The following is a 115,343-nucleotide window of genomic DNA, read 5'->3' as shown; positions in this document are numbered from 1 at the left end:
GCCCGGCAACGGTCACTTCCGCCTGCACATATTCCACTGTCATCGAGTCGGTTACCGTGACCGAACTGTCCAGACAGGTGCCGTCTGCGTCCGGGAGCGGTGCGTTCGGGTGGGCCGAAACCGAGGTGGTGATCACGTTGGACGCGGTATGCACACCCTGATCCCATGATTCGGCCAGACGCACTGCGCCTTTTGCATCCACAAGGCCGAAGCCGTAGTCGTGGCTGGCGTGCATGCCGCCGTTGTTCCAGTCGTGTGCGCCGTTGATCTGCCAATCCCATTGACCGATGTTGTCGTCGGAGGTGGCGTTTTCCGTGTGGCGGGCTGTCATGGACATGATGGCCTGCACGTCGCGGTAGCCCAGATTCGGGTTGGCCTCCAGCATGAGTGCGGCAACTCCGGAGGCCATGGGCGTGGAATAGGATGTGCCCCAAAGCTGGATGTAGCTGCCGTCGGGATTGTCGCCGTGAGGCGGCACTCGGTCCGCCAGCCAGATGTCGTCGCCCGGAGCCGTGACCAGGGTGGCTGACGAGGGTGTGGAAAATTTGGCGAATTTCCCGGTGGCTTCGATGGCCCCGACCAGATTCATGCCCGGATTGAACGCGGCGGTATCCGTGACGGAATACATTCCGTCAAGGCGGTCATTGCCTGGAGCCCTGAACAGGAGCGAGCCGAGCCCGTCGCGGCCATGTTCGACAAGGTCGGTGTAGGCCGCATTTTCCAATGGTGCGTTCTGAAACGCGATGCTTCGGTAGCTCATGTTGACCACGTCCGCGAAATCCGCGTGATGAATCGCGTCTGCCATCTGCGAGTCGGTCATGGGGCTGCCGTTCAGGCCGATGCGGATGGCCGAGAAGGACGCGTCGTAGGCCACCCCGGTAATGCCCTGACCGTCGTTTGCCCCTACGATCAGGCTGGCGCATTGGGTCCCGTGATTTTCGTGTTCGGCCTTGGGCGTGGGGTCGTTGATGTCGAGCTGACCGTCATAGCCGTATTCCGGCATGTAGCTGTGGCCGAGTTCCGGGTGGGTGTATTCCATGCCGTTGTCGATGACCGCCACCTTCACGCCCTTGCCCGTGAATTCCTCCCACACGTTGGCCATGTTCAGGTCCACCCCGGGGTGTGTCGGATTGCTGTACTGCCACTGGACGAATTCGTGCCTTGAAGTGGTGGAGGAGGGATCGTCTTCCATTTCCGGAGATTCGGGCTGTGGCGATTCCGGGTGAATGGGCATGGAAAGGAATCTGCCCGGCGCGGGAAAGGGCTGTGGGGGGCTGGAAAAGCTGGCCCATTGATTCCATGTCGTGGACATGGCCAGGGTGTTGTCCGCCTCGGGAAAGGCGAAAAATGCGGAATGCAGCCCCAGTTCCAGTTCTGCCTCATCCGGCACCGGGTCGAATGTCGCATCTGCCGGGACCGGAGGCTCGGAAGAAGGACTTTCCGACTCCGCTGAAGGCTCTGCTTCGGGCTTGTCCTGTGCGGATTGTTCGGCATCCGCCACCGGACCGAAGGGCATGGCATGTTCTTGGGCGGCTTCGGGCTGCTCGGTGGAAGAAAGATGTGGAAGAGCGGGTGGCTGTGATGTTGCAGTCATGCAGCTTGCATATATCGGATGGCCAGCATGGACAAGGGGGGAGTCGAACAACTCCCCCCCCAAATCGCGATTTTTACCTTTTACTTCGGCATGCGGACCAGGGCCGCGTAAAAGAATTCGTTCAGTCTCGAGTCCGCCGGGGTGGTCCACTGGATTTCCATGGCAGCCCCGGGATTGTCCGCGAGAAAACGCTGCACCTGCGTTTCGTTTTCGTCCGGGTTCAGGGTGCAGGTGATGATAGCGACCATGCCGCCGGGGCGGACCCGGGTTGCGGCATTGTCCAGAATGTCCCGCTGGAGCTGGGCCAGTTTGGCGAGGTCCGCCGGGGTCCGCTTCCATTTGGCGTCCGGCCTGCGGGAGAGCACGCCCAGTCCGGAACAGGGCAGGTCCAGCAGGATGGTGCCCGGCACCTCGGGCGGCTGGGCCGAATCGGCCGGAGCCTCGAACGCCTTCACGTCGGGCAGTTCGCGCCGGAGCGCAGCCAGCCTGCCCTTGTGCACGTCACTGGCAAAGACCGGAATTCCCTTTTCCAGAAGCACGCGGGTCTTGCCGCCGCGTCCGGCACAGGCGTCCCACACTGGAGCGTCCCATGTCTCGGGGCGGAGCTGTTCCAATGCCTGACGCGCGGCAAAGGACTGGCGGTGAATGGGCGTGTCGACCCTGGGCAGGGACGCGCCGGACGGCAGGGCAAAGCACATGCCCTCCACGTCCATGAGGTCCTCGTGGCCGGCAAGGTCGCCGTAGAGTTGGTCCGCGTCCGGGTGTCGGAACAGGTTCACGCCGAGCGCGGGGGGCTGGCACTGGGCCTCCAGATACTTGAGTGCGTTTTCCTCGCCGTATGCGGCGATCCAGAGCGTGACCAGCCATTCCGGGCAGGCATAGACCCGGGAAAGGAATTCGATCTTGCCAGCATCCCTGGCATAGAAATCCGGGTCCAGAGCCGTATCCCCGAGTTCGGACACCCGGCGAAGCACTGCGTTGAACAGGCCGGAAAGCCGGGCTCCGGGCTTGGTCTTGGCGAAATCCACGGCCCAATCCACGCTGGCGTATGCCGGGACTCGGTCCAGAGAAAGGATTTCATAGGCGGCTACGCCAAGGGCCAGCGCCATTTTCGGGGGCAGATGCGACGGGTCCTTGATGAACCGGGACAGGACGTAGTCCAGCCTGCCCTTGAGCCGCAGGTAGCCGTAGGTCAGTTCCGTGGCCAGTGCGGCGTCGCGCTGTTCCGGCGCATGATCGGTCAGGGCCGTGTCGAGTGCGGCCTGCACGTCCTGCCCCTGCTCCAGACAGCGGAACAGGGCCTCCAGGGCAACGGCACGGGCAATGGGAAGGGGTTTCGGGGATCGGGTCCGAGTCATGTAGGCAAATTCTCCGTTACTGATTCAGCAAGGCGTTGAGTTTCCATATGCGAACGGTTCCGCTGGCATCGCCGGTCACGAGAAAGGCGTTGTCGGGCGTGAACGTTGCCGCGCCCACGGCTCCCTTGTGTCCGGGCACCGGAATGGCGGACTGGTCGTTGTTCAGGTCCCAGATGATGCCGTGGATGCGTTCGCCGGACGGGGCGAGCAGGTCGCCTTCGGGATTGAAGGCCAGCCTGCGGATGAATCCGCCCGTGCCCTTGAGATTGTCGGCGCGGCCCAGACTGGCCAGCCTGCGCAGCACGGCGCCGTGCGCAAGCAGTCCGTTGGCCGCAGCCACGTTTTCCGTGTCCGGGGAAAGCGCGAGCACGCGCAGGGGCACGCACGGCGGTCGAAATCGATTGATGAGTGCACCGGTGTCCACGTCGTACATTTCCATGGACGACTGCCCGTCGGCATAGGCCACGAGCAGGCCGGTGCGGTCCGGGGTCAGGGCTGCGGCGGCAATCCCGCCCTGCGTTTCCACGGTCCATCGGGTTTCCATGCCGCCGGGTTCCCACAGGGCAACGAGTCGGCCTTCGGTGGCGATCACGTGCTGACTGTCCGCCGCGAAATCCGCAAATTGCACGCCCGGGCGCAGGCCGATTCTGGCCTTGAGCGTTCCCGTGGCCGGATTCCATATCTGGGCCTGTCCCGACCTGGTTCGGGCCAGCAGCAGGGCATTGTCCGGGGAGAAGCGGATCATGTCCGCAGGCTCCTGGCATTTCAGGGCGCGGATGAATCGGCCCGAGGGAAATTCATGCAGGGCGATGCGTCCGTCGGTTCCGGCCGAGGCAATGATGCTGTTGTCCGGGGAAACCGCGATGTCCGTGATCCGGCTGCGGTGCGCGTCGTAGGCCATGAGCAGGGCTTCGGGATCGTGCTGTCCCTCGGCGCGGAAATCCCAGGCCATGTCATGGGCTATGCGGTTCGGCAGGCTGTCCGGCGAGGCCGTGAAAAAGGAAATGCTCATCAGGGCGGCGGTCCAGAACGCGGAGGCGAACAGGATTTCCAGAGGCCGGAAATAGATGGCCAGGGCAATGCAGTAGAGCAGAACGAAGATGCCGCCCGCGATCCATCCGCCCGGTCCGTTCAGGTTCAGGCCCGCTCCGTCAAGGGCGATGGCCGCAAACAGGGCCGGACCGGCCGCCGCAAGTCCGGCAAGCAGGCTTTTCATACCGCGCAATATGGCGTTGCCGTAACTCATAACCCTCCTTTAAGCATCTTAGGACGAGGTCGCCGGGAGTTCAAGCCGGGAGTGGGGACGGTCGAAAAAAAGAGTGTGTCCGCTTCCGGTTCAAGGGTTGCACGGCTTCTGTATCCCGGATACGATATCACAGATTGTCAATCTTTGCCCGGGACTGCCATGCTTCGAACCGTTTTTTGCGTATTGCTGCTCGTGCTTCTGTGCTGTGATCTTGTTCCGGCAACGCCCTGCCATGCCCGGGACGTGCGCATCGCCTTTGCCACATGGGTCGGATACGGGCCGTTGTTCATTGCCCGGGACAAGGATTTTTTCCGGCGATACGGTGTTGATGTCGAACTGGTACGCATGGAGGACGAGTCCGAATATCAGGCGGCCATGTCCGCGGCCACGGTCGATGCCCTGTGCAATGTGCTCGACCGCGAGGTGCTGCACCGGGCGCGGCGGCGCACCGGGCGTGGTGCTGTTCGCGCTGGCCGAATCCGCGGGCGGAGACGGGATCGTGGCGCAGCCGGGGCTGGACTCGCTGGCCGATCTGTCGGGCCGTGTGGTGGGGCTGCACAAGAGTTCCACGTCCTATTTCTTCTTTCTCACGGCTCTGGAACGCGCCGGAGTGGACGAGGAGAATCTGCGCGTGCGGGAGATGCTTTCCGAGGACATGACCCGGGCGTTTCTGGCCGGGGAGCTGGACGCGGCCGTGACGTGGCAGCCGTGGCTGGAGCGCATGGCCCGCAGGCCGGGCGCGCATGTGCTGGTCTCGTCCCGGGATTTTCCGCGTACCATTGTGGATGTGTTGGTGATGCGAAAACAGATGGCGGACGATGCGCCGCAGGTCTGCATGGGGCTGGCCCGGGCATGGTTCGATGCCGTGGACTGGATGCAATCCCATCCCGTGGAGGCCAATGCCATCATCGGGGATGCGCTGGGCATTGCTCCCAACCGGGTGGCCGACATGCTGGCGGGGGTGCGTTTCCTCGGTCGGGAGGAGAACCGGGAGTTCCTTGCCCGTTCCCGGCCCGGCAACATCTTCGAGGTTGCGGATCGCGCCGGGCGTTTCTGGACCCAGCGCGGATTCATCGATTCCCATGCGAACCGGGGATTCATTGCCCCGGAATACGTGAGCGGGGCCCTGCGTGGCCCGGATCGTGTCGGCCGCTAGAAGTCCCTTCGGCAGGCGAGCGGCATGCGCCAGCCCGTGCCAAAGGAGCGCGGGGTGATCTTGATTCCGGGCGCGGCCTGCCTGCGCTTGAATTCCGCGATGTTCACCAGATGCAGGATGCGGTGGACCGTTGCCGCGTCGAATCCCCTTTCCACGATTTCCTGTTCCGAGAGCTGGCCTTCGATGTGCATTTCCAGAATCGCGTCGAGGATTTCGTAGTCGGGCAGGGAGTCCTGATCCTTCTGATCGGGCCGGAGTTCCGCAGACGGCGGCTTGGTGATGATGTCCTCCGGGATGGGTGCGTTCAGGTTCGCATTGATCCAGCGGGCCAGCTTGTAGACCGCGACCTTGGGCACGTCCGAGATCACGGCGAACCCCCCGGACATGTCCCCGTAGATCGTGCAGTATCCCACGGCCAGCTCGGACTTGTTGCCCGTGGTCAGGAGCAGGGAGCGGTACTTGTTGGACAGGGCCATGAGCAGATTGCCCCGGATGCGGGACTGGATGTTCTCTTCCGTGGTGTCCGGATCACATCCCTGAAACGCCTCGGACAGGGTGCTGTCCATGGCTTTCATGGCCGGTTCGATGGGCAGGGTCATGGTTGCGGTGCGCAGATTGCGGGCCAGTTGCAGGGAATCGTCCACGCTGCCCCGACTGGAATAGGGCGAAGGCATGAGTACGCACAGCACGTTGTCCGGGCCAAGGGCATGGGCTGCCACAACCGCGGTCACGGCCGAGTCGATGCCGCCGGACAGGCCGAGCAGGGCCTTGGAAAATCCGCTCTTGCGCGCGTAGTCCCGGGTGCCGAGCACCAGAGCGCGCCATGTCTCGGCTTCCTGCGAAAAATCGTCGTCGGCCACGGTCCCGCCCGCATCCGTGTCCACCACGGAAACCGCTTCCTCGAATCCGGGAGCGCGAAAGGTCAGGGAGCCGTCCGGGCCGAACGCGCAGGAACGGCCGTCGAACACGAGATCGTCATTGCCGCCGATCTGGTTGGCGTAGATCAGGGGAATGGCATGTCGCGCCGCGACCGTGCCGAGCAGCTTTTCCCGCACCGCCTGCTTGCCAAGGGAGAACGGCGAGGCTGACAGGTTCACGATCACGTCGGGGGCATGGCGTGCCGCAAGCTCCAGAGGGTCGCGCCCGTACGGCGGCTTTTCCCAGAATTCCTTGTCGTTCCAGGCGTCTTCGCATACGGTAACCGCGATTTTTCTTCCTCGGAATTCCACGATGTTGGCGCTGCCGTCCGACTCGGGCGCAGGTTCGAAATACCGGGCCTCGTCAAACACGTCGTAGGTGGGCAGCAGGGTCTTGCGCACCGTGGCTGCAATGCGTCCGGATTCGCACCAGTACGCGCAGTTGAACACGGGTTTGCCCGGTCCGGATTCATTGGGACAGACCGCGCCGAGCAGGAGCGGAGGCAGGTCGGCCAGTTCACGGGCAATGCGCTGTGCCACCTCGTGCACCCGGGCCGTGAACCGTTCGTAGAGCAGCAGGTCCCGGGGCGGATATCCGCACAGGGCGAGCTCCGGGGTCATGGAAAAGTCCGCGCCCTGTTGCGCGGCCTCGCGCGCGGCGCGTACGATTCGGTCCGCATTCGCGTCCAGATCGCCGACAAGGGGATTGAGTTGCAGTACGCCGATTTTCATGGACCCGTGATACGCCAATCCCGGTTTCCGGGCAATACGGCGGACGGCCTGCGGCGCGGCGCGGGATAGCCTTGACAGGGACGCGGCCTGATCGACAACATTCGGAAAAATATGGCATGGTCCCGGGAAACCGGGAACGCATGGAGCGAACATGAAGACGAAAAACATACTGGTGACCGGCGGGGCCGGATACATAGGCAGTCACACGTGCAAGGCGCTGGCCGAGCGCGGATACACGCCCGTGACGCTGGACAGTCTGATCTACGGCCATGAATGGGCCGTGAAATGGGGCCCGCTGGTCAAGGGCGACATTGCGGACCGCGCCCTGCTGAATCGCGTGTTCGAGGAATACGCTCCTGCCGGGGTGATCCATTTTGCCGCGTTCATCGAGGTCGGGGAGTCCGTGAAGGACCCGGCCCGATTCTACCGCAACAACACCGCAGGCACCCTGAATCTGCTGGAAGCCATGCGCGACCACGGATGCGACCGGCTGGTGTTTTCCTCCACCTGCGCAGTGTATGCCTCGCCCCAGCCCGTGCCCCTGCCCGAGACACAGGCCCAGTGGCCCATGAGCCCCTACGGCTGGAGCAAGTTCATGGTCGAGCGCATGCTTGAGGACTTTGGCCGCGCCTATGGCCTGCGCTCCTGTCCACTTCGGTATTTCAACGCTGCGGGTGCGGACCCGGACGGGGAATCCGGGGAGGATCACGATCCCGAGACCCATCTCATTCCGCTGGTGCTTCGGGCCGCGCGCAACCCGGATCGGCCCATCACCGTGTTCGGCACGGACTACGACACCCCGGACGGCACCTGCATCCGCGACTACATCCATGTCAGCGATCTGGCGCAGGCCCACATTCTGGCCCTGCACTACCTTGAGGAGCACGAATCCCGGGCCTTCAATCTCGGCACGGGCAACGGCTATTCCGTGCAGGAGATCATCAGTGCGGCGCGCACGGTCACGGGTGTGGACATTCAGCCCGTCCTCGGCCAGCGCAGGCCCGGCGATCCGGCCCGGCTGGTGGCGGACAATGCCCTGGCCCGGGCCGAGCTGGGCTGGACCCCGCAATACGAGGACGTGGAAACCGTGATCCGTCACGCATGGCAGTGGATGGACCGGTATTCTCCGATTTCCGCGACCCGGGACTGATGACCACCATCACCTTTGCCCATCCCGAACCGCGTCATGTGGCGGCGCGCATCTTTCCGGTGTTTCTGCCCTTTGCCGGGTGTCCGCATCGGTGCGTGTTCTGTGCGCAGGACGTGCAGACCGGGCATGGAGCCGATCCGCTGGAGCGCATTGCCACGGAGCTGGTCCGTGATCTGGAAGAGGCTGTGGAGCTGGGGCGCGGCCCGTACGAATTGGCGTTCTACGGCGGCACGTTCACGGCTTTGCCCGCGCCGTATCCCGAACATTTCCTGTCCATTGCGGCCCGGTTCCGGGAGCGCGGCCTGATCACGGCGGTGCGCTGCTCCACCCGGCCGGACTGTGTGGACGTCCCGGGATTGCAACGGCTTGGCGGGCTGGGGCTGGACACCGTTGAGCTGGGCATCCAGAGCTTCGACGACCATGCCCTTGGTGCGTCCGGCAGGGGATACGATGGCAGAACAGCCCGCGCCGGATGCGAAACCGTGCTGGCCAGCGGTCTGAATCTCGGGGTGCAGCTTCTGCCCGGGTTGCCCGGAGATCATGAAGGCCTGTTTCAGGAGGACGTGCGCATTGCCGCGTCTCTTGGGCCGAAAACCGCGCGGCTGTATCCCTGTCTGGTGATTCGCGGCGCGGCTCTGGCCCGACTCTGGGAACGCGGCAGATATGCTCCGTGGCCGCTGGAACGCGCCAAGTCGGAACTGGGCGAGGCCCTGCTGGAATTCTGGGCCAGGGACGTGCGCGTGATCCGGCTGGGCGTGGCCCCGGAGCCGTCCCTTGCCGCCAACCTGCTGGCCGGGCCGTGGCATCCGGCTCTGGGACAGTCTGCGCGTGCTCGCGCCCTGTTCGCCTTTCTGCAATCCCGCATCCGTGAGTTCACGGCTCAGCACGGGCCGTTGTCCCGGTTGGACGTGCCACGACGGTATCAGGGCGAGCTGTTCGGCCATGGGAACGAACTGGCCGAGGCCTATGCGCCATTGGGCGTGACCCGGGCCACGGTGCGCTATGTCGAAGGCGGGAAATTTTCCCTTTCGTGACATTGCCAAGGGTTTCGGCGTGTTCGGAAAAAGCCGGAATTTCCCTCTTTACCCGTGCGCGAAAATGGACTATCCCGTGTTCAACCTCAAACACGCGACTAACGAATGCCGGAACTGTTTCGCGCGGCCCGGGCCGCAACACTGGTTCCCGGCTCGGCGGTAATCAACGATGCCGCAATACTGACGAGCCAGGGAAAGATACTTGAGGTCGGCAAATTTTCCGACCTGTCTCGTGCCTTTTCCGGTTCCGTCACTGATCTCGGGGACGTGTTTCTTGCCCCGGGACTCATCAATGCCCACAATCATCTCGAACTGGCGCATCTGCGCGGAAAGACCGTTGCCGATCAGGGATTCGTCACCTGGGTCGAAGATCTGATCCGTCAGCCCATCTACGAGCTTGATCCCATCAAGCTGGATCAGGCGTTTTCCGAGCTGAAGCGAACCGGCACCGTGATGGTGGGGGACATTGCCACCCGTTTTGCCAAGGATATGGCCGGATTTCTTCAGGAATCCGGTCTTTTTTTCACGGTTTTCACCGAGGCCATCGGCGAGAAGGTGCCCGGAAAGGGGTTCATGCCTCGCGGGGATTTCGACCGAGGCGGATATTCCGTGGCCGGGCACAGCCTGTACACCTGTCATGCGCAGGTATTGCAGGCGGCCAAGGCCGAGACCCGGGCCAAGGGGTTGCCCTTTTCCCTGCATCTGGCCGAGCACGATGACGAAGTGGCGATCATGGCCGGTGAGCCGAGCGGGTTTCTGGACCTGCTTCAGGCGCGCGGCAGGCTGCGGGATTTCACGGCTCCGGGCAAGCGGCCCGTGCAGCAGGCGCATGATCTGGGTCTGCTCGACGAATCCACGTTGGCCGTGCATTGCGTGAAGCTTACGGACGAGGACGTGCGGACCGTTGCCGAATCCGGCGCATCCGTGTGCCTGTGTCCGCGTTCCAACGAGTTCATCAACGTGGGCCGTGCCCCGTGGGAAAAGCTGCATCAGGCCGGGGTGAACCTGTGTCTGGGCACGGACAGTCTGGCCTCGAATCACGACCTGAACCTGTGGAACGAGGCCGAATATCTGAAACAGCGCTTTCACGGCGAGCTTTCCCCGGAAGACCTGCTGGCCATGATGACGCGGAATCCCGCAGGGGCGCTGGGCGTGGATGATCGTCTGGGCACGCTCGAACCGGGCAAACTGGCCGTCTGGTCCCATGTACCGGACTGGCTGTGGGAATTGTTCGAATAACCATGGACAACGTGATTGCGATACACGGAAAGGGCATTGCCGGAAGCGGCGCCTTTTCCGTTTTTTTTGCGCGCGGTGCGGACATGGAGTCATGGATATTGTATACCGCCAGCAGAGCCTGCGGGGTCTGCGGCGCGCGGAAAACAGCATAGGAGAACCCCGGGCCGAATGCCCGGGAGCCGGAGGCAAGACCATATGAAATGGCGACACAAGGACCTGCTTGACGTTTCCCAGCTTTCCCAGTCCGAGGTCATGGCGATCTTCGAGACCGCAGCGCGGTTTCAGGAGATCAACGAGCGGCCCGTGAAAAAGGTGCCCACCTTGCGCGGTCGCAGCGTGGTGCTGTTTTTCGCGGAACCCAGCACTCGGACCAAAACCAGTTTCGACGTGGCGGGCAAGCGGCTTTCAGCGGACACCTTTTCCCTGGCCAAGAGTTCGTCCAGCCTGCAAAAGGGCGAGACGCTCAAGGATACGGCCCTGACGCTTCAGGCCATGGCCCCGGACGCCATCGTGATCCGGCACTGGTGCAGCGGCGCGGCCCGGTTCATGGCGGATCGGCTCGACTGCGCTGTGATCAATGCGGGCGACGGCAGGCATGCGCATCCCACGCAGGCCCTGCTGGACGGCTTTACCCTGCATCAGGAATGGGGCGACGTGGCCGGGCGCACCGTGCTCATTCTCGGGGATATCGCGCACAGCCGCGTGGCCCGTTCCAACGTGCATCTCTTCAACAAGCTCGGGGCCAAGGTCCGGCTCTGCGGACCGCGCACCCTGCTTCCCCCGGCCGTGAAGAGCTGGCCTGCGACCGTGTATTCCGATCTGGACGAGGCGGTGAAGGGCGTGGACGTGGTCATGTGTCTGCGTCTTCAGCTCGAACGCCAGCACGACGGTCTGCTTCCCGATCTGCGCGAATATGCCCGTACCTACGGCCTGTCCGCGCGGCATCTGGAAATGGCGGCTCCGGATGTGCGCATCATGCATCCCGGCCCCCTGAACCGGGGCGTGGAGATCAGCTCGGACGTGGCGGACTGTGCCCAGTCCCTGATTCTGGATCAGGTGGCAAGCGGCGTTGCCACGCGCATGGCCGTGCTCTTTCTGCACATGACCCGCAAGGGCGAGGAATAGCGGCTGGTCGTCCCGGACAATGGGGACAGGGCTGGCAGGAAACGAATTTTTCGGATGCAAATCGGCTCATTCGGGCCGAATCGTGGAGACAAGACTATGGCGAAGATCGATCTCGTGGTCCGCAGGGCCAAGTGGCAGGGCAGGGACGTGGACGTGTTCGTGTCCAAGGGCAGAATTGTGGAACTGGCCGATTCCAAAGCCGAGCTGGACACGGGCGACGCTCGGGTCGAGGAGGCGTTCGGGCTTCAGCTCATGCCGAGCATGACCGATGCGCACACCCATCTGCGCGAGCCGGGCTTCGAGTACAAGGAAGACATCGAGTCCGGGCTGCGTGCTGCGGCATGGGGCGGGTTCGGCAACATCATGTGCATGGCCAACACCAGACCCGTGAACGACACTGATTCCGTGACCGATTTCATGCTGGACAAGGCGCGCAAGGCATGGCCCAACGGACCGAGGCTGTATCCCATCGGCGCGCTCACCAAGGGGCTGAAGGGCGAGGAACTCGCGCCCATGGCCGAACTGGCCCGGGCCGGGTGCGTGGCCTTTTCCAATGACGGCGTGCCCGTGAAATCCACTGAATTGTTCCGCAGGGCCGTGGAATACTCCTCGGACTGGGGCAAGCCCGTGATCGATCATTGCGAGGACCCGTATCTTGGCGTTGCCGCAGGCATCAACGAGGGCGAGGTTTCCAGCCGACTGGGGCTGCCCGCGCAACCGGACGTGGCCGAGGCCCTTCAGGTGGCCCGGGACATCCTGCTGGCCGAGTATCTGGACATCCCCATTCATCTGGCCCACATCTCCTGCATCAAGTCCCTTGATCTGATCCGGGCGGCCAAGGAGCGCGGGGTCAAGGTCACGGCCGAAACCGCGCCGCATTACCTGATACTTACCGAAAACTTTCTCGAGCGCGAGGAAAACGAGTACGACACCAATGCCAAGGTGAATCCGCCCCTGCGCACCGAGGCGGATCGGCTCGCCATGATTCAGGCCGTGAACGACGGCACCATCGACATTCTGGCCACGGATCACGCGCCCCATGCGAATTACGAAAAGGAAACCGAATTCGACGTGGCTCCGTGCGGCATCACCGGGCTGGATACGGCTCTGTCCGTGACGTGGGAACTCGTGCAGGACGGCGCGCTTGCCGAAGAGGCGTTTTTCCGCGCCTGGGTCACCCGGCCGTGCGAGATATTCGATCTGCCGATGAATCGTTTCCAACCCGGTGATCCCGCAGACTTCTTTCTGTTCGATCCGGATGAGGAATGGACCGTGTCTGCCGAGACCCTGCATTCCAAGGGCAGAAACACGCCGCTGCTCGGTTCCGTCCGCAAAGGCCGGGTCAAAACCCATTTCCTTCGTGGGAAAAAAATTGTATAAACCACAGGTGGCGTATCGAATGCCGCAACGGTTTATACATACAGGATATACTTACCCAAACGGGAGATGACATGAGTCAGCCTTTCAAGGATGCCGTTGGTTTCTGCAAAACCATCATGCGCAACGGGTACGATGCCTACGTGGTGAATGCCCGGCTCCAGGAACTGACCCTGGACGAATCCGGTAATGAGCAGGAGCTGGACATCTGCACCGAAGCGGGGCTGTCCGAGCTTCAGAAATACTTTCCCAATCTGGAACCTTCCGCGGACAAGTCCCTGCTGGGAACCCTCAAGGAAGGCGGGGTCACCTACTTCTTCTACCCCGCCGACGTGGACGACGCCTCGTATACCGAAGAGGCCGTTTCCATCATGACCCCCAGAATGCTCAAGCGGCTGGAACGGCGCGGGGACATTCCCCTGTCCGCCGTCTGCCCCTACATCCCCAAGGCCAAGGACGCCTATGCGGACTTTGCGGGATTCGAGGACGGCATGATCCAGTTCAAGGGCATTCCGGATCAGGCCCTGCGCAAGGACTATTCCCTTGCCTACCGCGCCCTGCGGTTCGCTGCCAATTACGACAAGCAGATCGAGGCCAATACCTGGATCGCCATTGTGCGCAACGCCCGTCGCGTTCTGGATTATGTGCCCATGCCGGATTTTCTGGACGAGTGGCGCAAGGTCGAAGCCGAATCCATGTGGAAGTTCTTCCAGCTGCTCTTCGACTCCATGCTGCTGCACGGCCTGATCCCGGAAATCGCGGCCCTGTCCCGCATCAAGCAGATCAGGAATCCCGAAGCAGGCGAGGAAACCGTGCTCGCCCACACCTTCGACGTGATGAAACGCTATCCCGAGGAGTTGCCGTACGACTGGAAGGGCACGGTGGCGTGTCTGTTCCATGACGTGGGCAAGCTGTACACTGCGGAATACTACGGTGAGGAATGGCATTTCCTTCAGCATCACCGTGTCGGCGCCAAGGTCTCGCGCAAGATTCTGCGCCGCCTGAGCTTTTCCGCCGAGGATATCGATCTGGTGTGCGATCTGGTCCGCAACCACATGCGGCCCCATTTCATGCTCACCGACAAGGGCATTCGTCGTCTCAAGAGTCACGATGAATATCCGCGCATCATGGAAATGGTGCGTGCGGACATCAAGGCTCGCGACGGTTCGTGGCGCGAATACAACCACAATCTCAAGATGGCCGAGCGTGCCGATATCCCGCAGGAGGACATCGAGCCCTTCCTCGACGGCAATCAGATCATGCAGTACACCGGCCTCAAGCCCGGCCCTTCGGTCGGCGCGATCCGAGAATCCCTGCTGCGAGCACAGATCAGTGATGACGTGTCCAACGAGGACCAGGCCATCGCGTATGTCAAGCAGGTGGCAAAGCACTTCTAGGCTTCGCCTCAATAGTTGAAGATTCGGAAGCGGTCCCTTGCGGGGCCGCTTTTTTTGTTCTTTTTGCCTGCGGCAAAGGGGGAGCGGCGCGGCTACGCGCCCTGAAGAGGTGGGGCTGTGCCAGCTTGGCCAGCCGTGCCGGGCGAAACAATTCGCCGTAGACTGCGCGCCATCTTGATAAGGGAAGATTTCGCCCTTCTCGGGCGACCAACTTTTACGCCAAGGCGGGTAAAAGTTGGCAAAAGCCGCCTTTTGGGACCGCCACAGCCGTGCGCGTTTCCTACTTGATCAAGGCTGAACTTTCGTGCGTTCGCCGCAGGAACGGAAGCCTTGATCAATGGGAAACGGTGGAAGGTGGTTAGGCCGAGGGAGCTTGGTTGGGTCGAGGCGACTTATCACATCTGGAACAGTATTCCTTACTCAGATCGGATTTCGGCTCGCGAGGGCTTGGAATCAGTCGAAGCGACCGAAGTCGGGGCGATGCGGTTTCCGCAGGAAACGTCGCAATCGCCCGGCGAAAGGGCGCTACTGGTTCCTGCCCGAGGGAGTCGGGAGCACAGTGCAAAGGGGCTTTTTTTTCGTTTATTTTTTTGCCCCAACAAAAAAATGAACTCGCCCGGAAAGGGCGAAATCCTTACCTTGCAGGATGGCACGGAAAAGACGGCGCGGCTACGCGCCCTGAAGAGGTGGGGCCGTGCCAGCTTGGCGGGCCGTGCCGGGAGAAGCAATTCGCCGTAGACTGCGCGCCATCCTGCAAGGTAAGGATTTCGCCCTTCTCGGGCGACCAACTTTTACGCCAAGGCGGGTAAAAGTTGGCAAAAGCCGCCTTTTGGGACCGCCCCGGCCGTGCGCGTTTCCTACTTGATCAAGGCTGAACTTTCGTGCGTTCGCCGCAGGAACGGAAGCCTTGATCAAAGGGAAACGGTGGAGAGTTGGTTGGGCTGGGGGAGCTTGGTGGAGCCGAGGCGACTTATCACATCTGGAACAGTATTCCTTACTCAGATCGGATTTCGGCTCGCGAGGGCTTGGAACCAGTTGAAGCGACCGAAGCCGGGGCGATGCGGTTTCCGCAGGAAACGTCGCAATCGTCCGGCGGGAGGGCGCTACTGGTTCCTGCCCGAGGGAGTCGGGAGCACAGTGCGTAGAGGCTTTTTTTTCGTTTATTTTTTTGCCTCAACAAAAAAATGAACTCGCCCGGGAAGGGCGAAACCCTCCCCAAGCAGGATGGCACGGAAAAGACGGCGCGGCGACGCGCCCTGAAGAGGTGGGGCTGCCCAAACAAAAAGGCCCCTGCCGGAGCAGGGGCCTTGTGTATGCTTTGCGCCTTTGCTGTCTACCAGCTGGAGTCGGCAAAGGGGTTGGAGCCGAAACCGAAATCGGCTTCGGGTTCACCGCCGGTGTCCGGGGCATCGCCGGGGGCGTCGCCAGCAGCGCCAGCTTCACCGGCAACACCGGCCACGACCACGCCTTCCTTCTTGATGCGTTCGACTTCGTCGGACAGCTCGTTGAGCTTTTTGGTCATCTCGTCGATCTTGGAGGAAGCCACGGTGATCTGCTTCTGACCGGCCTTGTTGGCTGCGTCAAAGGTCTTGACCTTGGCCTTGAGCGGATCAAGTTCCTTGGTCAGGGCTTCCTTTTCCTCGGTCAGCTTGGCGTTGGCGGCTTTGAGTTCCGCGTTCTCGGCCTTGAGAGCGGCCAGAACTTCCAGAACGGTCTTGGCGCGTTCGGCCTCACCTTCGGGCAGGGCGTCGATCTTGACCTGATTGCCGAGCTTGGCGATGTCGCCTTCGGCGTATTTGGTCAGAGCGGGTTCCTGTTCGTAAATCCAGGCCTTGGACAGCGCCTGCGCCACGGCGGCGAAGTCGGTGTCGATGGTTTCGGCCTGGGTGATGTATGCCAGCATGTCGAGCTGATTCTGGTCAGCGGCTTCGCCACGCAGAACAGACACGAACGTGTTCATCGGGAAAACCTTAGCTTCAGCCATTGTATGCCTCCTTAAAAAGGTACTCTTCGTTTGGTTAGTCCACCCAGGCTGCCTATTTGGCGTTGCCCATGGGAATGCGGCCGATCTTCTTGGCGTATGCCAGAGCCGCGGTCCTGTACACCACGTGGCCCAGCTTGGACCACGGCAGGTACGCGATCAGCATGAAGACCGCGATCAGATGCACGTAATAGGTCGGATAGGCCAGAATCTTGGCGTGCACCAGACGGAAGATCATGGCGCCGATGCCGGTACCGGCGACGACCCAGATCAGGGTCAGCAGATACCAGTCGTACCAGCTGGAGCCCTGCTTGGCCTGGTCCAGATTGGTCCGGCGCTTGGTCAGCACGATCAGGCCGTAGATCATCAGGCCCGCGCCCACCAGGGCGAGGAGCTTGATCGGGTGGTACAGCGGCATGGGAGTGTGCCCCATGGCGGACAGGATGCCGCCGAGGCTATCGATGCCGATCTGGCTGAAGAACCAGCCGCCCCAGTGGTTGGCGGCAACAAAACCGGTGACCACCAGCAGGGCGATGAAGGAGTACATGAGCATCTTGTGACCGAAGGGCCGCTTGATGTCGTTTTCGTCGTCGTCATCTTCGGCGCAGTCATTGAACTGGGTGTGCTGAAGCACTTCGTACTTCAGGGTGTCGATGAGTGCGGCCAGATAGGAAGGTTCGTCCTTGCGGCCCAGAATGTAGGTCGTGGGCTGGGCCTTGAATCCGTTCAGCATGTTCCGGATGCCTGCATAGAAGCCCCAGAGCATGAAGACGAAGGCCAGGATGAACGGCGGGTCGATCACGTAGTCGCCGGGGAACAGGCCGCCGAAGGCGATGATGCCGTCCTCGACAGGAACCCAGGCGTGATCGACAAAGGCGAACTCGGGCAGAAAGGAGCCGAGCTTGCCAGCCATGATCACCCACACCAGCAGGTAGAAGATGGCGGGAATCGCGGCCAGCACGGGCAGGCCGGAAGAGGAGCTCATGAGCTTGCCGATGATCGGCAGCGGAGCCAGATTGCGGTACGCCATGTTGCGCAGGGCGGCCAGCAGGTCGCCGGGCTTGGCGCCGCGCGGGCACAGCGTGGAGCAGGTGCCGCAGTTGTGGCAGAGCCATATGTCAATGTCGTTGACCAGACGGTCCTTCAAGCCCCACTGGGCCCACACCATCTCCTTGCGGGGATAGGGGCTGTCCTTGGGGGACAGGGGGCACACGACGGAACAGGTGGCGCACTGATAGCACTTCTTGAGGTCGGCGCCACCAACTTCCTGGAGCTCTTTGACAAATTTAAGGTCCGGTTGAACCCTGACGGTATTCGACATGGTCCGTACCTCCTAGTAGCCCTTGAAGGGGTTGGGGCCGAAGTTGGTAGTGATGTTCTCGACGAACTCATCGATCAGGTCGGGTACCTGGTCGTACATGTCAATGGAGACTTCGTACTGCTCCACGCGTTCGGGCTCGACGCCGAGACGGCCAAGGGACTCCGCGATGTTTTCCTTGCGGCGGTTGCACAGCTCGGAACCCTTCACGAAGTGGCACTGGTAGTCGTCGCCGTACTTGCAGCCGAGCATCATCACGCCGTCAACGCCCTTGGACATGGCGTCGGCCACCCAGATGGCGTTCACGGAACCGAGGCAGCGCACGGGCAGGAAACGGACGAACGGGCTCCATTTGCGACCGCGCATGGCAGCCATGTCCAGAGCCGGGTAGGCGTCGTTCTCGCAGGCCAGCACGATGATGCGCGGGCCGCCTTCGTCGATCTTGTCCGGGACCTGTACTTCCTTGATCGCGGAACCGATCTGGTCGATGCCGTAGTTGGAGAAGCTGATGACACGCTCGGGGCAGGCGCCCATGCAGGTGCCGCAGCGGCGGCAGCGCGTCGGGTTCGGCTTCGGCGTGCCCTTTTCGTCATCGTCCAGAGCGCCGAACGGACATTCCTCGGTGCAGCGCTTGCACTGGGTGCAGCGCATGAAGTTGAACTCGGGGAAGGTCAGATCGCCGGAGCGCGGGTGCACGGACATGCCGCGGTTCGAGGACTCGATGCACTGGATGGCCTTGAGCGCGGCGCCAGCGGCATCTTCCTTGGCCAGCCCCAGACCCATGGGCTGACGAACGCAACCTGCAGCGTACACGCCGGTGCGGCGGGTCTCGTACGGGAAGCAGATGTAGTTGGAATCCGCGTAGCCGTCGAAGAGTTCGAGGTCCGGGAAGGCCGGGCCCTGACGGTACACGAAGTTCATGGTCGGGTCGGCCGCAGTGGTCGGCACGATGGCCGTGGGCACCACGACGAGGTCGGCCACGAGTTCCACATCCTGACCCAGCAGGGTTTCCTTGGCCTTGATGACCACGGAGCTGCCGGCCTCGGCAACGCCGGTGACCGTGCCCTTGGTGAGCATCACGCCCGGATCGTCCTGAGCGGCCTTGTAGTATTTTTCATTGATGCCCGGGACCATCATGTGATCGTAGACCACGTAGGCCACGGCATCCGGAGCAAGTTCGCGCACATAGTTGGCATGCTTCAGGGCCACCAGAGAGGTGAGCTCGGAGCTGTAGGCCAGATGCTTGGCGGATTCCTTGTCCGCGTAGTGGAAGCTTTCTTCCTCTTCCCCGTCCTTCTTTTCCTCTTCTTCGGGTTCCTCGCAGACGGCGGTGTAATCCACGCCTTCCATCAGCTTGGAGGTGTCCACGATGAAGGCCACGGACTCGGGAGTCTTGCCGTCGGAGGGCCGCTTGATGCCGCCGTTGGAGGCCATGGCCTCGAATTCGGCGGAAGTGACCACGTTGGCGATGGTGCCATAGCCGAGGGGAGCCAGGAATTCGCTCTTGCCCGCAACCCAGCCGGTGGCCAGGACAACGGAACCGATGTTCAGCTTTTCGCCGCCCACGGTGGCAGTGTACATGCCCGGAGCACCTTCAAGGGATTCCAGGGTGGCGCCGGTCACGACCTTGATCTTGTCGTTGGCCTCAACGTCAGCGATGATCTTGTCGAGCCCGATGTCCTGAATCCTGTCGCCGAAGGGGAATTCCAGGGGAAAGGACTTGTACATGGTTGCGGCCTTGCCGCCCAGATGGTCGTCCTTTTCCACCAGCACGACTTCATAGCCGAGGCTGGCGGCGCTGAGCGCAGCGTTCAGACCGGTGAAACCGCCGCCCAGAACCATGACCGTCTTGAAGGTCTCGGGAAGGTCGGGTTCGGGATTGTTGCTCTTGAACAGTTTGATGATGCCCATGTTCATGTAGTCACGGGCAATGGCTTCCTGCTGTCCGGGGTTCTTCTTGTCGTCCTTGAAGGACCAGACAGCGAATTCGCGCAGATTCACGCGTTCGCACTGGGCCTTGTCGAACTTGAACACGTCCCACTTGGAGCGGGGGGAACAGGCGCAGCAGACCACGCCGTCCAGACCGTGTTCAGCGATGTCGGCCTCGATCATGGCCTTGCCTTCGGGGCTGCAGAGCACCGGGCTGGTCTTGGCCAGGGCCACGTAGCTGGAGTGCTTGCCTTTTGTCGCGGATTCGGCAAGGGCTTCGACATCGATATTGGCCCCGATGTCACAGCCTGCACAAACGTATACACCAAGCTTTTCAGCCATTTCTTACCTCCCCACCGTAGTTTGGATCGCTTTCAGGGCGGCGCTGGTACCGGACTGAGCGGTCTTCATGACGTCCAGCGGCTGCTTGGCGCAACCCGCGGCAATGAAGCCGCTTTCCTCGCCGCCGATAACGAAGCCCTCGTTGTCCAGCGGCACGTTCAGACCGGTGCGCACGCCGGCAAGGCTGGGCTGCATGCCCGTGGCCAGCACCACCAGATCGTACCTTTCGTCGGACTTGATGCCGTTGACTGCGTCTTCCACGGTCACGACAGGATTCTTGGCTCCGTCCTCGACAATGCCCGCAACCTTGCCCTTGACCAGGCTCAGTTTGGGATCGTTGGCAGTAATGGCCTTGAACTTGTCGTAGCGGCCCGGGGTGCGCAGGTCGATGTAGTAGATGGTGACCGCTGCCTCGGGATAGCGCTCGCGGATGTAGCGCACGTGCTTCAGGGAAGCCATGCAGCAGATGTAGGAACAATAGTTGAGATGGTTTTCGTCGCGGGAACCCGCGCACTGCACGAAGGCGATGCGCTTGGGCTCGGCACCGTCGGACGGGCGGACGATCTTGCCGTTGGTCGGGCCGCTCGGGGAAGCGAGCCGCTCGAACTGCATGTTGGAGACCACGTTGGCCAGCTTGCCGCCGCCCAGATTGGTCAGGTTTTCCATGGGATACGGCTTCCAGCCGGTGGCCATGACCACGGATCCGACCTTGAGTTCAAGGGTCTTTTCCGTGTCATCCAGATCCACGGCGTCGTAGGGACAGGCTTTCTTGATGGCCTGCAGCTCGGACTCGGAGGCGTTTTCCTTGTCGAGCACGTAACGCATGGGGAACATGAAGGGATGCGTCTTGTAGGCGACCTTGCGCTTGGCGGTGCCGAATTCGAATTCGGACTCCACTTTTGTCGAGGCGGCCTTCTCGCATTCGCCGCATGCGGTACATTTTTCGTTGATGTACCTTGGGCGAATCCTGATCGTCACGTCATAGTCGCCGGCGGAACCGGAAATGGATTCCACTTCGGCCATGGTGAAGAATTTGACCAGGGGGTTGTTTTTGATGCGCTGAAATTGGATTTCCAGCCCGCAGGAAGGCGGACAGAGTTTAGGAAAATACTGATTCAGCTGTGCCACTCGTCCGCCGAGGTAGGGATTGGTTTCAACAATGTAAACCTCGTGCCCGACTTCAGCGGCCTCGAGCGCGGCGGTGATTCCTGCGAACCCCCCGCCAACAACGAGAATACTGTTGTTCGACATTCTCACACTCCTCCAAATGATGTTGAGGCTCAGCCAGAAAATGGCCTAAACCCGGACCGGGAGCGTGGTTCCCGGCCCCGGTTCAGACCACTTTGCCCCGGAATTATGAAAAGCGACCGCGGGCCGGGGCCCGCGGTCGCGGTGTTATCTTGCCGACTACTCAGGGATGATCTGGTAGTAGGGCTTCTTGAAGAGGGTGGTATCGCCGGTCTCCGGGTCGAACTTCGAGTTGATGAAGCACTTCCACTTGGAGTCGTCGAGGCCCATGAAGTCGCCGCGGTAGTAGAAGCCCGGGTAACGGGATTCTTCGCGGAACTCGATGTGCTGCATGTGCAGGCGCACAGTCCACAGGCGGTGGAACTGTTCCCAGCAGCGCATCAGTTCGTGCAGGTCGCGGGCGGCCAGTTTCTGGGAGTCCTCTTCCAGCATGCCGAGCAGCCAGAAGCCGGTGTTCAGCAGAGCCTTGGAGGTCATGTACATGGTGCCAACGCCACCACCGTATTCATCGGTGCACTTGATGAGGCGCATCATGAAGTTGTGCGGGGTGATGTAGTTGGGGTTCACGACCGGGTCGGTGGAGATGGCAGCACCGGCCTTGTAGGTTTCCCAAGGCTGGTAGATTTCCTTGGCCAGATCGGCGGCGTTTTCCTTCAGCGAAGGCTTGAAGTCCTTGTGGTCGGCAACCCAGCGGATGAGCTGCTTACCAACGATGCGGCCTTCAGCGTGGGAGCCGGAGGAGAACTTGTGGCCGGAGGCGCCAACGCCGTCAGCGCAGGTGAACAGGCCGTTGACCGAAGTCATGCGGTTGTAGATCTTGCCGTTGTCGGCCTTGATCTTGTATTCGTCAGGAACCCAGCTCTCGTCCGGACCGGACACCCAGATGCCGCAGCAACCGGAGTGGGAACCGAGGAGGTACGGCTCGGTGGGCATGATCTCGGAACCGCGTTCCTCGGGAGCGCAGTTGGTGGCAGCCCAGAGGTTGGCCTGGCCAACACACATGTCGAGGAAGTCTTCCCATGCTTCGGATTCGAGGTGTTTCCACTCTTCGGATTCCAGGCTGGGAACGGTCTTCAGCAGGGCGGACTTGGTGTCCATGTAGATCGGGCCGCGGCCTTCGCGCATCTCACGGAGCATCATGTGGTTACGCAGGCAGGTCGGGATGATGTTGCCCTTGGCGTAGCCACGATCCTCGTAAGGCTTCAGCATGGCGCGGTTGGTTTCGCAGTAGTCTTCGCCCTTGTAGTTGGTAGCCTTGGCCTTGAAGAGCAGGAACCAGGCACCGACCGGTCCGTAACCGTCCTTGAAGCGGGCGGGGACGAAACGGTTTTCCATCATGGTCATCTCGGCGCCAACCTGAGCGCACATGGTGTAGGTGGAACCAGCGTTCCAGACCGGATACCAGGCGCGGCCCATGCCCTCACCGGTGGAGCGGGGGCGGTACACGTTGACGGCGCCACCGCAAGCCACGACAGCGGCGTTGCAGGTGTAGACGTACACTTTGTTTTCACGGGTGGAGAAGCCGACGGCACCGGCGATGCGGTTGGGCTCGTTGGCGTCCAGCAGCATCTTCACGATGAAGACGCGCTCCACGTAACGGTCTTCGCCCAGGGCGTTCTTCGCGGCCTCGGCCACGATGCACTTGTAGGACTCACCGTTGATCATGATCTGCCAGCGGCCGGAACGCACCGGAGAGGCGCCTTCGCGAACGGCCAGACCCTGGGCTTTCGCCTGGGCGCCGGTCAGGTTCTTGCCGTCCTTCTTGACCCACACGGGCAGGCCCCATTCCTCGAAGAGGTGGACGGAATCGTCAACGTGACGGCCGAGGTCGAAGATCAGGTCTTCGCGGACCAGGCCCATGAGGTCGGTGCGGACCATGCGGACGTAGTCGTCGACGTCGTTTTCACCGCAGTAGGTGTTGATGGCGGACAGGCCCTGCGCAACGGCGCCGGAACGCTCGAGAGCAGCCTTGTCGCACAGCATGATGGAGATGCCGGAGTCTACTTTGTCAGCCCAGCGGACGGCTTCGAAAGCAGCACCGCAGTTACCCATGCCGCCGCCGACGAGAAGTACGTCGACGTGCTGTTCAATGATTTCAGGCTCGGCCAGGGCAACGCCCTTGGAAGCTTCTTTAGTGGGAAGCAGAGGCATGATTCCTCCTAAATCTTTTGGTTCATCAAGACGATCTTACAACGACACTCAGTAGAGACGCTCGGGTCTACTAGATCTCGGTCTGGCCAGCGGCCCAGACACGGCTCAGATCGGCGTCGGATACCTCGAACTTCTTGGACAGAGCTTCCTTCGGGGCGACCAGCTCGGTCTCGGTGAAGAGCAGCTCGCTGTCGAGATCGCCAGGTTCGGGCTTGCCCTCGAAAGGCTTGATGGAGCCTTCAGGGGTGGTGCGGATGGGGAACTTGAACCGCTTGACGCTACCGTTGCGGAACTTGATGGTCCACATGATGTCCTCGGCGGAACGCATGGGGATGGAGGTGCCGCCCATGGGAGCGAAGTCAGCGTAGGGACGGGCTTCAATGGCGCCCTGGGGGCAGATTTTCACGCAGGAGTAGCATTCCCAACATGCGGAAGGTTCCTGGTTGTAGGCCCGCATTTCTTCGGGATCCAGGATCATCAAATCGTTGGGGCAAATGTACATGCAAGCGGTCTTCTCGCCACCCTTGCAGCCGTCACATTTTTCCGGATTGACAAAGGTCGGCATAACTTCTCCTCCTAAAGGGTTTTATTTAAACAATTACCGACGTCCTCTACCAAAAATACTCTGTGGTACCCGCCGTCATGGGCAGGAAACTGGGAAGTAGCAAGACGGTTTGTCCTTGTCAATGTGAAAGTGAATTTTTTAACAAGCACAATTGCCTTGTGTGCCGGACATTTCCTCGTGAAAGCCCCTGCCATCCTGACTTCCGCCACTTCCCGAGGGCGGGGTGCTGATATGCAAGGAAGGATTTCCAGCGTAAACCTCCCTCGGATTTAGTGCAAACAAATGGGTAAAACAAGCTTTTTTTGTGAAATTTGGTGCGACATGTTTGATTCGCCGCAACCGTTTGATTTTATTAGTCTGAAAACCGAGCCTTTTCGGGTCGTTCTCTAGACTTTCTGTCGATTTTCTCTACGGTCACGGAACCGTTACTTAGAAGTATTGGATGTCTGAATTGTTGCAAAAAAAGCGCTTGACACGACTTTCACAAACGGCCACAAAGGGCTGACCCGCTAGTAAGGGAAATAATCATGGAGCCCGGAGCTCCGCCTGCGGCTCCCATGACTTAAGGCTGTGGAATTTTTGCAAAATACTTATTAGGAGGCTAACATGTCCAAATTGGTTCCCCCTCATGGTGGTAAGGGTCTTGTCAAGTGCCTGCTCGAAGGCGCCGAGCGCGAAGCAGAGCTGAAGAAGGCTGAAGGTCTGAAGACCATTGACATCTCCGATCGTGCCAAGGGCGACCTGATCATGATGGGTATCGGCGGTTTCTCTCCGCTGAACGGTTTCATGGGCCGCGCCGACTGGAAGGGCGTTTGCGAGAAGTTCCTGATGGCCGACGGCACCTTCTGGCCCATCCCGGTCACCCTGGATACCAATGACGAAGACGTCAAGGAAGGCGACGAGATCGCTCTGAAGGCCAAGGATGGCATCATCTACGCCACCATGAAGGTCACCGAGAAGTTCGAGATGACCGAGGCCGACAAGAAATGGGAATGCGAGAACGTGTACAAGGGCCACGGCGAAGATTCCGCTGACGACAAGTTCTGGGAAGTCGCCATGGAAGATCACCCGGGCGTCAAGATGGTCATGGCTCAGGGCAAGTACAACCTGGCCGGTACCGTCAAGGTTCTGTCCGAAGGCAACTACGCCGAGCGTTTCCCGGGCGTCTACCTGACCCCCGAGCAGATTCGCGCCGAAATGGAAAAGCGTGGCTGGTCCAACGTTGCCGCTCTGCAGCTCCGCAACCCCATGCACCGCTCTCACGAGTTCCTGGCCAAGATCGCCGTGGAAGTCTGCGACGGCGTCGTGATCCACTCCCTGATCGGCAACCTGAAGCCCGGCGACATCCCGGGAGCCGTCCGCGTGAAGTGCATCCAGACCCTGATCGAAAACTACTTCGTGAAGGAAAACGTGATCAACGCCGGCTACCCGCTGGACATGCGTTACGCCGGTCCCCGCGAAGGCCTGCTGCACGCCACCTTCCGCCAGAACTACGGCATCAACAACATGCTGATCGGCCGTGACCACGCTGGCGTGGGCGACTTCTACGGTCTGTTCGAGGCTCAGGAAATCTTCGATCGCATCCCGTACACCACCGAGGAAGAGCGCTGCAACGTCGAGCCCGGCAAGGCTCTGCTCTGCAAGCCCATGAAGATCGACTGGACCTTCTACTGCTACAAGTGCGACGGCATGGCTTCCATGCGTACCTGCCCGCACGGCAAGGAAGACCGCGTGATCCTGTCCGGCACCAAGCTGCGCAAGGGTCTGTCCGAAGGCACTCCGATTCCGGATCACTTCGGCCGTGAGGAAGTCCTCGACATCCTGCGCGACTACTATGCCAACCTGACCGAAAAGGTCGAAGTCAAGATGCAGAAGGCCGCTTCCGGCGCGGACATGAAATAATCTGTCCCTCTGCTTCTGATAAATATCAAGGGAGGCGGCGCTTGCCGCCTCCCTTTTTCCATCCATGACGGAGAATTCCGTTTTTCCGGTATGGAAACAACGTCGGATTGTGAAAAGTGGCGCGGCGTTTGGCGATATACCGTCTGCGAAATTGGGAAAAGAGGAACAATCTCGACAGGGCAACGCTTCCCAATGCGGTTCGGAAGGTTTATAACGGTTTCAGGTGACGCTTTCCGGGCTCGACGTGCGGGAAAAATGGGAAAACACATACCAAGGTCGAGGGATTCGATGCGGTTGCGGCACTCCGCATGCCGCGGGCCGGGCCGGAAATGCCGGACTTGCCCATGCGACGTTTTCAGTATAGAGACTGGCCTTCCCGCAAGGGAACCGACATCACTATAGAGGAAGACGGAAAGAATGATGGAACACAATCCCAATGGCGGCCCCGGGAAGACCGAGGTCATTGCCCAGCATCGATTCAATGACGTTGCCGATCTGGATGCCAAGCTTCTCGGCCTGCTTGAGAAACGCAGCTATCTGCTCAAGCGCGAGGGCGCATGGCGCAAGTCCCGCAACAAGTCCCTTGTGGACCCCAAGCTGGAAAAGCAGCTTCGCGCGGCCTTTGAAAAAGAGGCCGGAAAGCTCGGCCTTGACGCCAAGCTCGCCAAAACCCTTTTCTCCCTTTTCAATCAATTCGCGCTCGCGGACAAACGCTCGGTGGTTTCCGAGGACGGGTACAAGCTCGCTCCCCGTCGCGAACCCGTGTCCGCGTCCATTGCCGGACCGCGTTCCTTTGTCCTGACCCGGCTGTGGCAGGCCATGGCCGCCAGCGTTGGCGCGGAAACCCTGCTTGCGCCGGTCACGCTCAACGCCCCGAACAAGGACATGGCCAAGGCCCTGAAACAGGCTGCGGGCAAGGTTTCCTGGGACGACGAGGAAATCCGTCTGGATTCCGGCGACGGCCTCGTGTTCGAGGATGCCATGGTTTTCGTGGGCGAAGACACCTTGAATTTCTATCTGCTTCTGGCCCTTGCCCTCGGCCATGCCGGACGGTGCAAGTTCTCGGGCAAGCCGTTGCTTCAGCTTCTGGACATCGCTCCCATGAACAGGATTCTGCCCCGCCTCGGTGCACGCATCGTGCCCATGAACCCGAACAATCCCGGGCTTCCGGCCCGTCTGGAATGCGGTGGCGTCATGGACGAGGAAGTTTCCCTCCCGGCCGAGGTGGACCCGGATTTCGCGGCCGCTCTGACTCTGGCCGCCTGGTCCTATGCCGGAGGTCTGGTCATCACCGACATCCCGGCCAAGGCCATTCCGGCCGTGTCCCAGGCCGTGAGCGTGCTCACCGCCTGCGGCATCGAAGCCGAACTGGACGGCAACACCTGCCGCGTGTCCGACGGCGTTCCCGAGGTGCCCGAGGCTCCCGAGATTCCTCTGGATCTGGAACTGGCTTCGGTGCTGCTCGCCATCCCTGCGTTCAGCGGCGGCGAGATCACGGTCAACGGTCCGTGGCCTTCCTCTGCCGAGGGCGATCTCGTGCTTGAGGAACTGGAAAAGCTGGGGCTGGAGATCATCCGTGAACCCGGCCGCATTGCCGCGCGCATGGAGGGCGAACTGCCCAAGTCCGCGTCCATTGCACTGGGCAACGTGCCGGGCCTGTATCCGCTGGCTCTGGCCTTCGGCCTTGGCTGCGGCGCTGCCGAACTGCTCGGCAAGGCCCCGGAGGAGGCTCTGGAAATTCTGGATCGCCTTGGCGTGCCCTATACCGAGGAAGAGGACAAGCTTTGTCTTCAGCCCGGTCAGGGTACCTGGGAATACGGCTGGGCCAGCCCGGATCCGTCCTGGTCCCTTGCCGCCGCGCTCATCGCCTACAGGCATCCCGGCATTCTTTTGGACAACCACGGCGAGGTGACTCGCTTCTGGCCCGAATTCTGGAATTTCTACAATTCCCTGCCCACGGGCAAGATGAAGCCCAAACCCGTGAAAGAGGAGACCGCCAGTGTCAAACGGCGCAGAATCAAAGTCCGCTTCTGATCCGGATCGTCTGGAGGAAATACCCGGGCTTGAGGCCGAGATCGCGCAGTTCACCCTGGAGCTGGAAAGAACAGTTCAGCAAATCCGGGAGCTCAGGGCTGCGGAAGACCCGGCCAACGGGGTATTCCATCACAAGGAAATCTTCGAGCAGCAGCAGGAAAAGCTGCGGCTCGAAGTGGAGATCAAATACCGCAACAACAAGATCAACCGCATCCGTCTGGGCATTGCCGAGGCTGGTTGCGGCAGCGAAACCCAGCAGAAGGGGTTTCTTTTCTAGGTATATGGGCCGGGACATCCTTCGGGATGCCCGGCCTTGCCCGCTTCCGAGGGGGGATGCGGCCTTGGAGTCCGGTTCTTTTCAATGCAGGACATTTGACTTTTTCCGGACAAGGCAGCAATCGAGAACCTTTCGGCAACAATGGAGAGAGTCTCCCGGCCGGGCGGATGTGGACTGGCATTCAACGACTGCCCGAACCCGTCGGGAATCCCGATAACCGCAACACATTCGGAGCGATCCATGGGACGCAGCATCACCCATAAGATCATTGAACAGCATCGTGTCTCGGGCAGCATGACGCCCGGGGAGGAAGTCGGCCTCAGAATCGACCAGACCCTGACGCAGGACGCCACTGGCACCATGGCCTGGCTCCAGTTCGAGGCCATCGGCCTTGATCGGGTCCGCACCGACCTGTCCGTGAGCTATGTCGACCACAACACCCTGCAGATGGGCTTTCGCAACCCGGACGACCATCGCTATCTGCGCACCGTGGCCGAAAAATACGGCGCGGTCTTTTCGCCTCCGGGCACCGGCATCTGTCATCAGTTGCATCTGGAAAATTTCGCCAAGCCCGGCGCGACCCTGATCGGGTCGGATTCCCACACTCCCACGGCTGGCGGCATCGGTGCGCTCGCCATGGGCGCGGGCGGACTGTCCGTGGCTCTGGGCATGGCCGGGGAACCCTATTTCATCCCCATGCCCAAGGTGGTCAAGGTCCATCTGACCGGCGAACTCACTGGCTGGGCAGCGGGCAAGGACGTGATCCTGAAGCTGCTCGGCATGCTCACGGTCAAGGGCGGCGTGGGCAAGGTCTTCGAATACGGCGGCCCGGGCGTGGCCTCGCTGTCCGTGCCGGATCGCGCCACCATAACCAACATGGGCGCGGAACTGGGCGCCACCACGTCGGTGTTCCCCAGTGACGGGCGCACCCGCGAGTTTCTGGAAAAGATGGGACGGCCGCAGGATTTCACCGAACTGCTGGCCGACGAGGACGCGGAATACGACGAGATCGTGGAAATCGATCTGTCCGAACTGGAGCCCATGGTGGCCCAGCCGCACATGCCGGACCTTGTCGTGCCCGTGCGCGAACTGGCCGGGTTGAAGATCGACCAGTGCGCCATCGGTTCCTGCACCAATTCCTCGTACTCGGACCTCAAGTCCACGGCCCTGATCCTGGCCGGTCATCGGGTGCCCGCATCCACGGACGTGCTCATCTCCCCCGGCTCCAAGCAGGTGGTCAAGATGCTGGCGCGCGAAAACCTGATCGAGCCGCTGCTCGACGCCGGGGCGCGCATGCTGGAATGCACCTGCGGCCCGTGCATCGGCATGGGTGGCTCGCCCAACAGCGCAGGCGTGTCCGTGCGCACCTTCAATCGCAATTTCGAGGGCCGCAGCGGCACGCAGGATGCGCGCATCTATCTGGCCTCGGCCCAGACCGCGGCCCGGCTTGCCCTTGACGGCGAGTTCACGGACCCGGCCACATGGGGCGAGGCTCCGGCGCGTGTGGAACTGCCCGACGATGTGCCCTCCATTCGCAGCCTGTTTCTGTTCCCGCCCGAATCCGGTGCGGAAACCGAAATCCTGCGCGGCCCCAACATCGTGGCGCTGGAAAAGTTCGAGGCCCTGCCCGAGACCATCGAGGCGGACGTGCTGCTCAAGGTCGGCGACAACATCACCACGGACCACATCCTGCCTGCCGGGCCGCAGATCACGGCCCTGCGTTCCAACATTCCTGCCATCAGCGAATACATCTTCAGTCGCGTGGATCAGGAATTCGTGGGCCGCATCAAGGCTGCGGGCAAGGGCGTGATCCTTGGCGGCGAAAACTACGGGCAGGGGTCCAGCCGCGAACATGCGGCGCTCGGTCCCCGGCATCTCGGCGTAAAGGCCGTGCTGGTCAAGTCCCTGGCCCGCATTCATCGCGCCAACCTCATCAACTTCGGCATCCTGCCGCTGCTTCTGGTCGATCCCTCGGATTACGACAGACTGGAGCAGGGCAGCGGCCTGACCATTCCGGCCTCGGCCATCGAGCCGGGCGGCGTGGTGGACATTCTCGTCAATACCGGGGAATCCATACAGGCAACAAATGATTTGACCAAAAAGGAACTGGCGATTATCCAATCTGGTGGTCTGCTGAATGCAGTCCGCCAAGGCAGGGATCAGTAAAAATCAGTTCATCAGTGGAGAAGACATGCTAGAGAAAATGCGCCAGAACGCATCGGGGTGGATCGTCAAGATTCTCTTCGGGATAATCATCGTCGTGTTTGTTTTTGCCTTCGGCATGAGCAGCTTCGACAACAGCGGCGACCCGATCCTCGCATACGTGGATGACGAACCCATCACTCGCCTGGAATTCGAGGAGAACTTTCAGCGTACCGCGGAAAACGTGCGCCGAGGCAATCCGAACATCACTCCGGCACAGTTGCAGAGCCCGGAGTTCAAGCGCATGGTGCTCGATGAACTGGTGACTTCCCGGCTGCTTCAGGGCGAGGCCAAAAGCCTCGGCATCGGCGTTTCCGAGAAGGAACTGTTCGCGGCCATCACCCGCGAGCCCGCGTTCTGGAACGCCAAGGGCGAGTTCGATCGCAGCATCTACACCGCCAAGCTCCATCAGCTTCGCATGAATCCCGCCCAGTTCGAGGCCATGTTCAAGCAGGACATGATCGCCACCAAGCTGCGCAGGTACGTTGCCCGGGCCGCGGAAGTCGCGCCCGAACAGGCCCGCCAGCGGTTCGACTGGGCCGCCATGCGCGCCGTGGTGGATTACGTCGAGTTCAAGCCCGAAAGCTATGCCGCCAAGGTCAAGCCCACTGATGAAGACGTGCTCGCCTTCTATGAAAAGCGTCAGGACGTGTTCACTGTCCCGGCGCGCGCGAACTTCAAATACATTGCCTTCACCCCCGATGCCCTGGCTCCGTTCCAGAAGGTCACGGATCAGGAAATCGAGGCCTTTTACAAGGCCAACCTCGAGTCGCTCAAGGAAAAGGAACAGGTCAAGGCCCGGCATATCCTCATCGCTGTTGACGAGGATGCCTCCGACGCCAAGGTCGCCGAGGCCAAAAAGAAGATCGAGTCCGTGCTGAAGCAGGCACGGGCAGGCAAGGATTTCGGCAAGCTGGCCGCCAAGTACTCCGAAGGTCCGAGCGCGCCGTCCGGCGGCGATCTGGGCTGGTTCGGCAAGGGCATGATGGTCCGCAAGTTCGAAAAGGCCGCGTTCAAACTCGGGAAGAACCAGATCAGCAACCCGGTTCGGACCCGTTTCGGCTGGCACATCATCAAGGTCGAGGATCGCAAGGAAGCCGGGGTGCCCACTCTGGCCGAAGTCCGCGACAAGGTGCGCCGCGACGTGGCCGAGGAAAAGGCTGCGGAAAAGATATCCGATCTGCTCGATGCCGCCATGGACCGTCTCGTGTCCGGCATGGACATCCAGCAGGTGGCAACCGAACTCGACCTCGTGGCCCGGACCACTCCGGAACTGCCCGAGGCCGACCTCCAGAAGTCCTTCGGGCTGACTCCGGAAGCCGCGCAGGTGCTGTTCGATCTGCCCGATGGCAAGGCGCACAACACCCCGCTGTCCATCAACGGCGGCTATCTGCTCGCCGCCAAGGTCAAGTCCGTGCCTTCCACGGTCCTGCCTCTGGAAAAGGTCAAGGACTCCGTGCTCAAGGCCGTGACCGCAGAACAGGCCATGTCGTTGGCCCAGAAGGATGCGGAAGCCATGCTGGCCAAGCTCTCCGGTGCGGATGCCGATGCCGCCGCCAAGGAATACGCAAGTCGGATCAGGACTTCCGAGCCGTTTTCCCGGCAGGGTTTCATCCCCGGCCTCGGCATGAACCCCAAGCTTGCCGAAGCCGCGCTCGCCGCGCAGGCCGGAAGCTGGCTGGGTACCCCCTTCCAGATGCAGACCGGCGTTGTCATCGTGCGTCTGAACAAGACCATCCTGCCTACCGATGACGAATGGAAGCAGGCCGAGCCTTCGCTCATGGCTTCCGCCAATCAGGCCATGCAGATGGAACTGCTCAATGCCTACATGACCGAACTGCGCGCCAAGGCCGACATCAACATCGTTCGGCCCGATCTGCTCAACTAGCAGCCGCGCATCACAATGCAAGCAAAAGGCTCGACGGGGTTCCGTCGAGCCTTTTTTTGATGCCTCCGGCGGCCCCTCCCGGGGGGCCGGGCTCTGCCCGGACCCGCCAAGGAGCAAGGCCCCTTGGATCCCCATTCTGTCTTGAGAATTGAAAAAGGCCCGATGAATGCTCTGTCGAGACATTCACCGGGCCTTTCCCAATTCTCAAGACGGGGTGGCTTCAAAAGAAAAACTTGCTTTTCTTTCTTTACCCATTTCCCCTGAGTTTCATTTTTCGATAGCGAAAACTTTCGCTTTTCCGCAGCTCCCTACGCCGCCATACGAGCCGGACAAGTTCCCTCATCCCCCACAGGCGGCGTAGAACCAAAAAGTTTCGGAGAGTCCAGAGAACCCCTTTTCAAAGGGTTCTCTGGTCGCCGAAGGCATCCTATTCCGTATCTTCTTCAAGGGCCGTGTCGAATCGGCCGAGGGTTTCGAGGGCGAGTTGGAGTGCGTCGAGGACATCGTCGGGCAGATCGAGTTCGCCGTTCAGGGCATTGCGGAGCTGTTCGGGGTCGATGCCGTAGCGCTCGGCTGCGGCGTTGATGGTGTCGGAGGAGTTCGTGTTCATTGGCAGACGATGAATCCCGGGAAATCGTGTCCCGAGGAAATTTGCGCGTGCGGGGTCGGTGTTTCGGCCAGCTGCATGCGCACGGCGGTGCCGACCATGGTTCCGGGCGTTTTGGCGAAGATGTGCCATTCCCGGGCGGTTTCGGACACGCCGACCAGCGAGAGTTCCTCGGCCGCGCCCGAGGGCTGGATGGACAGCACGCTGAAGGTACGGGTGGTGGCTTTGCTGCCATTCCGGGTGCGAAAGACGGTCATGGAATACTGGTAGCCGGTGCGATGGTTTTCCCACTGCACCGGGGTGTACTCCGGAATGGTGTCCAGAGCGTGGCCGATGCGCTGGACATCGGCGACCTCAAGGTATTCCCCGGCGTATTCCGGCCCCAGCGGGAGCTGAATGGGCGCCTTGGGATTGAGTCGGCAGCCTGCGGTCAGAACCAGCAGGACAGCCGTCAGGATCATGGTGAGTCGTTTCATGGCTCGTCCTCCGATAAAAGGGGATATGAAACACGGTAGAGCATCCCGGCCCGACGCGCAACAGGAACGGTTTCGGTCCGGCCCGGAAGGTGAGGGATGTTTCCCGACGATTATTCGGCAAAAGCATGTTTTCATCCGGAGAAATGGTTTTGCTTGTGCTGAAGGAAGTTCGATGGTTCAGACATGAAAAAAAGAATGTTCGGTGAAAACATGTTGTGGCCGATATTTCAACAGTATTCCACATGGTCTTGCGCAGGGAGGCGGGTTGCTGTGAAAAGTGCATTTTGACAATGGTTTAGCCTGTTTCTCGAATAATATTCCGCTTGATGTTTCATGCATCCTTCACTAGATAATTCAGGAATTATGGCAAATCTCGCACTTGATGATGTCTGCGTGCGTTTCGGAGGGCTTCAGGCGCTCACGGACGTCAATTTTACGGTCAGGGAAGGCGAAATCGTGGGGCTGATCGGTCCGAACGGGGCCGGAAAGACCACGGTGTTCAATGTGATCACCGGGGTTTATGCCGCATGGTCGGGTTCGGTTTCCTACGACGACACGGTCATCACCGGGCTTCGGCCCTATCAGGTGCTGGCCATGGGCATTGCCCGCACGTTTCAGAACATCCGGCTGTTTCAGAACATGACGGCGCTGGAAAACTGCATGGTGGCGCAGCACAGCCGCTCCCGGACTGGCGTATTGGGGGCGGTCCTGCGCACCAAGGCGCAGCAGCGCGAAGAGGAGAGGATTCGGGCGAAATCGCAGGAGGCGCTGGAATTCATGGGGCTGGACGACATGGCCGACACGGTCGCGTCCAACATGCCCTACGGACATCAGCGGCGGCTGGAGATTGCCCGGGCCCTGGCCTCGGAGCCGCACACCGTGCTGCTGGACGAACCTGCCGCCGGGTTGAACCCGGCCGAGAGTCTGGAACTGATGAAGGATATTGGCCGCATCGCCGGGCTGGGGATCAACGTGCTCATGGTGGAGCACGACATGAAGGTCGTGATGGGCATATGCAGCCGGATCGTGGTCCTGGACCACGGGGTCATGATCGCCGAGGGACTGCCCGAGGAAATCCGGAAGGATCCGGCGGTGATCGAGGCATATCTCGGCCAGTAGAGAGGGCTGGTCGACAACATGAACAAGGGAGGGAGTGTCATGAAACGGATTCTTTTCTTCACCTGCGCCTTTGCGCTGGCGGCTTCGGTCGCCTTTGCCGGAGACGTGCTGAAACTCGGTTCCATGGGGCCGCTGACCGGGCCGTACGCTGCTGACGGCAACGACATCAAGAAGGGCGCGCTCACCGCCATCGAGGTGATCAAGGATGACGGAGGCCTGCCCGGATTCGATGACATCACCCTGTCCCCGCAGGATACGGCGTGCGATCCGCGTCAGGCCGTGAGCGCGGCCAACAAGCTGATCAACGAGGAAGTCAGGGCCGTGATCGGCGCATACTGCTCCAGCGCCACGCTTCCGGCCTCCGAGCCCCTGAACGAGGAAGACATCATCATGCTCACCCCGGGCTCCACCAACGAGAAGGTCACGGAGCGCGGCCTGCCCTACATGTTCCGCGTGTGCGGCAGGGATGACGACCAGTCCAAGATCGCCATCAGGTTCATGGTGGACTATCTCAAGGGCAAGACCATCTATCTGGTGGACGACAAGACCGCGTATTCGCAGGGGCTGGCCGACAACGTGGAAAAGGGCTGTCCGGCTGCGGGCATCGAGGTGCTGGGGCATGACCACGTGAATCAGGGCGACAAGGATTTTTCCGCCGTGCTGACCAAGGTCAAGGCCGCGAATCCCGATGTGTTCTATGTCAGTCTCCAGAACTCGGCCACGGGCGCGCTGCTCGTGATTCAGGCCAGGCGCATGGGCATCGACGCGAAGTTTCTGGCGCAGGATGCGGTGTACCATCCCCAGCTCATGAGCATTGCCAAGCAGGCTGCCGAGGGCATGTACCTGACTTTCGGGTATCAGGACACCTCGGCCCCGGCCTACAAAAAGTTTCTGGCCAGATACAAGCCGAAGTACGGCGATCCCGGCGCGTATTCCGCCTATGCCTACGACTCGGCCATGTCCTATCTGCTGGCCGTGAAAAAGGCCGGAACCACGGACCCGGAAAAGGTGCGCGAAGCCCTGCTGAGCCTCGATTACGAAGGCGCGTCCAAGCGCATCCGGTTCAAGGAGAACGGCGATTCCGGCTCCAACTACATCATCCGCGTGGTCAAGGACGGGGAATTCCGGAACTTCTGGAATCCCGCCACGGGCGAACTCTACTAGTCAAGCGACCTTACGCCGCCCCGGACCGTTCGGCTCGGGGCGGCGCAACCTCAGCCTCGGAACCTCATGGAATATTTCCTTCAACAGTTGATCAACGGCATCACGCTGGGCGGGGTCTATGCCCTGATCGCGCTGGGCTACACCATGGTGTACGGCATCATCCAGCTCATCAACTTCGCGCACGGCGAATTCTTTGCCGCAGGCGGATACATGGGCGTGATCTTCATCACCTGGCTCGCAGCGCAGGGCGTGCATCCCTACGTCTGCATGGGGCTGGGGCTGGTTCTGGCCATGATCTACTGCGCATTGCTGGCCATGGCCGTCGAGAAGCTGGCGTACAAGCCGCTTCGCAGGGCGTCGCGCCTGTCCGTGCTCCTGTCCGCGCTGGGCATGTCCATCTTTCTGCAGAACGGCCTGATGCTGACGCAGGGCGTGTACGACCGACCCTATCCCTCGGAACTGACGCAGGGCGGATTCGAGTTCGGCATGATCACCATCTCCTACATGCAGATCGTGATCGTGGCCCTGACCGCGCTGCTGCTGGTGGGGCTGAACCTGCTCGTGTTCCGGACCCGCATCGGCAAGGCCATGCGCGCCACGGCGCAGGACAAGACCATGTCCGCGCTGGTGGGCATCAATGCCAGCCGCATCATTTCCCTGACCTTTGCCATTGGCGCGGGACTGGCCGCAGCTGCGGGCATCATGGTGGGCTTCTATTACGGGTCCGTGAATTACACCATGGGATTCGTGCCCGGGATCAAGGCGTTTGCCGCAGCCGTGCTCGGCGGCATCGGCAACATCACCGGCGCCATGATCGGCGGCGTGATCATCGGCATGGTGGAAATCTTTGCGGCCGGGTATCTGTCCAGCGAATACAAGGACGTGTTCGCCTTCATCATTCTGATTGCGGTTCTGTACTTCAGGCCCACCGGCATCATGGGAGAGAACGTTGACGACACGCGGGTCTAAGAAAATCTGGATAACCGTGGGCATCGGCCTGCTCTGGTTCCTGGCTCTGCTCTGGCCCCTGCTCGGCATCCATCCCGAGGGGCTGGAATTCGGCCGTACATTCGACGTGTTTCTCAAGGTGGCCGTGGCCGCCGTGAGCATCACCCTGCTGTATCGGCTGCGGGAGCGCGGCGCACTGGACATGGTGGAATCCCCGCTCCGCAGGCTTGCGACGGGTGCGCAGGCCGTGGTCGCCCGGACGCCGAAATGGGTCCTGTATCTCGTGATTCTGGCCGTGGCCATCATTTTTCCGCTGGTCACCAAACGCTATGCCCACGACATCGCCATCAGTGTGCTCATGTACGTGTGCCTCGGCCTCGGCCTGAACATCGTGGTGGGATTGGCCGGACTGCTCGACCTCGGATACATCGCGTTCTACGGGGTGGGGGCCTACACCTATGCCATTCTGTATTCGCACTTCGGTCTGGCCTTCTGGATATGCCTGCCCGTGGCCGGGGTGATGGCTGCGATAGCTGGCTGCATCATCGGGTATCCCACCCTGCGCATGCGAGGCGACTATCTGGCCATCGTGACCCTCGGATTCGGGGAGATCGTGCGCCTGATCCTGAACAACTGGATGGAGCTGACCAATGGCCCGAACGGCATCATCAGCCTGAAGCGGCCCGCGATCCTGTGGCCGGATTTCGCGAACGGATTTTCCTTCGAGACCCTGTATCTGAAAAAGCTCTGGATGATGTACTATCTCATCCTGATCATCACGATTCTGACCATCATCGCGGTGTACCGGCTCAACCATTCGCGCATCGGCAGGGCGTGGGAGGCGATCCGCGAGGACGAGACCGCTGCCGAACTCATGGGCGTGAACACGTTTCTGCTCAAGCTGCTGGCCTATGCCTCGGGTGCGGTCTTTGCGGGGTTTGCCGGCGCGTTCTTTGCCGCGCGCATGAAGATGGTCAGCCCGGAATCCTTCACGTTTCTGGAATCGGCCATGGTACTGGCCATGGTCGTGCTGGGCGGCATGGGCTCCATCCCGGGCGTGATCCTCGGCGTGGTGGCGCTGGTGGCCCTGCCCGAGGCGTTCCGCCAGTTCGAGCTGTACCGCATGCTCGTGTTCGGCGGGGTCATGACCCTGATGATGCTGGTCCGGCCCAAGGGGCTGCTTCCGGCCAAACGCGTTGGCAAGCGCTCGGAAGAAATGGAATAACCACCCGGAAACATGGACAACAATACCCCCATACTCGAACTTCGTAACGTGGTGGCCGCCTATGGCCGCATTCAGGCGCTCAAGGGCGTTTCCCTCAAGGTGCACGCCGGAGAGATCGTCTCCATCATCGGAGCCAACGGCGCGGGCAAGTCCACCACGCTCATGGCCATCTGCAACGTGGTGCCCGTGGTGAGCGGCGACATCCTGTATCAGGGCGAGCGCATCAACGACGTGAGTTCGGAGCGCCTGCCCGCGCGCGGCTTGTGTCAGGTGCCCGAGGGGCGGCGCATCTTTCCGCGTCTGACCGTGACCGAGAATCTGGAGATGGGCGCGTTCTTCCGGCGCGACACCTCCGTCATTCGGCAGGACATGGACCGGGTGTACGAACTTTTTCCCAAGCTGCGGGAGCGCCGCAAACAGCTCGGCGGCACCCTGTCCGGGGGAGAGCAGCAGATGCTCGCCATGGGCCGGGCCATCATGAGCCGTCCCCGGGTGCTGCTTCTGGACGAGCCGTCCATGGGGCTGGCACCGCTTCTGGTGCAGCAGATTTTCCGCATCATCAAGGAAATCAACGAACAGGGCGTGACCGTGGTGCTGGTGGAACAGAACGCGAATCTGGCGCTGCAATGCGCGAGCCGGGGGTATGTGCTGGAAACCGGCAGCGTGGTCATGGAAGACGATGCCCGCGCCCTGCTTGACAATCCGGACATACGCAAGGCCTACCTCGGGGAATAGACCCTGCCCATAACGTTTTTTTTTCGTGTTGAGCCGGTTTTTCCACTGCGCTCACCGTCCGGATTTCCGCCCTAGTCAGGAATCATTCCGAGATATGTTCTGGTAATTCGTCTATATGCGGTTGCGTATCGATCTTCGCACCCGAGCGTGCCAAAAGGCTTGGCACGCCGGGATTTCCCGCCTTCGCAAGCCCGAAAAAGGTTTACAGGGTGTCGTTTTTCCGATAGGACCATGTATCTTTTGCCGTAGAGAGTTGGTTTGCCACGCCCAAAGCGTTGCAATGCCGGACTTTCCAAGCAGGAGCGTAAGGACGGCCGGTCCGGCCCAGCCGACCGCGCAACCCGGAGCCTGACGGCCTCGGAACGGGTTTTCCCGGGTTGATTGCGGCCCAGTCGTCCATCATATACGCAAAAATACTTTGTCCGAGGTTCGTCGTGGAGGTAACCCATGGAAAAAACCGCTGTTGAAACCCCTGAAATGGAAATGAACTTCGAGGCCGCTCTCGAAGACTACCTGAATTCCGACTTCGGGGATCTTGATGAAGGCACCATTGTTTCCGGTGAAGTCGTCAAGGTTGACAAGGACTACGTACTCGTTGACGTCAATTTCAAGTCCGAGGGACAGATTCCGGTTGCGGAATTCACTGATTCCGAAGGCAACGTGACTGTCAATGTCGGCGACAAGGTCGACGTGTACGTGGCTCGCAAGAACGAAGCCGAAGGCACCATCCTGCTGTCCCGTGACAAGGCCAAGCGGATGCAGCTTTTCGATAAACTGGAGGATGTCCAGGAAAAGGACGGCGTGGCCGTCGGCCGGATCATCCGTCGCATCAAGGGCGGTTACACCGTCGATCTTGGCGGCGTCGAGGCATTCCTCCCCGGTTCCCACGTGGACCTGCGCCCTGTCCCGGACATGGACGCTCTGGTCAACCAGGAATTCGATTTCAAGATTCTCAAGATCAACCGCCGCCGCAGCAACGTGATCGTGTCCCGCCGCGTGCTCCTCGAAGAGCAGCGCGCCGAGCAGCGCGAAGCCCTGCTGGAGACTCTGGCCGAAGGTCAGGTCGTTCAGGGCAAGGTCAAGAACATCACCGAATACGGCGTGTTCATCGACCTCGGCGGTCTGGATGGCCTGCTGCACATCACCGACATGTCCTGGAAGCGCATCAAGCATCCCAAGGAAATGGTGCAGCTGGGCGACGATCTCGAACTCAAGATTCTCAACTTCGACAAGGAAGGCGAGAAGGTCTCCCTCGGTCTCAAGCAGCTCGTGCCTGATCCGTGGCAGAACATCGCCGAGAAGTACCCCGAGGGTTCCAAGTTCACCGGTACCGTCACCAATCTGGCCGACTACGGCGCGTTCGTGGAGCTGGAAGAAGGCGTGGAAGGACTGGTCCACATCTCCGAGATGTCCTGGACCCGCAAGCTCCGCCATCCCTCCCAGATGGTCAAGGTCGGCGAGGAAGTGGACGTTGTCGTCCTCGGCGTCGATCAGGACAAGAAGCGCATCTCTCTGGGCATGAAGCAGGTCAACCCCAACCCGTGGGATGTGGTGGCCGAGAAGTACCCCGAGGGAACCATTCTCGAAGGCACCATCAAGAACATCACCGAATTCGGCGTGTTCATCGGCATCGAGGAAGGCATCGACGGCCTGATCCATGTGTCCGACATCTCCTGGACCAAGAAAATCCGCCATCCTTCCGAGGTCTACAAGAGCGGTGATTCCGTCCAGGCCAAGGTCCTGACCGTGGACAAGGAGAACGAGAAGTTCACCCTGGGCGTCAAGCAGCTGACCGAGGATCCCTGGAGCCACGTGCCCGGCAAGTACCCCGTGGGTCAGCTCGTGAACGGCACCGTGACCAACATCACCGACTTCGGTCTCTTCGTCGAGGTCGAGGAAGGCATCGAGGGTCTGGTGCACGTGTCCGAGATCAGCCGCAAGAAGGTCAAGTCTCCCTCCGAGATGTTCAAGGAAGGCGACACCATCGAAGCCAAGGTCATCCATGTCAGCGCTGATGAACGCCGCCTCGGCCTGTCCATCAAGCAGCTCAAGGACGACACCGAGAAGCGCAAGCCCAAGAGCTACGGCAGCAGCCCGGCCGACGCCGGCGCCACTCTGGGCGACCTGCTCCGCGAAAAGCTCCAGGAAGTTGCCGGCATCGAAGAAGCCAAGGCAGCCGACGAGGACGAGATCTAGCGCAGGCAGTCATGGAGAACGCAAAGCTCAAGTTCTCCCAGCGCCACCCCCTCGTTTTCGGGGTGATCATGATACTTATGGCCGTAGCCCTCTTTCTGGGGGCTACGGCCTTGTTTCGTGCGCTCGGCATGGGGGCGGGCGGCTCCCTGTTCGCCTCGGACAAGCTCGGCATCGTCCACATCCGTGGCGTACTGACCGATTCCACGGACATCGTGGACTGGATCACCCGGCTCAAGGAAAACGACTCGGTCAAGGGCGTGCTCCTGCGCGTGGATTGTCCGGGCGGCGCAATCGCTCCGTCTCAGGAAATCTATCAGGCCGTGCGTGAACTCGATCAGGTCAAGCCCGTGGTGGCCTCCTATGCGACTGTCGCGGCCAGCGGTGGCTATTATTCCACCTGTCCCGCCCGAATCATCGTGGCCAATCCCGGTTCACTGACCGCGTCCATCGGCGTGATCGCGGAATTCATGACCTTTGGCCAGACCCTTGAAAAACTCGGGGTCAAACCCGAAGTCCTCACGACCGGCCGCTACAAGGGCGTGGGCACGCCCCTGCGTGATCTGACTTCGGAACAGCGCGACCAGCTCCTCGGACTCATTCAGGATTTTCACGACCAGTTCGTGGACGATGTGGCCGCTGCCCGGGACATGAAACGCGACCGCGTGGCTGCCATTGCCGATGGTCGGGCCGTGTCCGGCAGGCAGGCGCTCGCCCTCGGTCTCGTGGACAAGCTCGGCGGACAGACCGAAGCCGTGCGCATCCTCAAGCAGCTCTGCGAAATCAAGGGCAAGGTGCCCGTGCTCGAAGGACCCGAGGAAGAAGAACCGCTCATGCAGAAAATCCTCGGCTCGCTCGGCATCCTCCCCACCAGCCAATACAACGGCTGGAATTTCTCCTACAAGTAGAGACATGCCTTCGGCGACTTAAGAACCTTTTCTCGAAAAGGTTCTTAAGAATCTCCCAAAGCTTTTTGGTTCTACGCCGCCTGTGAGGGCGCGGTCACTTGTTGCGTCCGTTTGGCGGCGTAGTTGGTCGCGGCAGAACCTTGACTGTCCTGTCGAAGGAGAGGATTCGGGGGAAACAGGCAGTAAGAAGAGAGCGAGGAATTTTTTGGGAGTACCCGTTTCGGGAAAATCGGGCAGCCAGATGCGTGTCCCGACAGGGCATGCATCTGGCTGCCCGATTTTCCCGAAACAGAATGGGGTCAAGGGGACGTCCGTCCCCTTGCGGGTCTGGGCAGCGCCCAGCCCCCCGGGAGGGTCGCCGAAGGCATCAACGAAAAAAAAGGGGCAGGATCCAGCGATCCCGCCCCTTTCATGTGTCAAAGTCACGCAATGACTAGAAACCGTAGTCGAAGGATTCCACGACGTTGGCGGTGCGGGCCTTGGATGCGGCCATGCGTTCTTCGAGTTCCTTGCGGTACTGGTCCAGATCGAGCTGAATCTGGGCCACGCCGGTATCCATGGCGGCTTTTGCCACGGCCGGGGCGAGGTGGGTGAGCACGCGCGGGTCGAGGGGCTTGGGGATGATGTAGTCGATGCCGAATTCCAGGGAATCCACGCCGTAGGCTTCGCAGATGTCCTTGGCAACGGGCTGCTTGGCGAGATCGGCAAGGGCGTGCGCCGCTGCGATCTTCATTTCCTCGTTGATGGCTGTGGCCCGGCAATCGAGCGCGCCGCGGAAGATGTAGGGGAAGCCGAGCACGTTGTTGATCTGGTTGGGGAAGTCGGACCGACCGGTGCCCATGACGATGTCGGGACGCACTTCCTTGACGTCGTCGTACGGGATTTCCGGGTCCGGGTTGGCGCAGGCGAAGATGATGGCGTTGGGCGCCATGGTCTTGACCATGTCCTTGCTGATGGCGTCCTTGACGGACAGGCCGAGGAACATGTCCGCGCCCTTCATGACGTCGGCAAGGGAGCCTGCGTCGGTCTTCTGGGCAAAGGCGCGCTTGAACTCGTTCAGGCCTTCGCGTCCTTCGTGGATCAGGCCGCGCGAATCGAACATGAAGATGTTTTCGCGCTTCACGCCCATGGCAACGTAGAAATTCGAGCAGGCAATGGCGGCGGCACCGGCGCCGGATACCACGACCTTGATGTCCTCGATCTTCTTGTTCGCGATTTCAAGGGCGTTGATGATGCCTGCGCCGGAAATGATGGCCGTGCCATGCTGGTCGTCGTGGAACACGGGAATGTTCATTTCCCTGATCAACCGCTGCTCGATCTCGAAGCACTCGGGCGCCTTGATGTCTTCGAGGTTGATGCCGCCGAAGGTGGGTTCGAGCTTCCTGCAGAATTCCACGACCTCGTCGGCGGTTTTGGCAGCGATGTTCAGATCGAACACGTCGATGTCGGAAAAGACCTTGAAGAGCACGCCCTTGCCTTCCATGACCGGCTTTCCGGCCTCGGGGCCGATGTTGCCGAGGCCGAGCACGGCGGTGCCGTTGGAGACCACGGCCACGAGATTGCCCTTGTTGGTGTAGTCGTACACGGTCTCGGGCTTGGCGTGGATGGCGCGGCAGGCTTCGGCCACGCCCGGGGAATACGCCAGGGACAGGTGCTTCTGGTTGGTGCAGGGCTTGATGGAAAAGACTTCGAGTTTGCCCTTGCGCTTCGCGGAATGGTATTGGAGCGCTTCTTCCTTGGTGAACAATGCCATGATGGCCTCCCTTGGTTCTGCTGTCAGGCTGCCGGGAACCGTGATCCGCTTGCCGTGCCTCTCCCGGTTTCGCAGTAGCCTGCCGTACGTATTTCGAGCCGGGGGTCACACCCGGCGCGGCTATGTCTGCCGAAAAAAAACTTATGGGATTTTGCCCTTTTGTCGATATTTTGCAAGTGTTTTGGTTGACTGGTCAATCAGAGGGCAAAACGGAAATTTCTGTTGAATTCGGCTTTGCGGTAAAGGTGAAGGGTTGCGGTGAAGTGTGTTTTGTCCCGGACCGTTGGGCAGGGTTCAGATGGGTAAGGCGAGGTCCGGCAAGGGAGGATGTCGGGGACGCATGTGTTGAAAAACAGCTTTGCAGCAGATGATTGCGTCGGAAAAAAAGTGCGAAAAACGGGGATCGGCCCTTTGTTGCAGAGCCGATCCCGTGATTCTTCGTTGCGGAAGGACGGATCAGGGCAGCATGCTGGCCGGAATGGTGAGTCCCTTTTCCTGCCAGAACGAGACCGCGCCCGGGTGCAGGGGAATGGATATTCCTGTCAGGGCGTGTTGCACGGACATGTCCCGGGCCGCCTTGTGCGCGGTGATTATGTCCTTGATTCCCTGCTCGGAGAAGACGGCCGTGAGGCCGTCCTGCACGATTTCGGCATCCAGTTTTTCGCTGGCACACCAGAGCGCGGCGTCCTGAAAGGTTTCCACGGGTGCGGTCTGTCCTTCATAGGTGCCCGCGGGAATGACCACCCGGGTATAGAAGGGGTATTTGTCGTAGAATCCGGATTTGACCGCATCGGTGTGCAGGTCGACCAGCTTCACGCGCGACCGGGTGGCCGCCTCGATGATCGAGGAATTGGGATAGCCGACCAGCACCCAGAACGCGTCGATCCGCTTGTCGGAGAAATCCGCTGCTGCCTGGGAATAGCCCAGCGTGCGGTGGCCGATCCTGTCCCATATTCCGAGATGGCGGAAAAAGCGTTCAGCGGCCAATGCTGCTCCCGAGCCCGGGTTGCCCACGGCCACGGTCCTGCCGACAAGGTCGTGCACGGAGTTGATGTTCGCACCCCTGTGCGTGATGAGCTGGGCGGGTGCGCCGTACAGGAATGCCAGAGCCTGTACCCCGTCGTAGTAGTTCGGGTCGTTGGGGAGCTTGGCGTTGCGCCCGAGGAACGCGTCTCCGGAATAGACTATGCCCATGTCCACGGCGTTCTTGTTCAGGGTGCGCAGGTTTTCCGCCGATCCGCCGGACCCTTTGGGGGAAATGTCCAGATAGTTGTAGGTATTGGATATCTCGCTGGACATCTTGTTGGCGAAAAAGTTGAAGGTGCCGCCGGTCGGGCCGCCTCCGAATGCGAGAAATCTTTGTTTTTCTTTTGTTTTTGTGCCTGATTCGGCCTGGTGCTCGTGCGAGGATTCGGAAGAGCAGCCGAACACAATTGCAAGAAAGAGGGCGGCCAGAAGAGCCGCAGGCAGGCGAGTTCCGTATTTCATGCCACCTCCAGTTCCCGGAAAAGCGCGGGCATGGGTTTTCGGGATTATGCATCAGCATGGCACAAAAGGCGCCTACGCACAATGGGGGTATGCGCATTCGCCCGGGGGACGGGAACCGGTTCGGACCGGACCGTGAGAGTCTGTTTGACTTGGGCCGTCAGTGTGCTACATGCCGGACGTCCGCATTTTGCGGCATTCTTTCCTGCTGGAGGCAATCAATGCTTGACGATATCGCCGTGGTCCTGTTTCGGCCCAAATATCCCGAGAACATCGGGTCTGCCGCACGGGCCTGCCTGAACATGGGCTGTCCCAATCTGATCATCGTGGACCCGCAGAATTTCGATCTGGACAAGGCCCTGCCGCTGGCCACGGTCCACGCCAAGCACATTCTGGAATCCGCGCGCGTGGTGGACACTCTTGCCGAGGCGCTTCAGGGATTCACTGCTGCCTATGGCACCACGGCCCGCACCGGCGGATGGCGCAAGGGCATCATGTCTCCGGCCACGGCTGCGGAAGTCGTGGGAGATCGTGTTCGCGGCGGCGGCAGGGTGGCGCTGGTCTTTGGTCCCGAGGACAAGGGACTGACCAATGACGAGACCAGCGTGTGCTCGGGCCTGATCTGCATCCCCACGAATCGCGAGGGCACGTCCCTGAATCTGTCGCAGGCCGTGCTCGTGCTGCTGTACGAATGCCTCAAGGCTGCGCTGGAAACGCGGTTCACCCCGTCCGGGCCGCTTCAGGAACGTCCCACCACCGTGGACGAGCAGGAAGCCCTGTTTTCCAATCTGCAGAAAACCCTGCTCGCCATCAGTTTTCTCAAGGAAGACAATCCCGACTACTGGATGCTTCCGGTGCGCCGCTTTTTCGCCCGCATCAATCTGAAGCGCAACGAGTTCAATCTGCTCATGGGCGTGTGTCGCCAGATTCAGTGGTTCGTGGACAAGCACAAGTAGGGTCGGTTTTCGTTTTTTTTCGCATCGGAAAAGCCTCCTGCGCATCGACTGCGCAAGGGGCTTTTCGTGTTCTGAAAGGCGAAGTCGGGACTCGGCATCGTGGTCGGGTCTGTTTTTGTTCGGCATTGTCCTTTTTTCCGTCACAGGGTAAAACGCCTTGTTGCCGCGTGAAGCTCAGCGCTTCGCGCACGAAATGAAAAACTCGCTGATTCGGAGAGAGCATGACGCAGAATATAACCGCACTGATTCTGGCCGCGGGCAAGGGAACCCGCATGTATTCGGACAAGCCCAAGGTGTTGCAGACCCTGCTTGGCGAAACCGTGCTGCACTACGTGTACCGCGCGGTGGAAGCCGTGCTGGGCGACCGCATCCTGACCGTGGTGGGCCACGGCGCGGACATGGTCGCGGATTTGTACCCGGACAAGCGGGACGGGTTCGTGATGCAGGAGCCGCAGCTCGGCACGGGTCACGCCGTGCAGGTGAGCCGGGAAGCCCTGCGCGCGCAGGGGGCCGAATACTGCATGGTCATCAACGGGGACACCCCGCTTCTGACTGTGGAGGCGCTGGAAAAGCTGGCCGCCCGTGCCGGACAGGCCGATGTGGCGTTCCTGACCATCACGCCCAAGGACATGGCCTCGTTCGGTCGCGTGGTGCGCAACGAGAGCGGTCATGTCACGGCGATCGTGGAGGCCAAGGACTATGACATGTCCGTGCATGGCCCGGCCCGGGGCGAAGTCAATGCCGGAATCTACCTGCTCCGTCTGGACGCGATGGCTCCGTTGCTGGACGAGCTGCGCAACGACAATGCCAACGGCGAGTACTACGTGACCGATCTGGTGGGCCTTGCCGTGGCGCGCAAGCTGCGTGTGGAGGGCGTGCAGTGCGGCGACGACGTGAATCTGATGGGCATCAATTCCCCGCGCGAGCTGGTGCAGGCCGAAAACACCCTGCGCCGTCGCATCGTGGAAGGGCTGCTGGACAGCGGCGTGCTCATCCACAATCCGGACACCGTGATCATCGGCCCGGATGTGGTCGTGGAACCGGGCGCGGAAATTTTCGGGCATTGCGAGATATACGGCAAATCCCGGGTTGCTGCCGGGGCGCGGCTCGGTTCGTACACGTACATCCGTGACGCGAGCTTTGCGCCGGGCTGCGTGGTCAGGGAATTCAGTCACATCGAGGGAGCCGAGGTACGCGAGGGCGCGGCCGTCGGACCGTACGCACGGCTCAGGCCGGGCGCGATCTGCGGGGCGAATTCCCGGGTCGGCAATTTCGTGGAGATGAAGAAGGCCGAACTCTGCGAGGGGGCCAAGGCCAGCCATCTCACGTATCTGGGCGACGCACGGGTCGGCGCCGGAGCCAATATCGGCGCCGGAACCATCACCTGCAACTATGATGGAAAAAACAAGTTTCACACCGAGATCGGAGAAGGCGCGTTCATCGGCAGCAACACCGCGCTGGTGGCTCCGGTGACCGTGGGCCGCGATGCTCTGGTCGGTGCCGGGTCCACCATCACCAAGGATGTGCCGGACCAGGGCACGGCCATTGCCCGGGGACGACAGACGAATCTCAGGAGACGCTTGAAGAAGTCTTGATTTCAGATCGGTTCGGAGCTATTTAGTGGACATGGAACTAGTCGATCAACTTGAAGCGCGTTTTAGCGATTTACTAAATAAGTTGCAGACCTTAAAGGAAGAAAACCAGCGCTTGAGGGACAATCTTGAGGCTGAAAGGGACAAGCGGGAAGAAGTTCAGGCCCGCATTGAAGGGCTTTTGGCCAGGATTCAGGACGAACTGGACTGACGGTTGTGCTGAATGCCTCGCTACACGCTGAATCTTCTCGGACTTGAGATTTCCTTTAAGACGGATGCGGAAAACAACCGTATCGAAGCGGCTCAGGCCTTTCTTGAGGAGAAGTTTCAGGAATTGGGCAAGCATGCTGATAATATCAGCAAGGAAAAAATGCTCACGTTCCTGCTTCTGGGGTTGGCGGACGATTATCTGGTCTGCCGGGAAAGGCTGGAGCAGCTGGAAGGAAAAATCAGCGAGATTTTGGAAAAGACCGAATAGCCCGGTCCGATGAAAGGACCGGATTTGGTTGAGACGAATCACCCTGGAACGTTGGTGATTGCTCGTGAGTGTTTTGAGCCAATGCTCTCGTAACGGGCGAGATGCTCCAGCGCACTGGTGAGCATGCCCGACTCTGATCGGGAAGCCTGAAGGGGCGCGAGCCGAGCCCACCTGGTAACCAGGTTCAAAACGAACGGCAACACGGCTTTCCGGGGATTCGATATACAAAGGCGGCGCAGGCCGCTGCCGGACCGGTTCCGAGAACCGGTCCGCTCCTTCCCTCGCATCGCTGCATTTTCCTTCGTGAAAGCGCCTTCCCCGGGCGCATTCCTTCCATGCGGCGTCAACAGACCGCCTGATAGTCTGTCAACATAAACGAAGGAGAACCAGATGCTTACGGAAATCGCCATGATAGGTGGCGGAGTGGTGGCCGGACTTGCTTCCGGCTACATCCTGCAAAGATACATTTCCGAGAAACAGATATCCGACTCCCGCGGCCTTGCCGATCGCATCGTGAGCGAGGCGCGCAAAGAGGGAGAAGCCCTGAAAAAAGAAGCCCGGCTTCAGGCTCAGGATGAAATATTCGCCCAGAAACAGGACCTGGAGCGCGAGTTCAAGGAACGGGAACGTCAGGCCAAGGCCGAGGAGCGCAGGCTCAAGGAACGCGACGAGCGTCTTGACGGCAAGCGCGAAAAGATGGCGGACAAGGAATCCCAGGTCCTTGAACTGGAAAAACGGCTCATCAAGCAGGAAAAGCGGTTGGAGGAGTTCCAGGAGGAACTCGATGCCAAGGCCGACGAACACGAGCGCAGGCTTCAGGAAATCTCCGGCCTGACCGTGGAGGAGGCGCGCGAACGCCTCATGACCGAAATAGAATCCCGCACCCGGCACGAGGCCGCCAGGATGGTCAGATCCATCGAGATGGAGGCCAAGGAGACCGCGTCCAAGAAGGCCAAGGAAGTGCTTTCCCTGGCCTTGCAACGTTATGCGGGCGACTATGCCGGGGAACAGACCGTCACGGCCGTGACCCTGCCCAGCGAAGACATGAAAGGCCGCATCATCGGCCGCGAGGGCCGCAACATCCGCGCCCTGGAAGCCGCTACCGGCGTTGATCTCATCATCGACGATACCCCGGAAACCGTTGTCCTTTCCGCATTCAGTCCGCTCAAGCGCGAGATCGCCAAGCTCTCCCTTGAGCGGTTGATCCATGATGGGCGCATCCATCCCGCGCGCATCGAGGAGATCGTGCGCAAGGTGGAGCAGGAAATGGACGTGAAGCTCCGGGAAATCGGCGAGCAGGCCACCTTCGACGTGGGCGTGCACGGCATTCATCCGGACGTGATCAAGCTGCTGGGGCAGTTGCACTATCGCACCAGCTTTTCCCAGAACGTGTTGCAGCACTCCATGGAAGTGGCCTTTCTCTGTGGCATCATGGCCGCGGAACTGGGCCTCAACGAGAAGGAGGCCAAGCGCGCGGGCCTGCTGCACGACATCGGCAAGGCCGTGGACCACGAGATCGAAGGCCCCCATGCCATCATCGGCGCGGATCTGGCCAAGAAGCACGGCGAGTCCAAGGCCATTGTCCACGCGGTTGCCGCGCACCACGAGGACACGCCGCCCATGTCCATTCTGGCCAATCTGGTTCAGGCTGCGGACAGCCTGTCCGGCGCTCGGCCCGGCGCGCGCAAGGAGCTGCTGGAAAACTACGTCAAGCGCCTTGAGGAGCTGGAAGGGCTGGCCACGGGATTCGATGGCGTTTCCAAGGCCTATGCCATTCAGGCCGGGCGCGAGATTCGCGTGATGGTGGACTCCGAACGCATTGCCGACGACCAGACCTACGTGCTTTGCAAGGACATTGCGGAAAAGATCGAAAACAACATGACCTACCCCGGCCAGATTCGCGTGACCGTGATTCGGGAGAAACGGGCCGTGGGGTATGCAAAATAGATGATTTGAACGACAGCCCGGACCGTGCTTGCGGCCCGGGCTGTTTTGCCTCCGAAAATAACGGGGCGCGGCGATTTATCATGGTTTGCTGTTCCGGGATGATGTTCAATGGCGGTGGATCATCCTGCAACAGGCAACGAATCACGGAGCTGTGTGACCCATGAACGGACATGGACAGAGAAACGCCCCTGCCGGGGGCGGGCTCGACAAGGATCGTCTGGATACGACCGTGCGGCAGAACGCCAAGCTCTTTCGCGCGGAAATGGGCGAGGCCGAGTTCAGGCGGTTCAGCGAACTCATTCACAGCGAGTTCGGCATCAAGATGCCGAGCTCCAAGAAAGTGCTGCTTCAGTCCCGTTTCCAGAAGCGGCTCCGTGCGCTTGGCATGCAGTCCTACAAGGAATACTGCGACTACGTGTTCAGTCCCGAGGGCCGGGAAAAGGAACGCGCCAATCTCATCGACGTGGTCACCACCAACACCACGCACTTCTTTCGCGAACCCAAGCACTGGGACATCATGAACAACACGGTGCTGCCCGAATTGTGGCGGCGCTTCGGCGCGGGCCGGATTCTGAACGTGTGGAGCGCGGGATGTTCCAGCGGCGAGGAACCCTATACTTTGGCCATGGTGCTGTCCGAGTATGCCGTCACCCATTCCGGGTTCAACTTCAGCATTCTGGCCACGGACATTTCCAGCGAGATTCTGCAAAAGGCCTCCCGGGCCGTATATGCGCTGGAAAAGGCCGACGACATACCCATGACCATGAAGAAGAAGTACGTGCTCAAGAGCAAGAAGAATCCGCTCATCAAGATGGACAAGCCCCTGCGGTCGAAGATCACGTTCCAGCGCCTCAACTTCATGGACAACTTCAAGCTGCCCAAGCAGCAGGACATCATCTTCTGCCGCAACGTGGTCATCTATTTTGACCGGGGTACGCAGGAAATGCTGTTCAACAAGTTCTGCAGCAACCTGTCCTCCAAGGGCTATCTGTTCATCGGCCATTCCGAGAGCCTGTCCGGCATGACCCTTCCCCTTCGGCAGGTCGCGCCCACGGTGTTTCAGAAAACGACCTGATCGCATCGCGTTTTCTGGCACTGCGCCGGGCCTCGCGTTTTGCGCGGGGGTCTGGTATTGGGCCCTTTTGCCATAAGCGGCGGGAGAGACTCATGCGGATTCTTTTTCTTGGAGACATAGTGGGCAGGCCGGGCCGGAAGCTGGTCAGGGAACGGATTGCCGGATTGCGCGCTGAACTGGGCGCGGATCTGGTGTTCGCCAATGGCGAGAATGCGTCGGCCGGGCTGGGCCTTTCCGCAAAAAATGCCCGCGAACTGCTGAATGCGGGCATCGACGCCCTGACCTCGGGCAATCACATCTGGAAATTCAAGGACGTCTGGAACCTGCTCGACACGGATTCCAGACTGCTTCGACCTCACAACTATCCTGCGGGACCGGGAACCGGAGTGCGCATCATTCGTGCGGACGGCCTGCCGCCCGTGGCCCTGATCAATCTGCTGGGGCGGACCTTCATGCCGCCCGTGGATTGTCCGTTCCGGGCCGTGGACCGCATTCTGGACGAGCTTGACCCGGAAATCCGCATTCGCGTGGTGGACTTTCATGCCGAGGCCACCAGCGAAAAGCAGGCCATGGGCTTTCATCTGGACGGCCGGGTCAGCGCGGTGCTCGGCACGCATACGCACGTGCCCACGGCGGACGCCTGCGTGCTGGAACACGGCACGGCCTACATCACGGATCTGGGCATGTGCGGACCGCAGCGTTCCTGTCTGGGCATGAAACCGGACATCATCGTGAAGCGTTTTCTGGACGGCCTTCCGGCCCGATTCGAGGTGGCCTCGGAACCCGGGATTTTACAAGGCGCGATTTTTGACATAGAGGAATCCTCCGGGCAGGTGAAAACTATCACGCCCGTGACAACGGTATGACATTGAACACGAGGAAATCATGAACATTTTCGACGATCTCAAATGGCGGGGGCTTATCAATCAGGTTTCTGACGAAGAGAAGGTCCGGGAATATCTGTCCAAGCCCGGCGCCTCCGTCTATTGCGGCTTCGACCCCACCGCCGAGAGCCTGCATGTCGGGAACCTCGTGCCTTTGCTCGTTCTGGCCCGGATGAAGCGGGCCGGACACAACCCGCTGTTTCTCATCGGCGGCGCCACCGGCATGATCGGCGACCCGAGCGGCAAGGACAAGGAACGCGAATTGTCCCAGGCCGACGCCGTTGCCGCGCGTATCGAGAAGATCAAGGCACAGGTGCGCCGTTTCTTCGAGCGCAATACCAATGAGCGTCCGGACATCGTCAACAACCACGACTGGACCAAGGACATGTCCGCCATCGACCTGCTGCGCGACGTGGGCAAGTTCTTCACGGTCAACTGGATGCTCCAGAAGGAAGCGGTCAAGGGCCGCATCGCCCGCGATGACGTGGGTATCTCCTACACCGAATTCAGCTACATGATTCTTCAGAGTCATGACTTCTATCATCTGCTCAAGACCCGCGGCACCCGTCTCCAGATCGGCGGCGGCGACCAATGGGGCAACATTACCACGGGCTGCGAATACATCCGCCGCAAGACCGCCGTGGAAGAGGTGCAGGAGGAAGCGTTCGCCATGACCTTCCCGCTGATCACCACGGCCTCGGGCAAGAAGTTCGGCAAGAGCGAAAAGGGCGCCATCTACCTCAACCCCGAGGTGACCTCGCCCTACGCCTTCTACCAGTTCTTCATCAACACCGATGACCGGGACGTGATCAAGTTCCTCAAGTACTTCACCTTCCTCGGCCCCGAAGAGGTCGCGGAAATGGAGAGGAGTCTGGAGGAAGCCCCGCATCTGCGCGAGGCCCAGAAGCGTCTTGCCGAGGAAGTCACCCGCATGATTCACGGCCAGCACGAGCTGGATCGCGTCATGGCGGCCACCGAGGCCCTGTTCGGCGGCGGCGACATCCGCAAGGTGGACCCCGCAACCCTGCGTTCCGCTCTGGAATCCGCTCCGTGCCGGCACTATGCGTCCGGCGACCTGCCCGACCTGCCCCAGATGCTGGTGGACCTCGGTCTGGTCAAGTCCAAGGGCGAGGCCCGCAAGGCCATCGAGGCCGGCGGTGTCTACGTGAATGGCGAGCGCGGCGAAAAGGTCGAGGACCATGACTTTCTGGGCGGCGAGCTGCTTGTCCTGCGCAAGGGCAAGAAGAGCTACGGTCTGGTTACCCGCAGCTAGCGCGATTGCCGACAACGACATCAAAAAGACCGCTGCTCCTGGAGCAGCGGTCTTTTTTTGCGTGAAACAGGGCCGCATCAGGCGAGATCGGCCTTGGACAGGACCACGATCAGTCGCTTGAGCATGTCCAGATCGAACTGGTTCCGTCTGGCCTTGATGTGCGTGAGCGCTTCGAACGGGGTGAAGGGCTTTCGGTATTCCGTGCCCCGGGTCAGGTTGTCGTACTCGTTGCACAGGGCGAGCACCTTGACGTAGGCGGGCATGAGTTCGCCTTGTGCGCCCGAGGGATAGCCCGAGCCGTCCTCGCGCTCATGGTGGAACAGGATGCATTGCAGGGTCTGCTGCGGCAGGGGCAGGGCCGAACAGACGCCCACGCCCAGTGCCGGGTGGGATCTGACCTGAGCCTGATCCTCGGGGGAAAGTTCGTCCAGCGGTCTGGAGAACAGGTGTCTGGGCAGTTCCAGCTTGCCGATGTCGTGCAGCATGGCGCCCATGCCTGCAGCGACCATGAGGTCCGCATCGTCCTTGACGAACGTGCCGAGCATGCTGGTGGTGAAGACCATGACCCCGATGCCGTGGTGATAGATTTCCCGGCCTTCGGATATGAACCGCGCGATTTCCCTGAGCGCGTCCTCCCGGGCCAGAAAGCGCAGACTGGACTTGATCAGGGAGCGAATCTTCTGGAAGCGCACCCCGTTCAGTGGCTTGGGCAATCCGCGGTCGAACACTTCCCGGGCCAGCGCCTGCGTCGCGTCATTCCACGCCCTGCCGCGTTCGCGCACGGGGATGGATTCATTTTCGAGGATGTCCAGCAGGTTGTCGCGGACATAGGCCACGTAGTCGGTCTGTTCGTCCGTGCGCACGTACAGATGCTCCACGCCCATGGCACCGAGACGCTGCTTGTGTGCCTCGGTAAATCGTTCGCCTTTCTCGGCATACAGCACGAGGTTGTCGTCCTGCTTGAGAAACAGGGAGAATCTGCCGGATTTGGACGGCAGGATCATGTATGGCGACACCTTGAAAAGGCGTCCCTGAATTGCGCGGGAGAGTGTGTCCCGGGCTTCTGATGTCCGGCTCATGGCCGCCTCCTTGAAACCGGGGCTCCGGTCGGGCGACATGCAACGACTGCCGCGCCGGGCGCGGAGTTCCGTTCATGGCAACCCGGCTGTCTCGGGGAGACCCGTGGCTTTCCGTCTCCGCCTCGCAGCGGGTTTGGCTTTGTCATCATGCAGTATAGGCCCGCGCATGGGACCTGTAAATGCTCTTCGGTTATTATCGGAATCGGGTCAGCAGGATTTTTGGATTGCCCATTCCAGAAAGATTCGTGCCTGCCTGTCAATGGGGAACGCCTGCCTTGCCTTGGACTGTGCCTGTTGCTTCAGGTGCATGAGTTCGTCGTCGGGCAGTGCAAGCAGGTGTTCAAGGGCCGCAAGAATGCCCTCTGGGCCGGGAGTCGGGTTCACCAGCAGATGGGGCATGGTTTCCGGCCAGATTTCCGGAGGGCCTCCGGCTCGTCTGGCTATCGGGACAAGCCCTTCGGCCATGGCTTCTTCCAGGGCTATTCCCAATCCTTCCACGTAGGTGGGAAGCACGAAAAGATCAGCACGTTTGAGTAGACTTCGGATATTGGAGACAAAACCGGTCCATTCCATCTCTTTCGTCAGTCCCAGCAGATCCGCTTTCTTTTGAAGAGTTGTTTCATAATTACCAGTGCCAGCAATTATGCAGTGGAAAGAGAGGCCAGCATTTTTGGCAAGAGCAAGGGCGTTCAGCAAATCCTCATGTCCACGATTTTTTTCAAGCTGTGTTGTGGCTATTATGGTTCTCGGGTTTCCCGGTGGGTGAGGGGCTGCTCCGATTTCCACGCCGGGGTGGATCGCCTTGAAGTCACAGGAGGCGAACAGGGGAACCGCGTTTTTGAGCTGGTGCCGGACGAATTCGCTGCATGCCATGAGCTTTGGTGCGAGGAGCCGTTGCGTGATGCGGGTCTTGAAGCGGTTTGCCACATCGCCGGGAGCTCCCAGGTGTTGCACCATGGGAATGTCGAGTAGCCGGGCCGCGATTCCTGCACTGCGCAGGTCCTTGGAAATGTTGACCACAACCAGATCAATTCTATTCCTTCGGAATTCGCGGAAAAATCGGAATATCAGTCCGGGATGCAAGTCCGGGCCGAAGGAGACTGCCTGAGCGTGCAGTCCGAGTTCTTCCGCCTTGTCCACGAACGGGCCGGGGCGGCCGTAAATCCAGATTTCGTGTCCCTGATTGCGCATGGCCTTTCCCATGTCCAGACACCAGGTTTTGACCCCGCCCCATTTGTGGGTGGAATTCACGAAAGCTATGTTCATATGCGTTGTGTGTTGTTGCGGTCTGCCGTCTTCGGCCGAAAACGACGTGTCACGCTGCCACAAAAGTCATGGCGAAGCAAGATTGCCACCCCCTTGCAACGATTCCGGTATATTGCTAAGTCCGTGTAGTTCAGCCAAATCCTGCCACATTCAACCGGAGACGGTGTTCATGACCAAGAAGGAACTGATTCTCGTTGCCGCGCAGAAGCTCTTTGCCCGCCACGGCTACCCCGGTACCACCGTGAAGATGGTGGCCGAGGAGGCCGGAGTTGCCTCGGGGCTGGTGTTTCACTATTTCGAGAGCAAGGAGAATCTGTTCATGAGCGCGGGCAGCCAGCTGGTGGACATCATGCTCGACTACCTGCGGGACCGTACCGCCAACGAGCCGGACGGATGCGCGGCATTGGGCGCGTTCGTCAGGGCCTATCTGGATTTCACGCTGGAATATTCCGACACCTTTCCCACCCTGATCCGCTGTTCCCCGTTCAGCGATGACAATCCCGGACTGGATCGCCAGAAGATCGGGGACAAGTTTCAGGAACTCATCAATCATATCGAGGAACTGCTGCGTCGAGGCATGGAGGACGGTTCCATTGTCCGGGCTCCGGTGGCCCAGACCGCCTACATCGTGTACGCCAACATCGTGGGCGCGGTGCGCACCAAGTTTCTGACTCCGTACAAGGCCCCGGGCCTGTACGAGGAGGCCGCGACCTTCGTCATTCGCAGCGTCTGCACGGGCAATCAAGCTGGCGAAGCCGGACAGGACAAAGACAACACCTTGGTTTCCTGATCCTTTTCATCATTTTTCTTTTCCTTCTTGCCTTCCAGATAGGAATGTTTATCCTCTCGTGATGACCAACACCCGAGCCCGAAAGGCCATTCACATAGAGGGCGCCAGACACCACAACCTCAAGAATCTGACTCTGGACATTCCCAGAGACGAACTTGTCGTGGTGTGCGGGCCGTCCGGTTCCGGCAAATCCACCCTTGCGTTCGACATCGTGTACGCCGAGGGCCAGCGTCGCTACGTGGAATCCCTGTCCGCCTATGCGCGCCAGTTTCTGCCCCAGATGGACAAGCCGCAGGTGGACAAGGTGGAGGGGCTGTCCCCGGCCATTTCCCTTGAACAGCAGACCGCCACGCGCAACCCGCGTTCCACCGTGGGCACAGTGACCGAGGTCTACGACTTTCTGCGCGTGTTCTACGCCCGTCTGGGCAGATTCCACTGTCCGGAATGCGGCAGGCCCATCGAGGCCCAGACCACGGACGAGATCGTGAACACGATTCTGGACATGGAGCCGGGCACGAAGTTCATGGTTCTGGCTCCGCTCGTGGATCACCAGAAGGGCACGCACAAGGACCTGCTGGCCAAGCTGCGCAAGGAAGGGTTCGTGCGCGTGCGCGTGGACGGAGCCATGCACACGCTGGATGACGTGCCCGAGCTGGAAAAGAACAGGAAGCATGTCATCGATCTGGTGGTGGACCGTCTGGTGATCAAGGCCGACATCCGCAAGCGGCTGGCCGATTCCGTGGAACTGGCGCTGGAAAAGGGCGACGAGCGCCTCATCCTGTCCGTGGTGGGCGGGGGCAATCCGGGCGACACGTTCATGTCCACCCTGTCCACATGCCCGTCGTGCAAGATTTCCATGCCTCGGCTCACGCCTCAGCTCTTTTCCTTCAACTCGCCTCAGGGTGCGTGTCCGCACTGCAACGGCATCGGGGCCGAGGAATATTTCGAACCGGACCTTGTCGCGCCCAACAAGGGGTTGTCCCTGAACGAGGGCGGCATCATTCCGTGGAAGTCGGCATACCGCCAGAACCAGTACGGTCCGGTGCTGACCGGACTGGGCAGGAAGCATGGCTTCACCCTGGACACGCCGTTGGGCGAGTTTTCGGAAGCTGCGTGGGAAGCCCTGTTTCACGGAGATGCGGAATGCAAGTGGACCGGTGTCATCGCGATTCTGGAATACGGCCTGCAACAGTCCGGGGTCTGGGATCACTGGCTGAACCGGTTTCGCCAGAGTCGTCCCTGTCCGGTCTGCCACGGAGCGCGGCTCCGGCCCGAATCCCTTGCCGTGCGCGTGGGCGACAGAAACATTTTCGAATTCGTGTCCATGTCCATTGAACGGGCTCTGGAGTGGCTGGAACAGCAGGAATTTTCCGGGCACGAGAACCTGATTGCCGAGCCGCTGCTCAAGGAACTGACCTTCAAGCTCGGATTCATGGTCAACGTGGGACTGGAATATCTGAGTCTGGGTCGGAACATGGCCACCCTGTCCGGTGGCGAGGCCCAGCGCATCCGGCTCGCGTCCCAGCTCGGCTCCGGGCTGGTGGGCGTGACATACGTGCTGGACGAGCCTTCCATCGGCCTGCATCCGCGTGACAACGAACGGCTTCTGCGCACCTTGCGTTCGCTCCAGACCCGGGGCAACACCGTGCTTGTGGTGGAGCACGACGAACCCACCATCCGCCATGCGGACCATGTCATCGAGATGGGGCCGAATTCCGGCATGCTGGGCGGCGAGGTCGTGTTTCAGGGGCCGGTGTCCGAACTGCTCAAGGCGGATTCCCTGACCGGCAAATACCTGCGTGGAGACATGCACATCGAGATTCCCACGGAGCGGCGCAAACCCACGGGGAGTATTTCGCTCAGGGGCGTGACCACCAACAACCTCAAGAATCTGGACGTGGACATTCCGCTCGGCGTGATGACCTGCGTGACCGGAGTGTCCGGTTCGGGCAAGAGTTCGCTGGTCATGGATTCCCTGTACAAGCATCTGTTGCTGCATCAGGGCGTGAAGGCGGATTCCCCGGGCCGCATCGCCGGCATCGAGGGCGTTGATCTGGTGGAAAAGGTCATTTCCATCGACCAGACGCCCATCGGCCGCACGCCGCGTTCCAATCCGGCCACGTATACCAAGATATTCGACGAAATACGCAAGATCTTTGCCGGGTCCAGGGAAGCGCGCAAGCGCGGATATCAGCCGGGCCGGTTCAGCTTCAATGTCAAGGGCGGCCGATGCGAGGCGTGCAAGGGCGATGGCCAGATTCGCGTGGAGATGCATTTTCTGCCCGACGTGTACGTGACCTGCGAGGCGTGCAAGGGCATGCGCTACAACGCCCAGACCCTGGAAGTGAGCTACCGGGACAAAAACATCGCGGACGTGCTGGACATGACCGTGCGTCAGGCCAAGAAGTTCTTCGAGAACCATCCGGCCCTGCTGCGGCGGCTGGAAGTGCTGGAACAGGTCGGGCTGGAATATCTCCGGCTGGGCCAGCCCGCCACCACGCTGTCCGGAGGCGAGGCCCAGCGCATCAAGATTTCCCGCGAGCTGGGCAAGCGCCGCCTGCCCGGTGCGCTCTACATTCTGGACGAGCCCACCACCGGACTGCACATGCACGAGGTGGGCAAGCTCATCCGCGTGCTGCACCAGCTCGTGGACAAGGGCGCAACCGTGATCGTCATCGAGCACAACACGGACGTGATCCTGTCCTCGGACCATGTCATCGATCTTGGCCCGGGCGGCGGGGAGAGCGGCGGCACCATCGTGGCCTCGGGCACGCCCGAACAGATCATGGCCAACCCGGATTCCGTGACCGGAAGGTTTCTGGAATAGCGGACTCTGCTTCGAACCGGCCTATCGCATTGAACGAAAAAAGGGCGGGCTCCCGAGGGAGTCCGCCCTTTCCGTTGTCATGTCGTTTCCTAGAACCGTTCGAAGTCCTCGTCGTCCGAAGACAGGCCGATGTCCACACCGCTGTCCCTGGCGGGCTTGGCCTTGGGCTTGGGAGCGGCAAGGGCCTTGGGCTTGCTGCCTGCCGGGGTCACCCGCTGGACATAGCCGCTGCCAGCATCGTCCAGACGGAAGAAGGCCACGGTGTCCTGAAGCGTGGATGCCTGGGACGAGAGCTCCTCGGAGGTGGAGGACATCTCTTCCGAGGCCGAAGCGTTCTGCTGCACCACGGAGTCGAGCTGCTGGATCGCGCTGTTGATCTGGGTCGCGCCGGAATTCTGTTCGTTGCTGGCTGCGGTGATTTCCTCCACCAGCTCGGCTGTGCGGCGGATGTCCGGAACCAGTCTGGCCAGAAGTTCTCCGGCCCGGTCCGCCACGTCCACGCTGCTTCCGGCCAGCTCGCTGATCTCGCCTGCGGCCACGCCCGAGCGTTCGGCCAGCTTGCGCACTTCCGCGGCAACCACGGCAAATCCCTTGCCGTGCTCTCCGGCCCGCGCAGCCTCGATGGCCGCATTCAGGGCCAGCAGGTTGGTCTGGCGCGCGATTTCCTCGATAATGGAAATCTTGTCCGCGATTTCGCGCATGGCGGTCACGGCTTCGGACACGGCATTGCCGCCTTCCTCGGCGCTGGCCGCAGCGTCTCGGGCCAGCTTCTGGGTCTGGGCCGCATTTTCCGCGTTCTGGCTGATGTTGGAGGCCATTTCCTCCATGCTTGAAGAGACTTCCTCAATGGAGGCGGCCTGTTCGGTCGCGCCCTGCGAGAGTGTCTGGGACGTGGACGAAAGTTCGCCCGCTCCGGCAGCCACATGGTCCGTGACCGTGCGCACCTCGCCCACGACCTGCATCAGGTTCGCGCCCATGTCGGACAGGGTTCTGGCGAGTTGCCCCACTTCGTCCTTCTGGTCGATGTCCAGGGACGCGTTCAGGTGCCCGGCCGCAATCTCCTCGGCAAAGGCCACGCTCTTGACCAGCGGCAGGGTGATGCTGCGGGCGATCAGGAACACGATGAAAATGACGATGAGCAGGGCGCCTACGGTCAGGCCGACGCTCAGGTAGAGGAAGGCATCCGCATCCGCAAAGATCGTGGTCCGGGGAATGGCAATGCCGATGGTCCACGGCGTGCTGGTCCCGCTGATCAGGATCGGCGAGAACAGATAGAGATACTCGGTCCCGTCCAGCGTGGAGGTCATGAAGGCCTGATATGTCTTGCCCTGCCGGATGGCGTCGGAGATCGGGGCGCGCATTTCCGGGGCAAAGGTGTCCGTGATGTTCTTGCCCACGACCGTATTGTTGGGATGCGCCACGCAGTAGCCCTTGTTCGAGGCGATGAAGGCATAGCCCGTACCCATGGGCTTGATGCCGTCCACCATGGCCTGAAAAGCGGACAGGGTGAAGTCGATGCCCACGATGCCGATGAACTTGCCGTTTTCCCGAATGGGCACGCTGACCGTGGCCATGTTGGTCTTGGCCACGTCGGTCCAGTAGGGTTCGGTCAGGATCGGGCCGTTTGTGTCCCTCGGATCCTTGTACCATGCGCGCGTATTGGGGTAGTCGTACTGGGCCAGATTCTCCACCTTGAGGGTGCCGCCCTCGCGCCACCAGTAGTTGCCGTAGGCCCCGCCCATGTGCTTCCAGAAATCATCCCTGGCAGCGTATTCCGCATCCCTGCCGTCAAGGGCGTCGGGTTCGAAGCAGGACTGGGTCCCGAAAAAGGTGGGGTCGGAAAGCGTGATCGCTTTCTGCATCTCGTCCACGACCTTTCTGTCGATGATCTCCCGGTTCGAGACCATGCCCTCGAAGGCCGAGGCCAGCCCCTTGCTTGCGTTCAGGGCCTTTTCAATGTTGTTCTTGACTTCATTGCCATACCGGTTCGCCATTTCCTCGGCGATTTCCTCGGCGGACTGCACGGCGATCGATCGGGTTTTTGAAACCACGATCACCGTGTACACGGTCAGGATCAGGGCCACGGCCAGGCAGACGCTGAGCCCGATCTTGTACCGTAGGGACAGGTTCTTGAAAGACATGAGGGTTCCTCCTGATACGGCAAATTACGTTTTTTTCGCAGTTTAGCGCTTCAGGAAGTAAAAACCATTATTATAATGGGGTTGCAGGCCGGAAATCAGGACAGTCGTTCGTAGAACCGGTTCAGCCGGGTCGCCACGATTTTGTCGGACCAGCGGTTTTCCATGAATTCTCGGGAACGCAGGCCGATTTCCCGGCACAGCTCCCGGTCGGCAGCCAGTTCGCGAAGACGTCCGGCCAGTTCCTCGGCGTTGCGGGCGATCACCCACGGCAGGTCGTCGGTTCCGGCGAATTCCGCCATGTGGCCCCGGTTCCAGTCATCCAGACCGGCGATCACGGCCAGTCCCTGCGACAGCCCTTCCAGACTGCTCACCCCGTAATATCCCTGCATGTGGTCGAAGCACACGTGGCACTGGCGCTTGCGGCGCAGACATTCGGTGTTGGGCACGTCGTCGATCAGGTCGAGGTCCAGCCGCTGGCCGTCCCTGTTCAGTTCGTCGACCACGCCCAGAAATTCGTCGGTGTTCTTGAGGTCCTTGCGCGTGGGCGAATGACAGACCCGGAGCGGACCGGGCGTGTCGAACCTGCCCGGCAGGGGAAGCAGCAGGGGATCGTTCACGGGCACGGGATTGGGCAGCCACATGGCCTCGGGCAGGAGCCGGAGCAGGTCCGGCGTGCTGACCAGCAGATTGGTGCGGCCCAGCGCACGATATCGCACGCGAAAGGATTCCGGGTTGGAGCGGAAGTCGTGATGCCCGTGATGGTGATGCACCACGGCCTTGCCATCGATGTAGTCGGCCGGTGTGAACGGGCCGAAGCGCACGTATTCGTCGCAGGTCATGTGGAAATGGAACACGTCGGCCCCGGCCATGAGTTCGCCGAGTTCGTCCAGTCCGTCCGGGCCGAGGTCCGGGACGTGCAGGTCGGCTCGCCATGAATGGGTGTAGCGGGTTTCCAGCGTGGCGAGTCGGGCGGAATGATTCGTGTGGCGGTTCAGGGCGCGGCAGAATTGAATGGCCGTGCCCGCCGGGTCGTTGATGGCCAGCATCAGGATGTTCACGCCGTGCTCCTATTCGTAGATGATGCGGATCGTGTTCAGGTAGTGCTCGGCTTCGGCAGCCAGTTGCCCGGCCTGCCCGGGCCGTTCTTCCCGGCCCGCGATTTCCAGCGCGGCACCCAGTTCCGAAATCCGGTTCAGGCCGTATGATGCGCCCGAGCCCTTGAGCTTGTGGCCCAGCAGGCGCACGGTTTCATGATCACCATGCCGCACCGCATCGAGCAGGGTGCGCAGGTTGGCCCGGCAGAGTTCCAGATATCGGGGCATGATGGGCGCAAGCTCCGGGTCCACGCAAACGGTTTCGGAAGTCGTCATTTTGCGGTCTTGCCTTCAGGGTCCTTCTCCACCTTGTGCAGTTCGCGGCTTCTGTCGCCGGACAGATCGAGCCTGTCGAACCCGGGGCTGTTCGGGAGCTGGACGGAAAATTCGCGCAGTTCGTCGATGCGGGCCACCTCGTTGTTCAGGGCCGCATCCAGAACATGGCCGCCGCCGGTGCGGTCCTCGGTCAGGAAATGCCAGTGGAAGCCGGGCACGTTCACCCCGCGCACGAACGCCGGGGAATAGAAGCCCACCAGCGTGCCCCGGCCCGTGAACTTGACCACCACCTGCTGCTTCACGAGTTCGGCAAGCGGCTGGTAGGGCGGATTCTGCCGGGGAATGGCCCGGGCCTTGATCCGGGAGAAGCGGCCGTCGATGCGGATGGCGCAGAACGTGTTGCGTGAGGGCAGGGCCGCAAGCACGGCCTTGTTCAATTCGTCCAGCGACCGGATTCTGCCGAGCTTGAGGATCACGTCCTCCTCGAAGAACGTGACCACGGCGAACGGGGTCAGGGCCTGATCCGAGGGGGTGACCGCCTTGCCTCCGGCCGTGACGTGGTAGCACTGGCCTTCCAGAACGACCATCTCGCCGTCAAGACCGTTGAAGGTGCCCAGACCGAAATCCCCGTGAAACTTGAGATCGCGCACGGTGAGGTCGCCGTCGTACAGCCCGGCGAGCAGCGCGTCGATGGTGGAGTACTGGTACAGCCCGTTTCCGGCAGGGGCTGGTCCGGCAAGGCAGAGGGTGAAGAGCAGGGTCAGGCAGAGGACTGGACCGGAGAGCCGGAAACGTTTGTGCATCATCATCTCCTTCCGGTCAGCATGGATTCCTTGTCAAAGGTGTTCTTGGTCAAGCGCTTGAGCCAGACTTCGCCCGTGTTGCTCAGGAACAGGAGCTTGCGGCCCTGATTGCCGCCCACGTCGGTCACCGAGATATCCAGCCCCGCGAACTTGAGCAGCTTGCGCGCCATCTCCACGTTGCGGCGGCCGATGTCGTAGGAGCTGTACTCCATGCCGCGCACTGCAATGCCGGATGCGCCGCCGAACATCTTCACCACGAGATCGGACTTGGGAATCTTCAGCTTCTTCATGCTGTCGAGCATGGTTTCCAGAGCCGTGTCCACGAATCGGCAGGGCTGGATGGTGGACACGCCGGGCCGCTTGTTGTCCGAGCTGTCCGGCAGGAATGCGTGGCAGATGGCTCCGATGCCGTGCTTGGGGCTGTGCATGGTCACGGCCAGACATGATCCGAGCACCGTGTTCACGAGCGTTGGCTGCACCGCGAGGTAGCAGTCTCCGGTCTGCAAGAAGACCTTGGGATAACCTTGGGTGTCTTTTTCCATGCGAGGGGCCTGCCCGCCGGTTTTTCTTGAGGAACCATTCCCCCAGGGAAACAAATGAACCATGTGTCCTCGATCAAGTCAACCGCGTTGTATTTCCGGCATGTTCGATCTGTCGGGTCACGAATTGGGAAAGAATCAGGGATATGAGGCCCATTGCCGCGCCTCCCAGAAACACGATCCGATAATCCGCCATCCAGAGAATTCCGCCCATGAAGGGGATGAACACGGCTGCGATGTGATTGATGGTGAATCCCACGGCCATGCCCGAGGCAATGTCCTTCGGGTCCGCGATCTTCTGGTAGAAGGTCTTCACGGCCATGGAAAAGTTGAAGAAGATGTTGTCCAGAACATAGAGCGCCCCGGCCACGACAGGGCTGTCGGTCCAGGCATAGGCAAGGAAGATCACGATCAGGCTGCCATATTCCACGGACAGGACCGAGCGTTCGCCGAAACGGTTCACGGCTCGGGCCAGCAGGGGGTTGGCCACGAAGTTGATCACGTTGTTCACCACGAACAGGATGGTGATGGCCTGAATGGAATACCCGAATTTTTCCACCAGCAGAAAGACCGCGAATGCCACGAAAATCTGCCGTCTGGCCCCGGCCATGAAGGTCAGGGCGTAGAAGAGCCAGTACCGGGTGCGAAAGACCAGTTTCTTGCGCTGGGGCGGCAGGGTGCTGTCGCTGGGATTGCGGGTCAGTCCCCACAGCCCGGCCAGAAGCGGTATTGCGCCCAGAGCGATGAACATGGCCGTGAAGCCCATGTGTCTGGTCATGATCCAGATGGCGCCGCCCACTGCGATGTTGGTCAGGGCGGTGAACGACCTGAGCCGGCCCATGACCACCGGGGCCTCGGTGTGGCTGAAGTACTGGAGGGTCAGGGACTGGTTCATGGTTTCGAAGTAGTGGAACCCGAAACTCATGATCAGGGTGGTGAAGACCAGCCCGGCCGTGGTGGGCAGCCATCCGGCCAGAGCCACGCCTGCGCCGAGCACGGCCACGGAGAACGCGGCCAGCCGGTGTTCGCGAACGAACAGGATGACGTAGACCGCGAGCAGGGCCAGAAAGCCGGGAATCTCGCGTACGGACTGGACCAGCCCCATGTCCAGCCCGGAAAGTCCGCCCACGTCCACGGCAAAGTTGTTGATCAGGGTGCGCCAGCCCTGAAACCCGACAGTGGAGGAAACCACGAGGACGAGCAGGAACAGGTACATCCGGCGCTTGGATTCGGTATTCATCATTGGTTCTCCGGTCTCCCTTCCGGGGGGCTTATGGGCTTTGCTTTCGGAAAAATCAAGGGTATTGTCCGCGCAATATAGATTCTTTCAGCTTTATCAATCCGGAATGCATATGGATACATCGAAGAAAATAATCGTGAGCGCCTGCCTTGCGGGCGAGCCGTGCCGCTATGATGGCCAGTCCGTCCCCTTTGAACCCGCCGTGGAACTGGTTCGGCAGGGCCGGGCTCTGCTCGTGTGCCCGGAACAGCTCGGGGGGCTGCCCACGCCCAGAACTCCGGCCGAGATCGTTGACGGCCGTGTTCTGGACCGGGACGGCAATGACGTGACCCATGCGTTCGAACTGGGCGCGCGCAAGGCGCTGGACCTTGCCCGGGAAGCCGGATGCGAGGAAGCCCTGCTCAAGTCGCGTTCCCCTTCCTGCGGGCCGGACACCGTGTATGACGGCACGTTTTCCGGCAGACTGATTCCGGGCGAGGGCATGTTTGCTGCCCTGCTTCGGAAGAACGGCGTCATGGTGCGGGCCGAGACCTGTGAAGAGTGATTCGGATTTCGGTCTGCCTCTGACCATTGCCGAACATCCCCGGGCAAGGCGCGTGCTGATCAAGCTGGTGCCGGGCAAGGGATTGCGCGTGGTCGTGCCCAGGGGATTCGATCGTTCCCTGATCCCGGGCATTCTCGAAGAGAAACGGGAGTGGATCGAGCGCACGCGCCGGAACATGGAGGAGCGCGGCGTGGACCTGTCCGGCGCACTGCCCGAATTCCCGGAGCGCATCGAGTTTCGCGCCGTGGGTCGGGAATACGAGGTGGGCCGGGTGGAGCGGTCCGGGACCGTGCACGTGCGGGAGAGCGCGAACCGGATTCTGGTGTCCGCGCCGGGACCGGATGATGTTGCCGCCCTTGATGCATTGAAACGGTTCACGGCCCGAAAGGCGCGCGAGCAGTTCGTGCCCTGGCTGTCCGAGGTGGGCCGGGAACTCGGACTGGAGCATTCCGCAGTGCGCATCCGGTTCCAGAAGACGCGCTGGGGAAGCTGTTCCGCGCAGGGCACCATCAGCCTGAACGCCCGCCTGCTCTTTCTTCCGCCCCATCTGGTGGACCAGCTTTTCGTTCACGAGTTGTGTCATCTCAGGCATCTCGATCATTCACAGGCCTTCTGGAAGACCGTGGCCGGGTTTCGTCCCGGATTCCGGGAAAACGAGGCTGCCCTGAATGCCGCCGGGCGTCTGGTGCCGCTCTGGGCCGCGTGATGTCTTGCTCTTTCCTCTTTTTCGGGTACTATATGATGATATGAGCGGACTTTCCGCTTTACAGCCCGCTGACGAGGAGAGTGCATGCAGATTACTGCCGATTGTCTGGCCGCCATCCGGTTCGAATTGTTCTGGCGCAGCCACCATGTTGCGCATACGGACGCGATGTACGCGCCGAACGTGAATTTTCAGGGCGACATCCTGCCCCTGAACCTCAAAAGTCGTCTGCTGGCCCTCGGGCCCGGGGATGGCGTGGAAATGCAACTGGATGCATCCGAGGTGCCACAGTTTTCCGAAAGCCGGATTCATGACATGCCGCTGTACAAGTTCCGGTCCGCAATCGTGGACGGTCGCCGGATCAAGCCGCGCATCGGACGCTATTATCCCCAGACCCTGCTCCAGGACGTGCCGGGTGCGCACCCCTCGAACACCTTGCCCTTTCGCGTGGTGGGCAGGACCAAGGCCAGTCTCAAGGCCGACCTGAACCATCCCATGGCCGGGCGTGAGGTGACGTTGCGCGCGCGGGTCTTGGAAGTGCGCGAACGCGGCTCCGAGCCAGGCGGCATGCTGCACAACTGGACAAACGTGCTGCTGGACGGCCCGGGCATGCAGGCGCGGCTCGAGGACACGCCCACGGATTTTCTCGGGTCCGATCCGTTTCATCGCGAGGACGAGTCCCCGGATGCGGAATTCTTTTCCAAACCCCGGCTCGTGCCGCATCTGGACAGGCAGGCCCGGGAAAACATTGTCTGGCTGTACGACAGGCTGCTGGCTGACGGCATGGACGTGCTCGACCTCATGGCCGGGCATATCTCCCATCTGCCGGACGCACTTCGACCCGGTTCCGTGACCGGGCTCGGCATGAATCAGGAGGAAATGCGGCGCAACTCGCGTTTGGATCGGAACGTGGTCCACGATCTGAACGCGGACCCGACCCTGCCCTTTGCGGACAACAGCTTCGACGCGCTGGTGTGCACCTCGTCCGTGGAGTACCTGATCCAGCCGTTCGAGGTCTTTGCGGACGCGGCACGGGTACTTCGGCCCGGCGGCGTGTTTGTCCTGACGTTTTCCCATCGCTGGTTCCAGCCCAAGGTCATCCGCATCTGGGCCGAACTGCACGAGTTCGAGCGCATGGGGCTGGTCTGCCAGTACTTCAAGCGGTCCGGGGCGTATCGTGATCTGGAGACATGGTCCGAACGCGGCTGGCCTCGTCCGTTTGACGAGCGGGACCGCTACTATCCCGCCTTGCAGGACTCGGACCCGGTGTTCGCGGTCTGGGGCAGAGTGGGGGAATAGGCCCGGCAGGCGAATATCGAATACTTGACGAATCCCCGGGTTCGTGCGAATCGGCCTCATCTTTTCTCAATGAATCTCAACGGGGGATTGCACACCATGATTCTTCTCGATGGCAAGGAAACCGCCAAACAGATCCGGTCCGAAATCCGGGAAGAGGTGGACTCGCTCCAGGCCCGATTCGGCCGCGAGCCGGGTCTTGCCGTGGTTCTCGTGGGCGAGGACCCGGCTTCCCAGGTGTATGTGCGCAACAAGGAACGGGCGTGCGCCGACTGCGGCATCCGCTCCATTCCGCACAGGCTGGCATCCGCTTCCCAGCACGAGTTGGAAGGCCTGATTCAGGAACTCAACCGGGATGTTTCCGTGGATGGCATTCTGGTGCAGCTGCCCCTGCCCGCCGGGCTGGACAGCCAGAAGATTCTCGACCTGATCGACCCGAACAAGGACGTGGACGGGTTTCACCCGGTCAACGTGGGCAAGCTCTCCCTTGGTCTGCCCGGGTTCCGACCCTGCACCCCGGCCGGCGTGATCAACCTGCTCCGTCGCTACGACCTTGATCCGGCCTGCAAGAAGGCCGTTGTCATCGGTCGTTCCAACATCGTGGGCAAGCCGCTTGCCATGATGCTTTCCCAGTCCGGCCCCTGCGCCAACGCCACTGTGACCCTGTGCCATTCCCGCACTGCGGACCTCAAGGCCGAATGTCTGGAAGCGGATTTCGTGTTCGCTGCCGTGGGTGCGCCCAGGTTCGTGACTGCGGACATGGTCAAGGAAGGTGCGGTCGTGGTGGACGTGGGCATCAACCGCACGGACGAAGGGCTTGTGGGCGACGTGGATTTCGAGGGCCTCAAGGACAAGGTCCATGCCATGACCCCGGTTCCGGGCGGCGTCGGTCCCATGACCATTGCCCAGCTCATGGTCAACACGCTGGAGGCGTTCAAGCTGCACGTCGGCGTGTAACTTTTCGGACTTCCAGGTTATTTTGCGAGGCGGGTTTTCTTCGGAAAGCCCGCCTCCCTTTTTTTCCCGAGGTGACCGCTTTGCCATTTTCCGGTGCATCCTGTATAGGACAGGAGCAAAAATCGAACAGGGGAACTTGATGTCGCACGCTGTGGGTTCGGGAAGAATGGCTGGGGTTCTGATTGCCGCAATGGTCATGGCGGTTCTGTGCCTGTGGCCCGGCCCGGCATGGTGCGCCCGCGATCTGCCCGGCGTGGTGCGCATGCCCGTGGACCCCACTGTGCTGCCTCCGTCCCGGCCGGAAATGCCGGTTGCGCCCCAAGGAACCACCGTCGAGGTCAAGGCCGAGGGCGATGGGGAGAACGAGGCGAAGTCTCTGACCGCCACGCCCGGCAGCGTGTCCGAGGAAAATCTTGTGCCCGAGGAGGGAGCCGCTTCGCCAACGGCACCGGACAGGACTTCCGCTTCGGAAGCCGAACCAGCGCCTGCGGATTCCTCCGCGCCCCTGGCAACGCCAGCGCCTTCCCCCGCTGTTCCTGCAGTCAAATCCGATCAGCCAGCCAAACCCGCCAGTGCCCCGACAGCCGTGCCATCGCTCAAGGTTGCGGAAAAGCCCGCGCCCATGCCCGGCATCGGCGTGGTGACCGATGTGTCCCTGACCTCGGGCAACAACGGATTCGTCCTGAAAATCGTCACGGATCGAGAGATCGGGGACGTGTCCTACTTCACCCTGTCCGGTCCGGCCCGGTTCGTGTTCGACCTGCGCGGCAAATGGACGCTCCGGCATCGGAACGTGCTGCGCCGCAATGCGGGCCCGGTCCGCCATGTCGTGGCCGGAGAACATCCGGACAGACTTCGTTTCGTGGTGCATCTGCGCACTGCGCCCAAGGCACGGATCAAGCCGGAAATCGAAAATACCGGAAACTCTCTCGGGATCGTGGTACGGTCGGACGCGTTCTGATTCTTTTCGGATGTTGCGAAATCGTAACATCCGGGTCATGGACGTGTAACTCCGCAAGGGTACTCACTCTTGGTTCAAGGCACCGGGCAGCGGCCCGGGCCGGAAAGACGTGAACGGAGAACGACTACATGGGCAACACCGTGAAGGTGGCTTCCGCCGGACTGGATTTCCATTATGGGGATTTCAAGGCGCTGGAAGACATCAATCTCGAATTCGAGGCGAACAGGGTCACCGCACTCATCGGCCCTTCCGGGTGCGGCAAGTCCACCTATCTTCGCTGCATCAACCGCATGAACGACCTGATTCCGGGAACGCGCGTCGACGGCCGCATGGAACTGGATGGCGAGGACATCTATGCTCCCGGGCTGGACGTGGTTTCCCTGCGTCGGCGCGTCGGCATGGTCTTCCAGAAACCCAATCCCTTTCCCAAGACCGTGTTCGAGAACGTGGCCTATGGCCTGCGCGTGAACGGCATCAAGGACCGGGAGTTCATCGGGCAGCGCGTGGAGGAGAGCCTCAAGGGCGCGGCCCTGTGGGACGAAGTCAGGGATCGGCTGCACAAGTCGGCTCTGGGACTGTCCGGCGGCCAGCAGCAGCGGCTCTGCATTGCGCGCGCTCTGGCCGTGGAGCCGGAAGTCCTGCTCATGGACGAGCCTGCATCGGCGCTGGATCCCATTGCCACGCAGAAGATCGAGGACCTGATCCACGAGCTCAAGAAGAGTTTCACCATCATCATCGTGACCCACTCCATGCAGCAGGCCGCGCGCGTGTCCGACCGCACCGCGTTCTTCTTCATGGGCAGGCTCATCGAGGTGGACAGGACCAGGGCCATGTTCACCAAGCCGAAGAACAAGCAGACCGAGGACTACATTACCGGCAGGTTCGGCTAGGCCGTTCTCCCGGCATGTTTTCAAGCCGCACGAGGCAACATATGGAACAGAGACAGCATTTCACGAAAAAGCTCGAAGAGCTGAAGGTAAAGGTCCTGCGCATGGCCGCGCTGTCCGAAACGGCAGTGCACAAGGCCGTGAAGGCGTTTCTGGAGAATGACTCGGATCTGGCCGAGGACGTCATTCAGAACGATACCGTAATCAATGACATGGAAGACGAGCTGGACGCCTTCAATCTGGAGCTTCTGGCACTGGATCAGCCCATGGCCGTGGACCTGCGCACCATCATCGGCGCCATGCGCATCACCGTGAATCTGGAACGCATGGGCGACGAGGCCGTGAATCTGGCGCATCGGGCCATGTTTCTGAGCGCGCGTCCGCCCCTGCCGCACGATCCCCGGATGGAGGAACTGGCCGAAACCGCCAAGCGCATGCTTTCCGACGCGTTCAAGGCCTACATCGACGACGACGTGGCCCTGGCACAGCAGGTCTGCCGCATGGATGATCGGGCCGACAGTCTGAATTACGCCATTCTCAAGCAGTCCATTCAGGGCATGGTGTCCGAAACCCGCATAGTGGAGCGCGGAGTGCACGCCATCATCGGCGCACGTCATCTGGAGCGCATTGCGGATTTGGCGACCAACGTATCCGAGACCGTGGCTTTCATCGTGGAAGGGGTCAATCTCAAGCATCGCTGCAAGGAGTAGCTGGCGGGCGAGAAGGGGACGATCGCTGCGTTGCTGCAAAAAGGCCGGACCCTCGCGTATTGAAGCATACGCGTCGGCCCCGGTCTTTTTTTGCGCCTTGCGCTCGCCCCCTTCTCGCCCGCCAGCCGCAGGATGACGGGACGATCGCTGCGTTGCTGAAAAAGGCCGGACCCTCGCGCATTGAAGCATACGCGTCGGCCCCGGTCTTTTTTTGCGCCTTGCGCTCGCCCCCTTCTCGCCCGCCAGCCGCAGGATGACTGGACGATCACGGTTCATCCGTTTCCGTAAAGAAAAACAGCCCCGTTTCGCACGATGCGTTACGGGGCTGATGTTTTTTGGGGGGTGAAGCCGGGAAGCGGTCTGTTAGTCGTCCTTGTCCAGAACCACGCGTAGGCGGGAATCCGGCTTGAGCAGCACATCGCGCTGGGGGAACGGAAATTCGATGTCGTGTTCCGCAAACAGGTCCCAGATGCGTTCCAGAACCGCGCTGCGCACGTTGGCCACCCCGTTTTCCGGGTCGCCGATCCAGATGCGGAGCTGGAGGTCCACGGAATTGTCGCCCAGCCCCACGAATCGGGCGGCCGGTCCCGGGTTGGTCAGTATGCGCGGAATGCCTTCCGTGGCCTCCACCAGCAGTTTCAGTGCCAGCTTCACATTCGAATCGTAGGCTACGCCTACCGGAATCTTGATGCGGATGCTGGTGTCGGAATAGGACCAGTTCACCACCTCGTTGGCAATGAGATGCTCGTTCGGCACCAGATATTCCTTGCCGTCCCGAGTCAGGACCGAGCAATAGCGGGAATGCATGCCTCGGACCACGCCGAACACGCCACCCACCTCGATGGTGTCGCCCGGTTTGATGGATCGGTCCATGAGCAGGATCACGCCCGAGACCAGATTCGAGAACACGGTCTTGAGCCCGAAGCCGATGCCCACGCCGATGGCGCCGCTGAAGAATGCCAGACTGCTCAGGTCGATGCCCACGCTGCTCAGGGCGATGAACAGGGCCGCTGCATACAGGGATATCTTCAATCCCTTGGAGAGCAGAACCCGGAAAGACGGGGAAATGGTGCGGGAGGTTGCCAGTCGCTGTTCCGCAAAGTTGGAGCAGAGTCCGGCCCCCTGAAACAGAATGATCGCCAGCAGCGCGGCCTTGCACACCGCGAGTACGGATATGCGGGTTTCGCCGAGGGTGATGGACAGGCCGTCCAGAAATCCGGAGAGCGGTTCGAGCAGGCCCATGACGTGCAGTGCGGCCAGTATCCAGACCACCAGTCCCACGCCTCGGGCAAGGGAACGGTTGGGTACCAGTCCGCTGACCACGCGGATCACCACCCATGCCACGCACAGGTCGGACAATCCCATGAGCAGATTGTGGGCCAGTCCCGAAGCCAGCATGGCCTCGGCCGACACGCGCAGGGTGATTACCGCGAAAGCCGGAAATACCACCCCGGCCAGCGTGGCAAAGAGCTGATGCATGAAGGCCTGTCCCGACCAGCCGTCCACCCAGGTTTCCAGTTTGCCTCGCATGGCGCGCCACAGCACCCACGCCAGCATGGCCGCGAGCAGGGCTGCACTGATCTGGAAAAGACTGTCCCAGGAAATCAGGGCTTCCCGGGCGGACTTCGCGAAGTCGGTGACAAGTTGCGTCAATGTCTGGGTTGCGGATTCGGACATGGCGCGTTCCTCCTATCCTGTCAGCCTTATCAGGCTGTCAGGATCAGATCAAGGACCACACCGAAGAACAGGACCACGGCAATGACTCCGTTCATGGTGAAGAAGGCCACGTTCACGCGGCTCATGTCGTCGGCCTTGACCAGCAGGTGCTCCAGCAGAAGGATCAGGCACACGCCGCCTGCCACCAGAAAATAGACCCAGCCCAGAGAGGCGGCCCAGCCGGCCAGCAGGAAGAACATGGCGGCCACGCCGTGGCTGAACGTGGAAATGGCCAGAGCCGGGGCAATGCCCAGCCGGGCCGGGATGGAATGCAGGCCGCGCTTGCGGTCGAATTCATGGTCCTGACAGGCGTAGAGCAGGTCGAAGCCCGCCACCCAGAAGGTCACGCCGCACAGGAGCAGCACGGCCGGGAGCGTGACAGCCGGGTCCACGCACAGCCAGCCCGCGAGCGGGGCAAGGCCCAGCACCGAGCCGAGTACGAAATGGCACCACATGGTGAACCGCTTGCAATAACTGTAGAATCCGGACCAGATCAGGGCAAGGGGTGACAGGAGCAGGCACAGGGGATTCATGAGCGCGCACGCGGCCACGAACACCACGCCGGTGCCTGCGATGAACCACATGGTAAAGGAGCGGGACAGTTCTCCCGTGACCAGAGGGCGACCCTGAGTGCGCGGGTTGTCCCGGTCGATGTCCAGATCGGCCAGTCTGTTGAAGGCCATGGCAAAGGAGCGTACCGCGACCATGGCCACGGTCAGGACCAGCAGATTCCATGTCCCGGGCCAGCCTCCGGCCGCCAGAAATGCGCCGATGAAGGCGAAAGGCAGGGCAAACACCGAGTGCTCGATCTTTATCATTCGGCAGACCGCCGCAAAATCCTTGGAAAATCTCATCAAAAAACCTCCGCATCCGAAGAATCTCCGGATGTCTCTGTTGTCGTCCGTTGCGATCGGGCGGAATTCGGTGAGGCGCTGCGTCAGTATTTGTAGACCAGAAAGGCACCGGCCATGAGCATGCCGATTCCGGCCAGACGAGCAGGGGATATGTGCCGCACCGGGAATCCCAGCACACCGAAGTGGTCCAGGATCAGGGACATGGCGAGCTGGGCCGCGATGACCCAGGCCATGGTGGAGCTGACCCCGAGCTTGGGAGCCACGATGATGCAGCTCGCCACGAATATGCCGCCCATGGCTCCGCCGGTCCATGCCCATGCGGGCAGGGTCGACAGGGCCGGGAATGAAGGTATGGGAATTCGCGCCGCCAGGCAATATGCGCCAAGACAGACCGACCCGACGAGAAAGGAGATGAAGGCGGCCAGCACCGGGCTGCCCACTCCGGCCCGCAAGACATTGTTGACGCCGACCTGCACGGCGGTGAGTGCGCCGCCGAGCATGGCGAGAAGTACAAAAAATCCTTTCATGGAGGAACGATATACGGGATTGCGTCGGGCGTCCATGCACTTTGGCGGAAATTCCCGCAGAATCGATTCGGTGCCGTAACCTGTCCGACACCCGGTCTGCGCCTTTCGGGAATACAAGGCCGGAAAGCATGATTTTCCATTCAAGGAGGATCCCATGACCGAGGCGCAGAAACTGACCATTCGGACCCATTTGCTGAACGGGCTGCATGCCCTTTCTTCGGATGACATGGAGGAGCAGACCGGATTCCGTCTGGAAAATTGTCCTGACGAGACGGATTTCGCCACCCAGCTTGCGCAGCAGGGCGTGAATCTGGCCGTGACCCGGCGCAGGATGCGCCGTCGCATCGAACTGGAGCATGCACTCAGACGGCTCCGGGAAACCGACTACGGCGTGTGCGAGGAATGCGGCGAAGGCATCGGGCTGCGTCGCCTCATGGCCAATCCCGAGGCACGGCTGTGCGTATCCTGTCAGGAGGATGCGGACGCCGGATTCGGGCGAGGCACATGAACGGAGGTGAATGATGGCGGGAAGAAAATGATGACAGGACAGGGTGCGGCTATACGTCCATGCCCTGTCTCTTGTACTCGTTGAGCTTGTTGCGCAGGGTGCGGACCGAGATGCCCAGAAGCTCGGCAGCCCGGGTGCGATTGCCCTCGGTTTCGTCCAGGCTCTTGAGGATGAGCCGTTTTTCCATTTCATGGATGGGCATGACGGACAGGGCTTCGCTCGGCGAGGAGGGCGGCTGCGCCTGAGACGCCATCTGCTGGTCCTGTTCCACTTCGGTCAGGTCTTCCGGCATCCACTGCTCGTCGCCCATGAGAAAATGCCGGGGCTGGATCGGGCCGTTTCCGGCCAGCAGCACGGCGCGTTCCATGAGGTTCTGGAGCTCGCGCACATTGCCCGGCCAATCATAGTTTGTGAGCCATTGTCTGGCCTCTTCGGAGAGCGCGAGTTTGCCGAGGCCGTAGGCCGCACAGAACTTGTTGGCGAAGAATTCGGCCAGCAGCACGGAGTCCTCGCCGCGTTCGCGCAGGGCAGGCAGCTTGAGCGGGATCACGTTCAGCCGGTAGAACAGATCCTGACGGAATTTCTTTTCCCTGACGGTTTCCTCGATGTCCCGGTTCGTGGTGGCGAGCACGCGTACGTCCACGGACACGGTTTCCACTCCGCCCACGCGGTCGAATTCCGATTCCTGAAGCACGCGGAGCAGCTTGGCCTGAAGGCCGAGGTCCATTTCCGTGATTTCGTCCAGCAGGATGGTGCCGCCGTCCGCCAGTTCGAACTTGCCGAGCTTGCGGGAAATGGCGCCGGTGAACGCGCCCTTTTCATGGCCGAACAGTTCGGATTCCAGCAGATGTTCGGGCAGGGCCGCGCAGTTGATGGCCACGAAGGGCTTGTCCGCGCGGTCGGAATTGTGGTGCAGGTAGCGGGCGAACATCTCCTTGCCCGTGCCGGAATCCCCGGAGATCAGGACCGTGGCCTTGGAACGGGCCACCTGCCGGGCCAGAGCCAGCACGCGCAGCAGGGCCTGATGGTGGCCGATGATCTGGAATCTGCCGGACGGTGCGGACGGTCTGGGTGCATGGTGCGCGGCGTGATCCGGTTTCGGTTCCGGGGCCGGATGCCGGGATGGTTCCTCGGCAGGCAGCACCAGCCTGATCTTTTCCCATGTCAGGGGCTCGACCCAGTAATCGCGTGCGCCGTGCTCCAGAAATTGCACGGCCTCGTCCGACGAGCCGTTGCGCGCAAAGACGACCACGGGCGGAAAGTCATCCATGGTTTTGGCCTGCTCCAGCAGGTTGCGGGCATCGAACCCTTGCAGTCCGGGGCGGCAGAAAATGATCAGCGGTCTGGATTTCTTGACGAAATTCACGGCCCCGTTCAGGGTGTCGGCCAGACCGGCCTGAAGACCCGCCTCCTTGAGAGTGGGAAATATTCCGGTGACCGCCTGAGGCTCCGCGATGAAAAGCACTGTTCCTGCCGACATGATTCTGATTGTATTATCCGCAACTCGGATTGTTTTCAACTTGTTCGCGCGGATGAGTCCGTTCCGGGCGTTGCCCTATTCCGGGTCGCGCTCCATCCAGCTCCATGCGTGTTCAATTGTCTGGCGGATGTCGGTGTACCGTGGCTCCCAGCCCAGAAGGCTGTGGGCAAGGGTGCGGTTCGCCACCAGCCGGGACGGATCGCCCGGGCGGCGATCACCGTATATCGGATTGATGGGGATTCCGGTCACGTCGCGCGCAGCATCGACGATTTCCCGGACCGAAAATCCTGTTCCGGTTCCCAGATTCACGGTCAGGGCCGGGTGCGCCTGAAGCGCTTCAAGGGCGCGAATGTGCGCGTCGGCAAGGTCGCTGACATGGATGTAGTCCCGGATGCAGGTGCCGTCCGGGGTGTCGTAGTCCGTGCCGAATACCGTGATCGGTTTTCGCGGGTCGCGTGCGGCCCGGAGCACGAGGGGGATCAGGTGGGTTTCGGGATCGTGGGCCTCGCCGATCTCTCCGTCCGGGTCGGCCCCGGCCGCGTTGAAATAGCGCAGGGCGCAGTGGCGCGTGCCATGGGCGCGGCCGAAATCCTCCAGCATGCGCTCCACCGTGAATTTGCTCCACCCGTAGGGATTGACCGGCCACTGGGGATGGTCTTCGGCCAGAACCGGCGTGGTCGGGGTGCCATAGACCGCACAGCTTGAGGAAAAGACGATAGGCCTGACGCCGTGGTCGCGCATGGCTTCCAGCAGGGTCAGGGTTCCGGCAACGTTGTTTCGGTAGTACTTGCCCGGGGCGGTCATGGATTCGCCCACGTAGCAGTATGCTGCGAAATGAATCACGCCCTGAATGTCGTAGTGTTCGAACACCGCGTCCAGTGCGGCGCGGTCCATGATGTCGCCGCGTACCAGCGGTCCCCACTTCACTGCCCATTCATGGCCGTGGACCAGATTGTCGAAGGTCACGGGTTCGTATCCGCGCAGGGCCAGAGCCTTGCACGTGTGGCTGCCGATGTAGCCGGCTCCGCCCACCACCAGCATGGTCCTGTCGTGCATGGTCAGGCCCTTTGGCTCATCAGGGTTTCGGCAAGGATGAAATCGTGTTCCTCGTCGATGTCCACGGATTCGCCCGGAGGCGTGGGAAACATCCGGGGCGTGCGGCCGATGCGGTTGCTGCCGGCCAGTGCAAAGGACTGTCTGCTGAATATGTACAGGAGGGAATTCTCCTCGAACAGGGGCGGCAGATCCTGAGTGCGCAGGAGTTCGGCCGGATCGTGATTCAGCGGCTCGCCCGACTCCCGGTAGAGGCGGGTCTGGAGCCTGTTCACGGAAAAGAGGGAATCCGTGTCGGTCCAGCGCCTCGAAATACGCGGCCACGGCCCGGGCAACGGTGTCGGGCGAAAGCAGCGGGTTGGTGGCGTGCGTCTGGAGAAAGTGTTCACCGGAGCTGCGGGACAGGTCGTCCTTGATGACCCGGTTCATGGAAACCGTGTCGCCCCGGATTTCCTCGGGACGCCAGTGGATTTCCACCTTGGAGAACCGTTCGCGGGCTGCGTCGGCAATGGCCCGGCTGTCCGTGTTGATGATGATGGCGTCCACGCATTCGCACGCTTCCAGAGCCTTGGTCACGTGAAAGAAGAGTGGCTCCCCGCACATGGGGCGGAGGTTCTTGTTCGGCACTCGTTCGGAGTGTCCCTTCATGGGAAGCAGGGCTGTGACGGTCATGCCTTCTCCTGTATTGGCGTGGGGTGGTTCAGGGATTCCCAGTTCAGGGAGCTGACCACGGCGGTTCCCGGGGGAAAGGCGTGGCTGCTGTCCGGCCCTACCCCGAGAAACGGGACGCGGCATTCCCGGGCCGCGTTGAAATCGGTCATGGCATCGCCCACGAACACGCATTCACCGGGATTCAGCTTGTGCCGGGCGAGCACGTCACGCACGATTTCCGGTTTGGTTCTGGGCGAGCCGTGGACTTCCGCAAACACGCCGGACCCGATTCGGGCCGACACCACCTGTTCCAGCTCGGCCTGCGGCGTTCCCGAGGCCACGAATGCCGGAATGGATCGCAGATTCAGTTCGCCCAGGGTTTTCCGGGCTCCGGGTATGAAGTCCGCAGCCATGATTTTCGTCATGGTCAGCCGGTTGAAGGCCGAGCACAGGTCGTGCATGAGTTCCTCGGTCATGGGGCTGCCGAGAATGTTTTCGTGAAAATGCCGGAATTTCTCGAAGCGGGACACGCCGCCATGCGCAAGGTGATATTCCACCACGGCGCGGCGCACGTCCGGTCCGTATTCCGCGTACAGGTCCCCGAACGCCTCGGTCTTGACGGATACCGAGTCGAGGATCACGCCGTCGAAATCGAAGAAGACCGCCTGCATAATCAGTTCCGGCCTCCGTCTTCCTCGCGTTTCATCTTTTCGGCGTGCAGGGCCTCGATGCAGTGCAGCAGGCCCTGTCCGAAGTCCACGAACGAGTTGCCGACCAGCTTGCGCCCCAGTTTGGGCGCAAAGGAATAGGGCGTGATGCGGTAGTGGGCCTCGCGGTCCCGGGGGAGCATGTTCAGCTCGATCCTGCCGCCGAATATCTCGCGGATCATTTCCAGCAGGTCGCGGTAGGTCATTTTTTCCACTCCGGTCAGGATGACGTGCTGATTCTCGAACTCCGGGGCCAGTATGTCCACGCTGCTTTTGGCCGCGTCGAACACGTGAATGAACTCGCGCAGTTCGTCGCCGTTGCCGTGGTAGGTGATGGTTCCGGTTTCCACGGCCTGCCTGAGCAGGGAATGGATGCTGTTGCGGCCGTCGGCGCGCGGTCCGTACAAGGAGCCGTAGCGCAGGCAGGTGTATTTCAGGCCGTACCGCTTGGAAAAGTCCTCGATGAAGGATTCGCAGGCCCGTTTGCTGGTGCGGTAGAACGAGCCGGACTCGCTGAACACGTAGGCCGAACTGGCGAACACGAACCGCTTCACCCCGGCGTTCACGCAGGTTTCAAGCAGTTTGACCGTGCCCAGTATGTTGATGCTGGCCGTGGCTACCGGGGATTTTGCGCAATCCTCGATGTCCGCGATGCCCGCGAAATGATAGACCGCATCCTTGCCCTGCACTGCCCGGGTCAGGGCGTCGGCGTCGAGCAGGTCGCCCGTGACCATGGTCTGCCCCTTGCCCAGCCAGGGCGAGGGGATCGCGTCGAAAATCGTTACGTCGTGGCCCGCGTCGCTCAGGGCGTCCGCCACATGGCTGCCCAGAAATCCGGAACCGCCCGTCACAAGGATGTTCATGACTTGCTCCCTGAACCGCCGCGTTCCGCTGCCAGCGAAGCCAGCAGGTTGTGGGCGGCCTGGGTTTCCTGAATGATGCGCCCTTCCCGGGCGTAGGACCCGACATGCCCGGTGAGCACCACGCTTTCGTGCCGGGTCAGCGGCCCGGAATACGGTTCGTTCTCGAAGCAGTCCAGTGCGGCTCCGGCAAGGTGGCCGTCGGTCAGCGCCTGATCGAGCGCGGCTTCGTCCACCAGTCCGCCGCGGGCGTAGTTGACGAGTCTGGCTCCGGGTTTCATGGCGCGGATCGCGTCCCGGCCGATGATGTGGCGGGTTGCCTCGGAAAAGGGGATATGCAGGCTGAGCACGTCGGATTCGGCCAGAAGTTGCGGGAATTCGACCTGTTCCACGCCGTGCGGCGCGTCTGCATGAGGATCGTGACCCAGAATCCGGCAGCCGAACGGAGCAAGCAGTTCCGCCAGCCGGGACCCGATGCGGCCCATGCCGAGCAGTCCCACGGTCCGGAACGAGAGCAGCGCACCCATGGGGCGTTCCCATTTCCCGGCCCGTATGGCCGCGCAGGAGCTGTGGATTCCCCGGAGCATGCACAGGATCGCACCCAGAGTGATTTCGGCCACGGCCTGGGTTGGGGCGTCCGGGGTGTTGGTCACGTCGATGCGCAGTGCGCGGGCCGCCTCGCTGTCCACGCTGTCCATGCCGATGCCGCAGCGGGCAATGGCCCTGAGCCTGCCGCCCGCTGCCATGACCGTGCGGGTGAGGGGTTCGACCCCGGCCAGAATGCCGACGGGGTGATGTTCCCGGTTCAGGGCTTCGGCTTCGGCCTCGGTCAGCTTGCGGCCGTGGGGATTGATCACCACATGGAAGCCTGCGTCGCGCAGGGCCTTGAGCGGGGTTTCGTCGAATCTGCCGAACGAGGACGTGGTTATGAGAATGGTATCTGCCATGGCTAGCCTCGGGATTGCCCGGCCGGGTTGCGAGCTTCGGTCGCGGCCTTTCGCGCTCCTGCGCCCAGAAACAGGCTGTCGAGACCGTAGGCAAGGAAGCGGTAGCCCTTGGCGCGTTTGGCCTCAAGCGCGTCCGGATCGGGCTGGACCACGTGAAAGCCCGGAGCCGCCCTGCTCCCTGCCGCAATGGCTTCGACCCGCTCCAGCGCCGCCTTCACGTCGGGATGGGAAAAGTTGCCGGGCATGCCCAGAGAGCCGGAAAGATCGTAGGGACCGACCATGAATCCGTCCACGCCGTCCACGGCAAGGATGGATTCGAGATTGTTCACGGCCTCGATGTGTTCCACCTGAACGATGACCACGCTGTTGTCGTGGTTCCACTGCTGGTATTCCTCGAACCCGAATCCGTACTGCTGGGCGCGGGCAAGCCCCACTCCGCGAAAGCCGCGCGGCGGATACTTGACCGATTGCACGGCCTGTTCCGCTTCCTCGGCCGTGTTGACCATGGGCACGATCACGCCGGTTGCGCCCGCGTCCATGACCCGCTTGATCAGGTTGGGCTGGTTGTGTCCCACGCGGACCAGCGGGGTCACGCCCCGGGCTTCCACGGTGCGGATCATTTCCTGCGCCATGCCCAGTCCGATGGCGCTGTGCTCCATGTCGATGGTCAGCCAGTCGAAGTCGGCCGAGGCCATGATCTCCGCCGTGGTGGTGGAGCCGATGGTCAGCCATGAGCCGGTCAGCGTTTCCCCGGCGCAGAGCCGGGAGCGAAAAGAGGATTTCATGCTGCTTGCTTCCGTTTTTCAAGAGGTTTCGCACCCGGCTGTCCCGGGCGGAGAACCTGTGTTCTCGGGAAAGATCGAGTCGCCCTGTCAAAATTCCGGACAGCCGGGCGGTCTGGACCATGACCCTTGCAATACTCCTGCCTTTGACGGAATCCCGGAAAAAGGCGATCCGCCGCCTTGTCCCGAAAGGCGGCGTTTTTCCGGAATCCTTTCCGGGCCGTCAGCCCCGCGCTTTGGCCATGTTCTCCAGATACCAGGCATAGGCGTTGCGCAGTCCGGTTTCCAGATCCACGGTCGGCTTCCACCCCATGGCCGCGAGCCGCGAGGAATCCACGAGCTTTCGGGGCGTGCCGTCCTGACCGGCATCGCCGAACTCCAGCTTTCCGGCAAAGCCCACCACGTCGCGGATGGTCTCGGCCAGCTCCCGGATGCTCACTTCCCGCCCGGTTCCCACGTTGACATGCATTTCCTCGCTGTAGTGTTCGGCAAGGAACACGATGGCGTCGGCCAGATCGTCCACGTGCATGAATTCCCGGAGCGCCGCGCCCGATCCCCAGACCCGGACCGAATCGGCTTCGGCCTCGCGGGCCTCGTGCATGCGTCGGAGCAGCCCGGGCACGACATGGGAGTTTTCCGGGTGATAGTTGTCGTTGGGACCGTACAGGTTGGTGGGCATCAGGCTGATGGCGTCGAATCCGTACTGGCGGCGCAGGGCCTGGCACAGCTTGATGCCGGAAATCTTGGCCAGAGCGTACCATTCGTTGGTCGGCTCCAGCGGTCCGGTGAGCAGGGCTTCTTCGGGAATGGGCTGGGGCGCATGCTTTGGGTAGATGCACGAGGAACCGAGGAACACGAATTTTCCCACGCCGTTGGCATGGGCCGCATTGATCACGTTGTCCTGAATGAGCAGGTTGTCCCGGATGAAGTCCGCCGGGTAGGTGGCATTGGCGTGAATGCCGCCCACCTTTGCCGCCGCAAGGATCACGCAGTCGGGCCGCTCTTCGGCAAAGAAACGTTCCACGTCCGCCTGTCGCGTCAGATCAAGCTCGCTGCGGGTGCGCGTCACGATGCGCACCCCCTGTTCCCTTTGCAGCCGACGCACCACGGCCGAACCGACAAGGCCGCGATGTCCGGCCACGAATACCTTTTTGCCGTTCCACATGGTCAGCCTCTGGGGATGAGGGATTCAAAGCCGTTTTCACAGCACAGTTTGGAAAATTCCGCCAGCCGCAAATCCTCCCTGACCATCTCGCTTACCAACTCCTGAAACGTGGTCCGGGATTTCCAGCCGAGCTTCTCGTGCGCCTTGGTCGCGTCGCCCAGCAGGTCTTCCACGTCCGTGGGCCGGAAATAGCGCGGGTCCACGCGGATTACGGTGCGGTTCGTGACCGCATCCACGCCGCATTCGTCAAGGCCGCTGCCCTGCCAGCGGATGTCCATGCCCAGCTCCCGGCCCGCGGTCTCCACGAATTCACGCACCGAATGCTGTTCGCCTGTGGCCACGACGTAATCGTCGGGTTCATCCTGCTGGAGGATGAGCCACATCATTTCCGCATAGTCCCGGGCATGGCCCCAGTCGCGTCGGGCATCAAGATTGCCCAGCCACACCGCGTCGCGCAGTCCGGCCCTGATCATGGCCAGCCCCTGGGTGATCTTGCGGGTGACAAAGGTTTCGCCCCGGCGCGGGGATTCATGGTTGAACAGGATGCCGTTGCTGGCATGCATGGCGTAGGCTTCCCGGTAGTTCACGGTGATCCAGTAGGCATACAGCTTGGCCGCGGCATAGGGCGAACTGGGCCGGAACGGCGTGGTTTCGCTCTGGGGCGTGTCCGTGTTGTTGCCGTAGAGTTCGGATGTGGACGCCTGATAGAAACGGGTGGTCTCGGCCAGTCCGAGGATGCGGATGGCTTCGAGCATGCGCAGGGTTCCGAGTCCCACGGAGTCGGCAGTGTACTCCGGGGTCTCGAAGGAAACCGCAACATGGCTTTGGGCCGCGAGATTGTAGATCTCGTCGGGCCGGACTTCCTGCATCACCCGGATGAGGTTGGTGGAATCGGTTACGTCCCCGTAATGGAGGAAGAAGCGGCGGTCCGTTTCGTGGGGGTCCTGATAGAGGTGATCGACCCGGTCCGTGTTGAAGAGCGAGGCCCGGCGCTTGATGCCGTGCACTTCATAGCCTTTTGCCAGAAGCAGTTCCGAAAGGTAGGAGCCGTCCTGGCCCGTGATGCCGGTGATAAGGGCTTTTTTCATCATTCGGGTTTTTTCCCTCCCGGGTTTTCCTGATGGAGCGGGTTCATGGCGGCTCTATCGGCAAATTCATTCAGTAACTTAATGACCAGGGGTTGTAAATTCGGTTTGGCCTTGGGGATTTCTTCAATTACAAGGATTTCCGGTATGTCTTGAGCTGCTGGAACATCCGCGGGGAACGTAGCAGGGGGCGCATCCACCGGGGGGAAAGCGCGATGGCTCCCTCGATCCAGTCGAACGATGCTCCATAGTCGGAATCAGGCAGGAATCGGGAAAATCCGGCTTCCTGCATTGCGAGCCTGGCCAGCAGAGACAGGGAAACCGGACGGGCCAGCACCCGGCGACGCGTTTCGTTCTGGTCGTCGAACACGGGGCGGTCCGCCACGGCCCGGGCCATGTCCGGATTCGGATCGGACAGGAATTTTCGCAGCGCGGCAAGCGTTGCGTTGCGAGCCGCGTCCGGGTTGTCCAGCGCGCCGGAAGCCCGGGCCTGTCGCGTGAAAGCCAGCACCCGGGCCTGCATGTCGCATACCGCGTTCAGGTCTTCCGTGGTCCGCGCATCGGGGCGGAGTACCGGTTGCATGCGTCCTTCGTCGTCCCGGGCGTATCCTGTGGTCTGGCCGTGCGTGGCCGCAGTCATGACCTGTTCCACGAAATTCGCGTTGCGGAAAAGAAAGTTCATGGGTTCGGTCCGGTCGAACCATGCGTCGCGTTCCAGAAAATACGCCTGATACGCCCCTGCCCGGGAAGCTGTCAGCGCGCTCTGGGACACGCCGAAGTAGAATCCGGACACCGGGCAGTCCATTCCGGCAGCCTTCAGCACGCGGCCAAGGGCCTGCTGTGCCTTGAGGGTCCAGCCCACGTCCACCAGCGTGACGGGCTTTCCCGGGACCACGCCTTCCTGTTCGAGATAGGCGACCAGCCGTTGGCGCGCGTCGCGGGCCTTGGCTTCCACCAGTCGGCGTACGCCCGATGTCCGGAGCAGAGCCGCGAGTCTGTCCCTGTCTCCGTTGCACAGCCGGGTTTCCCAGAATTCCGGTCCCGGCCGGATGCCTGCCGCGTCCTCGATTTCCTCGGGCGTGCAGTCGAGCTTGGCAACGATGGAGGCGGGGCGGGAGCAGTGCCCCGGGATGACGAGCCATTCCGTGGTTTCCGGGGAGAATTCCGTGATGCTCGGCAGAAACCAGGCCTGTCGCGAACCGTACAGGTAGCGGCATTCCGGTCCCTTTTCACCGCCGAGCAGTTCGCGGGCTGTCTTGTGCATGATCTGGCCGTCCCGGGCCACGAACCAGAGCCGCTTGATGCCCTGTTCTCGTGCCTTGTCCAGAACCCAGGCCACGAATCCGGCAACGGCCGGACCGGCCACGTCCGCAGCCACGCGGGCAGCCGGGAAGTCCGTGCCGTCCACGCCCGGGGAAAGCCGTGCCAGCCGGGCTGCCCCGGCCAGCGCCGAACAGGTCAGGCTGGTGCGTCCGTCTGTCGGGAGCATGGCCTGCTCCGGACCGGTCAGGATCGCGTCCGTGGCATGGCGTGCGCGGATGCCCAGGGAACGCGGCACGGCCACGTCCGTATGGGGATTGTCCCCGGTGTGGAGCAGGTTGCCGGGGGCCAGACCGAGGTCGTACAGCACGCGTCTGAAAAGGTTGCCGGTGTGCTTGGTCTCGCCGCGCGTTCCCGAGACATAGACACGGTCTCCGGATTCCAGAAAGCCGTGTTCGCGCAGCCTGTCCGCCACGAAGGATTCGGGCAGGAACATGTCCGAGACATAGACGATGCGGGCGCCCTGTCTGCGCAGGGCTGCCATTTCCTCGCGCATGGCCGGAATCGGTCGCAGGCATTCGCGTTCCATGTCCAGTTCGGCCTGCATGATTTCGTCCGGGGCAATGCCGAAGGGCGGGGGCGAGGGATAGGCCGCGTAGATGTCGCGCAGTTCAATGTCTTCCCTGTGCCCGGGCATGGTGCGGCGCGCACGGCGTTCCGCTTCCACCCGTTCGCGCACGAAATCATGGATCATGTCCGGGGTCGGCGCGTTGCCGTTGCGGGACAGCAGGCGCCGGGCAAGGGCATGAAACATGTCCTGCGGCCGTGCCCAGGTGCGGACAAGGCAGGTGTCGAAGACGTCAAAGGAATGACAGCGCGTTGTGAGTGACAAGCTTCTCTCCCGTTTTCTCGAAAAACTTTTTCCATCCTTTGTCTGCGTGTTGCCGTGAAAGGCTCGCCCGGCCGGACAGGATGTCCCGAAAGTTGTAGCATTTTCCGTTCCAGTTCGCCACGGCCTTGCGGTTGCGGCACGAAGGATGCGCGGAAGCCTTGCCGTTCGCCAAATGACGGGAATGAAATTTGCATTTTCTGCCTGCCCGGCAAAAACGCCCGTTGAAAATTATTCGGTAACAAAATGATCATCCATGCTGGCCGGAGGGGGGCTTTTGGGCGGGAAAGCGTGAGTTTGCAGAGAGAATCGGCTGGTTGTCGTCTCTGCCAACTTCTGGACGCATCAGGACTTTTTATTTACAGACTAAAGAAAATTTGGGGACTTCCGAGAAGATGCATAGCGCTGACGCGCAGGAGAACTCGGAACCCGAGGATGTGATCGATGATGCATGTAGTCTTGAATTTTCACCGCAAGGACCAGCATTCGGCGCGGCTGCTGCTGGAGCTGCTCATGTCCGTGGACGAAGGAACCGAGGCCCTCTACCATCTTCAGTATGGCAACGTTCCGGAGTCGCTGGAGATCGCCGATACCGTGACCCGGTTCATGGAGCGGAGGAATGCGGTGTTCTGCACGGATTGGCCCGAGGATCCCGTGCCCGAGGCCATGCGCCGGGACGATCCGAATCTGGAGTTCCTTTCGCGGGAAGGCGGAGTGGGGCGGAACTATGCCCAGAAGCAGTCCATCCTGTGGTGGAATCTCTGCCTGCACAAGTACATCCAGTGTCTGGACGAACCGTTCCTGATCATCGAGCCTGATTGCGTGGTGCTCAAGCATGGCTGGCTGCGCGACATCGAGGACGCCTTTCGGCAGGATGGCGGCCCGGTGTTCGGGCATCTCAAGGAGGGCATGGTGTGCGGCAAATCCATGCCGACCCACTGGGCCGGATGTTCGGTCTATGATCCGGTGAAGCTGCGCGAGCTGCCCCTTGAACGCCATTTTTCCGAACGCTACGACAATCCCTGGTGGCAGTACGCGGACCATCCGGAATCCACCGGTGCGAACAATTTCTTCTACGGCCCGGTCATCAGCAGCTACGACGTGTCCTGGGACTACTTCATCTTTGCCCTGTACTGGCGGGAGCGGACCGGGTCGAATGACCCCATGGATTGGCCCTCGCGCGAACATCCCAACCGGGACGACCTGATCCGGTGCGAGTTCAAGACGCAGCGGACTCCGGAAAACGTGATCCGGACCTTTGCGGACAGACTGCCTCTGTTTCACGGGGCCAAGGACGACAGGACACGGGAGCTTGCCATCCGTCACTTCCGGCGCGGCACCGGAAAACGGCGTTTCGCCGACCTGCCCGTGGGCATGCCGGACAACGCGCCGGAGCAGGTGCGCGGGCGCATGACTTCCCTGCCGGAACTCGGGGGCTGTCTTGCCGGGGAGCGCATCTTCATCATCGGCAACGGGCCGAGCCTGCTCCGGACCGACCTGACCCGGCTGCGCAACGAATACACCATCGGCCTGAACCGCATCTATCTCAATTACGAAAACATGGGATTCCAGCCCACGTTTCTCTGCGCGGTGAACGACCATGTGCTGCGCCAGTTCGGCCCGGATTTCGACGAACTGGATTCCATCAAGCTGCTTTCGGCCGGGGGAAGGGCCTTTGTGCGCAACGGCTGGAACACCTTCCTTCTGGAATATGGCGATCCGCTCATCTTCTACCGCGACATTTCGCGCCATGTCTGGGCCTCGGGCTGGACCGTGACCTTCAACGCCATGCAGCTGGCCTTTCATCTGGGCTGTTCCGAGGTCGTGCTCGTGGGCGTGGATCACAACTTCACCCACAGCGGTCCGGCCAATGCGCTGGAGATCAGCCAGGGCGCGGACGTGAACCATTTTCATCCGGACTATTTCGGCAAGGGCGTTGCGTGGCAGTATCCGGATCTGGAAAAATCCGAGTTCTGCTATGCCATGGCCGGGCGGGTGTTCGAATCCGTGGGCAGGCGCATCGTGGACGCCACCATCGGCGGCAAACTGACCATCTTCACCAAGGCGGACTATGACGCGCTGGTGGGCGAAAATGCGGAGGCGTGCGCATGATGAAGGATTTGTGGGATTTGCGCGGGTATCCCCTTGAGGAGACCCTGACCCGGCACGAGGAGCGCGTTGCGCGGTTCCGGGACATTCATGCGGGCGAACGCTGCGTGATCATCGGCAACGGGCCGAGTCTGCTCAGGACCGACCTGACCCGGCTGAAAAACGTGCCCACCTTCGGGCTGAACAAGATTTTCCTGCATGTCGATGCCATGGGCTTTGCGCCTACGTATCATGTCACGGTCAATCCCTATGTCATGGCCCAGGACCGGGACGGCATCATGTCCCTGCCCGGACCCAAGTTCTTCAGCCATGCCGGCATTCCGCTCATGCCCGAGAACGACGAGGTGGTCTTCGTGCGGGATATCGTGCGCCGGGAGTTTTCCCCGGATCTGCGCCGGGGATGGCTGCTGCTGCACACCGTGACCTTCTGTGCCATGCAGGTGGCCTGCTGGATGGGGTTTTCCGAGGTCGTGCTGGTGGGCGTGGACCACAGCTACAACGCGCCCTGCGACCCCAACAGGCTGGTCACTGCCGAGACCGAGGACCCCAACCATTTCCATCCCAACTATTTCGGGCCGGGCACCCGGTGGCAGCTTCCGGATCTGGAAGGATCGGAAGAGGTCTATCGCATGGCGCGGGAATTCTTCGAGGCCAACGGTCGCCGGATCGTGGACGCCACGGTGGGAGGACGGCTTCAGGTTTTCGAGAAGGCTGATTTCCATGCCCTGTTTCCGGAACCGGACGCGGTCGCTTCATGATCACCTTCGGCGTTGTCACCCCCAGCTTCAATCAGGCGGGTTTCCTGAGTCAGGCCGTGGCCAGCGTCATGGATCAGGAGGGACCGTTTGCCGTGAACCATCTGGTCATGGACGGCGGGTCCGACGACGGTTCCCTTGCGATCCTGAAACGCGCCGAGGAACAGTATGCCGGGAGCGCGGACAGACGATTCGGCTGGCACAGCGGACCGGACAGCGGCCAGTATGCTGCTGTGGAAGAGGGGTTTCGTCGGGTGGGTGGCGACGTGCTGTGCTGGCTCAATGCGGATGACGTCTACATGCCGTGGGCCTTTTCCGTGGCAGCCGAGATATTTTCCCGGTACCCCGAGGTGGAGTGGCTGACCAGCGTCTACCCCATGACCTTCGACCAGAGCGGCGCGTCCGTGGGCGTGGATGTTCGCTGGGGCTACGGCGCGGAATCCTTTCGCCGGGGCATGAATCTGCCCGGCATGGATCATTACGCCCGGTATTTCATTCAGCAGGACTGCACGTTCTGGCGGCGTTCCCTGTGGGAAAAGGCCGGGGCGCGGTTCGATCCTTCCCTGGATATGGCTGCGGATTTCGAGTTGTGGGCCAGATTCTTTGAGCATGCGCAGTTGCATGTGGTGGCCTCGCCTCTGGCTGCCTACCGGGTGCATCCCGCGCAGAAGACCGCCCGGTCCGGAGCCTACGAGGCCGAAGCCGCACAGGTGCTTCGGGAGCGGGGATGGCGCGTGTGCGGTCCCGTGGAAACCCGAATCCGCAGGCGGGTGGTTCCGGTTCTGGCCGCCATGGGCCTGAGTCCCATGCTGGCGTTTTTCGGGTTGGCCGAGCAGGTGAGCGCCTTCAAGCATGGAGGCAGGGATTCGAACTGGCAGCGCACGCTGCGATACATCTTTTAGGTCGTTTTCGACGGCCTGTGCAGAGGAGAAAACATGCACCCCCTGGTTTCCATTGTCATTCCTGCCTACAACGGCGCAAGGGAACTGCGTCGCGTCATTCCCATGCTCGATGCGCAGACCTATGCGCCTCTGGAGATCGTGGTCGTGGACGACGGCAGCGTGGATGATACTCCCGACGCGCTTGCGGAGCTTGCCCGGGAACGGTCGCATCTTTGCTGGGTGCGGCAGGACAACGCCGGGGCCGGAGCCGCGCGCAACCGGGGCATTGCCGAGGCCCGAGGCGAGTTCATCGCGTTTCTGGATTGCGACGACGTCTGGCCGGACAATGCCGTCGAGGCGCGGATGAAGCCCTTTCTCGAACAGGATGACCCCGAAATCATGGGCGTGTACTGCCCGGCGGATTTCATTGACGAGCACGGCGAAAAACTGCTGGAAGGGCCGCTGTTCGACTATTCCCTGCCTTTTGACAGGATGTATTTCACCTCGGTCACGGGATCGGCGTTCGCGCCCACCTGCGTGATCCTGCGCAGGAGCGCCCTTGATCTGGTGGGCGGATTCCGGGAGGAACTGAGCCCGGCCGAGGATTTCGACCTGTGGCAGCGGATGCTGCGCACGGGCGGCTGCTTTCTCAAGGTCCGATCCTGCCGGGTTGGCTGGGTGCAGCACCCGGCCAGCACGGTGCATACGCGGCTCGGGTTTCATCATGCCCAGTGCGTCGAGGTTCTGGACCAGATGTACAAGGGGCTTGCTCCGGGACCGTGCCTGCCGGAATATTCCGGCCCCATGGGCGACGTGCTGGCCCGGCGCGACCGCGTGAACCGGGCGCTGGGCGCGGGAATCATGGCTGCCGCCAGCGGACATCGGGACACGGCCCGGGAGCTTGCCCGGGAAATATCCCTGCCGTTTGTCCGGCTGCTGTCCGTGGACGGTCTCATGGGAACCGTGCGGTTCAACATCCTGCGCGTCCTGTGTCGCAGGGAATCCGAGTGGCCGGAAAACGTCTGGCCCGAGGTCGCGCCACGGGTTCTGCCCTGGCTGCGCGAGCTGGATGCCGATCTGGGCGGATGCCGCAACCTGAGGGAACTGATCCGGCGGCTGTCCGGGCTGCCCGACGGAGGCAAGGCCTGATGCGCGTCACTCTTGTCAGCACCAATGATCGCATGGGCGGCGCTGCCCGCTGTTCCATCCGCATCTGGGAGGCCCTGCGCCGCTCCGAAACCGATGGCGTGCTCCTGTGTCTGCGTCGCAGTCTGTCCCGCCCCGGTATCGAATGTGTCGGGGACCGTCTTGGTCCGGACATGGTCGCAGCCATGGAGGAGACCTGGGGCGACCTGCGCGGCAAGTGGCAGCGGCTTGCCACGGATCGATGCGTGAGCATGGTCACGCCGCCCGGCCCGGGCGTGGATATTTCCGGAGACCCGGCCATTGGCTGGGCCGACGTGATCAACCTGCACTGGAACACCTGGTTTCTGGATGCGCGGAACATTGCGTCGCTGGCGCGGCTGGGCAAGCCGCTTGTCTGGACCCTGCATGACGAGAGCGCGTTTACCGGGGGATGCCATTACGCGGCGGAATGCGACGGATTCACGCGTGCCTGCATGGACTGCCCGCAGGTGGAACGGACGGCCCGGCCTGAAATTGCACGCGCCTTTGCCGAAAAAAGGGCCGTATTTCGCGATCTGCCCCTGACCGTGGTCACCACGAGTCATTGGCTGGCCGAACGCGCGCGGACCAGCGTCCTGCTCGGAGACAAGCGGATCGAGGTCATCCCGAGCGGCATGGACACGGACGTGTTCCGTCCTGCGCATTCGCGGGCCGCAGCCAAGCGGCACCTCGGATTTTCGCCGCATGACAGGATCGTGCTCATGCCCGCGTCCACTCTGGAGGACGTGCGCAAGGGCGCGCGCATTGCCGATGCCTTTCTGGACCGTCTGGCCTGCGCGGCGAAGCGGAATCCGGAGTGGGGCGAGCGGCTCAAGGTCGTGTTCTTCGGGGGGACAGACAGGGATTTGTCGCAGCTTCCCGTGCCTGCCGGATGCCTTGGCGAAATGCATGACGAAGCGGCTCTGGCGCGTGTGTATGCGGCCGGGGATTGCGTGGTCACCCTGTCCGGTTACGACAATCTGCCCAACACGGTACACGAGGCCATGGCCTGCGCCACTCCGGTTGCGGCCTTTGACGTGGGCGGCGTGCCGGACATGATCGAGCACGGGAAGCAGGGATTTCTGGCTGCGCCCGGCGATGTGGATGCGCTGGCGGACATGACCGTGCGGCTGCTGGCCGACTCCGAAGCCTCGGAGCGCATGGGCGCATGTGCGCGGGAGACCGCTGTGGAACGCTACGCCCTGTCCGTGGCCGCCAAGCAGTACGAGTCCCTGTTCCGGGAATTGCTGGATGCGTGTCCGGTTCCGACCGTACCGACCCGGCAGGAGCCTGATCCGGTGGTCTTTCCCGAAGGCGCCGGACTCCGGTACAAGGCGGAGAAGACCCGGCAGCAGACCGTTGCCCACGCCATCGGCCGGGCATTCGAGTTGCGCGACGCAGGCAACTGCGGCGCGGCTCTGGACGTGGTGGATTCCCTGTTGAGGGACATGCCCGACGATGGAGAGCTTGCGCTGGTCCGGGGCGGCCTGCTCGTGGCGGCCGGACAGCCCGATCCGGCTGCGGACTGGCTGGGCGACCTGTACGAGCGACGTGCCGAAAGCAGGATCGGCCTTGCCTTGTGCGATGCCCTGCGCATTGCCGGGCGGGCGCAGGATTCCCTGGAACTGGTGGAGCGCATGTCGGTTGCCAACTCCCTGTTGCCGGGACTGCACAAGAAGCGTGGTCAGGCCCTGCTCGCTCTTGGCGAGCCCCGTCGCGCACTGAAACTGTTTTTCCGCGAATACCGCCTGCATCGGGACAAGCACGCCCTGGAGCTGGCGCGAAAGCTGCTCGGAAAGTCCGGGCCGCAAGGCCCGGGACAATCCACCGAACCCGAAAAGGAACGTCACATGAAATTCTGTCTGGACTGCAACGAAGCCGAAAAGGGCATCATCCGGGCCTGCTGCGCGTATTCCATGACTTCGGGAGAGCGCATGCTCGGCCTGATCAGGGCCGTGGAATACATCGCCAGAGCAGGCATTCCCGGCGACATCGTGGAGTGCGGGGTGTGGAAGGGCGGCTCATCCATGGCCTCGGCTCTGGCCCTGCTCGCCCATGAGGGCGCGGATCGCGACCTGTATCTTTTCGACACCTTTGCCGGAATGACCGCGCCTTCGGACAGGGACGAGGCGTTCGACGGCTCCATGGCCGAACCCGTGTATCTGGAAAGCCGGACTCCGGAGGGGGCAAGCACATGGTGTCAGGCCGGTCTGGAAGAGGTGCGAACGAACATGCTTTCCACCGGATATCCCGAGGACAGGATTCATCTTGTTCGCGGACCGGTCGAGCAGACCCTGCCCCATGCCGCACCCGAACGCATCGCGCTTCTGCGGCTGGACACGGACTGGTACGAGTCCACCCGGCACGAACTGGAGCATCTGTACCCGCGTCTTTCGCCCGGCGGCGTGCTTGTCATCGACGACTACGGCCATTGGAAGGGGGCACGAAAGGCTGTTGACGAATATATCGGGAAGCACGGCCTCAAGCTGCTGCTGACCCGCATGGACTACACCGGACGATTGGCCGTGAAGCCATGGGGGGACGCCTGATGAAGCTGCTCAACATCGGGTGCGGCAGCCGACATCATCCCGACTGGATCAACATGGACGTGAAGCCGCGCAGCCCCGACGTGCTGGAGGGCGATCCGGTCCGTGGACTGGCACTGGACGATCGGAGCATGGATGCGGTGTACGCCTCGCATGTTGTGGAGCATTTCACCCGGCATGACAGCCTGACTGCGGTCAGGGAATTCCTCCGGGTACTCCGGCCCGGCGGGGTGCTTCGCGTGGCCGTGCCGGATTTCGAGATCATGGCCCGTCTGTATCTGGACCTGCTCGACCGGGCGATTGCCGGCGACCGGACGGCGCAGGAGCGGTACGAATGGATCGTTGTCGAGATGTTCGACCAGATGGTCAGGACCGTGCCGGGCGGCGAGATGCTGGAGTACTGGGCCCGGGATCCCCTGCCTGCCGGAGATTTCGTTCTGGACCGGTGCGGACAGGAGGCGGCGAATGCCGTGGCCATGCTGCGCAGGCGGGGCCATGTGCCCGCTCCGCGTCCCCGGACCGCCGAGGAGCTCGGCGCATTCCGCCTTTCCGGCGAGGTGCATCAGTGGATGTACGACCGCCATTCCCTGAGCGGGCTTCTGCTCCGGGCCGGTTTTGCTGCTCCGAGAGTCGTGCGGGCCGACGAGTCCGCCATCCCGGGATTCGCGGGGTACGATCTGGACACCGATGCCTCGGGCGCAGTGCGCAAGCCGGATTCCCTGTTCATGGAAGCGGTCAGGCCCGAGGAGTGATCATGCGGCCCTGCGTTCTTTCTGTTCTTTGAATTCGGACATAGGCCTTGGCAGCATGGCTGTCAGATGACCATGGGGGAGATGCCCTGAAAGCGAAGTTTCAGGAGTTCCCTTTCGTCGATTCCGGCAGGACGGCCCTGACTGTCGATCTGCTTCGGACCGTAGCGCAGAGGCAGGTCGTGCCGCACCGGGATTTCCCGGTCATCGAGGAACGCCTTGATCAGACAGACGCTGTGTTCCGTGTGATGCAGGGCGTTGCCTATGGCCACAGCCGAAATCCCGGCGGAAAAGACCGGGACGAGGTGGCTCGGCCTGCCGTATCCTCCGCCAAGAATGACGGGCACATTGGTCAAACCCGATATTTCCTTGAGCAGATCTCGATCAAGGCCGGTTCCTGTGCCTTCGCGGTCCATGCTTTGGAGCAGTATTTCACCGGCTCCGCAGGCTTCGGCCCGTGTCAGGGTCTCCTTGAGGGAGAGAGGGGCACGCTGTCTGCCGCCGTGCGTGCAGACGCACCAGTTGTCGTTTTCGCGGCGCACGTCCACGGAAATGATCATGCACTGCCTGCCGAAGCGTTCGGTTGCTGCGGAAATGACATCGGGATTGGTGTGGAGAAGCGTGTTGACGACGATCTTGTCCGCACCGCAATGCAGGGCCTGACACATTTGTTCAACGGAACCGAAGCCGCCGCCGATTGACAGGGGCACCAGACAGTGTCGGGCATATCGGGCAATGGCCTTGAAATCGTCGGCATCGAATCGGCCTGCGTTGTCCGCGTGCAGGCAGACGATTTCATCCACGCCCCAGGTGTTGAGGTGGGAAATCGCTATTTCCGGTTTGCCTATGGGCTGGCGGAACCGGAATTGTCGGCTTTGGACACAGATTCCGCCGGCGATGAGCAGCTTGGCGGCTATGCGGTGTTTCAGCATGCGCCCCTCGCGTCGATCGTGAAGTCGAGAAAGTTTCTGAGCAGCTTGAGACCCCAGAGCTGGCTTTTTTCTGGATGGAACTGCGTTCCCCAGATGTTGCTGCTGCACACGGATGCGACAAAGGAGCCGCCATAGTCCGCTCTTGCCGAGATGACGGTCCGGTCGCAGGATACCGCGTAGGAGTGGTCGAAGTAGAAGTGGGTGTTGTCCGGGATGCCCGAGTACATGGGCACGCCTTGCGCGATGCGTATTCGGTTCCAGCCGACATGCGGCAGGGGAAGTTGCGCGGCTTTCATGGTTCGAGTCTGCCCCGGGACGAGTCCAAGACCCGGAGTGGGTTCGAATTCGTCGGAAGAGTTGGTCAGGAGCTGCATGCCAAGGCATATGCCGAACAGGGGAAGCCCCTGTCTGGCCAGTTCTGCCAGAGCCTTGTCCAGCCCGTTTCGTTTCAGGTTGCGCATGGCTGCGGGAAACGCTCCCACGCCCGGGATCATTGCGCCATTCAGACCGGCGGATTCCTTCGGGGTGCGGATTTCCCGCACTTCCGCCCCGAGAATGGACAGGGCATTGGCAACGGAACGGATGTTGCCGCTGTCGAGGCTGATGATTCCGATGCGCGGCGGGACAATGCCCTGTTCCGCGTAGGAACGGATGATCGCGCCGGAAAATGTGACCGGGGAACCTGTTGGTGTCGTTTCTTTTTCCTGCATTGGCTGACCAGGCGGGCCGATGTTGAAGCACCGGTTTCGGAACGTCCGGGGCCGGATGATAGGCAAAACATACTGCAAGTCGGCAACGGCTGCAACAGGACCCCGGAGCGCCGGGCCGTTCGGCCCGGGCATGGCAAATCGGTTCTGGTATTGAAATTGCTTTGCTCTGAGCACGAATCGGAATTTCAGCGGCCTGATGTCTTTTGGCGTTGGCAGTGTCTTTTTGGGTTGAATGTCCGGATGGCGGGACGGAAGTTTTCCAGTCCCTTTTTTTTCGAAAAGCAAAACATGCGCAGGTAGCTATGTTTTCCTTCTGCACCAAGGCGAATACGTTGGACCAGTTGCGTTGTCACATCCATCGATGCGTGATCCCGGACAATCATGTGTTCACCGTGGAGCAGTGGCACAGTGACAGCGCTGCGGTGCTTGATGCGGTTCGCGACGCGTTCCATTGTCCGGCCGTCATCGTCCGGAGCAGCGCCCGGGGAGAGGACAGCGTGGAATCCTCCATGGCCGGCATGTTCGACAGCGTGCCCGATGTGCCCCTGTCGTCCGAAGATGAAGCCCTGTCCCGTGCCGTGGAAAGCGTGATAGCCTCCTATGCGAAGGTGAGGGGAGAGAATCCGGAGGATCAGATTCTGATCCAGCCCATGTTGCAGGACATCGATATGGCAGGCGTGGTCTTTACCCAGGACCTGAACAGCGGGGCACCCTACTACATCATCAATTACGATGACTCGTCGGGACGGTTCGACTCCGTCACGGCCGGGAACGGAGACATCAACCGTACCCTGGCAGTGCGTCGCGATTTCGTTTCCAGCGTGACTTCGTCGAGATTCCGCAAGCTGCTTGCCGCCGTGGACGAGATCGAGTCCCTGACCGGATGCGATTGTCTGGATATCGAATTCATCGTCTCCAGCGACGAGACCGTTCATGTCGTGCAGATCAGGCCCATGGCCGTGAGCAGGAATTGGAACCGCAGCGTGACCCGCCGCGTCAACGATGTGCTCGAAGGGGTGAAGGCGTTCGTGAAGGACCGGATGCGTCCGGTGTTCGGGGCGGCAGGTTCCCGTTCGGTCTTCGGCATCATGCCGGACTGGAATCCCGTGGAAATGCTGGGCGCGGCTCCGCGCAGGCTCGCGGTTTCCCTGTACGAGCATCTGATTACGGATTCGGTCTGGGCCGAGGCCCGGGCGGAGATGGGGTACAGGGACATGAGCAACCGGCCGCTCATGGTCGGGCTGGGCGGCCGCCAGTACATCGATGTGCGCGAGAGCTTCAACTCCTTTCTGCCCGCCGAGGTGCGCCCGGAACTGGCCGAAACGCTGGTTTCCCTCTGGCTGGACCGTTTGGTGGCGCATCCGGAATTGCATGACAAGGTCGAGTTCGAGGTGGCCGTCACGGTGCACACTCCGGATTTCCGGACGCATGTCGCGCCTCGGTTGCTGGCCGGTCTTTCGCCGGATCGGCTGGACGAGTTCGAGGATGCGCTCAAGCAACTGACCCGGCAAATTCTTGATGACGACTTCGGACTGTTGCGAGCCAATCTCGACAGAGTGGAGCGGCTGGACAAGTTGAATGGCGACCGGGAGCGCGTGGGCGACGGCGCCGTGTCCCGGCTCCTGTTCATCCGGATGCTGCTGGAGGATTGCCGCATCAACGGAACCCGGCCGTTTTCCATTGTTGCCAGATGCGCGTTCATTGCCGAGAGCATGCTTCGCTCCCTGATCAACCTCAAGGCTCTTCGGCCGGAACGGGCGCAGGAGTTCCGGAGTTCGATCCGGACCGTGCTTTCCGATTTTCTTGATGATCTGGCGCTATTGCAGGACGGTGTCCTGCCCCGCAAGGAGTTCCTGAAGAGATACGGGCATCTGCGTCCCAGTTCCTACGACATACTTTCCCTGCGTTACGACCAGCGGCCGCTGTTGCCTTCGTCGCATGACGGCAGGGAGGAGCTGCGGTCATGCCGTGAGGAATTCGTTCCGACTCCGGAGGAGAGGATGCGGATTGATGCGGCGCTGGCCGGGACCGGATACGGAGTGGATGCCGAAGGACTGTTCCGCTTCATGCGCGAGGCCATAGCAGGACGGGAATATGTCAAGTTCAAGTTCTCCCGGCATCTGAGTTCCTGCATAGAACTGATTGCGGCCTGGGGCGAGGGGGTGGGCCTTACCCGGGAGGAACTGGCCCATCTGGACATTCGGGACATTCTTGCCTGCGCCTCTCATGTGCCGTGCGACGAGACCATCGAGTCCTCGCTGCGTGACATTGCGGCGCGCAATGCCAGTGAATTTCGGGTCACGCAGGCCCTCAGGCTGCCATACCTCATTGTTGAGCCTTCCGATGTGGATGTGGTCCCTCTGTTGAAGTCACGTCCGAATTTTGTTACCACGAAAGCAGTTCAGGCTCCCCTGGTCCACCTTCGCGGTGACGAGCTCAAGATTCCGGAATTAAAGGACAAGATAGTCCTTGTCGAGGGAGCCGATCCCGGGTTCGACTGGATATTCTCCCACCGGATCGCCGGATTGGTTACCAAGTACGGCGGGGCCAATTCCCATATGGCCATTCGGTGCGCCGAACTCGACCTTCCTGCCGCCATCGGCTGCGGCGAGCAACTGTTTGCCAAGTTTCTCGGTGCGTCCGAAATCAGGCTTGATTGCGCTTCGGAACACATTCTCACCCTTTAGGAGTTGTCGTGGTTGTTTGGATAATCGGATTGTCCGGGGCCGGGAAAACCACGTTGGCGGAGGAAACCGTCCGACTGATGCGCAAGGCCGGGAAAAAGGTCGCGCTGCTGGATGGCGACGCTGTGCGCGAGGTGTTCGGCAACGATCTGGGGCATTCCCTTGCGGACCGCAGGCGCAATGCGGAACGGCTGTGTCGGCTCGGAGCTTTTCTGGAAGGGCAGGGAATCAACGTGGTCTGCGCCATTCTGTCCGTGTTCCGCGAATCCAGAGCATGGAATCGGGAGCATCTCGAAAGGTATCATGAAGTTTTCATCGATACGCCCATGTCGGATCTGATGAATCGGGATCCCAAGGGGCTGTACAGGAAGGCTCTTGCCGGGGAAATCCGGGATTTCCCCGGAGTCGATCTGGAATTCCCGGTTCCCGATTCGCCGGATCTGGTGATTCGGAATGCCGGGAGCGTGCAGGCTCTTCTCGACCATGCTCCGGCTCTGGCTTCACTGGTGGATCAGGCATGACGGCAACATACCCGTATACCGGCGAAGATCGCATTCGCAAACCGCATTCGTACATGTACACCCCGTTCGTGGGAACGGAATTCTTTTCGGCATATGCCGACGATCGCAGCCGCACGCTGATGGCCTTGGGCGGGCATTGTCCCGAAAAGGTCGGGATGGCGGGCTTTCTTGCCCGGGCCGCTTCCCTTGCCCGACAGGAATTGTCCGGCGGCGGCTCGTGCCTTTGTCTTTCCGCGGAAGCGTTGCGCAGCCTGCCCGAATTCGTCCACGAGCAAGATCCGGCTGCGGAACCGCTGCCCGAATCGACTGACAGGGCATTTCAAACCCTGCCGGTGCTGCACTCCCTGCTCGTTGCGGTCCGTGACGGAGAGGATGTCGGGCAATGGCTGGAGTTTCTTGTCCACCGTTTCGAGGTGTCCAAGAGAATTCGCGTCGGCTACAATCTGCCTGACGGGCTGGCCGACGGATTTGCCGAGCTCGGACCCTATGCCCTTTTTTCCGTGCTGCTTGCCCTGGAATACTCCCGGACCAGGGATTTGCGGCTTGTCAACGCATTGCTGAAGTGCAACGACATTGTGGGGTCGGTCTGCGCCGCGCCGCAGTCTCCCGGGGATGCCGCGTTCGGCGTGGTCGCAGTGCTGCTGGAAGTGCAGGCCGTGAATTCGCTTCTGGAGGAACAGGGAGGTGCGGCATGGCTGCGTTGAACGCTGTCGGCATGGTGCTCGCGGACACTTCGCGATCGCGCGTGTATCTTCAGGCGTTGGAGGCGCATGGACTCGGACCGTCCCACGCCTTTGTGCTGCCAAGCCCGGACAGGCGTCCCGGACAGGTCGGGGACGATGCCGCCGGTCGCTGCGCCGTTCCATGGGGCGAGGTCGATCTGGGGCGGGATGTCTTTTCTCTGCTGAAGGAATCGGACATTCCGCATGACGTGCTTCCCTCGGCAGACATCAATGCGGTCGAGACCGTGCGTCTTCTGGCCACCAGCCCGTGCGACGTGTTCATCTATTCCGGGTTCGGCGGAGTCATTCTCCGTTCCCCGGTGTTGAACTGCGGCAAGCGGTTCCTGCACGTTCACGGGGGCTTCCTGCCCGACTACAAGGGGAGCACCACGAATTATTACAGTTATTTGCAGGATGGGGAGTGCGGTGCCTCGGCCATCTTCATGACCGACAGGATCGATTCGGGCCCCGTGTTGCACCGGATCAGGGTTGTTCCGGAGTCCGATCTGCTGGAAATGGATCATGTTCTGGATTCCTGCTACCGCGCCCGGGTATTGTGCGAAACCCTTGCCTCGTATCGGGATTCCGGCGAATGGCCTGTTGTCGATGTTGCCGGACAGGGGCGCGTCCACTACATCATGCATCCCCTGTTGCGACATGTCGCGATCTGCAAAAGTCGGGAGGCGTTTCGTGGATAGGCGGATTCGATTCCGTGCGTCGGCCCGTGTCGATGGGAGAAGGCCATGAGGAACCGGCCCGTCATAGCCATGACCCAGCAGGTGCAGGTCGTGCCTGCCCGGAACGAGGTCCGGGATTGTCTGGATGCGGCATGGACGGAATTTCTCGATGCCTGCGGATTCGACTTGATTCCGGTGCCCACTCGCGTGGCGAATTGCGAAGCCTTTCTGGAGCGGGTCGGCGCAGACGGCATTGTACTGTCAGGGGGCGGCGGCTTCTTTTCGCTGGAGCCGGAGAACGCCTCACCGGAAAGAGAGGCGCTGGAAGCTCGGATGATTGCCTTTGCCCTGAGGAAAAACATTCCTCTGCTGGGCGTGTGTCGAGGCATGCAGGCGCTTGTCCTGCATTTTGGCGGGGAGCTGGCGCGGGTGCCCGGCCATGTGGGAGTCATGCATTCCGTGTCCGTGCTGTCAGGTCTTCCGGGGCATGAGCGGGTCAATTCGTTTCATGATTTCGGCATTCCCGTTCGGATGTTGCCGGATTCCCTGACGCCTCTTGCCCTGGCTGACGACGGCACGGTCGAGGCGGTCGCGTCCCGGCAGGGCCGTTGTCTGGGGATCATGTGGCATCCGGAGCGATGCGCTCCCTTTGCTGCCCGGGATATTGAGCTTTTCGAAAACTTTTTTTGCCGAGGATGATGGGAACAGGTGACATGGTTGCGATAATTCTTGCCGCAGGCAGCGGGACACGGCTTCGTCCGCTGACCGAGTCCCGGCCGAAGTGCATGGTCGAGGTCTGCGGTCATTCCCTGATTCGGACCCAGCTTGAGGTCCTGCGTCGGTGCGGAATCCGGAACATCGTGGTTGTTGGCGGATATCTGGCCGACAGACTGGATGCGCCCGGGGCGGAGCGTCTGGTTTCTCCGGATCACGCCATATCCAACATGGTGTGGACGTTGAAGAAGGCTGTCCGGGCCATGAACGATGACGTTGTCGTTTCCTATGGTGACATCATCTATCCTCCGCATGTGCTCACGGCCCTTCTGCAAAGTCCGCATGGAATTTCCGTGGCCGTGGATGCGGGATGGCGATCGTACTGGGAAGCCCGTTTTCCCGATGCTCTGGATGACGCCGAGTCTCTTCGCCTCGGCAGGGACGGAAGCATTCTTGAAATAGGCGGCAGGCCGGGGGCTTTGGACGAGATCGAGGGCCAGTATATCGGCCTCATGCGGTTTCGCGGCGAGGAAGCGGCCCGCGTGCGGGATTTGCTGGGCAGCATGGAAGAGGATTCTTCAGTGAATGGCAAACCTGCCATGAATGCATACATGACCGATTTCCTTCAGTCTCTGATAGACGCCGGGCATCGGGTGTCTGCCGTGCCGTTTCACGGCAACTGGTGCGAAGTGGATTCTCCGGAGGATCTTGCTGTTGCGCAGACGCGTGCCCGGGAGTGGGTGGCGTCGCTGTTTGCCGGAGGCGCCAACTGATGTGCGGCATCTGCGGCATGTATCGGGCCGACAGGGCCGATTTCGGCATTCTTCAGCGAATGCTCGATGCTCTGGTTCATCGCGGTCCCGATTCCCAGGGGATGCACAGGGATCGGGAGTTCGTGGGCGGGATGCGCCGTCTTGCCATCAACGACGTGCACGGCGGGGACCAGCCGCTTTTCAATCAGGCTGGCGACGTGGTGCTGTTCTACAACGGGGAAATCTACAATTCCCCGGAATTGCGGCGGGAACTGGAGGCGCAGGGCGCAACGTTCCGTACCCGTTCGGACGGGGAAGTCATCTGTCACCTCTACGAGACTCTGGGCGAGGCGGTTTTCGAGCGGCTGGACGGCATGTTTGCCTGCGCCCCTGTGGGACGCGCGCAGACGCCGACTTGTCCTCGCACGGGACATCCCCGGGGAAAAACCCCTGTATTACGCAAGGCTGGACAACGGCGGAGTGGTTTTTGCCTCGGAAATCAGGAGTCTGGTGCGCCATCCCGGAGTGAGTCGCGAACTGGACATGCAGGCCCTGTGGGATTTTCCCACCTTTCTCTGGATTCCCGAGCCGGACACCGTGCTCAGGGACGTGCGCGCCGTGGAACGCGGGACCATGCTGATTTTCGAGGGCAGTGAGGTAAGACGCCGGAAGATCGTCAACAGGTTCGGACCGGGCCTGTGCGTGGGCGACCTGCCGGATGACGAGGCCGTGGCTCTGACCCGGGATACGGTTGTCGAGGCCGTGACATCGCGTCTGCTTTCGGATGTGCCTGTGGGAAGTTTTCTGAGCGGCGGACTGGACAGCTCCATAATCTGTTCCATAGCCTCGCGCCTTCTGCCGGATCTGGCGACGTTCACCATCGGTTTCGAGGATCTGGCCGATCCGTATCACGGACGCGCCGACGAGTCGCTTCAGGCCGAGGCGCTGGCCCGGAAACTTGGCACCCGGCATGCCACCATCAGGGTGCAGGCGCAGGATTTCCGGGACAGTCTGCGCGACTTCTGCCGGTATGCCGACCAGCCTTTCGGGGTTTCCTCCGGTCTTGGCGTGCTTGCGGTTTCCCGGGCTGCGAGGGAGCAGGGCATCAAGGTGCTGCTTACGGGAGACGGGGCGGACGAGGCGTTTGGCGGATATTCCTGGTATGCCCATCTGGTCGGGATCGGAACCCGTGTCCCGCGTCCTCCGAGCGAACCATCTGTTTCCTTTCAGAATTTCGGCCTGTCCCTGAATGAGCGTCTGGACACGCTGGCAGGATATGCCCCGGGGCTGCGCGCATGGGCATGGCACTACTATGCCGCGGAAGAGGAAAAGGAGCGTCTGTTTTCGCGTCAGACGTTTGGCTCCACCCGGTCGTCTCTCCGGCATTTCGCCTCTTTGCCCCGAACCGGCGAACAGCCCGAGGATGCCATCCGGCAGGACAGGGATTTCTACTTTCCCTTTGAAATGCTGAGGAAAGCGGATAGGTTGACCATGGCGCACTCCGTGGAGGGACGTGTTCCCTTTGCTGCTCCCGCCGTGCAGCAATTGGCATCCGGGTTGCATATGAATCAGATGGTTCGGGATGGCGAACTGAAGTGGATATTGCGACGCGCGTTTGCCGACATGTTGCCCGAGGAGGTCGTGAGCCGTCCCAAGCACGGATTCAACGTGCCGGTGGATGCGTGGCTCAAGGGCGACTGGAGCGATCTGACGGATGCGGCCTTCGAGCCCGGCTCTGCGTTGAACCGGGCCGGAATGCTTGCTGCCGGAGCCCGCAATGTCGCGGAGGAGATGCTGCAAAGCGGAACCCGCCTCAATGGACATACGATTTTCTGTTTTATCATGCTGAATGCATGGCTTGAGGAGTTTGCTGCATGGAATTGATCGTTGAAATCGGCCAGAATCATAACGGCGACATGAAGCAGGCCGTGGAAATGATCCGCATGGCCGCGGCTTGCGGTGCGGATGTGGCCAAGTTTCAGGTCTATGATGCCAAGGCCCTGTTCCCTCGGGAGAACAATCCCTGGTACGACTACAATTGTGCCACCGAGCTTTCCCGGGCCGACATTGAGATGCTGGCCCGGGCCTGTGCCGACGAGGGTATCGAGTTCATGGCATCCGTGTTCGACGTGGAGCGCGTGGAGTGGCTGGAGGAAGTCGGCGTCAAGCGGTACAAGGTGGCTTCGCGTTCCGTTCGTGAATCCGCGCTGCTCGACCGGATGGCCGCAACCGGAAAACCCCTGCTGGTTTCACTCGGCATGTGGGACGGAAAGGAATTTCCCGAGATTCCCGATGCCGTGAGCGTGGAGTATCTGTACTGCGTGTCCGAGTATCCCACGCCTCTGGAACATCTGCATCTCGGACAGTGCGATTTTTCCCGGTTTGCGGGATTCAGCGACCACAGCGTGGGCATAACCGCAGCCATGACGGCTCTGGTTCTGGGGGCGCGCATCGTGGAAAAGCATTTCACGCTGGACAAGGGCATGTATGGTCCGGACCACGAAGGCAGCATGGATCTGGATGAACTCGGGCGGCTGGTCCGGTTTCGCGACGAGTTGAGGACGTGCCTGAAATGAACCCCAAGGTGACGGTATACGTTGTTTCCCACAATTACGGGACTTTTCTGGAGCAGGCCATCGAAAGCGTGCTTCGGCAGAGTTTCGACGACTGGGAACTGCTTCTTGCGGACGACAATTCGTCCGACAACTCCTTGGAGATCATGCGGCTCTACAGAGGCGACGAGCGCGTGCGCATCCTGAACGGAGAGGGTCGGGGGCTGATTCCCCTCGCGAACAGGGTGTTGCGCGAGGCCCGAGGCGAGTACATCATCCGGCTGGATGCGGACGACTTTCTCGATGATCATGCCCTGCTGGTGATGTCGAACTTTCTGGACAGGAATCCGGATGTGGCCATGGTGTTTCCGGATTATTACCTGATCGACAAGGCCGGCATCGCCTTTTCCAATATTCGCAAGGAATCCCTGGCCCAGGTGGATCACATTCAGGATACCCCGCCGCACGGGGCGTGCACCATGATCCGCAGGTCGGTGCTGGACGAGATCGGCGGATATGACGAAAGCATTTCCGCGCAGGACGGCTTCTACGTGTGGACCCGCGTCAAGGACGGACACAAGGTCCGCAACATCAACCTGCCCCTTTTCTACTACCGTCAGCACGGGGCCAACCTGACCGGCAACATCGCCCGGATTTCCCATGCGCGGCAGGAAATCAAGAAAATGGCCTGCGATGAGCGCATCCGGTGCGGCAAGACTTCGGTGGTCGCGGTCATCCCCTGTCGCCAGAATTACGATTTCACGTCCGCGGTCTGGCGCGAGCGGCTCGGCGAAACCTCGCTGCTCGAAATCGCCATCGAAAAATGCCTTTCCACGAATCTGTTCAGCCGGGTCGTGGTCACTGCCGATTCAAGGGACGTGCTGCCCTTTTTTGAAAAGTATGGCGACGACCGTCTGCTGTTCGTCGAACGTTCCCGGGAGTTCACGCTGCGTTCACGGCCCATCGCCGACACGCTGGAGAGTGTGTCTTCGGCTCTGGGGCTGGAGGATTCCTCCATCCTCGTGCTGTGCTATCCTCAGGCGCCTTTTGCCTCGACCGCGACTCTGGAGGAGGCCGTGTACACGTTGTACATGCATGACGCGGACAGTGCGTTCACTGCTACCCCGGTGGATGTTCCCCTGTACAGGCGGGGATCGCACGGCATGGTCAGACTGAATCCGGCGGACATGGCGGTCAGCGATTTCAACACGGTGTACAAGGAATCCCGGGACGTGTTCGCGTTGCGCGTCAGAAATCTGAAGCGCGGCAGCATTTCCGGCAGCAAGAGCGTGTGTTTTTCCAGCCCCGGGGACACGCAATTGTACATCGACAGCTTTCAGGATCTTGCTCTGGCTCGCGCCATGGCCGGACAGGGCGGGGAAAGATCGTGAAGCAGCGTTTTTCGAAAAGGTCCGCTGTGGCGCAGGAACGCCAGCGCGATTTCATGCAGCGCAATGACGTCCTGAACGGACAGTCCCGGACCGCCACGGATCGTCTGCTGCAAGCCCCCTTGCGCGAAAGGTGTCCCTTGTGCGCAAGTCCGGCTCCGGACGGACCGGATTTTCTGCATCGTGGCGCCCCCTATTTCGCCTGTGCGGAATGCGGACACATAGCGTCCCTGAACGATTCCGCGCGGCTGGCCCCGGACCCGGACCAGTACGAGGAGGTCTATCCGGCCCTGGATCTGGAACGGCGAAAGGTCAGGATGCGGGACATCTATCTGCCGAAGCTGGACTGGGTGCTTGATGTCTGCGTTTCGGAACTCGGCATTGCCCGGGAGGAACTGCTTGGCCGGGAATGGCTGGAAATCGGCTGCGGCGAGGGATTGTTTCTCGAAGCGCTGAAGATGCGGGGGGCAACGCGATTTTCCGGGCTGGGCGTTGACGACTGCATGCTGGCCAGAAGCCGCGAGCTTCTGGGCGAGGACTGCGTCCGCACCTTGCGGGAACCGTTGGGCAGGGCCGTGGCAGGTTCCGGGGCCGACATCGTGGCTGCATGGTTCGTGCTGGAACATGTTTTCGATTTGCATGATCTGGCACTGGATCTTGCCGGGTTGCCGTCCGGCACGCTCTTCTGCTTTGCAGTGCCGGTTTACGGAGTTTCCGCGGTTCTGGAGTCGGCCTGTCCGGGGTTGTATCCGCGTACTCTGGACAACCGGGTTCACACCCAGCTTTTCACGGACAGGTCCATTTCGCATTTCATGAAGCTGGCCGGACTCCGCGGAATCGGGGAATGGATTTTCGGACAGGATGCCGCCGACATGGCCCGGTTGCTGGAGGGGAGCGGGGGCGAATCCGATGTCTGCCGGAACGTCATGGCCGGATTCGGCCGTGCCGTGGACGACTTGCAGGCCGTGCTGGACAGGCATGGACTGGCGGATTCCAGACATGTGGTTGCGGTGAAGGAATAGCGTGATGCAGGAAGACATGTCGATACGACATTGCTCGCGATGCCTGTACCCCGAGACCCATCCGTTGGGCATTGTCCTTGACGATGAGGGCGTTTGCAGCGGGTGCCGGGTTCACGAGGAAAAGGATTTTCTGGATTGGGATGCCCGGTTCGAGCTGCTTCGGGAAATGGTTCGTCCCTACCGGAGTGCGAGCGGCCTTGTGCATGACTGCGTGGTCCCGGTCTCCGGAGCCGGAGATTCGTTCTTCATTGTTGACGTCGTGAAGAACAGGCTCAAGCTGAATCCCCTGCTGGTTGCCTACAACAAGCAGTACAATACGCCCACCGGAATCAGGAATCTGGCCCGTCTTCGTACGGAATTCGATTGCGACTTCCTTCAGATGAACGTGTCCCCGGCCAGCGTCAAGGCCGTGACCCGGGCAAGCCTGCGTCTGATGGGAAGCATGTACTGGCACTGCATTGCCGGACACACCGTCTTTCCGGTCCAGATTGCGGCCCGGTTCAAGATACCCCTTGTCTTGTGGGGGGCACATCAGGGTGTCGAGCAGGTCGGCATGTATTCGCACCTCGACGCGGTGGAGATGTCCCGCAAGTACCGGCAGGAGCACGATCTCATGGGATTCGAGGCCGAGGACCTGCTTCGGCTGGAGTCCGGTCTTGCCGAGCGGGATGTTCTGCCCTTTGTCTATCCTCATGAACGGGAGCTGGCGCAGGTGGGCGTGCGGGGCGTGTATCTGGGCAATTTCATCCGCTGGGACACCAAGGCGCAGCATGAAGTCATGATGGCCCGGCACGGATATGAACCGCTTGCCCAGCAGCGCACGTTCGATGCCTACAACCACGCGGACAGCTTTCATTATTCCGGTGTGCATGATTACATCAAGTATCTGAAGCACGGGTATTCCAAGGTGGTTGACCATGCCTGCCGGGAAATCCGGTACGGCAGGCTTTCCCGTGATGAAGCCCTCGGGATCGTGGAATGCTATCAGGCTGTGGAACCGAATGATCTGGACATGTTTCTGGATTGGGTCGGCATGGCCCGGGAGGAATTTTTCGAATGCGTGAACGCGCATCGCAATCCCCGGGTGTGGTCGAAGAACGGTTCGGAATGGCGGTCGCGTCTTTTCTGGCCCGAAGCAGGCTCTGACCGGGAATTGCCCGGCTGCGGCTATTTGACCGGCGCGACGCGAACTGTTTCGAAATCCCGGCGATCCTATGTCCTCATAGGGCGCGGGTGGAGAGATGAAGAAGGAAATGCTCGTGACTGATGAATCGACCCGGCATGAGGAAGCGTACCGCACGCTGTGCTCCCGGTTGAATCTGATTCTGGCTTTCGACCATGTCGGCAGGGCGGGCAACGGCTTTCTGCTCGGCATTTTCGACAGGCATCCCGAGGTGATGGGCTGCCATTGGGTGCACTATCTTTATTCCTATCTGGTCACGGAATTCGGCATGGAAAGCAGGCTGGATTCCGCCCGCGCCTGCAAGTTCATTCTGGAGAAAAGCTATTTCCGGTACGTCTTTCAGGATGCCGACGAGACTGTCAGGGCGTATGTCCGCAAGATCGGAGGAAATCCCGATACGCCCGTTGACCGGCCGCTGTGCCGTGCCGTGTTTCGGAAGCTGGTTCTGGCACGTTCGGAGATTGCCCGTCGGGATCTTCTGATTGCCGCTTACTACGCCATGGCGGTCGGAACGGGACGGGATGTGTCCCGGACCCGATATCTGCTGATCGCCGATGCGATCAGCCTGCGATTCGAACATGTCATGCAGGGTTTTTCCGGCAGGATTCTGGATGCCGCTCTTGCCGATTTCCCCGACCTCAAGCCCATCAGTCTGGTGCGGGATCCTCGTGCCATGTATGCGTCAAACCGGCATCAGTACGTCAACCAGCTGGGCAACATGTATGGTGTCACCCCGAAAAATGCCCTGGCTCGACTCCGGAGTCTGCTGACCGACGATCTGACCATGGATTCCTCTGTCTGGTCCTTCTGGCTTGCCTACGGGGCACAGACCGCGCGTTGCATCTACCGGCTCAGGCATCGGACGGATGTCGATTTCCGCGTGCTGCGGAATGAGGATCTCAATCTGCGTTTCGTGCCGACCATGGAGCGGGTGGCCGCGTGGCTGGATATCGACATGCTGCCGGAATGGAAGGATGCGGAGTATGTGCCAACCTCCATGGGAAGTCCCTGGAAGGGAACCGGGGCCTACAACTCCCGGTATCAGGGGAAGACGAACGGGCCGCTGGTCAATGATCCGCAGAAGGTGGCCGATCATGCCGCCGGACCCAACCGGCATGTCACCGATCGTTGGCGTTCCCGGCTGGCTCCGCATGAAATACGCCTTCTGGACCTGCTGTTTGCGGAGGAAATGCGAGAGCTTGGCTATTCTCCGGCCCCAGTGCCGGACTATTCCCTTGTGGAATGTCTGATTCGTCCGTTTCGGGGGGAACTTCCGACTTTTTCCTGGATTGCCCGGGGATTCGCCGAATCCCCGGGTGAAGGGATGCGGCGTCTTGGCTATCCGTTCCTGCTGCCTCCGTTTTTCGTGATTTCCCGGATGCGGCTCCATCGTCTCTACCGGAAGGGTTTTTTTGCCGGAGTCACGCAGGGAGAAGCGGATTCGCCGACAACGCCTTTTCTGTCTCCGGAATGCAGGGGAGAGCAGTGATGCGGTATTGCAAGCGGTGCGTGCAGCCGGATACACGTCCCGGAATCCGGTTTGACGACGAGGGAATCTGTCCGGCCTGCCGTTTTGCGGAAAATGCTCCCGAGGTGGACTGGGAAGCCCGACGCGCTGAACTGGAGGAAATCGCGGAGTATGGCCGGGCTCACGCCTCGCATGGCTACGATTGCCTCATCGGGGTGAGCGGAGGCAAGGACAGCACGCGGCAGGCCATGTTCGTGCGGGATGAACTCGGGCTGAATCCGTTGCTGGTGAACTGCGCCTATCCTCCGGAGCAGCTCGCCGACCGGGGAGCGCACAACATTGCCAACCTCATCGAACTCGGGTTCGACATGATCAACTACTGTCCGGCTCCCGGAGTGTGGAAACGGTTGCAGTGGGAGAGTCTCACCCGGTACGGCAATCTGTTCAAGTCGTGTGAAATGGCGTTGTACGCCAGTGCGCCGAGGGTGTCCCTGGGCTACAGGATTCCCTTGATCTTTCTGGGCGAGAATCCGGCCCAGACCGTCGGGGAACTCTGTCTGGGCACGGTGGACGGCAACGCCAACCGGGTCAGATACGGAAACACCATTGCCAGCGGGCTGGAAAGCGTCATGCCTCGGGACATGGGGGCGGAAAGGACCATTCTGTACCGTTTCCCGACCGATGCCGAGATGGAGAATTCCATGATGCGAATCGTGTATCTCGGCTACTACATCCGGGATTTCGGCAAACGGAAAAACGCTGAATTCTCCATGCGTCACGGCATGCAGGTCCGCCCTGATCCGCCCGAAGACATCGGGGACATAACCGGGCACGAGGCTCTGGACGAGGATTTCGTGATCGTCAACCAGATGCTCAAGTACATCAAGCTCGGGTTCGGCAAGGTCGTGGACCAGGTGAGCGAGGAAATCCGTCTGGGCAACATGACCAGAGAGGAAGGCGTGCGTCTTGCGCGACTTTACGACGGCAGATGCGCACCCCGTTTCGTGGAAAGGCTCTGCCGGTACTTCGGTATCAGCCGGGCCGAATTCGACGAGCTGGTCGAGAGGTTCCGCAACAGGGACATATGGCGCCGGACCGATGGCCGATGGCACCTTGCCGTGGATTTCGACAATACCCCGCTTGGCTGATTCCCTTTCCGATCATTTCAGGAAGGAACGTCCTTCCCAGACCTTGTGGAATGCCGTGACAACGTCCTCCACGTCCGTTGCGGCCATGGCCGCGTGCATCAGGTCCGAGCAGAACAGCTCCTTCAGATGCAGGCGTTCGACGGTCGGACACAGGCCGCGCTCATAGCCGACTCCGGAATCCGCGAAGGGGAAGCCGTTCCGCCCCAGAGCCATGCGTTGCTGAAAGATCGGCAGCCAGTATATGGGCTGCACATAGCCACCGTATATCTTGACTCCTTCCTTTTCCCTGCCCCGGGTTGGGGCAAGTTCGGCCCGGACCGCTTCGAGAAAGCGTTCGCGGCCGACTTCGGCCCTGATTTCGTCAAACAGGAACGGCAGCAGGTAAAAGGAGTGCGACGCGTTTTCCCGGATGCCGCCGAACCGGATTCCGGGCAGGGCCTCCAGGCCTTCGATCGTGGCCGCGCAGTTGCTGCGCCGGGTTTCGACCAGAGGGTGGAGCTTGCGGAGTTGGCAGCGCGCCACGGATGCCTCCAGTTCGGTCATGCGCATGTTGTATCCCACCAGATTGGTCAGATCGGTCTCATGGCGCGGGCCTGCTGCGGCTTCGGCATGGTTGCGGATCAGGCACATGCGTTCGGCCAGCCTTTCGTCGTTCGTGACGGCTATTCCGCCTTCGCCGCAATGGATGTGCTTGTGGCAGTTCAGGGAAAACACGCCGATATGGCCAAGGGTTCCGGCCCGTTTTCCATGCAGCTCCGCGAGCGGGGCCTGTGCCGCGTCCTCGATCACGATCAGCCCGTGCCGGTCCGCGATCTCCATGATCCCGTCGAAGTCCGCGGGTTGGCCGAAGATGTCCACGGCAAGGATCGCCTTTGTTCGCGGGGTTATCAGGGCTTCCATTTCTGCCGGGTCCACGCAGTAGGTGTCCGGCTCCACGTCGCAGAAGACCGGGACCGCGCCCCAGAACAGCGGGGCCGTGGCGCTGATGCACATGCTGTAGGGGGAGACGATGACTTCGTCGTGGGGACCGACTCCGGCCGCGCCCAGAGCCACTATCAGGCCGGAGGATGCGGAATTCACGGACACGGCCCGTTCGGCTCCGATTTCCACGGCCCATTCCTCTTCCAGTGCACGAACTTCCGGGCCGCCGTAAAAGCCGTCGGTCCATGCGCCCATGAATTTGGACAGGTCGCCGGAATCAATGACGCGGAGCACTGCCTCCCGCTCCTCCTGTCCCATCGTGTTGTACCGGGGAAAGGGAGTGGTGCGGACGGGATTGCCTCCGAACAGGGCGAGATCATGTTTGTTCATTCGATGACCCATGGTTCCAGATAGGAGTTGGATTGTTTGCGCCCGAGCTCCGTGCGGCCGGGCTGAAAGCTGATGACGTGCTTGCCTGCGAGCAGGGCCGCGACAAGCACGAGCGAGGTCATGCCCCATGTTTCGCTTGTGGCGCCGACAAGAGGTTCGGCCGGGCCGGAAACCAGTCGGGCCGGAATGCCGTGTCGGGCGAACGGGGCGAGATCCCGACCGGAAAAGTTCGTGTCCCGGGGGTGCGGCTTGACCAGTACGGCTGTTCCGGGGCGGTTTTCCTTCATCCAGTCGGCCACGAACGCAACCAGGGATTTCGTGTCGTAGCCGTAGCCATCCTCGGGCCGGACCGGCTCCAGAAAAAGTCCGGCGACAGGCATGTCGCCCAGTCCGAGGGAATTGAGCAGGGCACGTGCGTCCGCCCCGGAAAAGGCATTGATGGCCGCTACGGATTTTTCCAGTGCCGGGTGTCCCAGAATCAGAACCCGATCCTTGTCGTAGCCGGTCAGTTCCGGGTGGAGTGCGAAGCTGTCGAGCAGGGCCTGCCGGGCTGTTTCGTCCGGCATCAGAATGTGGTCCGGAAGTACGCATTCGTTCTGCCCGAGAAAATGTTCCGTGTAGTTCTTCCAGTGGTCGAAGACCAGCGCGGTCTTCAGGCCCTGCTTGCGTGCAAGGCCGAGAATTTCGCGGGTGCGCGGAAAATCCATGCGCACGCCGAGCAGCAGGACGTCGTCCGGTCCGGTCTGCCTTTGGAAGGCCTCGAAGGTCAGGGGGATGGTGTCGTGCTGTTGCGGGGAAGAGGCATTCATGGCCCAGCCTTCGACGAAGAACATGCCGGCAATGCCCTGTTCCTTCAGCTCGCGGGCAACTTCGCCGAGCAGCGAAAACGCTCCGGGGTCGGCCGCGCAGACATGGATTGCCGCGTTCGGGCCAGCGAGTCGGGCCATGACTTCAATGGTCCGCATGGTCATTGTCCTGTACGTGGTCGAGTATGGCTTCGCACATTGCCTGCACCTTGAGCGCGAATCGGCCGTCGCAGCACGAAGGCGTGCCGTTTCGGATCATGTCCGCTGCATGGTTCAGCAGTTCGAGCATGGCCTGTTCCTTGCCCGTGCCTTCCTCGCCGACCGGGCGCAGGGATTGGCACTGGTATTGTTCGTTCCATTGCACTTCATGCCTGAGTGCGGCGAAATCATCCTTGTAGAAGGTGTAGCGGCCGTCCTCGAGAATCACGTCGAATTCGAAGTGCGTGAACAGGCGCTCGTCAAGGGCCTGGAAATGAACGTCGTCGCATCGTTCGCATTGAAAGTGGAGGGAAACCGTGGGGTCGTCCGGGAAAAAGTCGCGGCGAACGGCAAGAGGCGTGGCTTCCTGCGCCTCGCCGAACATGGACAGCATCAGGGCCACGGCATGGAAACCGTTATGGCGTATCCCCTTGGCGTACTTGATGGATGCGCTGACAGCCCGGGAGCCGTTCCGGATTTTTCGTCGCAGAGATTCGTACAGGGGAATGAATCTTCTGGGGATGTGAACCAGAAGCGGTATTTCGCGGCTTTCGCACAGCCGGACGAGTTCCCGTGCCGAATCCATGTTCGGGCCAAGGGGCTTTTCCATGATCACGCATCCGGGATGGAACTCGACAACCTGCCGCAGTGTGTCCAGATGGGTTTCGGTCGGGGTGCAGATGCTGACCACGTCAGGCCGGGTTTCGGCCATGGCTTGGGAAACCGAGGCAAAGGCGGCGGTCCCCCAGCGTTTGGCCTCGCTGCGGTTGCGGGCTGCGTCGCTGTCGCAGACGGCGACCAGCTCGAACTCCGGGTGTGCGGCAAAGCCTCCGGCATGGGTCAGGGGCGTGGGCGTTCCCGAAGCGTCCAGAGTCGAGCCGATGCGGCCCAGCCCGATGACTGCGGCCTTGAGCATCATCCCTCCTCGGGGCGTTTCTGGCGGACGTTTCTGTTCAGGCCCGCGATTTCCGGATGTTCGCGCAACCAGTTGACCACCTGTTCGGCCGTGAAATCGATGCCGCCCGGCAGCAGGGCTTCGAAGACCCGGCGCACCACTTCGTAATCCGAAAATTCATCAACGGTAAGGCGCAGTTCCTTTTCCATGTCCCTGTCGGCTTCCCATCCAGCCAGCCGGAATTGTTCGGGATGGGTGTAGATGTAGTAGCTGCCATGCACCCTGTCTATGGGGTCCATGGTCAGGCGATCGACTTCTTCCAGTACGGATGTGGGAAACAGGCGCACGTCGAAGCCGATGGGAAAGCTCGGGGTAAGGCTGTTGGATACATAGTCCGCGCCGGTTTTTTCCAGTTCGTCCAGACTGCGGTCTATGTGCGCGGGGTCGATGAGCGGGCAGTCGCCGGTGAGCTGGACAATGATGTCCGCATGGTGCGCCCGGGCCGCCTGGAGCAGTCTGTCCAGCATGTCGTGCTCCGATCCCCGGAATGCAGGGCAGCCGAGTCGGTCGCACAGGGCCTGGATTATGTCGTCGCTCGGGTTGGTTGTGGTGGCAACAACGATTTCGTCCAGACTGCGGCTGAGACGCACCCGTTCGATCATGCGTTGCAGCATGGGGGCGCCGGCCATGTCGAGCATTACCTTGCCGGGCAGGCGCGAGGAACCCATGCGGGCTTCAATCAGGGCAACGGATTTTGGTGAATCGGTTTTCATTTTTTCTGGCGAATCCGTTTTTCCGGAGAAAACGGCGTCTCCGGCGTTTGGTTTTGCGAACAAGGCGAAATAGACCACATCCACGGGTTTTCCTTCAAGAAGAAACTGGCCCCTGCGCCGTCCGTCCTCGATCATGCCCGACTTTCGGGCAACGCGGATCATGGCCTTGTTGGCTGCCATGGTTCCGACTTCCACCTTGCGGATGCCCCGGACATTCATGAGCCATTCGGCAGTTGCCACGAGAGCTTCCGTGGCCAGTCCCATGCCCTTGCAGTCGTGCGCGCCGATCATCAGGGCCACGTTGGCCACGGAATTGCGTTCGTCCACATGGGCTGCAATGTTGCCCACATGCCGATTGCTTCCGGTCAGGGTTATCGCCCAGAGACTGTTCGGGGTCCCCCGGAAGGAGCGGACATACTCGGCGCAGGATTCCGGAGTGTGCACCCTGTCGCGCTGTCTGCTGAAGGCGACGTTTTCCGGATCGTTCAGCCAGCCCGCCCATTCCCGGCCCGCAAGGGATTCGTCCATGGGATGCAGGACGAGCCGGTCCGTGGCTATCCTATCTGCATTGGTCATGTGCGGTCTCCTTGGCCTGGGATCGAGGCAGAGGCAGGGAGTTCGATTCCTCGAAAACCGGCAAGGTGAATTCAAGGCCGTATTTTGCGCAGTACAACCGTTCGGCCTCCACCACTATTTCTCGGAGAGCCTCGCGGGATTTGACATTGCGCACGCCGCAGAATCCTTCGACCAGTTCGACCTGAGCCGGGGTGGGTGCGTCCAGAGGCCTGTTGAATACCTGCGGATAGATGCGTTGCATTTCGTTCGTTCTGGTCAGGCTTTTCCTGTGCTCCGCTTCCAGCTGCGGATCGTCGTAGCGCATGACGTCGTGATTGGGGATGATCATCACGGGTTTGCCCATGAGCACGGAATAGCTCACGTCGGTTCCGGGGTGTCCGGAAACCACGAGGTCCGCGCCGCTGACGATCTCGAGAAGTCGGGGCAGGAAGCCGTTGTCGAACATGTGTCCGGCAGTGACGAGTTCAATACCTGCCCGGCGGTATCTTTCATCCATGCCGAGCAGGATGTCCTTCCAGTACAGGCAGGCC

The 115,343-nt window shown here is 61.3% G+C and carries 98 protein-coding genes, 1 other RNA gene, 2 pseudogenes and 1 riboswitch (2 of these 102 only partly in view); of the genes and pseudogenes, 58 read left to right on the top strand and 43 right to left on the bottom strand.

Annotated elements, in window-relative coordinates:
• The 3 genes from MPN23_RS11620 to MPN23_RS11610 all read right to left on the bottom strand — a co-directional run.
• Positions 1-1,516: the 5' portion of a S8 family serine peptidase gene (locus MPN23_RS11620; RefSeq protein ID WP_243544359.1), read on the bottom strand. It extends 887 nt beyond the left edge of the window; 1,516 of the gene's 2,403 nt are visible here — the first part of the coding sequence; its start codon is at positions 1,514-1,516; the stop codon falls past the left edge of the window.
• Positions 1,517-1,674: 158 nt separating this feature from the next.
• Entirely contained in the window at positions 1,675-2,952 is a 1,278-nt protein-coding gene (locus tag MPN23_RS11615; protein WP_243544358.1) for a transcription antitermination factor NusB, read from the bottom strand.
• Between the two features lie 16 nt (positions 2,953-2,968).
• A complete protein-coding gene (locus MPN23_RS11610) occupies positions 2,969-4,198 on the bottom strand; it encodes a WD40 repeat domain-containing protein (RefSeq protein WP_243544357.1) in 1,230 nt (409 codons plus the stop codon).
• A gap of 406 nt (positions 4,199-4,604) precedes the next feature.
• Here MPN23_RS11610 and MPN23_RS11605 point away from each other — a divergent pair, with 406 nt between their 5' ends.
• Complete coding sequence (locus tag MPN23_RS11605) at positions 4,605-5,354, top strand: ABC transporter substrate-binding protein (RefSeq protein WP_243544356.1); 750 nt, start codon at positions 4,605-4,607, stop codon at positions 5,352-5,354.
• Here MPN23_RS11605 and MPN23_RS11600 read toward each other — a convergent pair.
• Complete coding sequence (locus MPN23_RS11600) at positions 5,351-7,003, bottom strand: NAD+ synthase (protein WP_243544355.1); 1,653 nt, start codon at positions 7,001-7,003, stop codon at positions 5,351-5,353. The genes MPN23_RS11605 and MPN23_RS11600 overlap by 4 nt on opposite strands.
• 151 nt (positions 7,004-7,154) lie before the next feature.
• Here MPN23_RS11600 and galE (MPN23_RS11595) point away from each other — a divergent pair, with 151 nt between their 5' ends.
• The 6 genes from galE (MPN23_RS11595) to MPN23_RS11570 all read left to right on the top strand — a co-directional run bounded on the left by galE (MPN23_RS11595) (position 7,155) and on the right by MPN23_RS11570 (position 14,325).
• Positions 7,155-8,153 carry a UDP-glucose 4-epimerase GalE gene (galE, locus tag MPN23_RS11595; RefSeq protein ID WP_243544354.1) on the top strand — a complete coding sequence of 333 codons (999 nt, stop codon included), beginning with the start codon at positions 7,155-7,157 and terminating at the stop codon, positions 8,151-8,153.
• The gene (locus MPN23_RS11590; RefSeq protein ID WP_243544353.1) at positions 8,105-9,187 is read left to right on the top strand and encodes a radical SAM protein; all 1,083 of its coding nucleotides are present in this window, start codon (positions 8,105-8,107) and stop codon (positions 9,185-9,187) included. The genes galE (MPN23_RS11595) and MPN23_RS11590 overlap by 49 nt, the downstream gene beginning before the upstream one ends.
• A 105-nt stretch (positions 9,188-9,292) precedes the next feature.
• Positions 9,293-10,426 (top strand): amidohydrolase family protein, encoded by a 1,134-nt coding sequence (locus tag MPN23_RS11585; protein WP_243544352.1) that lies wholly within the window; start codon positions 9,293-9,295, stop codon positions 10,424-10,426.
• 195 nt (positions 10,427-10,621) lie between these two features.
• Positions 10,622-11,551 (top strand): aspartate carbamoyltransferase catalytic subunit, encoded by a 930-nt coding sequence (locus MPN23_RS11580; RefSeq protein ID WP_243544351.1) that lies wholly within the window; start codon positions 10,622-10,624, stop codon positions 11,549-11,551.
• Positions 11,552-11,647: 96 nt separating this feature from the next.
• Positions 11,648-12,931, top strand: a complete 1,284-nt coding sequence (locus MPN23_RS11575) for a dihydroorotase (RefSeq protein WP_243544350.1) — start codon at positions 11,648-11,650, stop codon at positions 12,929-12,931.
• A gap of 71 nt (positions 12,932-13,002) precedes the next feature.
• The gene (locus MPN23_RS11570; RefSeq protein ID WP_243544349.1) at positions 13,003-14,325 is read left to right on the top strand and encodes an HD domain-containing protein; all 1,323 of its coding nucleotides are present in this window, start codon (positions 13,003-13,005) and stop codon (positions 14,323-14,325) included.
• A 1,333-nt stretch (positions 14,326-15,658) separates the two neighbouring features.
• On the opposite strand, the gene MPN23_RS11565 is transcribed toward MPN23_RS11570, so the two are convergent.
• The 6 genes from MPN23_RS11565 to aprB form a co-directional block, all read right to left on the bottom strand.
• Entirely contained in the window at positions 15,659-16,309 is a 651-nt protein-coding gene (locus tag MPN23_RS11565) for a hypothetical protein (protein WP_243544348.1), read from the bottom strand.
• 52 nt (positions 16,310-16,361) lie between these two features.
• Positions 16,362-17,627: a quinone-interacting membrane-bound oxidoreductase complex subunit QmoC gene (gene qmoC, locus MPN23_RS11560; protein ID WP_243544347.1), complete on the bottom strand. Its 1,266-nt coding sequence runs from the start codon at positions 17,625-17,627 to the stop codon at positions 16,362-16,364.
• Between the two features lie 12 nt (positions 17,628-17,639).
• Positions 17,640-19,895, bottom strand: a complete 2,256-nt coding sequence (locus MPN23_RS11555) for a hydrogenase iron-sulfur subunit (protein WP_243544346.1) — start codon at positions 19,893-19,895, stop codon at positions 17,640-17,642.
• 3 nt (positions 19,896-19,898) lie between these two features.
• Entirely contained in the window at positions 19,899-21,146 is a 1,248-nt protein-coding gene (locus tag MPN23_RS11550) for a CoB--CoM heterodisulfide reductase iron-sulfur subunit A family protein (protein WP_243544345.1), read from the bottom strand.
• Positions 21,147-21,302: 156 nt separating this feature from the next.
• Positions 21,303-23,294, bottom strand: coding sequence for an adenylyl-sulfate reductase subunit alpha (gene aprA / locus MPN23_RS11545; protein ID WP_243544344.1), 1,992 nt, complete (start codon positions 23,292-23,294; stop codon positions 21,303-21,305).
• Between the two features lie 70 nt (positions 23,295-23,364).
• Positions 23,365-23,859 carry an adenylyl-sulfate reductase subunit beta gene (gene aprB / locus MPN23_RS11540; protein ID WP_243544343.1) on the bottom strand — a complete coding sequence of 165 codons (495 nt, stop codon included), beginning with the start codon at positions 23,857-23,859 and terminating at the stop codon, positions 23,365-23,367.
• 606 nt (positions 23,860-24,465) lie between these two features.
• Between aprB and sat the strand changes: the two genes are divergently transcribed.
• The 5 genes from sat to MPN23_RS11515 all read left to right on the top strand — a co-directional run bounded on the left by sat (position 24,466) and on the right by MPN23_RS11515 (position 32,162).
• Entirely contained in the window at positions 24,466-25,761 is a 1,296-nt protein-coding gene (sat, locus tag MPN23_RS11535; RefSeq protein WP_243544342.1) for a sulfate adenylyltransferase, read from the top strand.
• A gap of 417 nt (positions 25,762-26,178) precedes the next feature.
• Positions 26,179-27,795, top strand: coding sequence for a chorismate mutase (locus MPN23_RS11530; protein WP_243544341.1), 1,617 nt, complete (start codon positions 26,179-26,181; stop codon positions 27,793-27,795).
• The gene (locus MPN23_RS11525) at positions 27,761-28,072 is read left to right on the top strand and encodes a hypothetical protein (protein ID WP_243544340.1); all 312 of its coding nucleotides are present in this window, start codon (positions 27,761-27,763) and stop codon (positions 28,070-28,072) included. The genes MPN23_RS11530 and MPN23_RS11525 overlap by 35 nt, the downstream gene beginning before the upstream one ends.
• A gap of 240 nt (positions 28,073-28,312) precedes the next feature.
• Complete coding sequence (locus MPN23_RS11520) at positions 28,313-30,238, top strand: aconitate hydratase (RefSeq protein ID WP_243544339.1); 1,926 nt, start codon at positions 28,313-28,315, stop codon at positions 30,236-30,238.
• A gap of 25 nt (positions 30,239-30,263) precedes the next feature.
• A complete protein-coding gene (locus MPN23_RS11515; protein WP_243544338.1) occupies positions 30,264-32,162 on the top strand; it encodes a peptidylprolyl isomerase in 1,899 nt (632 codons plus the stop codon).
• Positions 32,163-32,589: 427 nt separating this feature from the next.
• Here the strand turns inward: MPN23_RS11515 and MPN23_RS11510 are convergent, their stop codons facing one another.
• Both MPN23_RS11510 and MPN23_RS11505 read right to left on the bottom strand, forming a co-directional pair.
• Complete coding sequence (locus MPN23_RS11510; RefSeq protein WP_243544337.1) at positions 32,590-32,772, bottom strand: hypothetical protein; 183 nt, start codon at positions 32,770-32,772, stop codon at positions 32,590-32,592.
• A complete protein-coding gene (locus MPN23_RS11505) occupies positions 32,769-33,245 on the bottom strand; it encodes a hypothetical protein (RefSeq protein ID WP_243544336.1) in 477 nt (158 codons plus the stop codon). The genes MPN23_RS11510 and MPN23_RS11505 overlap by 4 nt, the downstream gene beginning before the upstream one ends.
• Positions 33,246-33,608: 363 nt before the next feature.
• Here MPN23_RS11505 and MPN23_RS11500 point away from each other — a divergent pair, with 363 nt between their 5' ends.
• The 7 genes from MPN23_RS11500 to sppA all read left to right on the top strand — a co-directional run bounded on the left by MPN23_RS11500 (position 33,609) and on the right by sppA (position 41,537).
• Entirely contained in the window at positions 33,609-34,364 is a 756-nt protein-coding gene (locus MPN23_RS11500; RefSeq protein WP_243544335.1) for an ABC transporter ATP-binding protein, read from the top strand.
• Between the two features lie 39 nt (positions 34,365-34,403).
• Entirely contained in the window at positions 34,404-35,528 is a 1,125-nt protein-coding gene (locus MPN23_RS11495) for a branched-chain amino acid ABC transporter substrate-binding protein (protein ID WP_243544334.1), read from the top strand.
• Positions 35,529-35,594: 66 nt separating this feature from the next.
• Complete coding sequence (locus MPN23_RS11490) at positions 35,595-36,497, top strand: branched-chain amino acid ABC transporter permease (RefSeq protein ID WP_243544333.1); 903 nt, start codon at positions 35,595-35,597, stop codon at positions 36,495-36,497.
• On the top strand, positions 36,478-37,701 hold the full coding sequence (livM, locus tag MPN23_RS11485; RefSeq protein WP_243544332.1) for a high-affinity branched-chain amino acid ABC transporter permease LivM: 1,224 nt from the start codon (positions 36,478-36,480) through the stop codon (positions 37,699-37,701). The genes MPN23_RS11490 and livM overlap by 20 nt, the downstream gene beginning before the upstream one ends.
• Before the next feature lie 12 nt (positions 37,702-37,713).
• On the top strand, positions 37,714-38,436 hold the full coding sequence (locus tag MPN23_RS11480; protein ID WP_243544331.1) for an ABC transporter ATP-binding protein: 723 nt from the start codon (positions 37,714-37,716) through the stop codon (positions 38,434-38,436).
• 447 nt (positions 38,437-38,883) lie between these two features.
• Positions 38,884-40,632, top strand: coding sequence for a 30S ribosomal protein S1 (locus MPN23_RS11475; RefSeq protein WP_243544330.1), 1,749 nt, complete (start codon positions 38,884-38,886; stop codon positions 40,630-40,632).
• Between the two features lie 11 nt (positions 40,633-40,643).
• Entirely contained in the window at positions 40,644-41,537 is an 894-nt protein-coding gene (gene sppA, locus MPN23_RS11470; RefSeq protein WP_243544329.1) for a signal peptide peptidase SppA, read from the top strand.
• 433 nt (positions 41,538-41,970) lie between these two features.
• Here sppA and MPN23_RS11465 read toward each other — a convergent pair whose 3' ends face one another.
• A complete protein-coding gene (locus MPN23_RS11465) occupies positions 41,971-43,290 on the bottom strand; it encodes a malic enzyme-like NAD(P)-binding protein (RefSeq protein ID WP_279388668.1) in 1,320 nt (439 codons plus the stop codon).
• 456 nt (positions 43,291-43,746) lie between these two features.
• Positions 43,747-44,778, bottom strand: coding sequence for a TAXI family TRAP transporter solute-binding subunit (locus MPN23_RS11460; RefSeq protein WP_243544328.1), 1,032 nt, complete (start codon positions 44,776-44,778; stop codon positions 43,747-43,749).
• 218 nt (positions 44,779-44,996) lie between these two features.
• Here MPN23_RS11460 and MPN23_RS11455 point away from each other — a divergent pair, with 218 nt between their 5' ends.
• The 9 genes from MPN23_RS11455 to tyrS all read left to right on the top strand — a co-directional run bounded on the left by MPN23_RS11455 (position 44,997) and on the right by tyrS (position 52,980).
• On the top strand, positions 44,997-45,731 hold the full coding sequence (locus MPN23_RS11455) for an RNA methyltransferase (protein WP_243544327.1): 735 nt from the start codon (positions 44,997-44,999) through the stop codon (positions 45,729-45,731).
• A 221-nt stretch (positions 45,732-45,952) separates the two neighbouring features.
• Positions 45,953-47,326 carry a bifunctional UDP-N-acetylglucosamine diphosphorylase/glucosamine-1-phosphate N-acetyltransferase GlmU gene (gene glmU, locus MPN23_RS11450; RefSeq protein WP_243544326.1) on the top strand — a complete coding sequence of 458 codons (1,374 nt, stop codon included), beginning with the start codon at positions 45,953-45,955 and terminating at the stop codon, positions 47,324-47,326.
• A 31-nt stretch (positions 47,327-47,357) separates the two neighbouring features.
• Positions 47,358-47,534, top strand: coding sequence for a hypothetical protein (locus MPN23_RS11445; RefSeq protein ID WP_243544325.1), 177 nt, complete (start codon positions 47,358-47,360; stop codon positions 47,532-47,534).
• A gap of 12 nt (positions 47,535-47,546) precedes the next feature.
• Complete coding sequence (locus MPN23_RS11440) at positions 47,547-47,801, top strand: cell division protein ZapA (protein WP_243544324.1); 255 nt, start codon at positions 47,547-47,549, stop codon at positions 47,799-47,801.
• A gap of 37 nt (positions 47,802-47,838) precedes the next feature.
• A non-coding RNA gene (gene ssrS, locus MPN23_RS11435) (6S RNA) lies at positions 47,839-48,021 on the top strand.
• 170 nt (positions 48,022-48,191) lie between these two features.
• A complete protein-coding gene (gene rny / locus MPN23_RS11430) occupies positions 48,192-49,748 on the top strand; it encodes a ribonuclease Y (protein ID WP_243544323.1) in 1,557 nt (518 codons plus the stop codon).
• A gap of 160 nt (positions 49,749-49,908) precedes the next feature.
• On the top strand, positions 49,909-50,823 hold the full coding sequence (locus tag MPN23_RS11425; RefSeq protein WP_243544322.1) for a CheR family methyltransferase: 915 nt from the start codon (positions 49,909-49,911) through the stop codon (positions 50,821-50,823).
• Between the two features lie 92 nt (positions 50,824-50,915).
• Complete coding sequence (locus MPN23_RS11420) at positions 50,916-51,689, top strand: TIGR00282 family metallophosphoesterase (RefSeq protein WP_243544321.1); 774 nt, start codon at positions 50,916-50,918, stop codon at positions 51,687-51,689.
• A gap of 19 nt (positions 51,690-51,708) precedes the next feature.
• Positions 51,709-52,980: a tyrosine--tRNA ligase gene (gene tyrS / locus MPN23_RS11415; RefSeq protein ID WP_243544320.1), complete on the top strand. Its 1,272-nt coding sequence runs from the start codon at positions 51,709-51,711 to the stop codon at positions 52,978-52,980.
• Positions 52,981-53,057: 77 nt separating this feature from the next.
• Here the strand turns inward: tyrS and MPN23_RS11410 are convergent, their stop codons facing one another.
• On the bottom strand, positions 53,058-54,059 hold the full coding sequence (locus MPN23_RS11410) for an HD-GYP domain-containing protein (protein WP_243544319.1): 1,002 nt from the start codon (positions 54,057-54,059) through the stop codon (positions 53,058-53,060).
• A gap of 73 nt (positions 54,060-54,132) precedes the next feature.
• Positions 54,133-54,207: riboswitch (cyclic di-GMP riboswitch) on the bottom strand.
• Positions 54,208-54,266: 59 nt separating this feature from the next.
• Complete coding sequence (locus MPN23_RS11405; protein ID WP_243544318.1) at positions 54,267-55,325, bottom strand: glycosyltransferase; 1,059 nt, start codon at positions 55,323-55,325, stop codon at positions 54,267-54,269.
• 169 nt (positions 55,326-55,494) lie between these two features.
• Here MPN23_RS11405 and MPN23_RS11400 point away from each other — a divergent pair, with 169 nt between their 5' ends.
• Together MPN23_RS11400 and uvrA are read left to right on the top strand one after the other, a co-directional pair.
• A complete protein-coding gene (locus tag MPN23_RS11400; protein WP_243544317.1) occupies positions 55,495-56,115 on the top strand; it encodes a TetR/AcrR family transcriptional regulator in 621 nt (206 codons plus the stop codon).
• A 61-nt stretch (positions 56,116-56,176) separates the two neighbouring features.
• Entirely contained in the window at positions 56,177-58,942 is a 2,766-nt protein-coding gene (gene uvrA / locus MPN23_RS11395) for an excinuclease ABC subunit UvrA (protein WP_243547385.1), read from the top strand.
• An 89-nt stretch (positions 58,943-59,031) separates the two neighbouring features.
• On the opposite strand, the gene MPN23_RS11390 is transcribed toward uvrA, so the two are convergent.
• From MPN23_RS11390 to MPN23_RS11365, 6 genes are all read right to left on the bottom strand, one after another.
• Positions 59,032-61,083: a methyl-accepting chemotaxis protein gene (locus MPN23_RS11390; RefSeq protein WP_243544316.1), complete on the bottom strand. Its 2,052-nt coding sequence runs from the start codon at positions 61,081-61,083 to the stop codon at positions 59,032-59,034.
• A gap of 95 nt (positions 61,084-61,178) precedes the next feature.
• Complete coding sequence (locus MPN23_RS11385) at positions 61,179-62,141, bottom strand: glycosyltransferase (protein WP_243544315.1); 963 nt, start codon at positions 62,139-62,141, stop codon at positions 61,179-61,181.
• Between the two features lie 9 nt (positions 62,142-62,150).
• On the bottom strand, positions 62,151-62,453 hold the full coding sequence (locus tag MPN23_RS11380) for an Hpt domain-containing protein (RefSeq protein ID WP_243544314.1): 303 nt from the start codon (positions 62,451-62,453) through the stop codon (positions 62,151-62,153).
• Positions 62,450-63,256, bottom strand: coding sequence for an acetolactate decarboxylase (gene budA / locus MPN23_RS11375; protein WP_243544313.1), 807 nt, complete (start codon positions 63,254-63,256; stop codon positions 62,450-62,452). Before budA ends, MPN23_RS11380 begins: the two co-directional genes overlap by 4 nt.
• A gap of 2 nt (positions 63,257-63,258) precedes the next feature.
• Positions 63,259-63,798, bottom strand: coding sequence for a chemotaxis protein CheD (locus tag MPN23_RS11370; RefSeq protein WP_243544312.1), 540 nt, complete (start codon positions 63,796-63,798; stop codon positions 63,259-63,261).
• 73 nt (positions 63,799-63,871) lie between these two features.
• Positions 63,872-65,038 carry an MFS transporter gene (locus tag MPN23_RS11365; protein WP_424450051.1) on the bottom strand — a complete coding sequence of 389 codons (1,167 nt, stop codon included), beginning with the start codon at positions 65,036-65,038 and terminating at the stop codon, positions 63,872-63,874.
• A 109-nt stretch (positions 65,039-65,147) separates the two neighbouring features.
• Between MPN23_RS11365 and MPN23_RS11360 the strand changes: the two genes are divergently transcribed.
• The 7 genes from MPN23_RS11360 (at position 65,148) to phoU (ending at position 71,093) form a co-directional block, all read left to right on the top strand.
• Positions 65,148-65,579, top strand: a complete 432-nt coding sequence (locus tag MPN23_RS11360; protein ID WP_424450050.1) for a 2-thiouracil desulfurase family protein — start codon at positions 65,148-65,150, stop codon at positions 65,577-65,579.
• Positions 65,569-66,285, top strand: coding sequence for a M48 family metallopeptidase (locus MPN23_RS11355; RefSeq protein ID WP_243544310.1), 717 nt, complete (start codon positions 65,569-65,571; stop codon positions 66,283-66,285). Before MPN23_RS11360 ends, MPN23_RS11355 begins: the two co-directional genes overlap by 11 nt.
• A gap of 84 nt (positions 66,286-66,369) precedes the next feature.
• A complete protein-coding gene (locus MPN23_RS11350) occupies positions 66,370-67,581 on the top strand; it encodes a methyltransferase domain-containing protein (protein WP_243544309.1) in 1,212 nt (403 codons plus the stop codon).
• 96 nt (positions 67,582-67,677) lie between these two features.
• The gene (folD, locus tag MPN23_RS11345) at positions 67,678-68,535 is read left to right on the top strand and encodes a bifunctional methylenetetrahydrofolate dehydrogenase/methenyltetrahydrofolate cyclohydrolase FolD (RefSeq protein ID WP_243544308.1); all 858 of its coding nucleotides are present in this window, start codon (positions 67,678-67,680) and stop codon (positions 68,533-68,535) included.
• Between the two features lie 166 nt (positions 68,536-68,701).
• Positions 68,702-69,496 (top strand): AMIN domain-containing protein, encoded by a 795-nt coding sequence (locus tag MPN23_RS11340; RefSeq protein ID WP_243544307.1) that lies wholly within the window; start codon positions 68,702-68,704, stop codon positions 69,494-69,496.
• A 128-nt stretch (positions 69,497-69,624) separates the two neighbouring features.
• Positions 69,625-70,386, top strand: coding sequence for a phosphate ABC transporter ATP-binding protein PstB (pstB, locus tag MPN23_RS11335; protein WP_243544306.1), 762 nt, complete (start codon positions 69,625-69,627; stop codon positions 70,384-70,386).
• Positions 70,387-70,427: 41 nt separating this feature from the next.
• Entirely contained in the window at positions 70,428-71,093 is a 666-nt protein-coding gene (gene phoU, locus MPN23_RS11330) for a phosphate signaling complex protein PhoU (RefSeq protein ID WP_243544305.1), read from the top strand.
• Between the two features lie 363 nt (positions 71,094-71,456).
• Here phoU and MPN23_RS11325 read toward each other — a convergent pair whose 3' ends face one another.
• The 3 genes from MPN23_RS11325 to MPN23_RS11315 all read right to left on the bottom strand — a co-directional run bounded on the left by MPN23_RS11325 (position 71,457) and on the right by MPN23_RS11315 (position 74,190).
• Positions 71,457-72,770, bottom strand: a complete 1,314-nt coding sequence (locus MPN23_RS11325) for a mechanosensitive ion channel family protein (RefSeq protein ID WP_243544304.1) — start codon at positions 72,768-72,770, stop codon at positions 71,457-71,459.
• A gap of 29 nt (positions 72,771-72,799) precedes the next feature.
• Positions 72,800-73,663 (bottom strand): 4-hydroxybenzoate octaprenyltransferase, encoded by an 864-nt coding sequence (locus MPN23_RS11320; protein ID WP_243544303.1) that lies wholly within the window; start codon positions 73,661-73,663, stop codon positions 72,800-72,802.
• A gap of 83 nt (positions 73,664-73,746) precedes the next feature.
• The gene (locus MPN23_RS11315; RefSeq protein ID WP_243544302.1) at positions 73,747-74,190 is read right to left on the bottom strand and encodes a DMT family transporter; all 444 of its coding nucleotides are present in this window, start codon (positions 74,188-74,190) and stop codon (positions 73,747-73,749) included.
• Between the two features lie 154 nt (positions 74,191-74,344).
• On the opposite strand from MPN23_RS11315, the gene MPN23_RS11310 reads away from it, so the two are divergent.
• Positions 74,345-74,698 carry a TraR/DksA family transcriptional regulator gene (locus tag MPN23_RS11310; protein ID WP_243544301.1) on the top strand — a complete coding sequence of 118 codons (354 nt, stop codon included), beginning with the start codon at positions 74,345-74,347 and terminating at the stop codon, positions 74,696-74,698.
• Between the two features lie 49 nt (positions 74,699-74,747).
• Here the strand turns inward: MPN23_RS11310 and MPN23_RS11305 are convergent, their stop codons facing one another.
• From MPN23_RS11305 to MPN23_RS11255, 11 genes and pseudogenes are all read right to left on the bottom strand, one after another.
• Positions 74,748-76,178 carry a sigma-54 dependent transcriptional regulator gene (locus MPN23_RS11305; protein ID WP_243544300.1) on the bottom strand — a complete coding sequence of 477 codons (1,431 nt, stop codon included), beginning with the start codon at positions 76,176-76,178 and terminating at the stop codon, positions 74,748-74,750.
• A 75-nt stretch (positions 76,179-76,253) separates the two neighbouring features.
• On the bottom strand, positions 76,254-77,234 hold the full coding sequence (gene galE, locus MPN23_RS11300) for a UDP-glucose 4-epimerase GalE (protein WP_243544299.1): 981 nt from the start codon (positions 77,232-77,234) through the stop codon (positions 76,254-76,256).
• A 2-nt stretch (positions 77,235-77,236) separates the two neighbouring features.
• Positions 77,237-77,506, bottom strand: coding sequence for a glycosyltransferase family protein (locus MPN23_RS11295; protein WP_243544298.1), 270 nt, complete (start codon positions 77,504-77,506; stop codon positions 77,237-77,239).
• Positions 77,507-77,594: 88 nt separating this feature from the next.
• Positions 77,595-77,834: pseudogene (locus MPN23_RS17220) on the bottom strand (cytidylyltransferase domain-containing protein); the annotation flags it as partial.
• Positions 77,835-77,899: 65 nt separating this feature from the next.
• Positions 77,900-78,553: an HAD family hydrolase gene (locus MPN23_RS11285; RefSeq protein WP_243544296.1), complete on the bottom strand. Its 654-nt coding sequence runs from the start codon at positions 78,551-78,553 to the stop codon at positions 77,900-77,902.
• A gap of 2 nt (positions 78,554-78,555) precedes the next feature.
• A complete protein-coding gene (locus tag MPN23_RS11280; protein ID WP_243544295.1) occupies positions 78,556-79,452 on the bottom strand; it encodes an NAD-dependent epimerase/dehydratase family protein in 897 nt (298 codons plus the stop codon).
• Complete coding sequence (locus MPN23_RS11275) at positions 79,449-80,396, bottom strand: phosphoglycerate dehydrogenase (RefSeq protein ID WP_243544294.1); 948 nt, start codon at positions 80,394-80,396, stop codon at positions 79,449-79,451. The genes MPN23_RS11280 and MPN23_RS11275 overlap by 4 nt, the downstream gene beginning before the upstream one ends.
• Before the next feature lie 2 nt (positions 80,397-80,398).
• Positions 80,399-81,181 carry an HpcH/HpaI aldolase family protein gene (locus MPN23_RS11270; RefSeq protein ID WP_243544293.1) on the bottom strand — a complete coding sequence of 261 codons (783 nt, stop codon included), beginning with the start codon at positions 81,179-81,181 and terminating at the stop codon, positions 80,399-80,401.
• A gap of 220 nt (positions 81,182-81,401) precedes the next feature.
• Positions 81,402-82,343 carry a GDP-L-fucose synthase gene (gene fcl, locus MPN23_RS11265; RefSeq protein ID WP_243544292.1) on the bottom strand — a complete coding sequence of 314 codons (942 nt, stop codon included), beginning with the start codon at positions 82,341-82,343 and terminating at the stop codon, positions 81,402-81,404.
• A 2-nt stretch (positions 82,344-82,345) separates the two neighbouring features.
• Positions 82,346-83,431 carry a GDP-mannose 4,6-dehydratase gene (gene gmd, locus MPN23_RS11260; protein WP_243547383.1) on the bottom strand — a complete coding sequence of 362 codons (1,086 nt, stop codon included), beginning with the start codon at positions 83,429-83,431 and terminating at the stop codon, positions 82,346-82,348.
• A gap of 127 nt (positions 83,432-83,558) precedes the next feature.
• Positions 83,559-85,580: an HAD family hydrolase gene (locus tag MPN23_RS11255; protein ID WP_243544291.1), complete on the bottom strand. Its 2,022-nt coding sequence runs from the start codon at positions 85,578-85,580 to the stop codon at positions 83,559-83,561.
• Between the two features lie 441 nt (positions 85,581-86,021).
• Here MPN23_RS11255 and MPN23_RS11250 point away from each other — a divergent pair, with 441 nt between their 5' ends.
• Genes MPN23_RS11250 through MPN23_RS11225 form a run of 6 tightly spaced genes read left to right on the top strand, consistent with a single transcriptional unit; the run spans position 86,022 to position 93,784 of the window.
• The gene (locus MPN23_RS11250; protein WP_243544290.1) at positions 86,022-87,689 is read left to right on the top strand and encodes a motility associated factor glycosyltransferase family protein; all 1,668 of its coding nucleotides are present in this window, start codon (positions 86,022-86,024) and stop codon (positions 87,687-87,689) included.
• Positions 87,686-88,444: a motility associated factor glycosyltransferase family protein gene (locus tag MPN23_RS11245; RefSeq protein ID WP_243544289.1), complete on the top strand. Its 759-nt coding sequence runs from the start codon at positions 87,686-87,688 to the stop codon at positions 88,442-88,444. The genes MPN23_RS11250 and MPN23_RS11245 overlap by 4 nt, the downstream gene beginning before the upstream one ends.
• On the top strand, positions 88,441-89,343 hold the full coding sequence (locus tag MPN23_RS11240; protein WP_243544288.1) for a glycosyltransferase: 903 nt from the start codon (positions 88,441-88,443) through the stop codon (positions 89,341-89,343). The genes MPN23_RS11245 and MPN23_RS11240 overlap by 4 nt, the downstream gene beginning before the upstream one ends.
• Before the next feature lie 33 nt (positions 89,344-89,376).
• Positions 89,377-90,471: a glycosyltransferase family 2 protein gene (locus MPN23_RS11235; RefSeq protein WP_243544287.1), complete on the top strand. Its 1,095-nt coding sequence runs from the start codon at positions 89,377-89,379 to the stop codon at positions 90,469-90,471.
• The gene (locus tag MPN23_RS11230; protein WP_243544286.1) at positions 90,471-93,035 is read left to right on the top strand and encodes a TylF/MycF/NovP-related O-methyltransferase; all 2,565 of its coding nucleotides are present in this window, start codon (positions 90,471-90,473) and stop codon (positions 93,033-93,035) included. The genes MPN23_RS11235 and MPN23_RS11230 overlap by 1 nt, the downstream gene beginning before the upstream one ends.
• Positions 93,035-93,784 (top strand): class I SAM-dependent methyltransferase, encoded by a 750-nt coding sequence (locus tag MPN23_RS11225; RefSeq protein WP_243544285.1) that lies wholly within the window; start codon positions 93,035-93,037, stop codon positions 93,782-93,784. Before MPN23_RS11230 ends, MPN23_RS11225 begins: the two co-directional genes overlap by 1 nt.
• A 62-nt stretch (positions 93,785-93,846) precedes the next feature.
• On the opposite strand, the gene hisF is transcribed toward MPN23_RS11225, so the two are convergent.
• Positions 93,847-94,713, bottom strand: coding sequence for an imidazole glycerol phosphate synthase subunit HisF (gene hisF / locus MPN23_RS11220; protein WP_243544284.1), 867 nt, complete (start codon positions 94,711-94,713; stop codon positions 93,847-93,849).
• Positions 94,707-95,423, bottom strand: a complete 717-nt coding sequence (gene hisH / locus MPN23_RS11215; protein ID WP_243544283.1) for an imidazole glycerol phosphate synthase subunit HisH — start codon at positions 95,421-95,423, stop codon at positions 94,707-94,709. The genes hisF and hisH overlap by 7 nt, the downstream gene beginning before the upstream one ends.
• A 302-nt stretch (positions 95,424-95,725) precedes the next feature.
• Between hisH and MPN23_RS11210 the strand changes: the two genes are divergently transcribed.
• From MPN23_RS11210 to MPN23_RS11145, 14 genes and pseudogenes are all read left to right on the top strand, one after another.
• On the top strand, positions 95,726-98,110 hold the full coding sequence (locus MPN23_RS11210; RefSeq protein WP_243544282.1) for a PEP/pyruvate-binding domain-containing protein: 2,385 nt from the start codon (positions 95,726-95,728) through the stop codon (positions 98,108-98,110).
• An 8-nt stretch (positions 98,111-98,118) separates the two neighbouring features.
• Positions 98,119-98,628, top strand: a complete 510-nt coding sequence (locus tag MPN23_RS11205; RefSeq protein ID WP_243544281.1) for an adenylyl-sulfate kinase — start codon at positions 98,119-98,121, stop codon at positions 98,626-98,628.
• The gene (locus MPN23_RS11200; RefSeq protein WP_243544280.1) at positions 98,625-99,332 is read left to right on the top strand and encodes a hypothetical protein; all 708 of its coding nucleotides are present in this window, start codon (positions 98,625-98,627) and stop codon (positions 99,330-99,332) included. The genes MPN23_RS11205 and MPN23_RS11200 overlap by 4 nt, the downstream gene beginning before the upstream one ends.
• The gene (locus MPN23_RS11195; RefSeq protein WP_243544279.1) at positions 99,320-100,048 is read left to right on the top strand and encodes a formyltransferase family protein; all 729 of its coding nucleotides are present in this window, start codon (positions 99,320-99,322) and stop codon (positions 100,046-100,048) included. The genes MPN23_RS11200 and MPN23_RS11195 overlap by 13 nt, the downstream gene beginning before the upstream one ends.
• 45 nt (positions 100,049-100,093) lie before the next feature.
• The gene (locus MPN23_RS11190) at positions 100,094-100,726 is read left to right on the top strand and encodes a gamma-glutamyl-gamma-aminobutyrate hydrolase family protein (protein ID WP_243544278.1); all 633 of its coding nucleotides are present in this window, start codon (positions 100,094-100,096) and stop codon (positions 100,724-100,726) included.
• Between the two features lie 14 nt (positions 100,727-100,740).
• Positions 100,741-101,514: a phosphocholine cytidylyltransferase family protein gene (locus MPN23_RS11185; protein WP_243544277.1), complete on the top strand. Its 774-nt coding sequence runs from the start codon at positions 100,741-100,743 to the stop codon at positions 101,512-101,514.
• Positions 101,514-101,888: pseudogene (locus MPN23_RS17040) on the top strand (asparagine synthase (glutamine-hydrolyzing)); the annotation flags it as partial. The gene MPN23_RS11185 and the pseudogene MPN23_RS17040, both read left to right, overlap by 1 nt.
• On the top strand, positions 101,872-103,377 hold the full coding sequence (gene asnB / locus MPN23_RS11175) for an asparagine synthase (glutamine-hydrolyzing) (protein ID WP_243544276.1): 1,506 nt from the start codon (positions 101,872-101,874) through the stop codon (positions 103,375-103,377). The pseudogene MPN23_RS17040 and the gene asnB, both read left to right, overlap by 17 nt.
• The gene (locus tag MPN23_RS11170; RefSeq protein ID WP_243544275.1) at positions 103,368-104,069 is read left to right on the top strand and encodes an N-acetylneuraminate synthase family protein; all 702 of its coding nucleotides are present in this window, start codon (positions 103,368-103,370) and stop codon (positions 104,067-104,069) included. The genes asnB and MPN23_RS11170 overlap by 10 nt, the downstream gene beginning before the upstream one ends.
• Positions 104,066-105,436 (top strand): glycosyltransferase family 2 protein, encoded by a 1,371-nt coding sequence (locus MPN23_RS11165; RefSeq protein ID WP_243544274.1) that lies wholly within the window; start codon positions 104,066-104,068, stop codon positions 105,434-105,436. The genes MPN23_RS11170 and MPN23_RS11165 overlap by 4 nt, the downstream gene beginning before the upstream one ends.
• Complete coding sequence (locus tag MPN23_RS11160) at positions 105,433-106,455, top strand: class I SAM-dependent methyltransferase (RefSeq protein WP_243544273.1); 1,023 nt, start codon at positions 105,433-105,435, stop codon at positions 106,453-106,455. The genes MPN23_RS11165 and MPN23_RS11160 overlap by 4 nt, the downstream gene beginning before the upstream one ends.
• A gap of 16 nt (positions 106,456-106,471) precedes the next feature.
• Positions 106,472-107,722, top strand: coding sequence for an N-acetyl sugar amidotransferase (locus MPN23_RS11155; protein ID WP_243544272.1), 1,251 nt, complete (start codon positions 106,472-106,474; stop codon positions 107,720-107,722).
• Positions 107,715-109,127, top strand: a complete 1,413-nt coding sequence (locus MPN23_RS11150) for a hypothetical protein (RefSeq protein WP_243544271.1) — start codon at positions 107,715-107,717, stop codon at positions 109,125-109,127. The genes MPN23_RS11155 and MPN23_RS11150 overlap by 8 nt, the downstream gene beginning before the upstream one ends.
• Positions 109,127-110,254, top strand: coding sequence for an N-acetyl sugar amidotransferase (locus tag MPN23_RS11145; protein WP_243544270.1), 1,128 nt, complete (start codon positions 109,127-109,129; stop codon positions 110,252-110,254). Before MPN23_RS11150 ends, MPN23_RS11145 begins: the two co-directional genes overlap by 1 nt.
• Positions 110,255-110,266: 12 nt before the next feature.
• Here the strand turns inward: MPN23_RS11145 and MPN23_RS11140 are convergent, their stop codons facing one another.
• The 5 genes in view from MPN23_RS11140 to MPN23_RS11120 are tightly spaced (each overlapping or abutting the next) and all read right to left on the bottom strand, a layout consistent with a single transcriptional unit that may run on beyond the window.
• Entirely contained in the window at positions 110,267-111,565 is a 1,299-nt protein-coding gene (locus MPN23_RS11140; protein ID WP_243544269.1) for a DegT/DnrJ/EryC1/StrS family aminotransferase, read from the bottom strand.
• Positions 111,562-112,530 carry a hypothetical protein gene (locus MPN23_RS11135; RefSeq protein WP_243544268.1) on the bottom strand — a complete coding sequence of 323 codons (969 nt, stop codon included), beginning with the start codon at positions 112,528-112,530 and terminating at the stop codon, positions 111,562-111,564. Before MPN23_RS11135 ends, MPN23_RS11140 begins: the two co-directional genes overlap by 4 nt.
• Positions 112,517-113,485 (bottom strand): Gfo/Idh/MocA family protein, encoded by a 969-nt coding sequence (locus MPN23_RS11130; protein ID WP_243544267.1) that lies wholly within the window; start codon positions 113,483-113,485, stop codon positions 112,517-112,519. Before MPN23_RS11130 ends, MPN23_RS11135 begins: the two co-directional genes overlap by 14 nt.
• Positions 113,485-114,813 (bottom strand): GNAT family N-acetyltransferase, encoded by a 1,329-nt coding sequence (locus tag MPN23_RS11125; protein WP_243544266.1) that lies wholly within the window; start codon positions 114,811-114,813, stop codon positions 113,485-113,487. The genes MPN23_RS11130 and MPN23_RS11125 overlap by 1 nt, the downstream gene beginning before the upstream one ends.
• A protein-coding gene (locus MPN23_RS11120) for a hypothetical protein (protein WP_243544265.1) crosses the window boundary here: on the bottom strand, positions 114,797-115,343 show its 3' portion. It continues 452 nt past the right edge of the window; 547 of the gene's 999 nt are visible here — the last part of the coding sequence; its start codon lies off the right edge, out of view; the stop codon is at positions 114,797-114,799. Before MPN23_RS11120 ends, MPN23_RS11125 begins: the two co-directional genes overlap by 17 nt.

The organism is Pseudodesulfovibrio tunisiensis (assembly GCF_022809775.1).
Taxonomy (GTDB): Bacteria; Desulfobacterota; Desulfovibrionia; order Desulfovibrionales; family Desulfovibrionaceae; genus Pseudodesulfovibrio; species Pseudodesulfovibrio tunisiensis.
This window is presented reverse-complemented; position numbering and strand designations above follow the sequence as displayed.

Coding starts and splice junctions, on each gene's coding strand:
- MPN23_RS11515 (WP_243544338.1), top strand. CDS start 30,264: ATGCTAGAGAAAATGCGCCAGAACGCATCGGGGTGGATCGTCAAGATT.
- MPN23_RS11520 (WP_243544339.1), top strand. CDS start 28,313: ATGGGACGCAGCATCACCCATAAGATCATTGAACAGCATCGTGTCTCG.
- MPN23_RS11390 (WP_243544316.1), bottom strand. CDS start 61,083: ATGTCTTTCAAGAACCTGTCCCTACGGTACAAGATCGGGCTCAGCGTC.
- MPN23_RS11465 (WP_279388668.1), bottom strand. CDS start 43,290: ATGGCATTGTTCACCAAGGAAGAAGCGCTCCAATACCATTCCGCGAAG.
- MPN23_RS11280 (WP_243544295.1), bottom strand. CDS start 79,452: ATGAACATCCTTGTGACGGGCGGTTCCGGATTTCTGGGCAGCCATGTG.
- galE (WP_243544354.1), top strand. CDS start 7,155: ATGAAGACGAAAAACATACTGGTGACCGGCGGGGCCGGATACATAGGC.
- MPN23_RS11480 (WP_243544331.1), top strand. CDS start 37,714: ATGGACAACAATACCCCCATACTCGAACTTCGTAACGTGGTGGCCGCC.
- folD (WP_243544308.1), top strand. CDS start 67,678: ATGATTCTTCTCGATGGCAAGGAAACCGCCAAACAGATCCGGTCCGAA.
- MPN23_RS11145 (WP_243544270.1), top strand. CDS start 109,127: ATGCGGTATTGCAAGCGGTGCGTGCAGCCGGATACACGTCCCGGAATC.
- phoU (WP_243544305.1), top strand. CDS start 70,428: ATGGAACAGAGACAGCATTTCACGAAAAAGCTCGAAGAGCTGAAGGTA.
- rny (WP_243544323.1), top strand. CDS start 48,192: ATGCTTACGGAAATCGCCATGATAGGTGGCGGAGTGGTGGCCGGACTT.
- MPN23_RS11170 (WP_243544275.1), top strand. CDS start 103,368: ATGGAATTGATCGTTGAAATCGGCCAGAATCATAACGGCGACATGAAG.
- MPN23_RS11155 (WP_243544272.1), top strand. CDS start 106,472: ATGTCGATACGACATTGCTCGCGATGCCTGTACCCCGAGACCCATCCG.
- MPN23_RS11580 (WP_243544351.1), top strand. CDS start 10,622: ATGAAATGGCGACACAAGGACCTGCTTGACGTTTCCCAGCTTTCCCAG.
- MPN23_RS11530 (WP_243544341.1), top strand. CDS start 26,179: ATGATGGAACACAATCCCAATGGCGGCCCCGGGAAGACCGAGGTCATT.
- hisH (WP_243544283.1), bottom strand. CDS start 95,423: ATGCAGGAAAAAGAAACGACACCAACAGGTTCCCCGGTCACATTTTCC.
- hisF (WP_243544284.1), bottom strand. CDS start 94,713: ATGCTGAAACACCGCATAGCCGCCAAGCTGCTCATCGCCGGCGGAATC.
- pstB (WP_243544306.1), top strand. CDS start 69,625: ATGGGCAACACCGTGAAGGTGGCTTCCGCCGGACTGGATTTCCATTAT.
- MPN23_RS11225 (WP_243544285.1), top strand. CDS start 93,035: ATGAAGCTGCTCAACATCGGGTGCGGCAGCCGACATCATCCCGACTGG.
- MPN23_RS11200 (WP_243544280.1), top strand. CDS start 98,625: ATGACGGCAACATACCCGTATACCGGCGAAGATCGCATTCGCAAACCG.
- tyrS (WP_243544320.1), top strand. CDS start 51,709: ATGAACATTTTCGACGATCTCAAATGGCGGGGGCTTATCAATCAGGTT.
- MPN23_RS11550 (WP_243544345.1), bottom strand. CDS start 21,146: ATGTCGAACAACAGTATTCTCGTTGTTGGCGGGGGGTTCGCAGGAATC.
- MPN23_RS11510 (WP_243544337.1), bottom strand. CDS start 32,772: ATGAACACGAACTCCTCCGACACCATCAACGCCGCAGCCGAGCGCTAC.
- galE (WP_243544299.1), bottom strand. CDS start 77,234: ATGCACGACAGGACCATGCTGGTGGTGGGCGGAGCCGGCTACATCGGC.
- MPN23_RS11360 (WP_424450050.1), top strand. CDS start 65,148: ATGGATACATCGAAGAAAATAATCGTGAGCGCCTGCCTTGCGGGCGAG.
- MPN23_RS11310 (WP_243544301.1), top strand. CDS start 74,345: ATGACCGAGGCGCAGAAACTGACCATTCGGACCCATTTGCTGAACGGG.
- MPN23_RS11425 (WP_243544322.1), top strand. CDS start 49,909: ATGAACGGACATGGACAGAGAAACGCCCCTGCCGGGGGCGGGCTCGAC.
- MPN23_RS11285 (WP_243544296.1), bottom strand. CDS start 78,553: ATGCAGGCGGTCTTCTTCGATTTCGACGGCGTGATCCTCGACTCGGTA.
- MPN23_RS11340 (WP_243544307.1), top strand. CDS start 68,702: ATGGCTGGGGTTCTGATTGCCGCAATGGTCATGGCGGTTCTGTGCCTG.
- MPN23_RS11505 (WP_243544336.1), bottom strand. CDS start 33,245: ATGAAACGACTCACCATGATCCTGACGGCTGTCCTGCTGGTTCTGACC.
- MPN23_RS11410 (WP_243544319.1), bottom strand. CDS start 54,059: ATGAGCCGGACATCAGAAGCCCGGGACACACTCTCCCGCGCAATTCAG.
- MPN23_RS11380 (WP_243544314.1), bottom strand. CDS start 62,453: ATGACGACTTCCGAAACCGTTTGCGTGGACCCGGAGCTTGCGCCCATC.
- MPN23_RS11570 (WP_243544349.1), top strand. CDS start 13,003: ATGAGTCAGCCTTTCAAGGATGCCGTTGGTTTCTGCAAAACCATCATG.
- MPN23_RS11475 (WP_243544330.1), top strand. CDS start 38,884: ATGGAAAAAACCGCTGTTGAAACCCCTGAAATGGAAATGAACTTCGAG.
- sat (WP_243544342.1), top strand. CDS start 24,466: ATGTCCAAATTGGTTCCCCCTCATGGTGGTAAGGGTCTTGTCAAGTGC.
- uvrA (WP_243547385.1), top strand. CDS start 56,177: ATGACCAACACCCGAGCCCGAAAGGCCATTCACATAGAGGGCGCCAGA.
- MPN23_RS11420 (WP_243544321.1), top strand. CDS start 50,916: ATGCGGATTCTTTTTCTTGGAGACATAGTGGGCAGGCCGGGCCGGAAG.
- MPN23_RS11500 (WP_243544335.1), top strand. CDS start 33,609: ATGGCAAATCTCGCACTTGATGATGTCTGCGTGCGTTTCGGAGGGCTT.
- MPN23_RS11610 (WP_243544357.1), bottom strand. CDS start 4,198: ATGAGTTACGGCAACGCCATATTGCGCGGTATGAAAAGCCTGCTTGCC.
- MPN23_RS11135 (WP_243544268.1), bottom strand. CDS start 112,530: ATGCGGACCATTGAAGTCATGGCCCGACTCGCTGGCCCGAACGCGGCA.
- sppA (WP_243544329.1), top strand. CDS start 40,644: ATGGAGAACGCAAAGCTCAAGTTCTCCCAGCGCCACCCCCTCGTTTTC.
- MPN23_RS11365 (WP_424450051.1), bottom strand. CDS start 65,038: ATGATGAATACCGAATCCAAGCGCCGGATGTACCTGTTCCTGCTCGTC.
- MPN23_RS11315 (WP_243544302.1), bottom strand. CDS start 74,190: ATGAAAGGATTTTTTGTACTTCTCGCCATGCTCGGCGGCGCACTCACC.
- MPN23_RS11350 (WP_243544309.1), top strand. CDS start 66,370: ATGCAGATTACTGCCGATTGTCTGGCCGCCATCCGGTTCGAATTGTTC.
- MPN23_RS11240 (WP_243544288.1), top strand. CDS start 88,441: ATGATCACCTTCGGCGTTGTCACCCCCAGCTTCAATCAGGCGGGTTTC.
- MPN23_RS11440 (WP_243544324.1), top strand. CDS start 47,547: ATGCCTCGCTACACGCTGAATCTTCTCGGACTTGAGATTTCCTTTAAG.
- MPN23_RS11490 (WP_243544333.1), top strand. CDS start 35,595: ATGGAATATTTCCTTCAACAGTTGATCAACGGCATCACGCTGGGCGGG.
- MPN23_RS11585 (WP_243544352.1), top strand. CDS start 9,293: ATGCCGGAACTGTTTCGCGCGGCCCGGGCCGCAACACTGGTTCCCGGC.
- MPN23_RS11600 (WP_243544355.1), bottom strand. CDS start 7,003: ATGAAAATCGGCGTACTGCAACTCAATCCCCTTGTCGGCGATCTGGAC.
- MPN23_RS11495 (WP_243544334.1), top strand. CDS start 34,404: ATGAAACGGATTCTTTTCTTCACCTGCGCCTTTGCGCTGGCGGCTTCG.
- MPN23_RS11190 (WP_243544278.1), top strand. CDS start 100,094: ATGAGGAACCGGCCCGTCATAGCCATGACCCAGCAGGTGCAGGTCGTG.
- MPN23_RS11140 (WP_243544269.1), bottom strand. CDS start 111,565: ATGAACAAACATGATCTCGCCCTGTTCGGAGGCAATCCCGTCCGCACC.
- MPN23_RS11270 (WP_243544293.1), bottom strand. CDS start 81,181: ATGAAATCCTCTTTTCGCTCCCGGCTCTGCGCCGGGGAAACGCTGACC.
- MPN23_RS11555 (WP_243544346.1), bottom strand. CDS start 19,895: ATGGCTGAAAAGCTTGGTGTATACGTTTGTGCAGGCTGTGACATCGGG.
- MPN23_RS11305 (WP_243544300.1), bottom strand. CDS start 76,178: ATGTCGGCAGGAACAGTGCTTTTCATCGCGGAGCCTCAGGCGGTCACC.
- MPN23_RS11250 (WP_243544290.1), top strand. CDS start 86,022: ATGATGCATGTAGTCTTGAATTTTCACCGCAAGGACCAGCATTCGGCG.
- MPN23_RS11195 (WP_243544279.1), top strand. CDS start 99,320: ATGGCTGCGTTGAACGCTGTCGGCATGGTGCTCGCGGACACTTCGCGA.
- MPN23_RS11605 (WP_243544356.1), top strand. CDS start 4,605: ATGTGCTCGACCGCGAGGTGCTGCACCGGGCGCGGCGGCGCACCGGGC.
- MPN23_RS11165 (WP_243544274.1), top strand. CDS start 104,066: ATGAACCCCAAGGTGACGGTATACGTTGTTTCCCACAATTACGGGACT.
- MPN23_RS11400 (WP_243544317.1), top strand. CDS start 55,495: ATGACCAAGAAGGAACTGATTCTCGTTGCCGCGCAGAAGCTCTTTGCC.
- MPN23_RS11210 (WP_243544282.1), top strand. CDS start 95,726: ATGTTTTCCTTCTGCACCAAGGCGAATACGTTGGACCAGTTGCGTTGT.
- aprB (WP_243544343.1), bottom strand. CDS start 23,859: ATGCCGACCTTTGTCAATCCGGAAAAATGTGACGGCTGCAAGGGTGGC.
- MPN23_RS11130 (WP_243544267.1), bottom strand. CDS start 113,485: ATGCTCAAGGCCGCAGTCATCGGGCTGGGCCGCATCGGCTCGACTCTG.
- MPN23_RS11445 (WP_243544325.1), top strand. CDS start 47,358: ATGGAACTAGTCGATCAACTTGAAGCGCGTTTTAGCGATTTACTAAAT.
- gmd (WP_243547383.1), bottom strand. CDS start 83,431: ATGAAAAAAGCCCTTATCACCGGCATCACGGGCCAGGACGGCTCCTAC.
- aprA (WP_243544344.1), bottom strand. CDS start 23,294: ATGCCTCTGCTTCCCACTAAAGAAGCTTCCAAGGGCGTTGCCCTGGCC.
- qmoC (WP_243544347.1), bottom strand. CDS start 17,627: ATGTCGAATACCGTCAGGGTTCAACCGGACCTTAAATTTGTCAAAGAG.
- fcl (WP_243544292.1), bottom strand. CDS start 82,343: ATGTGGAACGGCAAAAAGGTATTCGTGGCCGGACATCGCGGCCTTGTC.
- MPN23_RS11575 (WP_243544350.1), top strand. CDS start 11,648: ATGGCGAAGATCGATCTCGTGGTCCGCAGGGCCAAGTGGCAGGGCAGG.
- MPN23_RS11455 (WP_243544327.1), top strand. CDS start 44,997: ATGCTTGACGATATCGCCGTGGTCCTGTTTCGGCCCAAATATCCCGAG.
- MPN23_RS11370 (WP_243544312.1), bottom strand. CDS start 63,798: ATGGAAAAAGACACCCAAGGTTATCCCAAGGTCTTCTTGCAGACCGGA.
- MPN23_RS11590 (WP_243544353.1), top strand. CDS start 8,105: ATGGCAGTGGATGGACCGGTATTCTCCGATTTCCGCGACCCGGGACTG.
- MPN23_RS11275 (WP_243544294.1), bottom strand. CDS start 80,396: ATGGCAGATACCATTCTCATAACCACGTCCTCGTTCGGCAGATTCGAC.
- MPN23_RS11320 (WP_243544303.1), bottom strand. CDS start 73,663: ATGAGATTTTCCAAGGATTTTGCGGCGGTCTGCCGAATGATAAAGATC.
- MPN23_RS11235 (WP_243544287.1), top strand. CDS start 89,377: ATGCACCCCCTGGTTTCCATTGTCATTCCTGCCTACAACGGCGCAAGG.
- MPN23_RS11565 (WP_243544348.1), bottom strand. CDS start 16,309: ATGGCTGAAGCTAAGGTTTTCCCGATGAACACGTTCGTGTCTGTTCTG.
- MPN23_RS11405 (WP_243544318.1), bottom strand. CDS start 55,325: ATGAACATAGCTTTCGTGAATTCCACCCACAAATGGGGCGGGGTCAAA.
- MPN23_RS11460 (WP_243544328.1), bottom strand. CDS start 44,778: ATGAAATACGGAACTCGCCTGCCTGCGGCTCTTCTGGCCGCCCTCTTT.
- MPN23_RS11125 (WP_243544266.1), bottom strand. CDS start 114,813: ATGACCAATGCAGATAGGATAGCCACGGACCGGCTCGTCCTGCATCCC.
- MPN23_RS11615 (WP_243544358.1), bottom strand. CDS start 2,952: ATGACTCGGACCCGATCCCCGAAACCCCTTCCCATTGCCCGTGCCGTT.
- MPN23_RS11185 (WP_243544277.1), top strand. CDS start 100,741: ATGGTTGCGATAATTCTTGCCGCAGGCAGCGGGACACGGCTTCGTCCG.
- budA (WP_243544313.1), bottom strand. CDS start 63,256: ATGCACAAACGTTTCCGGCTCTCCGGTCCAGTCCTCTGCCTGACCCTG.
- glmU (WP_243544326.1), top strand. CDS start 45,953: ATGACGCAGAATATAACCGCACTGATTCTGGCCGCGGGCAAGGGAACC.
- MPN23_RS11230 (WP_243544286.1), top strand. CDS start 90,471: ATGCGCGTCACTCTTGTCAGCACCAATGATCGCATGGGCGGCGCTGCC.
- MPN23_RS11245 (WP_243544289.1), top strand. CDS start 87,686: ATGATGAAGGATTTGTGGGATTTGCGCGGGTATCCCCTTGAGGAGACC.
- MPN23_RS11325 (WP_243544304.1), bottom strand. CDS start 72,770: ATGTCCGAATCCGCAACCCAGACATTGACGCAACTTGTCACCGACTTC.